A 112,148-nucleotide genomic window follows, 5' to 3' on the forward strand; every position below is an offset into this window, starting at 1 on the left:
CCTCGGCCTTCTGCCGCTCGCTCTCGGCTTGAAAGCAGCGTGGCAGGGATGGAAGCACCGGGATGACGAGGACGACGAACACGAAGCAACCGAGGACGGCCCCAAGGTCCTGGAGGTCGCCGCGGTCACTTTCGCCAACGGCGGCGACAACATCGGCGTCTACGTCCCGGTCTTCGCCACCGTCTCATCGCCGAAGGCTCCACAAACCGCGAGATCGCCGCCCGTCTCTTCCTCAGCGAGAGAACGGTCAAGAACCACATCTCCCGCGTCCTGTCCCGCCTCGGTCTCCGCGGCCGTACCCAGGCCGCCCTCTACGCCCGCGACCACGGCCTACTCTGACCGCCCGCCGCCTCCTCCTCCCCCTACGAGCCCTGAGTACAGCACGATCTGGACCGCTAGCCCCAGCGCCGCCAGCCCCTCCGCCACGGAGAGTGCGAGCAGCAGCGCCCCACTATCCGCCCCGTCCACCCAATACACGACGAGCGCGGCCAGCGGCACGGCGCAGAACGCCCCCAGATCGACCCCGCACTGGATGAGCTTGCGCGAGCGGCGCCGAGCGTCACCCCGGTGGGCGGTCTCCCACCCGAAGATGGGCGCGTCCACCTTCCCGGTCGCCGCCGCGAGGCGCGGCCCCAGCTCGCCCCGTACATAGGCCCCGATCGCCGAGATCTTCTCGTCGTTGACCAGGTACGTCCATCCCAGCACCACGCAAACCGGCGGCAGCGCGAGCAGCATCGACGACTGCTTGGCCTGGGCTGCGGCCGCGATGACGGCGGCGACGGCCGCCAGGGTCACGTACAGCAGGTTGTCGCGGAAGCCGATACGTGCCTTCTGCTCGTCCTTGATCGTCTCGTACTCCGCGAGCAGCAGCTGCCCGACCGTGATCTCCGGATCCTTCTGGTGCGTCTGTTCCGGCCTCTCCGACGACATGTCCCCCCGCCTTTCGTTGCTCTACCTTGAACTTCCCAGAACGGGACCGGGGGAGGGTATCGGTCAGGTGACGGACAATGCACTACGGCTTCCCACAGTGGCGGTCCTGACCGCGAACTCCCCGGAGTACAAGGCGATACGGGACCGCCTCACCGGTATCGAGAAGCTCGTCCACCCTGCCTCCGGCACGCGCGCCGAGCGCGGACGGCTGCCCGGTACGCCGTGGCACGTCGCCCTCGTCGAGACCGGCGGCGGGTCCCTGACCACGGCCACACTGACCGAGCGCGTGAACTCCTGGCTGGGACCGGAGGCGGTGCTGTTCGTGGGGGCGGCAAGAGTACTGAAGGACGACATCGTGGTCGGCGATGTCGTGGTGGCGACCAAGGTGTACGGCATCCACGGCGGCAAGCAGACCCCGGAGGGCTTCCTCGTACGTCCGGAGGCCTGGCGCGCCACCCACCGCCTGGAGCAGGCCGCCCGCCATGCCCTGCGCGGCGCTGGGTACCGGGCCCACTTCAAGCCGATCGCCACCGGGGACGTTGTGCTGGCGGACGCCGAATCCGCGATCACCGAGCATGTCGTACGGCACTACAACGATGCCGTCGCCATCGAGATGGACGGCTCCGGCGTCGCGCACGCCGCCCAGCTCAACGACCGGCTGGGGGCATTGGTCATCCGGGGCATCGGTGGCGGGGCGGACGAGGGCACGGCCGGGCGCAGGGCAGCGGAGGCCGCCCTCGCCGTACTCACCGAACTGGACCTGGCATCGGAGCCGGACCCGCCGGGCCGCCACCACGGCCCGGTGCCCATCGCCAAGGACTCCCTGCCCGCCCCGCCTGCCGACTTCACGGGCCGCGGTGACGAACTGGCCCAAATCCTGAATTCACTGCGCCGGAACAGACGCAGGACCGCACAGCGCCACGTCCTCATCTGTGCGGTGTCCGGCCTCGGCGGCATCGGCAAGACGGCGTTGGCGCTGCATGCCGGGCACAAGGCGCTCAAGAAGGGCTGGTTCCCCGGCGGCGCCCTCTTCGTCGACCTGCGCGGCTACGACGCCGACCCGGTCACCGCCGACCAGGCCGTCACCGCCTTGCTGGACACCATGGGTGTACGCGGCACCGACCTCCCCCCGACCGCCCCCGCCCAGCACTCCCTCTACCACTCCCGCCTCGACCAACGGCCGCCCACGCTCCTGCTCCTCGACAACGCCTCCGACCCCACCCAGATCACCCCACTCCTCCCCGGCTCGGACCGGCACCGGGTGCTGATCACCTCCCGCGACAAGCTGCCGCAGCTGGAGGCCCGGCTCTTGGCGCTGGAGGAGCTGTCGCCCGAGGAGGCGTACGCCCTCCTCGACCGTGCGCTGCGGATCGCCGACCCTGAAGACGGCAGGATCCGGGACGAGGCGGAGGCGGCGGGGAAACTCGCCCAGCTGTGCGGCCAGCTCCCGCTCGCCCTTCGGATCGCCGCCGCGCTACTGGCTGGCGACCGCGGCATGCCGGTACGTGAACTGGTCGGCCAGCTCACCGCGTCGCGTGACCGGTTGGCGTACCTCGATGACGGTGCGCGGAGCGTGCGCGCAGCCTTCGAGGTGTCGTACCGGCGACTGCCGGAGGAGCGGGCGCGGGTGCTGCGGCTGATGGCCCTGGGGCCGACCGCGGAGACCGGGACGGAGGCACTGGCCGCGCTGCTGGGGGCGGACTCCGTGCCCGTGGGCGTGTTGAACGGGCTGGTGCGGGCTCACCTGGTGGGACGCGGGAGCGGGCAGGAGCGGTGGCGGTTACACGACCTGGTGCGGGAGTATGCGGCCGGGCTGGCGACGGTGGAGGAGGGAGAGGCGGCGCGGGAGCGGGTGCTGGACTTCTACCACCGGTGGACGAACGCGGCCGACAACCGTCTGCGATGGCTGCCCGGAATGCCGGAAGTGAAGCTGTTCGCCGACCGTGCGGGGTCGCTTGCCTGGCTGGACGCGGAGCGAGCCAACCTGGTGACCGCCGCCCAGTGGGCCGACCACGACCGCCACGCCGAAACCGCCGTCCGCCTCGCTCTGACCCTGGCGGCGTATCTGGACTGGCGGCGAGCCTTCGACGATTGGATCACGGTCAGCCGGGCCGCCCAGCGGGCCGCCCGCCGCACCGGCGACCACAAGAGCGAGGCCAGGGCGCGGCACAACCTCGGCGTCGCCCTGCGTGAGGCGGGCCGGGCCCGGGAGGCCATTGACGCCCATGTCCAAGCCCGCAACCTGTTCCAGGCCACCGGCGACCGCAACCGTGAAGCCAGGGCGTGGAACATGCTCGGCGTCGCCCTGCGCGAAGCGGGGCGGACCCAGGAGGCCATCGACGCCCACACCCAAGCCCGCAACCTGTTCCAGGCCACCGGCGACCGCAACCGTGAAGCCACAGCGTGGACCAACCTCGGCCTCGCTTTGAGCGAGGCGGAGCGGACCCAGGAGGCCATCGACGCCCACACCCAAGCCCGCAACCTGTTCCAGGCCACCGGCGACCCCAACCACGAAGCCCTGGCGTGGAACAATCTCGGCAACGCTCTGGCCGAAGCAGGTCTGACGCCGGAGGCCATCGACGCCTACACCCACGCTCTGGAGCTCTACAAGGAGTTCGACAGCTGGTACGAGATCGGCCGCGCCCTGCGCAACCTCGCCCTCGCCCACCACGCCACCGGCAACTCCGCCACCGCCCGCACCCACTTCTTCCACGCCGCCAACGCCTTCGCCCGCGCCAACGCACCCACCGAAGCCACCGAGGCCCGCGCCGACGCGGAGGCCCTCAGCCGCCGCCCCCGCTGGCTTCGCCGCTACCCCTCCTCGCCCCCACCTGCGTGATCACGCCCCGCCCACAGGCCGGGCCCGTACCACAAGGACGTCCATCCCCAGCTCGTCGTCCCCGATCTCAAGCCCCGCCCACATTGCCCCGGCCGCCAGCAGGTTGAACGCCCGGTGCGGCGCGCACACCGCATCGGTCTCGCCTCCGCTTCCCAGCCGCCCCGCCACCGCCCGCGCCGCCGCCTCCGCGTCGGCCGCGTGCTGGCCCAGGACGGTGGCCACGGGCTTCCCGGCCCCGACACAAAGGCCTCCACGAGCAGCAGCCGAGCACCGCCCCGCCGCTCGACCCCAGACGACACCCAGCGCCGTACCTGAGTCGTGACCGCCAGCCCGGGCACCGCCCGCCCGAGCTCGGACAGCATCCACGCACCCTGCACGAGCCCCGTCCCCAGCGCCCCGGCTCCCGCCTGCGCCGACCAGGGCCGGTTCCCCTCCCCCGTACGCCCTCTGCCAGCTCGCCCCAGTCCTCCGTCTCCGGCACGGGCACCGACATCGGCGCCTCCAGCGCCAGCACCCCACGCCCCCCACCAGCGCCTCGACGGCCGACTCAACCGCCGCCGCCGGGTCGGTCCCGTACCCGGCGAGCCCCGCCCCCACCCCCGGCACATCGACCGCCGCCCATGCGAAGGCCCCCGTCCGTATGGAACCAAGTCGACGGCGACCACCCGTACATCCGGCATGCCCCACACTCCCCTCACCTCCCTGTACACCGCTTCGCCGGAACTGCTCGTTCCGCCCCGCCCATGCCCTACCTTGAACCTCCGGGCTCCCCATAAAGAAGAATGGTCGAGGCTGGTCACGTGGCAGACACCGCGCACCCCACCGCCGTAGTCCTCACGGCACTCCCGCTGGAGTACGAGGCCGTACGGGCCCACCTCACCGACGTCGAGAAACTCGTGCACCAGCCCACTGGCACCCGCGCCGAGCGCGGTCGGCTCGCCGGTACCCCCTGGTACGTCGCCCTCGCGGAAATCGGCGAGGGTACCCTCACCGCCGCCACCCTCACCGAGCGCCTCAACACCTGGCTCAGCCCGCAGGCCCTGTTCTTCGTCGGTGTCGCGGGCGGGCTGAAGGGCGACATCAAGATCGGTGACGTCGTCGTCGCCACCAAGGTGTACGGCATCCACGGCGGCAAGCAGTCCCCCGAAGGCTTTCTCGTACGCCCCCAGGCCTGGAAGTCCTCCTATCGCCTGGAGCAGGCCGCCCGCTATGCCCTCCGTGGCAAGGCCCACTTCAAACCGATCGCCGTCGGGGACGTCGTCCTCGCCGACGCCGAGTCCGCGATCGCATGCCACATCCACGAGCACTACAACGACGCCGTCGCCATCGAGATGGAAAGCGCCGGCGTCGTACAGGCCGCCCACCTCACCGGTCAACTGGACGCCCTGATCATCCGGGGCATCAGCGACAAGGCCGACGCGGAGAAGCACGAACGGGACGCGGAAGGCTCCCAGCCGAAGGCCGCGAAGAACGCGGCGGAGGCCGCCATCGCCGTACTCCGCGAGCTCGAACCCGCGCCCGCCCCCACCGCCACCGCCACCGCTCAGCCGACGGTCCACCAGTACGGCGGCGACCACATCGACCTCAGCGGGAGCGTCTTCAACGGGACGGTCATCGGCAAGGTGGTCAAAGGCGAAGCCGCCAAGAACGCGGCCCAAGCCACGACGGCCCTGCCGCGGGAGTTGCAGCCGGTCTCCGATCCGGCGACGAGGGATCGGCTCCGTCAGCTGATGGGGCCTTCGAGTCGTTCGGCACCTCCCGTCCTCCCTCCGTCCATGCGCCCGGCCGTCACAAGCACGGACAGGGTGGCCCGCCCCGATCTGCAAGGGCCCCTCGTGGAACGCCTTGTTCTGCCATCCGGCAGCGGCCCGGCCTCGGGTTCGGTGAGCGCCGTGCTTGAGGGTCCCGGTGGTTTCGGTAAAACCACCCTCGCCGCGCTCGTCTGCCTCGACCCCCGGGTCACGGCCCGCTTCGGCAAGAGGATCTTCTGGGTCACCCTCAGCGAGGTGGACCAGGACGCGGACCTGCTGGCGAAGGTCAACGATCTCCATACGGCCCTGTCCGGAAAGTTCATGCCTTTCGCCACACTTGAGCAGGCGAAAGGTGAGTTGGGACGAGTACTGGGCGATGGGCAGGAGCGGGTGCACGAACCGCTTCTTCTGGTGATCGACGACGTCTGGCGCCCCGAGCAGCTCGACCCGTTCCTCGAAGGTGCCTGTACCCGGCTGGTCACCACACGCACGCGCGGTCTGATCCGCGACGCCTTCCGCCTGAACGTCGACGTACTGGACGGCCGCCAGACGATGGAGCTGCTCGCTCGTGGTCTGCAACACGGCGACGACGACCGGTGGCAGGCCCTGCGTCGGCTCACCGGTGGCTGGCCACTCCTGGCCGACCTCGCAAACGGTCAGCTGATCCACTGGACGGGGTACGGCAAACCACTTGAGGAGGCGCGGCGGTTGGTCGAGGCAGAGTTGTCCGCAGGGGGCCCTACCGCGCTCGACCCGGCCGATCCCACGTATCGGCAACAGGCCGTCTTCCATACCGTCGAGGCCAGCCGACGGCTGTTGGGGCATGGGAACGCGCGCTGGCCCGGGTTCTTCACCGACCTGGCTGTCTTCCCCAAGGGTGCCGCTGTTCCGGTGACCACGCTGGCCACCTACCTGGGGACATCGCATAGTGAGACGGAGACCTTCTGCGTCGAACTGGCCGACCTCTCCCTGCTTCAGCAGCTCGAACTGGGGATGGGAGGCACCTTCCGCCTGCACGACGTCATCCACGACTACCTCACCCAACACATCGAGAGCCGCCGACGTGAGCTGCACCAGCGGCTGCTCGACACACACGCCTGCGCTCATCAGCTCGCCGACGGTTCCGCCGACAACCGTTGGTGGGACATGCCGCCGACGGAGCCGTACCTCTGGGACCGGCTCGCCCACCACCTCGGTCAAGCCACCGACGGCGGAGCCGACTCGCTGCTGCGTGACCTCCGGTGGATCGAGGCACGCGTACGGCACTTCGGTCCAGGCGTCGTCGGACGGGATTTCGTGCACGCCACCCCCGAGGACCGTCAGCTGCGGCTGCTGTCCGAGGTGTTGACCCGGTCGGCTCACCTGCTCGTTCCCATCGGGCAGCCGTCGGACCTCATGGCCACCATGGCCGGGCGGCTGCACGCAGTCGATGGCCTGGCCGAGATCGTCGAGCTCTACGAACGTCATGCCCCGGGTCCGTGGCTAGCCCTGGCCTGGCCGCTCCCCGATCGACCGCCTCGGGCTTTCCGCGGAACCCGGGCCTCGCCCGACACGGCGGTCTTCGCCATGTCGCGGGACGGCACACGAATGGCCACCGGCCACCGGGACGGGACGGTGCGGGTCTGGGATGCGGCTGCCGACCGTGAGCTGTCCCGTATCCGCTTCCCCACGGGATGCGTGATGTCCCTGGCCGTCACCGGCGACGGTGACCGCGTGGCCGGTACGACCGTCCAGGGCTCCGCCTTCCTGTGGGAGTGGCAGGGCGACGGGGGACGGGGCGGAGGACAGGAGGGCGGCGTGGCGAAGCGTTTGCCGGGTTCGCGAGCCGAGCGCAAGGTCACGATCGGCCCCCGGAATCCAGCGGATCCACGCAGCGTGCGGGTCGCCACGTCCGGCGGCGAGTTGGGGGTCCGGTTTTTCGACGCGGACGGCCTGCCACGCCGCCTGCGCGCCACCTGGCCACGGCTGCTGTGGCCGGAGTCCCACCCCGGCATCCTCGGCACGCTGTTCATCGGGCTGAGCCCTGTGCTGGTGGGGCGCCCGGCCCTCTTCTTCGTCCTGCTCGGGGCCTTCGTCTGCACGCTGGCGATGATCCTGCTGCGTCAGCCCTGGTCGCGCTGGTGGCCCAATCTTGCCGAGTACCGGGAACTCGTGCACGCCGTCGCTTTCTCCCCGGACGGGACGCTGCTGGCCACCGCCGGCTCACGGGACGGCACCGTACGGCTGTGGGAGCCGGTGAAGGGCCGGCTCAAGAGGTCCTTCTCAACCTGCCGTGACCAATCGGACCTGGACCTTTGGGGCTCCGTCGCGGTCAGCCCGGACAACGGCTGGCTGGCCCACGTCGGGTCACAGGGTGTTTTCCGGCTGTGGAACATCAGGACCCGGCAACTCCACCTGACCCAGGCCATGGAGGTTCCCGTCGTCGGTATCCCCGCCCCCTCTGTGGGGTTTTCCGCCGACGGCCGGTGGGTGGCGTGTGGGAGCGGCAGTGAACTGCGGGTGTGGGAGGTCGCGGAAGGGGTGCAGCTGGTGCACCTCGGCGGGCTGGCCACTGACGTGTCCGACGTGCACTTCACACCTGACGGCGAGAACCTGCTTTCCGCCGACATGATCTCTCAGGTGCGCGTGTGGAACGTGGCGGATCTGATGGACTCGGCGAATTCGCAGCTCAGTTCCCCGGGGGAACACGGCGAGAGCTCGTTCGTCACCGATGCCGTCTTCTCCCCGGACGGTTCGTGGTTGATGGTGGCCGGCCCAGGCCGTCAGGTCAGCGCCCGAGCGGTCGACGGCGGTGAACTGCGCTCGTTCGCCGGACACACAGGTTTTGCGTGGGCGGTCGCGACTGCGCCGGACGGCAGTTGGCTGGCCAGCGGTGGCACCGACCACGCCGTGAGGCTGTGGGCGCCCGACGGCTCGCTCCTCGGCACGCTGATCGGTCACACGGCCATCGTCAGTGCCGTGGCGGTCTCACCGGACGGCAGCCTCCTCGCCACGGGCAGCATCGACCGGTCCATTCTCGTCTGGGACAGCCGCCGTGCGGTGACGGGCGCTGCGCCGCTCATCACCGGACTGGTAACAGACCCTCGCGACGACGATCCCTTCAGCGGCGACCAACAGCTGGCCTTCACCGGCGATGGGCGGCTGCTCGCCGCCGGCGCAAGCGGAGTCATCCTCAGTTGGCACACCCGCGACTGGACTCCTGCCCCCGCGTACGACCTCCGGGGCCAGGAAAGAGAAAAGGGCGGCAAGTTGGGCGCGGACGTGCTGGCACTCTCGAACGACGGCAGCCTGCTCGCCACGTTCACACGGCACAGTGATGGCATCAAGGTGTTCGACCTGGCCTCTCCCGACGTGCCGCCCCGACGGCACGGTCCTGTCCCCTCTCATGTCGGCGGGTTGTGCTTCTCGCCGGATCACCGTTTCCTGGCAAGCGCGCACGGGGACGGGGTCCTGCGTGTGTGGACCGCCGCCGGTCAGACCGACTGCCTCACCGCAATACGGGTGGAGGGCGTGCTGCGCAGATGCGCCTGGTCGCCGACCGGCACGCATCTGGCAGCGGTCGGCACTGCCGGCGCCTACCTCTTCACCCTGCGTCTGCCTCCCGGCACGGATCCGGACGCACCGGGCTGATCCTTCGCAACTCGCCACCGGGCGACGAAGGTCAGCCGCGCTCCAGAGCGGCGCGGCTCACGGCCACGGCCACGGCCACGATGCCCAGTTCGCGCTCGAGACTGGGACGAAGGTGTTCTTCGCCGATCCGCACTCGCCCTGGCAGCGACCCACGAACGAGAACACGAACGGGCTGCTGCGTCAGTACTTCCCGAAGGGCACCGACCTGTCCCGGTGGTCCGCCGAGGACCTCGAAGCCGTCGCCCTGGCGGTCAATAACCGACCCCGCAAGATCCTCGGCTGGAAGACCCCGGCCGAGGTCTTCGAGGAGCAGCTACGCTCACTACAGCAGCCCGGTGTTGCAACGACCGGTTGAACTCGCCCAGTACGCGTCGAAGGAGTTCGCGAACGTGTGCCGCCGGCTCGGCGTGACCCGCTCTCGCGGCGCGGTCGGCACCAGCGCGGACAATGCCGCCGCGGAGAGCCGGCCCCGTAGTAGCCAACTGCTGCGTGGGGCCGGATGTTGCTGTGATGGCACCGCATCAGCTGGCTGAGGGGTGCTGGTTGATCAGGACTCGTGCCAGGACGGCTGCTACCTCGTGTGCACCGGTGTCCAGCGCGGCCAGGCTGGTCGACTCGTCGGGCTCGGTTTGCAGCGTGAACGAGCGCCCGAAGCCGACGAGTTCGGCGCGTGTACGTGACTGGTGTGGGTTGAACCTGTCGATCTGGGTCAGTGTGGGGTCCGATACACCGATGGCCACTGCGATGCGTTCGTGCTGGATCAGATTGAGTGCGCCGGTGAACCTCAGCAGGGCGGTGATCTGCTGAGGCAGAGCGTCCTGATCGAGGATGGAGCCCATGGAGTCTCGGGGAAGTGTGGCCCGCAGGGACACCTGACCGGTCTTGTGCAAGCGCACTTCTACCAGTTCTCCCGCCCGGGCGGCGTCCCACCGACGGGGCCGCGTGAGGGGGATGCTGACGGTCACATGTGCCTGGGAGCTAGACGCCGTTAGAGCAACGTCATTGCTGACTGCCCCGGTCCGGCGGATCCGGTCCACCAGCGAGGTGCCGAACTCCGCGAGTTCCCGGGCGGAGTAACCCGCGAAACCCACGGGTAGAACATGCAGTTCCAGCAGAGGGACGTTAACGCCACCTTCGACGCCAGCCTCGTCCAGGCTCCAACACAGTTCAACGGGTTGCGTCAACGGCGCGAAGGACAGCGGGGACGGGCCTGACTCCAGCTCCTTCACTTTCTGCACGACCTTGGTCATCAACTCTGCCGTGTCGTGGAACGAGTCACGGAACACGCCGGTGGCGTAGGCCTCCACGGTCCGGGCGAAATCCTGCTGGACGTCCTCGAACGTGACGCCCAGCTTGCGGTAGACCAGGCGTGGCTTGCCCGCTGTTTTGGCCGCCACCCACTCGTCGTGGGTTGCCGACTGTCCTGTCTCGGAGAAGACGTGACCGTAGGCCGGTCCGAGCAGGAAGAGGCAGACATCGGCAGAGTCGAGAGCTGCCAGGCACGCTTCCCGGCTGGGGGTGGTCTGCGCGGTGAAGTCCTCGAACAGGACCGGGGTGTGCCCCAGCGCACGGATGAGGCCGGGCAGCGCGTCGCGCTCCTCCTCCAGTCCCTTGCGGACGCTGCTGATGAAGATTCTCACGCTAAGGTGTCTCCATTACTGAAGGGCTCGTCGAAGCGAACCGGATGACCGGCGAGTGTCGGGATGCGGGGGCTTCATGGCTGAAGTTTCAGAAGAGGCAATACGCGCCTACTGGAAGGAACACCGGGAGCAGTTACGACAGTGTGAGACCCAACGCTCGGCACTGACCAACCTCCTGCTCGTCATCACGGCTGCTCTGAGTGCTCTCATTGTCCAGCAGAAGTTCTCGACGTACGTCATGCCCCTGTGCCTCTTCGTGGCGATGACCGGAGGGTATGGGGCAGTGGCCGTCTCCAAGTACTTCGAACGGGCTTCCTACCACCTCTCTCAAGCACGAGCTCTCACCAAGGACTTGGTGGGCCGGGGAGTCCTTGGCTCCGACGAAAGACTGGTACAGGCGAGAGCCGATCACTACCGCCGCTTTCCTCGACTGCACCGCATTCGTCTTCATCGCCTGTGGGTGATCCTGCACCTTGCCATCGCCCTGTACGGAATGTGCCTCTTCGGCGTGTGTGTGGCCATGGCCTGATGCCGACCTGGAGGGTTTTCGGCTGAGTCCTGTCCGCGCCGACCGGCGGGGCGATGTGCCGGTCCCCAGGCTCCGGTGGCTGGGGGCGCGCATGACGCGCAAGCTGGCGTGCGGCCGGAAGAGGACCTGGACCGGGACGACAACGGCTGGACGGACCCCGCCCCCGGCATACACCTGACGGTGAACCGCTTCTGGTCCTCGGCCCAGTCGACCGTCGCCAAGACGTTTCCGCCCCGTTTTCAGGACCATCGCATCCTGGATCCCGACGCAGCCCCGGGTGCCTCGTCCAGTCTTCCACTCGGGCGGTGAAGCCGGCCCTGCATGACGCCATGCCCACGCCTCTCACCTGAGTCCACTTCATGCGCAAGCGAGGTTGTCGCAAAAATCATTGCTCAGATGCATGCGCTCCCAGCGGCGAACCCTGGGCGATCAGGCTCCTCGACCATCACGCACGGCCCTCGCTCCAGCCAAGTCCAAGAACAAAGCTGCAGGTCATACGCCTACCCCTATGGGCTTCTCATTCCAGCGCGCTGGGGATTCTCATGCGATGTCACTAAAACTTCTTACTCCATGTCACCACTTCTGCGCCCCGACCAGCAAAGGTGCATGGCATCGAGATGAGAACCACAGGTGACACTGAAATGAGAAGTCGCAGCCGGCCCGGGCTGGACGGTGAGGAAGACCGCGCGCATCTCGCCGGCACCTTGCGCGGACAGCTCCAGCTACTCCTTGAAGACCTCGAAGGGCGGACGGGCGACTTCCACGGGGAGATCCGTGCGACCGCCGATCACGTCGCCACCCGCGCCCGCGAGGCACTGGCCGTCGAAGAGGCGGCCGTAGCCCGCGACCCGGAGCAGCTGCACGACATGGCGGTCCTGGCGCGGTCACTGCTGGAGCTGTGCAGGCTCCCCCATGTGCCCGTGCCGCCGGGCACACACACTCCGTTGCCGCACTGCCTCCCCTGACGGTGCGGCAACGGGCCAGACAGCGATGCGCGGTACTCCCTGATCGCGGCCCCCGTACCCGTATGACGCCCCCTCAGTCCCCGCCCCGCCGGGTGTTTCCCCTCTCCGGCCGGGCCGGATACCCGCCCGCGGCTGCAAATGCCGCCTCGTAGATCACCGCGCTGCGAGGAACAGACTCCCGCCCGTGCGGACATCGCTCGTCTTCTTCCGTACGGGCGGGCTCCACCGAGGTCGGGCCGCCGACAGGAGGCCCGCCACGGTGCGCACCACCACGTCCGAAGCACCGCCCAACGCAAGGAGGCACGGACCGTGACCACCACACAGAAGCGCACCGCGGCCGATGCGCGGACGCTGATCAGCACAGAACTGCGCGAGACCCTGGTCGAGAACATGTGCGCCAAGTTCTCGCAGCTGACCGAGGAGAAGGCCGATCGCGGCGTCGGGCAGATGCTCGCCTTCCTCGCCGCGTGCGACTACAGCGAGAAGCCGCTCAGTCCCTCTCCCCTCGTGGACGACTTCTGGCACACGTTCCTGCTCCACACCAAGGCGTACCGGGAGTTCTGCGAGGAAAGGTTCGGCCGGTTCCTGGACCACCAGCCCGGCTACCTCGACCCGCAGGAGCACGGGGGCGGTAAGGCCCTCCGCGCCCGGACGGTCGACGCGATCACCCTCGCCGGGTACGAGATCGACATGGAGTTCTGGCCCGAGCTGGACCTCGCCGAGTGCTCACAGTGTCACGCGAACTGCTCGGACAGCCCGTTCCGTCCCTGACGGCGCCCGCGCCGGCCTTTGGTCTGCCACGCTGTGGCCAGGCCGGGGGCCGGCCACTTTGCTCGACCAACGCAGGAGATCGCGGGTGGATCGCATTGAATGGCACGACCTACCGGCAGAAACCCGGGCCGCCGTCGAGCGCTGTACGGGTCCAGTCGCCGACGCCAAGGCCGCGCCGCATGGCGTCATGTCCCGGCTCGCCTGCACCGTAACTGCGCGAGCCGGCCCAGCGTTCGTCAAGGGCACCCGCGAGGATGATCTACAGGCGTGGGTGTACCGCCACGAGGCTGAGGTCACGCAATACGCGCCCCGCGCACCCCGCGTGCTGTGGAAGGTCAACGCCGGCGGGTGGCAGCTCTACGGATACGAATACATCGAGGGCCGATACCCCGACCTCAGTCCAGGGTCCGGCGATCTCGCAGCCCTCGCACGCACGCTCACCGCTGTATCCCAAACGCCATGGCCCGAGAATCTGAAGAAGAAGCCACTTCACACGCGGTGGGCCGAGTTCCTACCCGAGGACGTACCGAGCGAGCTGCAAGGTCGAACACTCGCCCATACGGACATGTCCCCTCACAACATGCTCATGCAAGACGCCGGCGAACTGCTGCTACTGGACTGGGCCCTCGCCTGCCCCGCCCCCGCCTGGGCGGACACCGCGCTCACAATCCCCCGCCTCATCTGTGCCGGGCACACGCCGCAGCAGGCCGAGACGATCGCCCGGCAGGTTCCCGCATATCGGATCGCAGCCGATGACACTCTCACCTTGTTCGCACGCACGGTCCACACCGCGTGGGAGGACTGGGAACGAACACGCCCCATGCCTCACAGAGCCGCACTCACCGCCGCCGCTCAGACGTGGGCCAGGCACCGCGAGAGCGTGCCACTCCCATAGCAAGACCACACTGCCGCACCCCCTCCCGAAACAGCTCCACCAACTCGTCGAGGCACTCGAACAGCAGTAAGAAGTTCTAACAAAGCCGTTGGACGTGTCAGTGGGTGATGAGGCAGGTGGCGAGGCCGAGGAAGCCCTCATGGATGTAGCGGCACCGTTCCCAGCGAATGCGCAGTCGGCGGAAGCCGTGGAGCCAGGAGATCGTTCGCTCGACGACCCAGCGGAAGATGCCAAGGCCGGAGCCGTGCGGCTGGCAGCGTTCGGCGATCACAGGCCGGATGCCAGGTTTCCCACAGCAGTCGCCGGTACTTGTCATGGTCGTAGCCACGGTCCGCGAAGAGCATGACCGGCCGCCTCCGGGGCCGCCCGACCGTGCCGGATGCATCTGGACATCGAGGCGGACGATCTGTCATCAGCGGTCGAGCACGCTCGTGCCCTGGGGGGCGACCGTGGCGGACTTCCAACCCCAGGCTGACGTGCGTGTCCTGTACCACCCAGCGGGCCACCCGTTCTGCCTCTTCGAACGCACCAGCCCGAGCGCCTGACACCTTGGTCCGGGCAGTGAGTGTCCGGCAGCTGACCGAGGGCTGCGGCAAGGGCGAGGAAGTGCTCGGCCTTGCGCTCATAGCAGCGGTGCAGGCAACGTCATCCGGCCGGCCAAGACACGGTGCGTTCGACCACCCAACGGCGCCGCCCCAGCCTCGCAAAGGACTCGATGCTCGGGCGATACCCCGGCGGAGACCTCCCTCGCTCAGCCAGGTTGGAGAGATGATCTGGAGGGATTGTGAGGTTGCGTGGCTGCAGCAGTTGGAGAGCGACAGGGCTTGGGTGAACTGATTCGCTTGGCTTGGTCATCTCTGGTTCGGCAGAGGTGGAGCTGTCGGTAGTCCTATTTCGTGACGGTTGGGCCGACGTGGGCTTCTGCGACGGCCTCTTCGACGCCAGTCCCTCCCTGCCTAGGACATCGAATCGGCAGCGGACTTCGCAGCCAGGATGGACGAGTGGATCGTGCGAGTCTTCGGCGACCTTGACAGCGTGCGGTGAGGGCTGGCCCGTCGCAGTTCCGCTGATCGGCTGTTGCTCGGTGCGAGCGGGTGGCGGCCGAACTGCGTTGCTCTGCACTGCGGTGGGCGGGCGGGCATCAACTACCTCGCAGGCATAGACAACGCAGGCGTGATGGCCGTGGGTTCCGCCCGGGGTCCGGAGCTCCGCCCGACACCTGCGCGGCTCGGGTCTTCGGCCTCCACCGCATCATCGGGTCAGTAGCGGTTCGCACGACCTCTCTGAGGCAGATCTCCGCTCTGCTTCACAGCCCCTCGCCTGGAAGATCCTTCTTGGAGATGGTGAGAAAGCCGTTTCGCGGGTTCTCCTTCACCACCCTTGTCCTGGGAATCCGCACAGGCTGGCCCTTCGCATTGCGCGGCACCTTGGCAAAGAAGTAGATCGTCTGCGGCTTCCCGCCTCGCAGCACCACCTCGGTGCGGTGCGGGTAGTACTTGAAGCCCTTCGAGTTGATGTAGGCGAACAGCTCCGGAACTTCGCCATGTACGTCCTGGAGCAGCTCGTCGATCATCGGGTGCCTTTCGCCGGCGCCGTTGAGCAAGGCCACCGCGCGTCGGCGCATGTACCCGTCGTTGGCGTCGTCGCGAGTCGCAGGACAGCTGACGAGCAGTTCGGTCAGCAGCTCGGGTACCCGCGGTCGGAGAAGGTGGCTCGCCACGAAGTCTTCCGCGAAGCGGTCCGGGTGTAGTGGAACCAGATGAGTAGCAGCGGCCTGTGCAGGGTCGGTCTGGGGGTAGAGCTGGGCATGCCAATCGAGTAGCAGCTCGATATCAGCGTCACTCTCCCCTGCACGCACGGCGCGCAGTACATTCCGGGCATCCTCGGCCCTCGCGAGCGGGCCGAACAGCGTGGCTGTGAACACCACCCGCGCGAAACGCTCGAGCTGAACCGCCACCGAGCCGCTGGGTTGGTCACTCTTCAAACCTGAGAGCCAGTACCTCCGCTCGTGCGACAGCAGGAAGGTTGAAAGGTCGTCTCCCGGTACCGGCTGGCCACATTGTCGTGCGCATACTGCGGCCAGAGCGGCGAAGTGCAGATCAAGTGGCGATCGGCCGATCTCGGCCGCCTTGCCTGGTGGTGGCAGTTGCTCGGGCGGGAGTCCGATCGCCTGCTGGAACGCGTAGACGGCTTCGTTGAATGCGCCGTCCGCGTCGTCTTCACCTCTGGTGAAGGGGCCGAGCAGGAGGGGTTTCACGTGGCAGTCCGTGCTCCGTGACAGCTCTGGTTCAAGCACGCCCCAGATATCGTCTGATCTTGCGAGGAGGAGGATTCGCAGGAGTGTGTGTGGCCCCCAGGCCGACAGGCCCTCCAACGTCCTCACAAGGGCGTCGGGCGTCCACCGCTCCACGTAGTCGACCACGACGAGGAGTTTCGCGTCGCGTCGGATACGCGATGGCAGCTTCAGGGCGCCATCGCGGTGGTGCGCCTGAACCACGAGCCAGCCGCGCTCCGCAGAATCCGCGGCAAACCGGCTGGTCAGGCGCGTCTTGCCCTGTCCGCCTGTCCCGTGCAGCAGAAGGACGGACGATTGCCGCGAGCAGTCGTCGCGCCAGCCCTCCAAGGTCTTGCGCTCCCGCCGGTCTCGGTAGGGGACGACCTCGTGGTTGGAGTCAAGCAGATGGCTGGGCGCGGCCATTCGCTGCGGCAGGCGGCTGCTTGTTGCGGGCGTGTCCGTTCGCGCAGCATGATCGTAGCGGCGCATCCAGTAAGCCGCGGTGTCTTTCCCCTCCGGCAGAACGAGCGCAGTCCGGCGGGTGCGGGCGTGATACAGGCAGCTGAGGACGAACGCCTCGACGGACGAGCGGCGCGGATTCGTGCGGCCGTTGAGCATATTGCTGACTGTCGCCTTGGACAGGGAGGTCAGGGCACCAGCCAGACCTGCGGTGTCCTGGACGACTCGTACTCCTGGTCGGCCCACCAGTTTGTACAGCTCCCCGAGCACGGCGGTCGAGTCCTGCGTCGCTTGTCCAGCACCCACTCGCACTCCTCGGCGGTCCTCAGCCCGCCGCGTCCAGTTTCCATCTTGGACCAAGGTGGACGGATGGAGTTCCAGGATCGCTGCATACCCACAACGCCATCGGGAGGGCCCAGATGACCACGATCCTGGCCACACTCAGCGACGACCTGCTCCAGTCAACGGGGCATGCACTGACGGACCTTGTGCTCGGGCTTCAGCTGTGCGCGGCACTCGTCAGCCTTGCAGTGAACGTCGATCGCGCCGTGCGATCCTGGAACAGCAGGAAGCAGTACCAGAAGTAGCAGATGGTGCCGAACTGCACGAGCCGCGGCGCCCGTTCCCTATTGACGGGCCCGCCCAGGACGGAGGCCCGTCGTACTTCACGCGGCCGGTCCTCCCCCTGGCCGAGCCGGTCACCCGGATCACGGGTATCGCCGACCTGGACGCCCTCATGGACAGCGCCGAGTGCAGCTGCAACGCAGGCGACGACAACCCTCACTAACCGGTCGTAACCGGTGATAAACGCTCGGGCCTCGGCGGCTTTCGCGCCGGGGCCCGAGCCGTGCGTGGCAGGCGAGTAGCGTTGGCCTCATGCGCCTGGTGTGGGACTGGCTTCACGCTGTGATCCGAGTGCCGTACGTGCCGACACTCGGCCCCGTCCATCCCGACGCCTTGGGCCCGGGCCTGTTCGATGACGTACTGAGCGTGGCCGGGACCGGGCTGTTCCTGCCCCACGACAAGGACCAGCGCTGGACCGAGTCGAAGGACGAGACCGTACTCCTCGACCACATCGAGCACACCAGCACGCGGACCCTGATCCCCACCCTGCGCAGCCGCGGCAGCGGCACTCTCACCGTCTACACCTACGGGCCCTCCGGCGAGGAGGCCGCGGGCCTGGCCGCCAAGCTCGCCGCCGGCCACCACACGTCCACCGCCCGCGTGGTCACCTTCCACGCCCCGCACGAGACGCCCCCGGCCGGCACCGCGACCACCCGCGTGCAGATGAAAGCCTTCGCCCGCCCCCGGCCCGAGGACGCACCCGGCCCCGTCCTCCCCGTGGCCGACCTGCCCCAGCCGGTCAGGGAGACGTTCGCCGCGTTCGCCGACAGGCTCACCAGCGACGGGTTCGCGTTCCTGCACACCCAGATGCAGGCCGGGGCCGTCGGCCCCGTCCTGGCCGTCACCGACGCCGGCCGCGTCGTCGGCGCGATCGGCCCCATGGAGACCATGACCGACTCGGCCGGAGCAATCCGGCTGCTCCCGCAGTACTTCGGCGTCCTGCCCGAACACCGCGGCCACGGCTACGGCCGCGCCCTGTGGCGCGCCGCCATGGCGTGGGGAGCCACGCACGGCGCCGACTACCAACTGCTCCAGACCGAGCTCGGTGGCGCCTCGGACCGGCTCTGCCAGGCCGAAGGACTGCACACACTGGGATTCGTCAGCATCACCAAACTCTGACCCGCCCCGATCGCCGGCCCCGCCCGTCCGCTCCCCCCGCGCGCGGGTCACACTCATGCTCCAAGAGTTCGGCGCAGCACTGCGCGCCACCGCGCCGGCCAGCTCCAGCGCGCAGAGGTGGACCGAGCACACCGCCACCTGGAGGATGGCCGCATGACCACGGCGCCCGCCATCGAACTACGCACCTACACCAGCCTCGACACCGTCCGCGGCGACCTCCTCGATGTGTACGCCGACGTGCGCGCCCCCCTCCTCCACCTGCCGAACTACGCGGTCACCGCGTTCGGCGAACGCCTTGACCGGCACGGCACCGAACTGGGATTCACTGCCGTTATCGCCTACGCGGAGGGGCACCCGGTCGGCTACGCCTACGGCAACACCATCGAGCACGGTGACCGCTACTGGCAGCGCACGAGCCCTACGCCGGTGAAGAAGTACACCGAGCGTCCCACCGTGGCCCTGAAAGAGATCGGCGTCCGGCCGGCCTGGCGGAAGACCGGCACCGCCCGCCGTATCCACGACGCCCTCCTCACCACGCGCGACGAGCCGCACGTCACGCTCATGGTCAACGCTGCCGTCGGCGACGGAAAAGTCCACGCGCTCTACAAGGCGTGGGGCTACCAAGACATCGGACAGAGCCAACCATCACCAGCCTCACCCATACTCACCGTGATGATCCGCACCACGCGCTGACCAGCCCCCACTCCCCCACCAACCCCAGGCGGTTCAGTCCGCGTTCTGAGCGGGATGACGGGTGTGCTCATTGATCCCTGGGAGGCATGACGCATCTGAGTCCTGTCGCGGTGAGCGGGTTCCGCGCGACCGCTGAGGAGCCGACGGTCTGTGACCGGCCAGGACGATTCCGTGTGCTGATTGGAGCAAACGGCGCCGCAAAGGCCACGAGCCCGTATCCGGCCACAGCTCCAGCAGCCCGCTTTCCAGCGCCTCGGACGGTCGTATCCATACCCCGGCCTGTACACGAACTGTTCGACTCCGCTGCTACAGAGCCGGGCACACCTGGCTCGGGGCGGCTGAAAGCCCTCTGTCCCCGGCATGACAACTACTCGGAACAGAGGGCCTTTTGTGTCAGTCGCAGTTGGCTGCCGGAGTGGCAGCGTGACTGGCGCACGGGGCGCTGTTGTGCGCCGACGGTGTCTGCCTCGCGGGGGTCGCGGGCGCGTGGTCGGCCGGTGTGGTCTTGGCGGTGCTGAACGCGAAGACCAGCACGGCGATCAGTGCGAGGACGACCTTGCTGGCGAGGTCAATGGCGGTACCGATCGCCGGTCGTGTGTGCTGGATCCATCCGATGGCGAGCGCGACGAGCGCGATGGCGATGATCAGCAGGAGTGGGTCATGGCCGTACATGCGCTACCTCTTGGGACGTGCGGCCGGAGAGGGCGCGGCGTCGGCCGAAGCACCGCACGTCTCCCCGTGTTGCGGAAGTCGCCGCTCATGGCGGGGACTTGTGCCTCCGGTTGGCGGCACGGCATCAGTCGACCTGTGCGGGCCCGGGGCGTTGACCGTTCACGGCATCCGGGATGTTCTCGGACGGTCCCGGGCGCGACCAAACCGCCATCGATGCAGAGCAGGAGCGTTACGGTCAAGGGCATGACAAATTGCTAAACTTGTCTTCATAGGGCAATGAGCCGGATAAGTCGATCTTCTGGCAATCTGTTTGGCACTTCAGAGTGAACTGAGGAGCCAGGGTTGACCGGTGACTACTTGTTGGGCGTGAGCAGTTGGGGTGACTACCGCGCCGCTCTGGCGCGTTATCGCACGGACTGTGGCAGCCCCAGCTTCATGGTGATCGAGACGCGCGCCAGCCGGATGGGCCTCGGTGTCGCCCTGCCACGCGCATCGATGTCGGACTTCCTCAAGGGTGGAAGGCCGATCAAGAAGAGGTACTGGGGGCGGGTTGAGGCACTTCTCAAGGTGTGCGCCGACCACGCCGGCTGGCCGGAGCCCACCGAGGAGGAGATCGGCGAGTGGAAGGCCGCCTTCGACCGGCTCCATGAGGCACCCCGCCGGGTGCCACCTGATGATGCAACGAAGAGCCGCGTGCCGTGGTACCGCAACGGGGTCCTGTGGACAGCGGTGGGCGCCATCGCCACGATCGTGGGTACCGTCGCCGCGATCATCCCGCTCACCAGGGGCGACGATGCAGCCCAGCCTCAACTGCGTGTGGTCGGGGAGTGCAACAACGTCGGGCAGACCCTGCGGAGCTCCTCGTCCGGGTTCACCGGCAACGGCACCTACACCACCGAGGTCCTGGCACCCGACGGTAAGTCCTACGGCGGGAGCACCTTCGGCTCGCATGGCACGGCCAATGGCAACGGGGCCATCAGTTGGAGCTGGTCATGCGACAAGGGCGACGAGACCGGCGTGTACAAGACCCGCGTCACCGACGACTCCACCGGCAAGAACACCGGCTGGATCTCCTTCCGCGTCAACGCGGCCTGACACCTGTAAGGAGCGTACGTGCCCGACAGCACCACCCCGTCCGACACCCGGCGCACTCCTCGCCGGCGCGCGCTGCTGCCCGTGAGCATCCTCGCGGCGGTCGTCGTGGTCGGCGCTGGCGTGGCCGTGGCAACGGCCCACCGCCACAACGATGCCAGCCCGACCGCCAACACAGCACACACCACCCCGGCACCGGAGGTCACCCGACCGTACGGGCAGATCAGCCACGTCAAGCCCGACCAGGACCCCAACGACCTGGTGAAGATCCGCACATGCCCCGGGCTGGCACCGCAGGGCGACACCACCGGCGAGTGTCAGATCCTCGACTGGCTGCCTTCCGGCGCACCAGTGACGATGCGGTGCTGGACGGACGACGGCACCGCCCCCGACGGCTACCCCAAGAGCCACCACCGCTGGTTCTACGTCACCGAGGAGGACGGCTCCCCGCACCCGCAGTGGGCCGGCTACGTCTACTCCGCGCTCATCCCCGTGTCCGACCAGACCCGCACCCCCCTGTGCGACGCCTCCATCCTGGCCCGCTACCCCCACACCCCGGACACCCCCACCCCCACCCCGACACCCACCCCGACTCCGACATTCACGCCCAGCCCAACTCCCACGCCCGCCCCGACTCCGACGTCCCCACCCCCGCCCCCGCCGTCACCGACGCCGCCACAGACCATGACGGAGCAGAGCGGCAGCCACGGCTCGCCGACCTTCACCGACCCGTTCCACTCCTCCGGCCCGGGCACGAAGATCGAGCCGATGACGACGGTGGAGGTCATCTGCCGGGTGTACGCACCCAGCATCAAGAGCGCCACACCGGACGGCTGGTGGTACAAGATCGGCGGTGCGTGGAACGGCCAGTACTACGCCGTCGCCAACACCTTCTGGAACGGCGACACACCAGGCCAGAAACCCTACACCCACAACACCGACTGGAACGTTCCGATCTGCCCTGACCAGTGACCGCGGCGGACCCCTCATCCCCCGCACGCCGCCGGACGGAAAGGGAACACGCGGGCAGGGGCGCCCACCGACAGACGCCCCGCCCGTGGCTTCGTGCCGCGCTGTGCCCCAAGACGAAGGGCCCCGTCAGTCAAACGGCCAGCCGGGGGGACGTCGCTGCACTCACAGTCGATCGAGGTACCCCCGCGCCGGCCCGTAGAGCCCGCCCGGGACCAGGTCAGGGATCTCTGCCGCCGACGCCCACCGCACCTCAGCCACCTCCCGCGGCGACGCCGCATACGCCACCCCGTCCAGCAGCCGACAGGCCACGTACACCACCCGCCAGCCCGACACCGGATGCAGCCGCGAGCCGAGCACTACCACCGGCGCGACCGTCACGCCCGCCTCCTCCCACGCCTCACGGGCCGCAGCTTCCGAGGGACCCTCGCCCGCCTCGACCTTGCCCGACGGCAGCGTCCACACCAGAGCACCCTCCGGGGCGGCACGGCGGATCAACAACACGCGGGCGGCGTGGACGATGACTGCACCAGCGATCGAGGAAGGAGGCATGAGGACTCCGATCGGCGACAGGACAGGCCGGGGCAGTCGCGCCTACCGCGGCAGCGAGAACCTCAACCCTTCCTCACCGTCCGGTTCGACACCCGGCTCAAGCATGACCCGCCGGCGGCTGGCGGTGAAACGAGACCCAGACACGGCATCCCCGGACGGCCATGGTGGCCGTCCCAGGGATGCGCCGGTTCCCCTTGCGCTACCGCAGTGCCCGTGTAGGTGTTGCGACGCTAGTGCTATGACCGGATTCACCGGGTTGGCGGTACTGTCCGCGCATGAACCAGCTCCCGTGCACTGCGGAAGCCCTCGTTGTGCGCACCGACTTCTCGGCAGACGGTGCTTGGGACGCTCTGCAGGCAGCGCTGTTCTCGCCCAGCAGGGACGGCTTCTTAGCCAACGTCGCACTCGTCGATGACCGGAGGTACGAGGGCTTGACGCCCGACCAGGCCCTCGACCTCATCCCTGCCGAGTACCAGCATCCCCTTCTTGTCCTGGCGGACTCTGTAGCTGTCGCCTCGACTGAACTGCCGCTCCTCGTGGTGGACCTGCGAGGTGAGCGTGGGCGGTGTGTCCGCGTTGCGGCAGCCGAACTGTGGAGCATCGAGAACAACCTTTCAGGGGCCAACATGGACTTCGAGGAGTTCGTCGGCGCCGTCGACGACGACGGCGTTTTCCGAGGCTTCTGAGTCACTGGCCGCCAGGCGGTGTCAGGCTGCGGGTGCGACGGGGCGTCCACCCCAGCGGAAGCCCTTCTCGCTGCGGATGCGGGCGCGTTCCCTGCGCTGGGCTGCGAGGACGTCGAGGTGGCGGGCATTGCCGTTGCGCCAGCGCAGGTAGCGGTGCAGGGCCCGGGTTTGCGCGGGATGGCTGCGATGGTTCGAATTTCGCCAGGGTGAACTGCCTCAGCGGGCCGAAGTGGGCCTCGAGCGAGGCGTGCCTACAGGCACCAGGTTTGCGATGTAGCGCATGTCGCAACTCTGACCGGTTCACCGTCCCGTCAAGCGAGGTGCAGCGAACCGCTCTGGCGGACCTGGGGGCTCCGCTGCAGAGACACAGCCGCCCAGAGATGCTTCGGTTCCCACTGCGCCACCGCAGTGCCCGTGTAGGTCTCCCGTGGCTAGGCGCGCTCGCCCATGGCCGCGCGCAGCCAGTCGAGCGAGGCCTGTGCCAGCAACTGGTCGGCGAGCATCTGTCCGGATTTGGTGACGATCCGGGCCCGGCTGTTGTCGACCCACCGCTGAGCCGCCTCGTATCCCTGGCCCTTGTACTCCAGGCCCTGCAACATGCACTCCAGCTTGTCGGCGTCGCGCGCGCAGATGGCTTCGGGTGTCTCGCGCGCCTCGTACTCGGCGACGACAGCACGGATCGCATTGCGCAAGATCTCGGGCATGCCGGCGGTCTGGTCTGCCGTCACCGCGACCGGGTCGCCCGGGGGCCGCGTACCTCTTTCCCAGGTGGTTCACGTCGCCTGTGCGCGTCTCTTGCGAGTCGTGCCATACCGCCAGGTGTGCGGCCCGCGCGGCGTCGGCGCCCTCCAGGGTGGCGATGACCGAGGCGATGATGGACGTGCGCCAGGCGTGCTCGGCGACGCTCTCAGGGTCGCGAACGCCCGCCATCCACCAACCCGTTCGCCGGGCCGTCTTCAACGTGCCGGCCTCCCACAGGAAGTGGGCTACGTCCGCGAGACACCCACTGGTGTTCCCCTTTCACGCCTCGGCAAGGCGGATTGCGTACCGGATGCCCTCGAGCTCCCGCCGGGCCTGCAGCGAAAGCTGGGAATCATCCAACATCATCGGCAGGCGTTCGCGCAGGGCGCGCCCGGCTGCCGACGGTGCGCGCAGCAGGTTCGGCCGGGGCCACCGCGTGTGAGGGGCGGTCGCGTACGGGCTTCCGTCCGGCCCCGGGATCGCGTGTACCGGTCCGGTGTCCCCCTCAGCAGGTCGCAGAGTCGGGGTGTGGTGCTGGCCCTCGACGAAGTCGGAACAGCACGTGGCGGCCCGGGTGCCGCCGTCCGTGACGCGCTGGCCACCGGGCGGCGCGGGCGCCGCCCCGCACCGGCCTCCCGGGTGCGTCATGCGTGCGGGTCGAGTTGGTGTGCGCGGAGGCGGTGGAGGACCAAGGGGTGGGCGTCCCCGTCGTGGGTCGCCTCGATGGGGCTGCCCACCAGGAGCGTGTGGTCGCCCACCTCGATTGACCGTTCGACGGTGCAGGTGAACACGGCGGATGTGTGGGCCAGTACGGGCTGGCCGTCACGAACGGTGTGCGGGACGCCGTCGAAGCGCCGCAAGGGGTCTCCCTGGGCGAACCGGCGGTAGAGCTCCCGCTGCTGCCAGGAGACGACGTTGACGGCGAAGCCGCCGGTACGCAGGGCGTGGCGCAGGGTGCGGCTGGTGTTCGCGAGTGACACCAGAAGCGAGGGCGGCTGGGCGGACAGCGAGATGACGGAGTTGACGGTGCAGCCCAGCGGGCCATCCGGACTCTGCGTCGTGATGATGCTGACGCCGCTGGGGAGGTGGGTCATAGCGGCGCAGAAGGTGTCGCGGTCGGCGCGCGGCCCGCGCTGGGGGCTGCTGCCGGAGGCTGGCGGCAGGGTTGTGGCAGTGGGTGCGGGAAGGCCCATGGGGTGACTCCTCATACGACGGGTAGCAGTGGGGGCGCGTCGGACACGGGATCGGACGGGCGGTGCAGGACCGGGCTCAGCGTTTCCTCAACGGCCAGCACCCGCGCGTGGAGTTCGTCGCGGCTGTTCGCCCCGACGACGACGTGTCCCGGACGCTCGTGGCTGTGCTGCCAGACCGGCAGGTGGTCGCCGGGGCGCGCGTGTATCTCCAGTTCCACCAAGCCGTCGAGGGCGCGGCAGCGGTCCAGGTCGGCATGGCCGGCGAGGACGGCGTCCTCCCAGGGAAAGTAGTGGATGGCCGCGTGGGTGAACCGGGGGTTCGGTTCGGCGGCGGCCGCGCCGGGGAGGACCGAGCGGATGGCCAGCTCGTACTGGTCGAGCCCGGTGACAAGCTGGGTCAGCAGCGGGATGCGGTCGCCGCCGGCTCGGGTGTGCGTCTCGATCACGTGCACCTGGCCGTCCTCGACCTTGACCTCGGTGTGGCTGGCGCCCCGGTCGACGCCGAGGGCGTCGAGGCAGCGGCGTACGCATTCTTCGATACGGCCGCGTACGACCGGGTCGACGGGGGCCGGGGTCTCGTGGCCGATTTCGATGAAGCGCGGACGTCCGCTGGTGCGCTTGGCGGTGATGCCGAGGATGCGGTGGCAGCCGTCGCCGGACACGGCCTCCACGCTGTACTCGGGGCCGCTGATGTAGCGCTCCCAGAGCAGGCCGCGAAGTTCTTCGCGCAGGGCCGGGTAGTCGGCCGCTGTGCTGACGTAGCGCAGCCCCCGGCTGCCGGCGCCACGGACGGGTTTGGCGACGAGGGGGAAGTCGTCCGCGCCCGGATCGTCCTCGCCAACGATGCCGAAGGCGGGGCCGGGGCAGCTGGCCTGCAACGCCCGGCGCATGACGAGCTTGTCCCGGGTGCGCAGGACGGCGCCCACGGACACCGACGGCAGCCCCAGCGCCTCGGAGAGCAGGGCGGCCGGGAGCAGGCCGAACTCCGTGAAGGAGATGGCCGCGGCGGTGTCGCGCGGCAGCGGCACCTCCAGTAGGGAGGTCGGGTCGTCGCGGTAGGGGGCGCGGTGGACGGCGAGGACGCCCGGTCCGGCCTGCGGCAGGGGCTCGCCGGGGTCGACGATCCAGACGAAGGGGATCCCCAGGCGGGCCAGAGTGGTGTAACCCTCGGCGGGGCGGGCGCCGACGAGGACTACGGGCCGGCCAGCGTGGTGTCTCGTCATCGGAGCTCCTTGACCGGTGTCGATGCGGTGGAGTCGTGCAGCAGGGCGGCGAGGGCCGCTCGGTCCGTCTTGCCGTTGCCGTTCAGAGGCAGTTCGGGGCGGACGTGGAGGAAGGCGGGGACCATGTAGGCGGGCAGCCGGTCACGAAGTGCGGCGAGCAGTGTGTCGGGGGCGGGGTCGTCACCGGTGCACACGGCGTGCAGTTCGGTGCCGCCATGCGCGGTGGGCAGCGCGAGGACGACGGCGTCGTGCACGTCGGGCTGGTCGCGCAGCGCGGACTCGATCTCGCCGAGCTCGACGCGATAGCCGTCGACCTTCACCTGGTGGTCGAGGCGGCCCAGATGGAGGAGTCCGTTCCGGCCGACCGGGCGGACCCGGTCGCCGGTGCGGTACCACATGCGGGCCGGGACCGTGCCCGTCGGCCGGGCGGCGGAACCGGGTGGCGCCGTAGCGGGGTCGGTGGGACGGTCACCGTCCAGGTCCCAGAAGCGTCCGGTGTTGTCGGCGGGGTCCAGATAGCCGGGGAAACGCTGGGGCCCTCGCACGCACAGTTCCCCCTCCTCCGCGGGCCGTCCCGCGGCGTCGAGGACGCGGTGCTCCAGGTGCGGGTAGACGTGGCCGATCGGCACCGTTCCGTTGTCGGTCGCGGGCCAGTTGCCCATGTCGGTGTCGAGATCGAACTCCGAGCAGGTGATGGTCAGTTCGGTCGGACCGTAGAAGTTCTCCAGCCGCGACGACGGTGCCGCCGCCTGCCACGCCTGGGCCTGCTGGAGGGTGAGCGGCTCCCCCGCGAAGAGGCTGTGGCGCAGTCCCGGCATGGCGCCGTGCCGCAGAGCACGCATCCGGCGGGCGAAGGAGATCACCGATGGGACGGAGCACCAGTGGGTCAGGTGGCGGTCGTTGACGAACCGTACGGGTGCCAGGATCTCGTCCCGGCTCGGGACGACGAGGGTCGCCCCGCCGCCCCACGCGGTGAACATGTCGAATACCGAGACATCGAAAGTCAGATCGAAGGTCTGGGAGAGTCGGGAGCCGGGCCCGACCTCGTAGCGGTCGATGACATGGGCGAGGTAGGGGGCGACGTTGTCATGGAGTATCGGCACGCCCTTGGGGGCGCCGGTGCTGCCGGAGGTGAACAGGATGTAGGCGGGCGCCCCCGGTTCACCGGAGCGGGGAGCCGAGCCGTCGGCGGAGTTGTCGGCCGCGTCGGCCAGGTCGAGCAACGGCACGTGCAGCCCGCGGGCCTCCCCGGTCCCGTCGGTCAGCACCAGGTCGAGCCCGGCACGGCGGGCTACGGAGGCGTTGCGGGCGCCGGGCCATGCGGTGTTGAGCGGGACGACCGTGGCACCGAGTCGTTGTACGGCCAGGTAGCCGGCGTACGTGGCGGGCCGCCGGCCGGCCAGCAGGCCGACGCGGCGCGGCGGCCCGGGGCAGGCCTGGAGGATGCCGGCCGCGATGCGGGCGCTGTACTCGTCCAGGTCCCGGTAGGTCAGGGTTTGCCCGTCGGCTTCCAGGGCGACGCGGTCGGGGTGGCGTCCGGCCGATGCGGCGAACCATGCGTGCAGGGTGCCGGGGTGATTCCCGGTGCGGGCGGTCACCGGGCCGCTCCCGCGCTCACGGCGGTCGGGCGGGGAGCGGCCGCGGCGGCGGGGCCGATCGCGGTGAGGATGCGGTCGAAGGCGGTGCGTACCAGCGAGGCGCGGGGCCGGCCGCGTGCCGCCGACTGGGCGGCGTAGCGCAGTGAGCGGGACAGCTCGCCCCACGCGGCGGCGGTCGCCGGCTCGGCGCGGTGCAGGTACTGGTGGTGGCGCGCCGCGGCCCAGAGGTCCTCGGCGTAGCGCACCAGTGCCTCCGGGTCGGACGGCAGCAGGTCGCGCAGGAGGGCGAGCGAGGCGGCGGTGCCCCGGACCCAGTCGCCGGGGCATGGATCGAAGCGGCCGGCGCCGTGCTCCAGCCAGCGGTGGTTGCCCGGGTCCGGCACCCAGGCCGGGCCGCCGCCGAGGGCGTACATGTCACGCTGGTGCAGCACGGTGTCCAGTGCTGGTAAGGGGGCCAGCAGTACGCGCAGTTCGGCTTCGTCGACCCAGCCCCGGTGGGGTGACTGGTGGCCTTCGGGCAGCAGGGCGTCGAAGTCGTCGACCACCAGCCAGCGGTCGCCGTCGCGGGCGGCGAGGCGAAGCCAGTGCGGCACGTCGCGCACGAGGTGGGACGGGCTCCACGGCAGGTTGCGGCAGTTGGCCACGGCGAGGACGTCGCCCTGGCGGGCGAATTCGCCCCGCAGGGCGGACAGGGTGTCGTCCCAGCGGCGCGCGCCGCGGTAGCCGAAGTCGGGCGCCACTCGGTCGTGGTGGCTGAAGGCCAGGGTGCCGTCGAGGCCGTCGCGGCGGACGGAGAGGGTGAAGCCGGCCGCCAGCCGCCGCTCGGCTGCGGGGTCGGTGAGACCGAGGTGTTCGTTGAGGTTGGTGGTGTAGCAGCTCAGTGCTTCAGTGGGCACGGGCTTCTCCAAAGGCGCAACTCACGGGATGGACGCTGAGGTGACGCAGGGCGATCCAGGTGAGATCGCCCAGGGTGCCGGTGCTGGGCCGCACCGGGATGTCGAGGGACCACGGGCGGCCGGCGATACCGGTGCCGTCGGCCTTCACGCAGGCCTCCTGCACGGTCCACACCCAGGCGAACTCCAGGGCGCGGCGGTCGGCCGGCAACTCGGACAGTTCGGCGGCGCGTTCGCGCAGGCACCGGCGGACCAGGCCGGGCGGCAGATCCGGGCCGGGCGGCAACTGGACGTCCACGCCCACACGCCGGCCGGGGGCCACGGCGGCGGCCACCAGGTCACCACCCGAGGCGTCGCCCGCGCCGTCGTGGGAGAGGCTGACCCCCAGGCCGGGCAGCCCCTCCAGCACGGGCCGGCCGCGGGCGCCGGCGGTCAGCGGGACGTCCTCGGTTCCGGAACACACCTCGGCGAGCAGGGCGCGCAGCAGTCCCCGGGCGGCGAGGGACTGGCGGCGCCGCCACCGCGGCCGGCCGCTCACGTCCGCCAGGTCGGCGGGGTGGGCGCTCGGGGCGGCCGCGCGCGCCCAGGCCACCCAGACGCCGGGCGCCGCCTCGACGGTGACGGGAGCGGCGTGTCGGCCCGCCGGGCCGGGGCGCGCCGGGGCCGCGGCGGCAGTCACGACGCCGCCCCGCGGGGCCGGGACAGCAGTGCCTCCGCCTGGTCGGCGACGGTGGCGAGGACGGTCTCGGTGCTGCCGCCGGCGATGCCGAACAGCGCGGCTTCCGTGCGCCGGTGCTGCATGCCCGCGGCGGCGAAGCCGTCCGCACCGCACAGGTGCGCGCAGACGTCGAGGACGTGGTCGGCCGTCTCCCCGGCCGCCGCCTTCACCAGCGCGGCAGCGGTGTGGTCGTGCTCGGCGGCGACGGCGGGTCCCAACGCCTCCACCAGTGTCTCCAGTTGGCGGGTGCGGACCAGAGCGGTGGCGAGCCGCTGGCGGATCGCGGGCTGCTCCCACAGGCCGCGTTCCGCCAGCCGGCCCCGGGTGTCGGCCAGCGCCCGGCGGCAGGCCGCCGCCGCCCACAGGCCGCCGGCGAGGCGTTCCACCGCGATGTGCCGGGCGAAAAGGGCCAGTCCTCGTCCCGCGCCGCCGACCGGCCCGTCCGCGAGCACCGGTACGCCGTCGAGGTGGACGTGTCCGGTGCCGGACCCTGTGAAGTACGGGCCGGGTGCCGCCTCGACACGTACCTGCGGGTCGTCGGCCGGCACGAGGTACCAGGTGAAGTTGGTGAAGTGCGGGCCGGGACGGCGGCGGGCCAGGACGAGAAGCAAGTCGGCGTGGACCGCGTTGGTGATCCAGCGCTTGGTGCCGCGCAGCACCGTCCCGGTGCGCGTCTCCTCGGCGTGTGTCGTCAGGGCGGTGAGGTCGGAGCCGGGGCCGCTGTCGGTGGCGGCCAGGGCCACGACTGACAGGCCGTCGAGCATCCGCCGGGCGACGTCCGCCGCGGCTGGCCCGCGCCGGCCCGCCTCCGCCAGCAGCGGCAGCACGGTGGCGGCCTGGACGCAGACCGACAGCAGGGGACCGGTGCCCTCGTCCGCCTCGACGCGAACGATCAGGTCACGGAGCCGGTCGGGGACGACCCCGCGTTCGGGCAGTCCCTCCCGGTAGATCCCGGGCAGGGCCCCCGCCGCACCCAGACGTGCCCACAGCTCGCGTCCGGACCCGGGGCCGGCCGGAGCGGGCCGCGCCGCCGGCACGGGGCGGTCGCGCTCGAGGAGTTCCACGACCTCAGGCAAGGCGCACCTCCGCGTCGAGGAGGGTGAGCTTGCCGTCGGCCAGCAGCAGCCGGTCGTTGCTGAAGTTGAGGCTCGCCGATCGCAGGTCGCGCAGGGCACGTTCCAGCGCGACGGGTGAATCCCGCAGGTAGCCGTGGCGCAGCCCGACCGCGTCCACCAGTTCCTGCACCGCCGAGTGGCACTGCTCGGATGCGGTCACCTTCAGTCCGTTGACCAGGAGCTGGACGCGGGGCCGGGAGACGTCTTCGTGCATGACCGTGTCCAGGGTGTGGGCCAGCAGCGCGGCGACGGCCTCCAGGCGGTGCCGTACCCGGGCGAGCCGGGTGAGCAGCAGCTCCGAGTCGAGTGAGACGCCGCCGCGGGTCCGGGCGGAGCGGAGCATGCCGACGGTACGGGCCAGCGCGCCCTCGGCCGTGCCCAGCCAGGCGGCGCTCCAGCCGAGGTGAGCGAGGGGTCCGAAGGTGTGCGTGACGATGTCGCGGAAGCGGCCTAGCTCTCCCACGACCTGGTGGCCGGGAACGGTGCCACGCAGGTGGAGCGCGCCGCTGTGGCTGGCCCGCATGCCGTGCGGGTCCCAGCCGCCGGCGGAGGCCACCTCGAGCTGGCTCCGGTCGGCGTACACCAGCGAGACGTCGTGCTCGTTCTCGGAGTCCGGGCTGCGCATGGTGACGAGGAAGCCGTCCGCGTGGGCGCCGCCGGTGACGATCGGCGCGAAGCGGTCCAGGAGCAGGTGGCCCTCGCGTTGTTCGAGGGGGGCGGTGGCGGTGAGGAGTGCGCCGCCCTTGCCGGCTTCCGTGGTGACCGACGCCAGGTACACCTCGCCCGCCCCGACCCGGGGCAGCAGTTCGTCGCGCAGCTTGCCGTCGGCGTGCTGTACCAGGGCGGCCACCTGCTGGCAGTGCATCGCGAAGACCATGGCGAGCGACATGTCCTCGCGGCCCAGGCGCCGGGTGGCGGTGAGCACGTCGTTCAGGTCGCCGCCGAGTCCGCCCTCGGCGGCCGGCACGAGCAGGCCGAGCAGCCGGGTGCGGCGCAGTGACTCCAGCGCTTCGACGGGGAACACGGCTTCGGTGTCGGTGCGGTGCGCGTGTGCCGCGGTCACCTGGGCGGCCTCCTCCACCAGAGGTGCGAGGAGGAGAGGGGCCCCGCCCTGGTCGGCTGTGCCGGTGACCGGGGCGGGTGCGGTGGAGGTGGCGGTCACGCGGCCGCCTCGGAGGTGCGCGCGTCGTCCACGGCCCGCCACAGTGAGCCGGCGGTCGCGAAGGTGTCCTCGTTGAGGTCGTCGTCGGGCAGCGAGACGTCCATCTCGTCCTCGATGGCGAACAGCAGGTCGACCGACTTCATGGAGTCGAGCCCCAGGTCGCGCAGCGGGGTGTCGTCGGTGAGCGGCTGCTCCTGGAGGCGGGGCAGGTGGTCGCGGAGCACTTTCTCGAACACGGCGTCCATGGCGGTTCAGTCCTTCCGGGTGAGCGTGAGGCGTGTGATGTGCGGTGCGGCGTCGCCGTCGACGGCGACCTCGAGCGGGGCCGGGTGGCCCAGGAAGGCGAGCAGGCTGGCGGACAGCCCGTAGGCGCCGACGTTGGGCACGGCGAGCAGGTCGCCGGGGCGCAGCGGGGGCAGCGGGGCCTGCCGCGCCCAGGTGTCGAGCGGGGTGCACAGGGGGCCGGTGACCATGGTGGGCCGCGGTGCGCCGCGTTCTGCCGATCCGGTGAGCAGTGTCGGGTTGAGCGGTGGCAGGCGGCGCAGGCCGGCCATGCCGCCGAGGTGGTTGATGCCGGACTCCAGGACGGCGACGTCCCGGCCGTGCGACCGCTTCACGTCGAGCACCCGGGTGAGCAGAGTCCCGGCGGTGCCCACCAGGTGACGGCCGGACTCGTACGCCGGGCGGGGTGCACCGTCGCGCCAGCCGGGTGCGGATGAGTCGAGCAGTTCGGCGAGCCCTTCGCGCAGGCCGGTCAGGTCGGCCGCCTCGCCCTCCTTGGCGAAGGGGGCGCCGAAGCCGCCCCCCAGGTCGAGGGTGGTGTCCAGCCTCGCGGTGTGCGGGGCCAGGACGGCGCGGAGCTGGGCCGCCGTCGTGAGCGACTGCCGGAACTGCGCCAGCAGGTCGGGTACGTGGGTGAGGTTGGTGCCCATGTAGAGGTGCAGGCCGGTGACCTCGACGTGGGGGCGGTCCCCGAAGCACTCCGGCTCGTCGGTGATCCACCGCGTGTCGGCGCCGAACTGGGAGGCGACTCCGGTCATGGCGAGGCCCTGTCCGGCGGCGGGCCGGTCGTCGTTGACACGCAGCAGCGTCCGTACCCGCACCCCCGCCCGGCCGGCGAGCCGGTCGAGCTGGTCGAGGCCAGTGGGAGAGTCGGCGCAGAACTCGCGGACCCCCTTCTCCAGCGCCCGGTCGATGTCCTGGTCGCGTTTGCCGGGCCCGGTGTAGAGGACCTGCCTGGCGTCCCACCCGGCGGCGAGTGCGGCGTCGAGTTCGCCGGGGGAGCACACCTCGGGCAGGGCCCCGGCCTCCCTGAGGGTGCGCAGGACGCCGGGGTGGGAGTTGGCCTTGAGGGAGTAGTAGAGGTCGGCCGGCTCGGGGAGGGCCCCACGCAGCCGGGCGGCGTTCTCCCGGACGCGCGCGAGGTCGTACACGTAGGCGGGCGTCTCGGCGCCCGCGTCCAGTGCGGCGGAGACCGCCGCGGGAAGGGTGTCGGGGACGGCCCCAGCCTCGGGCCGGGCGGTGCTCGGGCGGACGACGGTCGTCGTGTCAGACAAGGCTGGCCACCTCCTGGGCGAGAGCCTTGCGGTCGACCTTGCCGTTGCGGGTCAGGGGCAGGGCGGGCAGCGGCACGCAGCGGCCGGGCACCTTGAACTCCTCGATCTCCTCGCGCATGGCGTCCAGGACGTCCGCGGGTGGGAGGTCGGAGACCACCACCAGGATCGCGGACGAGCCTTCGGCCGGCGGCAGCACGGCGGCCTGCTCGACGCCCTCCACGCGCCGGGCGGCGGCCTCCACCTCGGTGGCGCTGACCCGGAATCCGCGCTCCTTGTAGATGTCGTCGCGGCGGCCGGCGAAGTGGACGAAACCGTGTTCGTCAAGCCAACCGTGGTCGCCGGTGCGCAGTTCGGGGAAGAGCCCGTCGCGGCGCGGGAACCGCTGGGCGGTCAGCTCGGGACGGCGCCAGTAGCCGGCCATGACGTGCGGTCCGCGCACCACCAGTTCGCCGATCTCGCCCGGGGGTAGACGCTCCCCGTCCGGGCCGGCCGCGTAGATCTCGGTGCCGGGCAGGGCCCGGCCACAGCTCCCGGGGTGCTCCAGGTCCGCGTCCGGCGGGTTGATGGCGGCGCGTTTGCACTCGGTGAGCCCAAACATGAGCTGCACCCGCAGCCCCGGGACGGCGGCCCGCAGGACGGCGAGGGGCTGCGGGGGCATCGCGGCGCCGGTGTTGGTGAGCAGCCGCAGCCGCAGGCCGTGGTCGGGCGAGCGGCGCACCAGCTTGGCCAGGGTCTCCGCCACGGCGGGCACGCAGGCCAGGACGGTGGCGCCCGCGGCCTCTATGTTGCGCAGCAAGGTGGCTCCGACCTCTGCGGGCAGCCCCAGCCGTACCGCCGCTCCGCTCACAGCGCCGAGGAACAACTGGTAGAGGCCGTAGTCGAAGGAGAGGGGAAGCGGACTGTAGACCACGTCGTCGGGGCGGTACGTCAGTTCGCCCTGGATGGCGTGGACGGCGAACAGCGCCTGCTGGTGGGTGCTCACCACGGCTTTCGGCGCCGCCGTGGTGCCGGAGGTGTAGATCAGGCAGACCGGGTCGACCGGGAGCGGAGCGTCGGCGCCGGTCTCGTCGGCGGCCGGTCCGGGCCGGCCGGGGGCCGGGTCCGGGCCGCGGGGGACGTCGCAGAGGCGGGCGGCGGTGATGCCGCGCTCGGCGGCCAGGCGCCGGGCCTCCTCGTCGTCGGCGAGCAGGAGGACGGGTTTCGCGTCGTCCAGGATGTGGGCCAGGGACCGACCGCGGGTCTGTTCGTGCACCAGCGCGAAGGGGGCGCCGATCCGGGAGGCGGCGTAGACGACGACGGCGACCTCGACGACCGAGGGGGCCACCACCACGACGCGCTCCCCGCGGCGGACACCGAGGGTGCGCAGCCAGTGGGCGGCCGCACGGCTGGCGACGGCGAGTTCGCCGTGGGTGAGGGAGGCCCGCGAGGTGGTGACGGCGGGTGCGTCCGGCGCGCGGTGCGCCGCGGTGTCGATGAGATCGTGCAGCAGGTTCACGGCGTCTCCCGGTGGGCGCGGGCGGTGATGCGGCACAGGCCGTCGAGGTCGTGGAGGTTCTCCGGGACGAGATCGGCGGCGTCGAACTCGATGTCCAGCCGTTCCTCGATCCGCTCGACGATGTCGACCATGCGGAAGGAGCCGAAGCCCGGTATCTCGGTCAGCGGGCGGCCCGCCAGCAGCTCGGCGGCGGGGACGCGAAGCACGGCGGCGGCCTCTTCGGCGACGGCCGTGCGCAGCGCGTCCGTGTCCGGGGAGCCGGTACCCGCCGTCCCGGCCCCGGCGGCGGCCGGGACGGCCTGCCGCGCCGGCGACGGCGCGGTGAACACCCGGGCGTCGGCGTGCAGGAGTTCGGCGAGCCGTTCCAGCGGGCCGACGGGCTCCGGCCGGCCGCGCTGGACGCGGCGGTGGGCGAGGAAGGTCTGTTCGGCCAGCTTGCCCCAGGCCGTCAGGTGCTCCTCGACGGCCGGTGCCGGGCCGTCGTCGGCGGCCCGGTGCGCGGCGTGCAGCCGCCGGGCCCGGGCCAGCAGCCAGGTCTCCAGGGTGAGCCGGGCGAGGGCCTCTTCCCGGTCGGGGTGCTCCCGGTAGGCGCGCACATACGACTCGATGGCCGCCGCACTGGCCGGTACGACCGCGGTGGCGTCCTGGGGGGGCCCGGTGCGGGTCGTGCGGTAGACGCGCGCGCCGTCGGGCAGTGCCTCGGCGAGCTCCCCCTCGGTGAGGGTCCAGGTGCCCGGCCGGGCCGGGCCGTAGGGGGTGTCGTTGTGGTAGCCGTCATGCACCACGACCCGTCCGGAGGCGTCCCTGCCGAGCAGGAAGCTGTGGTCCATGTGGGCATGGCCGTGGTACGGCACCCAGGGCAGGTGGTAGGCGTCGGCGATCACGTACACGGTGCCGGGGCCGGCCGGCGGGGTCCCCGTGCGTGGCGGGAGGGTGTGACGGTCCGTTACGGACAGGCCGAGTGCCCCGGCGGTGCGCTCCACGTGGGTGTCGGTGGCCGCCTCGACGGTCGGCAGGCGGCCGGGACCGTCGTCGCGGGGCGCGAACCGAAGGCGCGCACCGAGGACGAGCGGCGACACGTCGTACTCGGCGCGGGCCAGCCAGGCCAGGTTGACCTGGAGGCAGTCCAGTAACTCGGCGCGCAGATCCGTCGGCGGGGCGGTCTGCGGGACGGCGGGGGCGGTCATCGCACCTCCTCGAGACCGACGGGGGCGCCCGCCGGCCGTCCGGCCGTCGCGGCGGGCGGGATCGTGCTCCGGCCGGTCGCCGCGTCGGTGTCCGCCGGTGCGTCGATACGGGCGAGCCCCGCGACGGCGTCGGCGATCGCCGCCGGGTCCGGCGCGCGGTCGGTCAGCTCGCCCTCGAGGAACTGCTGGTAGGCGCCGAGGTCCAGGTAGCCGTGGCCGCTCACGCAGACCAGGACTCCGGTGCGGGCGCGGGGGGCGTCACCGTCCCCGCCGCCGTCACCCGCCGCACGGGCGGCGGCGGCCAGGGCGTGTCCGGACTCCGGAGCAGGCAGGGTCATCTCCGCCGTGGTGAAGGCGCGGCCGGCGGCGAGGGCGGCGACCTGGTCGACGGCGGTGGCGGAGACCTGTCCCGCGTGCCGCATCGCGGAGACGAGTTTGGCGGCGCCGTGGTAACGCAGGCCCGCCGAATGGGAGTCGGGGATGGAGTAATCGCTGCCGACCGTGTACATGGCCTCCAGCGGCGACGACCCGGTGGCGTCCGTGCGGTCGTAGGCGTATACGCCGCGGGTGAGCTTGGGGGTCGTGCTGGACTCCGCCGCGATCAGTGCCGGCGGTTCGGTGCCCTCGGCGGCGGCCTGGGCGTGGAACGGCAGGGCGATGCCGCCGAAGTTGGAGCCCGCTCCGACGCAGCCGACCACGGCGTCGACCTCGCCCCCCTCCTCGGCGAGCTGGTCGATGGCCTCCAGGCCGATCACGGACTGGTGCAGGATGCTGTACGTCTCACCGCTGCCGATGCAGAACGCCGCTCCGTCCGTGCGGGCGGCGTACTCGACGGCCTCGCCGATCGCGAGCGAGAGGCTGTTGCCCGCCGACCGGCCGGAGCGGGCGACCTCGGTGAGGGTGCTGGGGCTGGAGATGACGCGCGCGCCGAGCATCCGCATCAACACCCCCCGGTACGGCTTGCGTTCGAGACTGCCACCGACCATGAAGACGGTGCAGCGCATGCCGAAGCGGGCGCAGGCGGCGGCCAGCGCGGTGCCCCACTGGCCGGCTCCGGTGCCGGTGACCAGCTCCCGCACGCCCGCCCGGTGGTAGTAGTAGGCCTGGGCGAGCGCGGTGTTGAGCTTGTGGCTGCCGGAGATGTTGCCGCCCTCGTACTTCACCCAGATCGGTACCCGGGCGCCCACCGCCTCCTCGAAGGCGTGGGCCCGCCACAACGGGGTGGGACGGAAACGCCGGTAGGCGTCGACGACCTCCTCGGGGATGTCCCAGTACTCGCGTGACTGCACGCTCTGACGGACGAGTTCCATCGGCAGGTTCGCCTGCACGCTGGCGCCGTCGGTGACGGAGTGCTGGGTGCGGTCGGCCGGCAGCGACTGCCCGAGGTGGGGAAGGACGCTGCGCCAGCGGCGGGGGGCCTCGGTCATGCGGCGGCCTCGCTGCTCTGCTCCACGATCGCGGTGATGTCGGCGACGGTGGCGAAGGACCTGCCGACGAACAGCTCGTCGGACAGGGCGACGCCGGTCTCCTCCTCGATCTGGACCAGAAGGCTGATGAGGGAGAGGGAGTTGATGTGGAGACGCTCGCCGTTGAGCGGTTCGTCGTCCGTCAGACCGCGCGGGTCGACGGGGGGTTCGGAGGCCGCCGCGACGACCTTCTTGACGACGCTCGTGAGGTGGGGCGATGTGGGGTGTGCGTGCTGCATGCCATTCCTTTGCAGGGGTAGGACAGTGATCGCGGAGCGTCAGGTAACGCTGAGCGCGTGACCGGACACGGGGAATGACTGCCGACGGGCAGCCCTGTGCGCCGTTTCCCGGGCGGAGGCAGTCGTGCACCCCGCCGGAACGGGAAGGACGGGAAAGGGAGAGGAAACGCGGGTGAAGGTGCCGGCCGCCGGGCCGGGGCCGCGTGGGGGCGCCGTAAGTATGCGGCGCCGGTCAGCGGACGGGATCCGCGACGGCCCTACAGCGTTCCGTGCCGGGCGCGGGGCGCCGAGCCGGGGCGTTGCCGCGAGTTCCGATGAACTCCTGGATGTGCAGACGGAGTTGCCGCAGGTGCGGTGCGCGCAGGATGCCGAAGTGGTCGGTATCCAGGGAGCGGACCGAGACGTCCGCGAGATGCGGTGACCACCGCAGGGCCTGCTGCGGGTCGTCACTGCCGGTGCAGGTGATCAGCAGAGTGCGGCCGAGATGCCGCCCCTCTGCGCAGTAGCGGGTGCGAGCCCCGAGATGGGCGTCGACGGTGCGCTCCGTGCGGGCGAGAGTGTCCGCGTCCATGTGGGCTGCGGCCTCGCTCAGCACCTGACGGCGTACAGCGCCGTAGGCCTCGGGCTCCTTGCCGACCGGTGCCGGACTGCTGTCGACGAGCACCAGGTCGGGCGTGTGCCCGCCGGACAACCGCCGCGCCGTCTCGAAGGCGAGCAGCCCGCCGAGGGACCAGCCGACGAACAGGTCCGGGCAGGAGGGGAGGGCGGCCACCGCCTCGGCGTAACGGTCGGCCATGTCCGGTATGCGGGTGTCCGGCTCCTCGCCCTCCTCCAGGCCGAGCGCCCGTATGCCGTACACAGGGCCGTGGCGGGAGAGGTGGGCGACGAGACCCAGATAGGGAAGAAGGCCGCCCCCCAAGGCATGGAAGACGACGGTACTCGTGTCGCCGGCCCGCCTTCCCAGAGGTAACAGCAGCGGCCTGTCTAAGACGGCCGTCGTTTCGGTCTTCGCGCTGCGGCTCACATGATCCCCCGGCTCGAACCTGTGGTCGGACCGGTTGGTCTCGACCCGATGGTGCGTGGGCGCCGAAACGCCGTGGGGTCCCCGTCCGGACGACCCCGAGCTTCGCCCCGGTTCACCAGCGCCCCGTCGATCACACATCACCCAGGGGTAAGTGTGACCTACATCTCATTTCTCGACGTGGGTGTGAACACCCGGTTCTCCTCTGCCCTCGCGTAGCGGTCCACGTCATGCGCGGCGTCCGGTCCCTCGCGCAGCACCCGGGACCCAGCATGGCCGCCGATGGGCTCGTGTGATGGCCCCGGCCGTCCGGACATGAATCCTGCTCAGCGGGAACACCTGTCATGTCCGACGCCACCCCGCATCCGTTCGGATCGATGTCCCGCCGCCGCCGCGCGGCGAGGAAAGGGCCGTCATGTCTCACCTCCTCTTCGTGGAGACCACGGGTCTGGGTGTTCAGGCACTCGCCCACGCGAAGCGAAGCGGTCACGCCGTGACCTATCTGCACTGCCCCCTCTACGACTTCACCGCCACCCCGGCCCAGCGCAGGGAAGCCATCCGACTCGCCGACCACGCCGCCCCGTTCGCCGATCCCCTGGACGGCGACGGGGTGTACGGAGCACTGCTCGCCTCCGGCGCGGACCCTGCGAGCGTGGACGCGGTGCTCTCCACGCTGAGCTACGGGGCCCAGGCCGCCGCCGACCTCGCCGCCCGCATCGGCGCGCGCGGCACCTCGCCGGCCGGCACCCTCGCGGCCCGGGACAAGGGTGAGTGCCGTCGCATCCTGCGCGAGCACGGGGTGCCGAGCGTCGGCTTCCGCGTCGTCACCGACTGCGCCGAAGCGCTGGAGGCCGCCGAGGCGATCGGCTACCCGGTGATCGTGAAACCGGTCCTCGGCATCGGGAAGGCTGTGACCTCCATCGCCCGCGACCCCTCCGCCGTGCGGGCCCACTTCGCCGCCGCGGCGGCGGACCGCGACGGACTCACCGAGGGCATGGCCCGGCAGCTCGACGAGCGGTACCTGGTGGAGGAACTGCTGTCCGGGGACCTGTACTCCGTGGAAGTCGCCGCGTCAGGGGGGCGCCTGGTCCCCCTCGTGTGCGCGAGCCGCAAGGTGAGCCGGGAGAACCCAGTGCTGGAACTGGGATGCACCGTCCCGTCCGGGCTGCCGGCCGCAGACGAGACCGCACTCGGTCGCTACGCCGTCGAGGTGTGCCGCGCACTCGGGCTCGACCTGGGCATCTTCCACGTGGAGGTGATGCACACCCCTTCCGGCTTCCGGCTCATCGAAGTCAACCCGCGGCTGACGGGCGGCTCGCTGCCCGACACCATCAGCAGCGTCGCCGGGGTGGACGTCTTCGCCCTCCTGGTCGACCTGTTCCTCGACGGGCCCCTGCCCGACGGCCCGCTGCCGCTGGAGGGCTCGGCTTCGCACTCGTTCCTCGCCGCCCCGGAGAAGTCCACCGTGCCCGCCCATCTTCCCGACGACTGGTTCGCCCCCTTCCTCGCCCGACTCCACTCCGGCTACGCGCGGGTGGAGGCCGGTGACGTGGTGCCGCCCATGCGCACCAACTTCGACTCGTTCGGCATGCTGCGCGCCCTCGCCCCCACGCCCGCCCAGGCGGAGGCGGCGTGCTCGGCGGTCAAGGCCGACATCGAGCGTCTCTTCGGCTTCCCGCTGCTGGCCGAGCGGACCCGCACCCCGGCTCCGGTCACGTGAGGCGCGACGGCGGCCGGCGGACCACCGCGGGCACGAGCAGCAACAGCGCGTCCGGACACCGCGGCCGGACCTCGTCGAACGGAGAAGACGTGCCCGACCGCCGCAAACACGCCGACGGCGAGGCGAAGTCCGGGACCCTGCGGACGCCAGACGCGACCGCCGCACCGAAGGAGCAGGAGCAGGCTGGCACCCCGCAGGCACCCGACCGGACCGACAGCCCGCCGGCGCCCGAACCGCAGGACGCTCAGGCAGAGTTACAGAAGCGGCGAGGTCTCTCGCTCGCCGTGTACCTCACCTCGGCGACGCTCGTACGCTCGGCGAGCGGCGGCGCTCCCGTGGCGCTCGTCGCGCTGACGCTGGCCCGGCCCGGCCACGGCGGGGCCGCGCTCGGCGGCGTCCTGGCGGCCCTGCTCACGCTGCCCAACGCCGCCGGGCCGTGGATGGCGCGCTGGCTGGAGGAGGCACGCGACCCGAGACTTCGGCTGGCGGCCGCGTTCATCGTCTTCGGGCTGATGCTCGCGGGAACCGGTCTGACGCTGGGCCGTCTGCCCGTCGTCCTGGTGGGCCTGCTCGTCATCATCGGCGGTCTGTGCGAACCGCTGATGACGGGAGGGCTCAGCAGCCGGCTCGCGCTGATCGTCGGCGAGGACACCCGCGCCCAGCGCCGGGCCGAGGGGTGGGACTCGGCGACCTATGGAAGCAGCAACATCCTCGGTCCGGCCGCGGTCGCCGTGATCACCGCCCTGAGCGGGGCCCTGACCGCGGTCGCCGCGCTGGGCGCGGCCGGTGTGGCGGCCGGCCTGCTGATGTTCGCTCTGCCGAAGGAGCACCGAACTGCCGCCGCGAGGCAGCGCTCGATGCCCGTACGGGACGCCCTCGCAGTGATCGTCCGGCGGGGTCCGCTGCGGCGTGTCATGATCGCCACGATGATCACATCGGTCAGCACCGGCGGCGTGATGGTGATCGCGGTGGTCTTCGGCCGCGACCTCCAGGGCTCGGCGGGAGCGGGCGCCGCCCTCGGCGCCGCCTACGGCGTCGGCAACCTCTGCGGAGCGCTGCTGACCGGCGCGTTCCCTCTCACCGGGGAACCAGAGCGCTGGGTGCTGCGGCTGATCGCCGCGAACGCCGTGGCGGTCGGCCTGTGTGCACTGGCACCCGGTTACGTCCTCGCCCTGGCGACGTTCGCCCTGGCGGGAGGCACCAGCGCGGTCCTGTTCACCGCGTCCCTGGCCGTGCGGTCGGTGTACTCCCCGCCCAACGCCCGAGCGCAGGTGTTCGTGACCATGGCCGGGCTGAAACTGGCCGCCGGTTCGGCCGGCACGGCACTGGCGGGCACCCTGGTCGGCATCGGCCCGCGCCTCGCCCTGTGCCTCAACGCCTTCGTGGTCGCCTCCGCCGTCACCATCGCCCTGACCGACCTCCGTATGACCCGCCGCCGATCATCCGTTCCGGATCCCGAGGACACCTCATCGCCGACGAAATGACGAGACCAGCGAGCCGGCAGCCCTGGCGCCTGCCGCGGGTTCACCTGGATCGAACGCGCGGCCCCTCCCTACGAAGTCATGCGCTGGTTCATGCACCAGGCCGACAAAGAGATCCGTACCTCACGGGCCTGGATGCGGCTGAGGCCCGAACCCGTCGAGATCAGGCTCCCGGGATGCGGGCCGCGGAACAAGCTCAGTGCTGGCGGTGATCACGCTGGGACAGGTAGAGGGGACTGAGCTGGCGCCAGTCACTCATGCATCATCGATCTGGGACATTCGCTCTGCTGGAACCCGCGACAGCAGGGAGTGATCTACACAAGGCCTGCCCCACAGGGTGGGGGAGCCTCCCCCTGAGTGGTGGACACGCTGATACTGGATCTGCTTGATCCGGAGAAAGCGAGACCACCGCCGATGGCGATGAAGGACTACTCGGACGAGTTCAAGGCCGATGCCGTGGCCCTGTACGAGTCCACACCCGGGGCGACGTACAAGAGCATCGCCGCCGACCTGGGCATCAACCGGGCCACCTTGCGCGAGTGGGTATTGCGGGACCGCGAACGCCGCGGCGTCACCGCTACGCCTACGACGGCCGGTGAGGCGCTGGTCCGGGCCGGGGCGGCAGCATCATCGGCCGATCCGGACGAGCGGATCCGGCAGCTCGAGGCCCGGGTAGCCGAGCTCGAGGCGAGCGAGCGCAAGCTGGTGACCGAGCGGGACATCCTGCGCAAGGCGGCCAAGTATTTCGCCGGAGAGACGAACTGGTGATCAGCCGCTTCCAGTTCGTCGACGACCACCGGGCCACCTACGAGGTGAAGCGGCTCTGCGAGGTGCTGGAGCTCAACAGGTCCAGCTACTACAAGTGGCTCTCCGGCCGGCAGGCCAGGGCCGCCCGGCGGCACAGGGACCGGGTCCTGGCCGAGAAGATCCGCGAGGTCCACGGCGAGTCCGGCGGCGCCTACGGCTCACCGAGGGTGACCGCCGAGCTGACGGACAAGGGCCTGCCGGTCAACGAGAAACGCGTCGCCCGAGTGATGCGGGCGTTCTCCATCACAGGCGTCCGTCTGCGCAGACGCGTCCGCACCACCGTCCCCGACCCGGCAGTCACGCTGGTTCCGGACCTGTTCCAGCGGGACTTCACCGCTCCGGAACCGGGCTGGAAATACATGCGGGACATCACTTACCTCCCCCTGGAAAACGGGGAGTTCCTCTATCTCGCGACCGTCCTGGACTGCTTCAGCCGCAGGGTCGTCGGCTGGTCCATCGCCGACCACATGCGCACCGATCTGGTCGCCGACGCCCTCCGCATGGCCGCTCGCACCCGCGGTGGTCTGGACGGCTCGCTCTTCCACTCCGATCACGGAGCGCAATACGGATCCCGGGTCTTCGCCGACCTCTGCACCCAGCTGGGGGTCACCCGGTCAATGGGCGCGGTCGGCACGAGCGCGGACAACGCCACCTGCGAGAGCTTCCACGCGTCCCTGAAACGCGAGACCCTCCAGGGCGCCCACGACTACGGCGATGCCACCACCTGCAGAAGGACGGTCTTCGCCTGGCTATCCCGCTACAACACCCGCCGCCGGCACTCCGCCAACGACCACCTCAGCCCCAACGAATACGAACGCCGACACCACGCCGCTAAGCTCACGCTCGCCGCGTGATCAACGAACGCGTGTCCACCATCACGGGGGAAGGCCCGTCGGACTGCCCAGGGGGCCCAAGCGTGCCGGGCCGGGGGGACACAGGCCTGGACCAGCAGACTCTTCCGTGTGACTCCGCCGCGGCACGCTTCGGCCCGTACGGCTAAACGTGTGATGGCCGGCCCGCGAGGCGGGCCGGCCAAGCTCAAGCCGCCGGTTCGAGGAAGGTCAGGACCGAGGTGTCCTCTTCAATCAGCGGGGCGAGGGCGGTGTTGAACGGGCCGCCGTATGGGGCCTTCAGGTGAGCTTGGAAGGCGTCCTCGTCTCGGTACACCTCGAAGATCCAGTAGGCGCGCGGGTTGGATGTCTTGGTGTAGACGTCGAAGGTGAGGTTGCCGTCTTCCTCGCGGACCTTCTTGGCGTAGTCCAGGATCAGGCGGGCGACCTCGTCCTCCGCGCCCTTGCGGGCGGTGAACTCGGCGAGCAGGGTCTTGTTCACGGTGTGGGGTCCTCCGTGGTCCGGCGTGAGGTGAGGGTCAGTCGCGGTAGGAGCCGAGGTGCCAGACGCGGGCCTGGTCCAGCTTCACAGAGCCGTTCTCGGCGAAGACCTGCACTCCCTGACTGGCGGGGTCGGGGAAGATCTGGTCGGTGATGACCGCTTCGCCGCTGCCGCCGAAGACTTCGACGGATGACCAGTCGACGAGGATCCGCAGCTTGACCTTGCCGTCCTTGGCCTTCAGTGGCGCGGTCTGCACGCCGGGGAAGGTGCTGTTGAAGTCCACGGCGCCGGAGTGGGTGCGGTCGACGTACAGCTCCTGTGTCGTGGTGTCGTAGCCGATGACGGTCTCCTCGCCTTTGGCGCCGGTGCGGACCTTCAGGCCGAAGCGGTCGGCGTTCTTGAGGGAGAAGGTGGCCTCGATGTCGAGTGCCTTGCCCTTGGCCGCAGGGCCGATCAGGGGCTTTGTGGTGCTGGTGACGGTGACGCCGGCCGCGGTCGCCGGGTAGTCCTGGCGCAGGGAGGACAGGCTGTTCACCGGCTTGCTGGTGAGCCGGATCCGGCCGTCGATGGTGCGCAGGGCCATCTCCCGGGGGGCGCTCTGTGCGCTGCGCCAGGGGGAGGTGGGGATGGCGCTGGCGTAGTCCCAGTTGTTCATCCAGCCGATCATGTAGCGCTTGCCGCCGGGCGCGTCTTCCCAGGACACGGCCGCGTAGTAGTCCTTGCCGTAGTCGGCCCAGTCGGCGCGCTGCACGACCGACTTGGCGGGCTTGTCGGCGGCGGTGAACTGGTCGGCCAGGATGTGGCCCCAGCCGGAGGTGTTCATGTCGGCGACCTGGATCTTCGCCTTCTTGCTGGCGTAGGGGCGCAGGTCGAAGGAGGCCCAGTCGAGGGTCTCGCTGTTGGCGCCGGTGGCGCTGCGGACGACCTGGCCGTCGACGATCAGGTTGACGGACGTCTCCTGGGAGACGGGCTGGGCCTTGGTGTCGGACAGCATGATGTGGTCGACGTTGAGGTGGCCCCAGCCGCCGGTGTTGTCGTCGACGATCTTGATCTGTGCTTTCTTGCCGGCGAGGTCGCTGACGTCCCAGGAGTCCCAGTTGAGCGCCTCGGCGTCCTTTCCGGTGGCGCTGCGCACAACCTGGCCCTCGACGAGGAGCTCGAGGGCGGTGGGGTTGGCGGCGCTGGTCGGGTGGTTGCCGCCGCCGATGAGGAAGTTGATGTGGTTCTTGTCGATGGTGAATTCGGGCGAGGTGAGGGTGCCTGTGGTGGAGTCGCCGTTCAGGAAGGTGTTGACCAGGCCGCTGCCCAGGTATCCGGAGACTTCCTGCTGGCCGGGGAGGGTGCCGGTGGCCGGGGCGGAGCCGAAGGCGTCTCCGGTCTTCGTCCAGTCGCCGTAGGCGCCGCCTTCGAAGTCGGCGAGGACCGTGCCTGCGGGCGGCGGTCCCTGCTCCATGACGGTTCCGGCCTCGTGCGGGTGCCGTCCGCCGCCGACCTTGAAGTTCAGGTAGGGGCTGTCGACGGTGAATTCGGGTGAGGTGAGGGTGCCGGTGGTGCCGTCACCGGCGTGGAAGCTGTTGGCGAGGCCCTTGCCGTCGAAGCCGTCGACGGCCCCCTGCCCGTCCACCGCGCCGGCCGCCGGTCCGTCACCGAAGGCGGTGCCGGTGGTCGTCCATGTACCGAAGTCGGTGCTCTCGAAGTTCTGCATGACCGTGCCGGTGGGCGGGGTGTAGGTGCCCTTGTCGTCGGCGGTGAACTTCGTGCCGTCGAAGTCACCGATGAAGTACTGGGCGGCCGAACCGCCCGCAATTCCACCCGGGTTGATGTTGACGACCAGGACCCACTTGATGTGGTCCGGGTCGCCGTCGACGGCGAGGGGGAACAGGTCGGGGCACTCCCACACGCCGCCGGTCGCGCCCTCAGGTCCGAACTCGCTGAGCTGCGTCCAGTCCTTGAGGTTCTTGGAGGAGTAGAACCGCACCTTGTGCTCGGTGGACAGCGACACCGTCATCAGCCAGCTCTTGGTCGACGCGTACCACTGGACCTTGGGGTCGCGGAAGTCGCGGGAGCCGATGTCGATGACGGGGTTGCCCTGGTACTTGGTCCAGGTGCGGCCGCGGTCGGTGCTGTAGGCGATCGACTGGGCCTGGATGCCGGTGCTCTGGTAGTAGCTCGTGTAGATAGCGACCATGGGCGGGTTCTTCTTCGTGCCGAACCCGGTGGTGTTGTTCCAGTCGACAACCGCGCTGCCGGAGAACACCATCTCGTTGTCGTCGTGCGACAGAGCGAGCGGCAGCTGCTTCCAGTGCACGAGGTCCGTGCTGACGGCGTGCCCCCAGGACATGTCGCCCCACGAGTTGCCGTGGGGGTTGTACTGGTAGAAGAGGTGATATTCGCCGTGGTAGTACACGAGGCCATTGGGGTCGTTCATCCAGTTCTTCTCCGGGGTGAAGTGGAACTGGGGCCGGTAGGTCTCCGAGTACAGCGGGGTGTCGGCAGCGACGGCTTGGGGGGCCAGCGGGGCTGCGGACAGGGCGCAGACGGTCGCCACCGCCGCGATCATCCGTGGGCGGGCATGCCGGGATACACGTCCAGAGCTCATGATGTCTCCTGTGCTGCGGCTGTCCGCGCAGCGGATCCTGCTGCCCAGCGCGTAACCAACCGAAGAATTGACGCCTTGACAGGCACCGACGTCCACGGCGCCCGACAAGGAGTGTCATCGTTGACTTGTGTCAGCGATGACACCGAGTGGCCCGATGATGGGGGCAATCCGGCCCATGCGTCAACAGTTGCGCCAGGTCACCTCCGGGCGGCTCACCCGACCGTCATGCGCGGCCGAGGGCGGCGGCCTGCTCCAACTGGTTCTGCCACGGTGGGTTCGGGCCGGCAACCGAACAAGTCAGGGCCGCAACCCGGGCAGCGAACAGGCAGGCGTCCGCGACATCCGCAAGACGGATTTCCGTCAGCCTGCCGCCGAGGAGTCCACGGGTGCCGAGGTGGTGCAGCAGCCCGGCGGTGAAGGAGTCTCCCGCCCCGACCGTGTCCGCGACGGTTGTCGGCACGGCGGGCACCTCGATCCGTTCGCCGTCGAGGGAGGCCAGTACGCCGCCGGCGCCGCGGGTGATCACGACGAGCTGCGCCCCGGCCGCGTGCCAGAGGTCGCACGCCTGCTCGGGCGGGGTGCCCGGCAGCAGGAGTTCCAGGTCGTCCTCGCTCAGCCGGAGCACATCGGCGAGGGCGCACCAGTGCGCCAGCCGGGCGCGGTAGACCTCGGGGCGCACCAGCAGCGGCCGGACATTGGGGTCGATGCTGATGGTCGCCCGGCGGGCGGCAGCCGCCACGAATTCCTCCACCACCGCCGCGCCCGGCTCACGGACCAGGGCCAGCGATCCGGTGTGCACGCAGGCGGTTTCGGACAGATCCACCCGCGCCAGTTCCTCGGGCGTCCACTGCCAGTCGGCCGTGTTCTGGGCATGGAAGGAGAACGCGGCCTGCCCCTGGGCATCGAGCTCCGCCACGGCCAGTGTGCTGGGTTCCGTGGCCGGCACGGTGTACGACAGGTCCACCCCGGACGCCTCCAGGTGGGCGCGGAACAGGCGGCCGAACACGTCGCCGGACAATCGCGCGAGGAAGCGGGCCGGGGTGCCGAGGCGGGCCAGAGCCACTGCCGTATTCGCAGGTCCGCCGCCGGGCAGCACCCGCAGGGCGAGCTCGTTGGAGGCACTTGCGGGTTCGGCGAACGCGTCCGCGACGCACTCCCCCAGGACGGTGATCTGACGCGGGCTCATGGGCTGCTCTTCTCTGGCGAACGTGCGGGCACACCGGACGCGTCATGGCACAGCTGCCGAACAGCTACGGGCCGACGGAGGCCGCGGGCGTTGCCGATTTGTGACAGACACAGGGCATTGACGTTTCCTGGAGGCGGAGTCCATCATCCTCGGCAAGCAGTGTCAACGATGACATAAGTCAACGATGACACCCGGGCGGCATGCTCTGATCCCGGTCCCGCACCGCTCGCTATCCCGCAGGAGTCGTTCATGTCTCGCACCACTCGCCTGTCCTCCTCCCTCCTCAGAGCAGCCGCTGTCACGGGCGTCGCGGCCCTCACCCTGACGGCCTGCGGCTCCGGTTCCGGATCGGGTTCGTCCAGCGCCGGTTCCGGCGAGGTCAAGGTCGGTCTGATCACCAAGACCGACACCAACCCGTTCTTCGTGAAGATGAAGGAGGGCGCCGAGAAGGCGGCGAAGGCCGAGGGCGTCAAGCTCATGACCGCGGCAGGCAAGTTCGACGGTGACAACGCCGGTCAGGTCACAGCCATCGAGAACATGGTCGCCGCCGGTGTGAAGGGCATCCTGATCACGCCGAGTGACTCCAAGGCGATCGTGCCGGCGATCGCGAAGGCCAAGGCCAAGGGCGTCCTCGTCATCGCCCTGGACAGCCCGACCGAGCCGCAGAGCGCGGTCGACGCCCTCTTCGCCACCGACAACCTCAAGGCCGGCGAGCTGATCGGCGACTACGCCAAGGCCGCCATGAAGGGCAAGAAGGCGCAGATAGCCACCCTCGACCTCGCGCCCGGCGTCTCCGTCGGCGTGCAGCGGCACAACGGCTTCCTGAAGGGCTTCGGCGCCACCGACAAGGACGTCGTCTGCGCCCAGGACACAGGCGGCGACCAGGCCAAGGGCCAGACCGCGATGGAGAACTGCCTGCAGAAGGAACCCGGCATCAACCTCGTCTACACCATCAACGAGCCCGCCGCCCTGGGCGCCTACACCGCCCTGAAGGCCAAGGGCAAGGAGAAGGACGTCCTGATCGTCTCCGTCGACGGCGGCTGCACCGGCACCCAGGCCGTCAAGGACGGCAAGATCGCCGCCACCTCCCAGCAGTACCCGCTGAAGATGGCCGCCCAGGGCGTCAAGGCCGTCGTGACGTACGCCAAGGACGGCAAGAAGGCGTCCGGTTATACCGACACCGGCGTCACCCTGATCACCGACAAGGCGCAGGACGGGGTCACGTCCAAGGACACCGCCTACGGCCTGGAGAACTGCTGGGGCTGAGCCGCCCCGAGGATCGTCTCTCCCTCTCAGCGGGGCGGCCGCCCCTCCTCCCCGACCGGGGACGGCCGCCCCCTCGTTCCCTTGTCCTCCGACGGGGACGGACAAGGACATCTGTCTTCCGACAAGGACTTCGCATGACAGCCACGACCACCCCCCCGGACACGTCCAAGCCGTACGCCGGGCTCACCGCACCGAGCACGGCCCGCAGACTGCTCACGGCGCCGACCACCGGGCCCCTGGTCGCCCTCCTCCTGGCCTGCGTCTTCTTCGCCCTCTCGACCGAACAGTTCCTCACCGGCGGGAACTTCTCCCTGATCGTGCAGCAGGTCATGGTCGTCGGCACCCTCGCCATCGGACAGACCCTGATCATCCTCACCGCGGGCATCGACCTGTCGTGCGGGGCCGTGATGGCGTTCGGCAGCATCATGATCGCCAAGATGGCGGCCGAGGGCACCCTGCCACCGCTGCTCGCCATCGCCCTGGGCATCGCCGTCTGCGCCGCCTTCGGCCTGGTCAACGGACTGCTGGTGCAGAAGATCCCGCTGCCGCCGTTCATCGTCACCCTCGGCATGCTCAACGTGGCCTTCGCGCTGACGCACATCTACTCCGCGGAACAGACCGTCACCAATCTGCCCGACCCGCTCACGGCTCTCGGGCGGACCTTCCCGCTCGGCCACACCGACATCACCTACGGCTCCCTGGTCACCATCGCCCTGTTCCTGCTGCTCGCCTACGCGCTGAGCAGCACCGGCTGGGGCCGGCACGTCTACGCCCTCGGCAACAGCCAGGAAGCGGCCCGGCTGAACGGCATCCGCACCTCCCGGCTGACCATCGGCATCTACACCGTGGCCGGCCTGCTGTACGGCATCGCCGCCCTGCTGCTCATCTCCCGCACCGGAGTCGGCGACCCGCAGGCCGGACAGACCGACAACCTCGACAGCATCACCGCCGTCGTCCTCGGCGGCACCAGCCTCTTCGGCGGCCGCGGCTCGGTCCTCGGCACCTTCATCGGCGTCCTCATCGTCGGCGTGTTCCGCAACGGCCTGCAGCTGATGGGTGTCGCCTCCATCTACCAGACCCTGATCACCGGCGTACTGGTGATCCTCGCGGTGACCGTCGACCAGATCTCCCGGAAGAAGGCCCGATGACCGCCACCCCCGCCCCCGTTCTGCAGGCCCGCGGACTGGTGAAGCGGTACGGCCACGTCACCGCCATCGACGGCGCCGACTTCGACCTGCTGCCCGGCGAGGTCCTCGCCGTCATCGGCGACAACGGAGCCGGAAAGACGAGCCTGATCAAGGCTCTCACCGGCGCGGTGGCCCCCGACGCGGGCGAGATCCGCCTGAACGGCGAGCCCATCCAGTTCAACGGTCCGCAGAGCGCCCGCGCCCACGGCATCGAGACGGTCTACCAGGACCTGGCCGTGGCCGCCTCCATGGACATCGCCTCCAACGTGTTCCTCGGCCGCGAACTGCGCCGGCCAGGCATCCTCGGCAGCGCCTTCCGCATGCTGGACAAGAAGCGGATGCGGCAGGAGGCCGCCGAGCACATGGCCGATCTGAAGATCGGTCTGCGCTCGCTGACGCAAGCGGTCGAGACCCTCTCCGGCGGACAGCGGCAGGCCGTGGCGGTCGCCCGCGCCGTCGCCTGGGCCCGCTCCGTCGTCGTCATGGACGAACCCACCGCCGCCCTCGGCGTGAAGGAGTCCGGCCAGGTCCTCGACCTCATCCGCCGCGTCCGCGACAAGGGCATGCCGGTGGTACTCATCAGCCACAACATGCCCCACGTCTTCGAGATCGCGGACCGGATCCACGTCCACCGGCTGGGCCGGCGCGCCGCCCTCATCAAGCCCTCCGACTACTCGATGGCCGAGGTCGTCGCCATCATGACCGGCGCACTCAGCATCGATGAGGCCGGAGATACTGTCGTCGCGGATTCGCAAGCGGCGAAGGCCGCGGGCATCCAGGCCAACTGACATACGACGAACACTCACGGGTTCCGGCCGGGGGCAGCGGACCGCGCCACCACGGCCGGAACCCACGAGCAGGGGAGACTGTTTACTCCATGGCAGCGAACCGCCGCCCCACCCTCGCAGACGTGGCCCGGGAAGTGGGCGTCAGCGCCAAGACGGTCTCCCGCGTCCTCAACGAGGACGGCCCCGCCTCAGCCCACACCCGGCAACAGGTGCTCGCCGCCGTGGCCAAGCTCGGCTTCCAGCCGAACCTCATGGCCCGCAACATCCGCGTCGGCGGACCCGACACCACCATCGGCCTGGTCATCCCCGACCTCGCCAACCCCTTCTTCGGAGCCGTGGCCCGCAGCATCGAGGACACCGTCCGCGACCGCGGCCTGACCCTGCTCATGGGCTCCTCCGCCGACGACCCCGACCGTGAACGCGCCCTGACCGACACGTTCCTCGCCCGCCGCATCAGCATCCTGATGGTCGCACCGGCTGTCGACGCCACCCACTCGCACCTCAAGACCCACCGCACCGCGGGCCTGCCCGTCGTCTTCCTCGACCGCCCTGGAGCTGGCCTGGCCACCGACAGCGTCGTCAGCTCCAACCGGGCGGGCGCCCACGACGGTGTCGCCCACCTGATCTCCCATGGACACCGGCGCATCGGTTTCATCGGCGACCTGCCCACCAAGCTCTACACACGCCGAGAACGCCTGGCCGGATACCGCACGGCCCTCGAGGAAGCCGGCCTCCCCCACGACCGCTCCCTCGTCACCAACGCTCACGACCAGCACGGGGCCTCCACCGCCACCTCCCAGCTGCTGAGCCTGCCCGATCCCCCCACCGCCCTGTTCGCCGGCAACAACCTCATCGCGCTGGGCATCGTCACCGAACTCGCCCGCAGCGGACGCAAGGACATCGCCGTCGTCGCCTTCGACGACATCGCGCTCGCCGAGGCACTCGAACCAGCCCTGACCGTCGTCGCCCAGGACCCTGAGGAAATCGGCAGGGCAGCCGCGGCCACCGCCCTGGCCCGGCTCGACGGCGACCGCTCCCGCGCCCGCACCATCACCGTCCCCACCCGACTGATCGTGCGCGGATCGGGGGAACAGCCCGCTCCCGCTATGCAGGAGGCATGACAGGAGCGGCCGTCGCGCAGCCTCAAAACGAGCTTCACCGAGTAGCCGTCGATACACCACTCCAGCGGACTTGACTCTTTTCCTACTCCATGGGCCTCAGCCCGCCCACACGCTCGTACCGCATGACCCCGTCCGTACCGCAGCGATCAAGAACCGTCACGGGCCACCGGAGTCCACGAGTTCAACCTGAGTACCTTTGGCTTCTACTGTGCTGCAAGGCGATTACTCAGCGCACAGCTGGTCAATGGTGTTCTCGAAGTCAGGGACCTCCTAGCCTCGATCTTGCATGACGGTCCGCCGACGGAGTCGGTGGACCGTTTCGCTTTCTGTGGCGGATGGTGGGCATGCTGGCGGCCCGAGTGTCGCGTCGGGTGGGCGCCGGGTTCCACTGCTCCGGGCTGGGTCCTCTTTTCGTAGGGACAGGTGAATCCGTTGATCAGCCGGGGTTCGGCAGTAGGGTGAGCCGTTCGAGGGCGGCTGTGATCTCCTGGGTCCAGGGGCAGTGGCGGGCAAGGCGGAGGATGCGGCGTCGGCCGGTGGTGACGAGCTGGCCGGCCGCGGAGAACAGACGGAACCGCAGGCGGCGCGGTTCCCAGAGCCTTGCCTGGCCGGTCAGGGCGAGCATGGGCATCCAGGCCAGCAGGTCGAGAGCGATCTGGACGATCTCCAGCCAGATGCGGTTCTGGGCGGTGTCGTGCAGGGGAAGGTTGCGCAGGCCGGTCGAACGTGCGGCCCGGATGCGGTCCTCCGCGCGGGCCCGCAGCCGGTGGCGGAGCTCAAGCTCGGCGATCGGCCGGTCGGGGGTGTTCGTGGCGAAGCAGGTGATGCGCATGCCGTCGGCGTCCGTGATTCTCAACTGGGCACCGGGGTGTGGCCGTTCCTTGCGGACGATCAGCCGCATGCCCTTGGGCCAGCCGTCCAGGACGTCACCGGCGAGTTCGGCGACCCAGGCTCCGTCACGGACCTCGCCATCGGCCTCGAGGGCCGGGGTCCAGGCCGTTGCCGGGATCTTGAGGACGTGGCTGTGGATGGCCTCAGTGATCACCATGCCGACCGAGTAGGACAGCCAGCGCCCGCGCTGGGCGAACCAGGCGACGAACTCGTGAGTGCCGCCTGCGGAATCGCAGCGAATGAGAGTCTGCCGCCCGCGCCGGCACTTCTTCGGCAGTTGAGCGAGCGCCAGTTGGGCGGTGACGATGTGGTCGGCCGCCGTGTTCGAGCCCGCGTTGCCCGGCCTCAGCAGGGCCGCGACGGCCTCGCCGGTTCCGCCCGGGCCGTGATCGACGAAGGCCATCAGCGGGTGGTGGCCGTAGGTCTTCTTCCATGTCGGGGCGGCGTCCTGCTTGTCCGAGTGCGCGACGACCAGCACTCCGTCCAGGTCCACGGTCACCCGCCCGTCGGCGTCCGGAGCCCGGCCCGCAGCCAACCTCCAGACCCGGCTGCGGACTTCGGTCCGAGCCGCGCGGATCGCGGGCAGGGCCTTCCCGCCGGTGGTGGCGAGGGTATCGATCAGGCGGGAGACCGTCGGATCGGAGGCCACCGGTCCGAACACGGCCGGCTCGGACCGCAGCAGTGCGACGTCGGCGAGGCAGTCCCCACCGAGCGCGACCGCCAGCGCGAGGTCCAGCAGAACCTTGCCCGGATCGTGGACGGCCCGCGGTTTTCGCCAGGGGGCGAGCGCTGCGGAGATGGCCCGGTCAAGGCCGATCTTGCGGGCTGTTTCGACCAGCAGAACCGAACCGGCCTGCGAGACCACGGCTCGGCCGTCGTCCCGGACACGGACATGGGGGTAGGACCCGGTAGGCTGCTTCACCTGGAAAGTGCCTCCGACAGGGGCGGGAACAAGGACCTCAGCAATCCTCATTCTCGCTGCTCAGAGGCACTTTTCGCTTACCTGACCGCCTGTCGGACAGCCCGCTTCATGAAAGCGCGAGGCTAGGGCAAGAACCGCGTCCCAAAGGCTGCGTGGTGGCCCCGAGTCGAGGAACAGGAAGTAGACCGCGGTCACCAGCATCGCCAAGGTCAGTGCCCCGGAGGCTGTGTAGACGGGTCGGTTCTTGTAGCGCATCACAGCCTTCACCACTGGTCAGTCGCCCATGAGAATGTCGATGACATTCCAGATCGCAAAGGCGAGCGGCGGTACGAGCAGGAGGTCGGTCGCCCCCCAACGGACCCAGCGACGGGCCGACGGACTTCCGTCAGCCGTCATTTTCGATGGTGTGGTGACGTGTTCCTCGGTGATGAGTTCCCGGAGTTCCTTTCTGGCCGATCGGGCGCGTCTGCCGTCAAAGAGCGACTTGGAGAGAGCCCATGGCTGCAGGGTGCCAATTCCTTCGATGCGCAGACCAACTGTCCCGTTCCGCGCGATGAACTGTACGTCGGAAAGCCGTGCGCGATACGAGAGCAGCGGGTTGTGGACGCTGAGAAGGCCGTGTTCACATCTGATCGACGGCTGCATCCCGACTCTGGCGAAGAGCCATGCGAAGAACGACGCCATACTGAGCAGTGCTGCCGCGTTCACCAGGCTCTCACCGTCGGTCTTTGGAGTGAGCAAGACATAGGCCACCGCGAACGGTTGGGCGACGACGCCCACGCATGCCGCACCGAAGACAACTCGATTTTTGTACTGCACCCTTGTTCTCCATGTTCCGGGGTGCCGCGTCCAGGACACGGCACCCCGACTTCAGCGACAGCCGCCTAGCAGTACCGCATCTTCCAGCTCATGCCGCATGTGAGTGTGCCTGTCCAGGCATTGCTTGCATAGCTCCAGGCCGTACGGCGGTAGGAGAACCGCATCCTGTGCCGGGCCCGGCCTGCGGCGTGCCGGCCGGCTCGGGCGAAGCCGCGGCTGGACTTCCACCACGAGCCCGCGGCGAAGCGGCCCGCGCCGACGCCGGCTGCCGTCCATGCCGCGTTCCGCAAGATGCTGCCACGCGACTTGCGCCACCCGTGCCTTCGCACATCGGCATAGGACGTCGCCGCGAACACCGCGACACTGGCCACGGCGCACGTGCCGGCCGAGGCGACGATGCACGCGGCAGTCGCGCCATAACCGGCGTAGGTACGCCAGTTCCTGCGGACGTGACGGCCCACCCGCCGCGCGGCGCGCTTGACCTTCTTCCAGCTCCACCACTTGCCGTCGAGGTCGTAGCGGTTCAGCGGGTCCCCGTAGACGTAGTCGTAGGCGTTGGCACTGCCGCCGTAGACCGGGTCCATGGTCAGGAACCGGCCCGTGACGGGGTTGTAGAGCCGTACGCCCATCAACGTCAGGCCGGTCAGCGTCTCGCTGGAGCGCTGCTTGCCGCCGAGCCAGCCGTATCGGGCCGCACTCTGGCTCGCCCTGGGGTTGCCGTACTCGTCCGCGTCCAGGACGACGGGAGCCTTGCTGGTGTCCAGCGGGAGCTGGAGCGCCACGTCGCCGTGGATGTTGGACAGGTGCAGGACCGTGTCGCCGGTCTTCGTGGTGGTCGCGGCGAGATCACCGGACGCGGAGTCCACGTTGCGGGAGATCGCGCCGGTGACGGTGTCCTCCACGATCCAGCGCGGGTTGTCGCCGTCGCTGTCGTAGTGGTTGAGCTTGGACGCGTTCTGCGTCCAGGTGCTGCCGCTGCCGGTCTCGACCGTCCAGGAGCGGAAGCGCAGTGCGGCGTCCAGCCGCCAGGTCTGCCGCTTGCCGTTCGCGGTCTGCTGGTATGCCAGATCGTTGGCGTAGTAGCCGACTGTGCCCTGCCCCGGGACGGCGGTGGTGCGGCCGAAGGCGTCGTAGGTGTAGCCGGAGTCGACGATCCGGTCGGCGCTGTCGTAGGTGGAGTTGGTGGTGGTGCCTCCGGCGGTCGGGCAGTCGGCACCGGGGGTGCCGGTCGCGGTGGTCAAGGACTTCCGGTTGGTGCGCGCGTCGAAGCTGTACGAGCGGCGGGTGCAGATCGTCTCGGAGGTGTCCTCGACGGTGGTCAGGCGCCCGATGGCGTCGTAGCGGTAGGTCTGGTCGGACCAGCCAGCGTGGCTGGCGACCTGGCCGTGGACGGACTCGGTCACGGTGTCGGAGTAGACGATCGTGCCGTCGCTGTCGCGCGTGTAGGTGCGGTCGGTCGCGGACCCGGTGGTGTCCTCGTTCTGGGTGAGGGTGTAGCCGCCGGGCAGCTTCTCGGTGGCGACCGAGCCGTCCGCGTCGTAGGTGGCTTTGAAGGTGCCGGCCACCGAGTCGGTGGTGCTAGTGGCCAGGCCGCGAGGTTCGGCGGTGTGGTCGTAGGTGTAGGTGACGGTCGACGGGGATGTGTCGGTGACCTTGACCGGGCGGTTCAGCAGGTCGTACTCGGTCGTGGTCGTGCCGCCGTCGGCGTCGGTGTAGGAGATCTGGCGGCCGAGCTTGTCGAACGCCTTGGTGATGGTGCCGCCGGTGGGCGAAGTGGTCTTCACCGCCTGGCCGGTGGCCGGGTCGTAGTCCGTGGTGGACTCGGGGACCGCCTGGCCGACGCCGCCGGTGATGGCGACCTTGTTCTGCCGGCCCGCTCCGTCGTACGACGTGGTGGTGGTCCGGGTCACGCCATTCGCGGTCTCGGTGACCTTGTTCGGGTTGCCCCACCAGTCGTACTCGGTGGTGGTCGTGGGCAGTCCCGTCGGGTTGGGGCCGCCGCCGGTGATCGTGCCGCCCGGCGTGACGGAGCAGACCAGGTCGGCCCACTCGGGACGCCCGGCGCAGGTGCCGGTGCCCGTCGCGGACCAGTAGGTCGTCACGCGCGTGCCCGCGTCGGTGCCGGTGGCGCCGGGCAGGAGCTGCTTGATGGTGCGGCCTTGCGCGTCGTACTCGGTCGTGGTCGTGATGGCCAGACCGCCCGGGTCCTGGATGGTCTGCGTCGGCTGGCCCTTGGCCCAGTCGTAGACCGTCTGGGTCACGCGGGTCTCGCCCTGGACGGAGGGGTGCTCACGCACCTGGGCACCGGTCGTGCTCTTGGTGACCTGGTCCTTGACCTTGGCGGTGCCGTCGGTCGGGCGGCCTGCGTCGTACTCGTTGACCGTCCAGGTGCGGGCCGTGACCGACGTGCCGGACGGCACGAGGGTCGTGGTGCCCTGTTTCAGGTCGCTCGTCAGGTCGATGCGGCGCAGTGCCCCGAGCTCCTCCAACTCCCGTGTGCCGGTGTCGTTGTAGACGGAGCGCGTGGCGAGCAGGTCGGCCCGCTCGGCGGCTGTGAGCTGGGCGATGCCGAGGTCGGCCTGAGTGGCCTTGTCGGCCGTGGTCAGGCCGAGCGCGACAGCACGGTTGGCGGCGGTCAGTTCACGGACCGTGTTGCCGAACCGGTCGTACTCGGTGGTGGTGATGTGTCCGCCGGGAGTGGCGGAGTTGACCTCGCGGCCCGACACGCCGAGGTAGTGGATGTCGGCCCGCTTGTAGTCGGCTGCCGTCAACGAGCCGCCGGAGTTGGAGGCGGGGACGGAGTCGGCCGGGAAGACCGCGGTGGCGTCGGTCGGGGCGTCGAGCTGACCCCAGGCCTTCACATCCGCCGCGCCCAACTTGTACGGGGCCGTGGTGCCGGTCAGCGGCACGTCGTAGACGACGCTGGTGGCTGCCGTGCCCTCTTCAACATCGGCGGTGGCCTGCTTCAGCCCGGGACGCGAGGCCTTGAGCAGCATGCCGTCACCGGCGGTGGCGGCGTTGCCCGCCTTGCCGTAGACGAAGGTCCAGGGCAGTTCGCCTGCCGGGGTGAGCTTGGTGACCCGGCCCGCGCTGTCGTAGCCGTACTCGGTCTTCACAGAGGGGCTGATCTGCGGGTTCCACACCTGACGCAGTCGGCTGCTGCCGTCGTACGCGTATGTCTGTACAGACTTCGACGTGGCTGCGGACGCGCCGGGTTCGGTGGACCACAGACGAATCTCCTTCACCTGCCCGCTGACATCACCGTAGGTGCTGTCGGTGGCGGTGGTGGAGGTCGCGTACACGAACTCCAGCACCCGGCAGCCCTTCGTGGTGGGATCCGAGGTGCAGGCGGCGGTCGTCGCGGCCGACGTGGGGGCGATGATCCGCTTGGGGCGGGCCAGCTTCTTGCCGTCCGCTGTCACTGTCTCGGAGACCACGGTCGTCGTGGAGTTCGACAGCCCGTCCAGCAGCGTGCTGGAGACCTGCCAGGTGGTGGCGGCCGCATCGGGCTTGGTGAATTCGGTGACCGTGCCCTCGGTGTCGGTGAGCGTGAAGCTGCCGCTCACGCTGCCCTTGAGAGTGAGGTCCTCCGAGCCCGGCTCGGGGATCCACGCGGTCTTGGCCGCGTTCGCGGTGAAGTGGGTCTCCTCGCCCTCGGCGTCGACGACGGCCACCGCGGTGTCGGAGATACGGCGGAGGTGGCTGAAGTCGGAGTCCGTCATCTCGGCAGCGGTGCCGGCGACCCACTCCTTGCCGAAGATCGGAGCCTGGCCCTCCTGCTTGGCGCCCTTGTCCGGAACGCGCGAGGACGCGGTGCGGGAGACGGCCAGGTCGAACGCGGAGGCGTCGGTGGCCGACAGCGTGTAGTCACCGGTCAGCAGGTTCACGCTGCCCGGCCCGACCTCGTCACCGGCCGCGCCGTCGGCGTTGCGGTCGACGACCACGGTCAGCGGCTCGGTGCTGCCCGCGGCGCTGTTGGGGCCGGTGAAGTCGGCCTTGATCTGCACGGTCCCGTCGGGATCGACGGTGCTGGTGGCGCTCCACACGAGCTGGGCGTTCTTGCCGCCCGTCAGCGGCACAGGCCATGCGGTCAGCGGGGTGCCCCCGGAGGTGACGTCGGCGACCGGAATCCGGACCCAGGCGTCGGCCTCGGAGCGGCGCCAGGAGAAGGAGACGCTGTTGTACTTGGCCGCGTCGGCTTCGGCGACCAGCGGCAGACGGCGTGCGGTTCGCTCCCCGTCGGAGGGCTGCACGAAGCCTCCCGGGCCAGCGTGGAAGGTGTACTCGATCGCCTCGGACTTGTTGTCCGCCTTGTCCACGGCCCGCACCTGCAGGGTGTGGGTGCCGTCCTTCGGCGGGGCGACGGAGATGGCCTTGTCCGCGGTGGAGCCGCCGGTGGCGACCTTGGTCCAGGTCACGCCGTCCAGGGACCACTCCAGCCAGTTGTGGTCCGAGCCCGGCGGGGTGACGGTGAAAGTGCCCGCCTGGCCCGCGCCCTTGACCCAGGAAGTCGACGGGTAGTCCGTGGACGTGATCTTCGTGGGAGCCGAGGGTGCCTTGGTGTCGACGCTGAACGTCTTCCACGCGGACCAGCCGTTGTTGTAATGCGTGCCGTCGTAGGGCGAGGTACGGAACTTGTACGTCTTGCCGTCGGCCAGCGCCCCGGACGGGACGGTCACGGAGGCCACCTGCCCGGACGGGACGTACTTCGACACGATGACGTCGCCGACCTGGGCATTGGTGGCGTTGTCGTAGATCTGGAACGTGCCGTTGACCTTGTCACCATCAGCGTCGACGAACGTGTCCCGCAGCGTGGGGGTGGTGGTGTTCACCACGTAGGCGCCGCTGTAGGAGAAGTACGGCGGGCCGGCCTCCTGCTTGGTCCCGGTACGCGGCCGGTAGTTGTAGTTCACCACCAGCTTCGGCGGGTTGGAGGCGGCGTTGGCGGAGTTGACGCGCTTCCACTGCGCTGTGACCGACTCGTCCGTCGCCCGGATGCCCATGTGACCGCGGGTGGCCTTGGCGGACGCCCACTCCTGCACCAGCGTCGTCACGTCGGCGTTGATCCAGCCGTCCGGCTGCGATGTGCATCCGCTATTGCCGCGGGTCTCCGTGGACGTGGCCTTCTTCGCCGTCATCGTCGGGCGGGTGGTCCACCGGCTGGAGGTCGAGGCCGCGCCGGAGGCCCACACCTCCCACGGGTAGAGCTTGCAGTCGGTGTTGCCCGAGTGAAAGTTCCACAGGCTCAGCTTCGCGTCGAGAACGAGCGCGTCCTGGACCGGTGTCGTGTTCCACGAGACGAAGGTCTGCGCCGTGCGCGGGGTGCCGTCGGCGTTCTTGGTGCCGGGGTTGCCGAAGTCCAGCTCGGTGTCGCCGGACCAGTCGACGGTCTCACCCTGCTGCACGTAGGTGTCGAAGACGTTGGACAACGACGACGTGGACGGGTCGACGGTCACCGGGTACTGGGTCTGCGGGTCGGCGAGGAATTCCGCGTCCGGTGTGATCACCAGATCGACGGACGATCCCTTCTGTACGACCTTGAGGCCGACCTCGGCACGGTGGGTGTGCTCACCGGACCGCTTGTCGACGGTGGCGTCCCACATCACCGGTGCGGGCATCACGGCCCGCCTCTTGTCCTTCTTGTCGGTGAACAGCACGCTGCCGTCGGCCAGTTGCTTAGCCTTCAGTCCCTTGGTCTTCAGCGGCAGCGTGTACGAGTAGCCGCCCGCGCCAGGACGCTGCTTGATCTCGACGTACTGCTCGAAGCCGGTCCGCGTGGCCTCCACGACCACGTCCGCGCCGGGCACAGCGTTGACGTACTCCGCCCGCGTGCCCTCCAGCTTCGGCTTCGGAAGTCCGCCCTTCCACTGCAGAGTGATCTGCCGATCGCCTTCGCCGAGCGTCACCAGATCGGTGGCCTTGGCCTCGCGGGCGGCCTGCAACGACTTCGCCGGCGTCCCGGACTTGCCCGCGAGGTGCAGCCCGCCCGGGTGAGCCTTGGGCTCGACCCCGCCGGTGACCTCCTGGAGTTCGACGTCGACGTCGGTCCACTGGCCGTCCCGCTGGAACCGGATCGGACCCGCAGCCAGCTCCGTGGTCAGACTGCCGTCCTTGTTGGCCCACGTCGTCGAGGTCTCGGTGCGCTCGCTCAGTGCCTCCACACGTTGGCCGTAGAGCCGGGCGGCGACACGGGCGGAAGGTATGTCATCTGCCTGGGAGACGCCGGGCTTCTTGGGCTCGGCGGTCTTGGTCTCCTGCCGGTTCTCGGAAAGGTTGAGCGCCACGGCATCACCGGTCTCACCGACCAGGAGGGCCGCCTCGGAGACCAGCAGCATGGCGCCGACGAGAGCGATCTGCGACAGAGTCCGTCTGTGACGCTGGAGCGCCGGTCTGGAGCCCTTCCAGCTCAGCGGCGGGGGAACGTCTTGTTTCATGAACAGGCATCCCTTGGGAATCAGAACATGCGGGCGCATGATCCGATCACCTTCGCGATCACCGAAAAAGTGAGATCCTCACCAGTTCCCCGTACAACCTTTGCGCGCCATGGGCGGTCCTTCGTTATCGGTGAAGTCTGTTCAGAGGCGGGACGGGCCTGGCAGAACGGCTACACCGCGGCACACAGCTCCATCGAAGGAACACGGGGGAAGAAGCGCAGTGATTCGTCGGGCACGCCTGACCACGGCAAACAGAGTCGCGTTCGCCTCCATCGCCCTCCTGGTCGTCGGCTCGTTCGCCCTGCTGGCCGTGGATGTTCTCGCTCAACCTCTGAACAAGGGAACGCTGATCACCGGGGTCATCCTGCTGATCCTTCTCCCCGCAGTACTGCTCGGGCAGTACGCGCCGCCCCCCTACCGCCTTCCGTACCGGTGGCGGTGGGGGCTTCTTGGCCTGCAGGCGCTGCTCACCTACCTGCCGGTGCTCGTGTTCGAGTACAAGTGGCTGAGCCTGTTGGGCTTCCTCGCCGGCGCCGTCCTGCTCACCATGCCCCGCCCGGCATCGGTGGTGATCGCGCTGGGGGTCGTCGCCAGTGGCCCCGCGCTGGTGCACAGCAGCCTGGTGAACACGCACCGCAGCGGCATGAACGTGCTGGTGTCCACTCTGATCACAGGAAGCGCGGTGTACGCGGTCGTACACCTCGCCCTGCTGGCCGCCCGTCTCCAGGCCTCGCAGGCTCAGGCAGCCCGCCTCGCCGAATACCGCGAGCGGACCCGCATCGCCCAGGATCTGCACGACCTGTTCGGCTCCTCGCTCGTCTCCATAGCCGTACAGAGCGAGAGCGCCCTGCGCCACACTCCGCCCGCCACCCCCGCGCATGAGGCGCTGACCGAGATCGCACTGCTCGCCCGACGCGCCCACAGCGAGGTACGCAGCATCACCAAGACGCGCCCTTCCTCCCAGTTCCATACGGAACTCGCCCACGCCCAGCGCTTGCTGTCCACGGCCGGAGTTGTCACACGCACCACGCTGCCGCCCCAGCTGACGCTCCCGGGACCGGTGAGCAGCTGCCTGGGCGCCGTACTGCGGGAAGCCATCAGCAACGTCCTGCAGCACAGCCGGGCGACCCGATGTGAGATCGAGGTGACAGTGGCCGAGGGGCAGATCCGTATGTACGTCGTGAACGACGGCCTCCCCGCCGCGATGGGGGAAATCGGAGCGGGCAGCGGCCTGGAAAGCCTGAAGTTCCGGGCCCTGGCGCTGGGCGGCACCCTCGAAACGGAAGTCAACGGCCGCCGCTTCGTCCTGACTGCGGAGCTGCCCCTACATCCACCCGTGGCGCCCGGCGATGCGAACCGCATCCAGGAGAGTGCGTGCGTGTAGCTTGCTCACCGCTGCGGACAAGCGGTTGCGCACCGTTCCCACGCTGAGGAACAACTCCGCCGCAATGGCCTTCGCATCCGCTCCGCCCGCGGCCAACCTGAGCACCTCTGCCTCCCGCGCCGTCAACGGGCTGGGCGCGCCGAGCGTCTCGGCCAGCTCCGGCGGCTCGATCACTCGTCCTCCGGCCGCCGCCGTACGCACCGCCGCTGCCAGAACCTGCGGCGAGACCGTTTTCAGCAGATAGCCCGCCGCCCCCGCGTCCAAGGCGCGCTGGACGTGACCCGGCCTGTCCATGGCCGTGAGCATCACCGTGCGACAGTCCGGCACCCGCTGAGGCAGCTCGCGCGCGAGCGCCAGCCCGTCCATGCCGGGAAGATCGATGTCGAGGAGCGCGACATCCGGCCGCGCTCGTTGTGCGATGCCTAAGGCCTCGACCGCGTCGGTCGCCTGGCCCACGACCTCGATGCCGAACTCGCCGCCGAGGAGGGCGACCAGTCCGGCCCTCACCACCTGCATGTCCTCCACGACAAGCACTCTGATCATGAGTTGAATGCTGCGGTCCGCTTCGAGTGAGCGCATTGCGGGATTCCGGCAATCCCTCCCCCGTGTTTCCTGCCAGCGCCCGGCAACTTTCCTACTCTCAGGCCTCCGGGACCGTGTCGCCGACGAGGGCCACGAAGTAGTCCCGATCCCGCTGATCATTGGGGTTCACGCTCTCGTACGGCTGTCGCGGCCACAGCGGGCGGCCGTCGATCCAGGGAACGACGGTGGGGCCGTCGTCCAGCCAGCCGTGCAGTTCGGCGGTCCCCACCAGGGGCGGCATGCCACTCCAGGGGTGTCTGGGCGTGCCCGGCGGATTGACTTCCATGGCGGCTTCCGGCAGGTCGGTGGGGCCTCCGTGTGCGGGGAAGAGCACCAGGACCAGGCCGTCGTCGGGGCCGGGCAGCAGCACGTAGCGCTTGGGGACGGGAACGGGGGCGCGGGTAGCCCGCGCCAGGGCTTTCACGGCAGGTATCCCGACGATCATTCCGTAGCCGAACCGCAGGGCATTGATCCCGCAGAGGACCGCGGCGACCAGCAATATCGGCAGGCCGGCCTGCCTGACGAGCAGCCAGGCCAGGACCAGGGCGAGCGCACGCAACGCGTTGACCGCGGTCGGCCAGAGCTGTGAGATCTCCAGCAGCGCGCGGATCCGCCACCAGGGGACGGTGCGGACGTCGGGATCGCGGTGAGGCCGTCCAGGACTCTCGTCCGGAAAGACGAGGCGGCTGGCTGCTGCAGCCATGGCCGCATATGACAGGTCCGGTTCCCGATGCTGAATCGGTTCGTCGCTCACGACGGCCTGCGGCTGCGGTGGATGCGCTCGGGACAGAAGCCCCTTGTGCTCCGCGGCCTGCACGTCACTGCGGCGGGCCCGCTCGGCGCGGGTGGGGCGAGCCCAGAGCAGCTGTTCGCCACCCGGCTGGGCGAGCACCCCACCGGCACGCGGGTCACCGCACCACCACAGCACGCCGCCCGGCCCGGGAGCAGCCAGGTGATACCGCTGCTGCACGGTGCGAACGGTCAGCGGTAGGAGTCCGCCGCTGACCGGATCGCGCAGCACCACCCGAGGGGCTCCTTGGCCGAGCGGGATGGCCACGGCGGTGCACGCGGCCCAGGGGCGCGTCATCAGCGCGCGCCGCATGCGGCGGCAGTTGACGAGGGTCGCCACGCCTACGGTCATGACGACCGGGCCGCCTCCGACGCAGAACACGGCAACTTCGTTCAACCAGCTGATACCGGCTTCGTCCGCGCTCGGCCCGACGGCCAGTCCAGCAACCATGGCCGCGCATCCGCCCCACAACCAGGCCCAGGCGCGTCGGCGATGTGCGGCGAGGGTGGCGGCGGTCGCATCGCGGCTGAGAGCGGTGGGCTGAAGCGCGGCGGGAATCGCCTTACGCATGGTCTCCACGTCCTCGCTGGTCTGCCTGCTCGACGGCACGGCGTCCCCTCTCACGGCGGTGGAACCACTCCCCCAGTTCGGAGCCACCGATCAGCCCGCATGCGAACAGCATCAGGCCTGCCTGGAGCAAGGTGGCCAGCAACGCCGAGTCGTCGGCCTCCAGGGCGTCACGTCGCAAGACCGGAGTCACCATTCCGCTCGCCCAGATGACGAGCATGGCCAACCCGCGGACCCGAATGCCCCACAGGCTGGTACGTCTACGGATCCACCGGGGCGCCCAGCCGCGCAGCGCGGCAATCCCCAAGGGCAGCACGAGGGCTGACCAGCCCGCCATCCAGACCCACCTGAACACAGCCCAAACTCCCTGTCCGTGCAACCGCCAAGCGGCGTGAGGTTCTTCTCCGCAGTCAGCGAGGCTCCGCCCCTTCCTCATGAGGGGCGGCGCCTCAGGCCGGCTCGGTCAGTCCGCGATGGCGATCTTGCCGTTGACCTCGGCGGGTGCCGTGGTCGCGGGCTGCGCACCGCTGTTGCGCTGGGTGATGTTCTTCAGCAGCTCGGCGAGGTCAACTCCGGTGGTGGAGCTGAGGAGTTCCATACCCTGGGCGACGTTGTCGGCCACGGTCCGCGACAGCTGGCTGGCGCCGTCGGTGGAGATGACCGTCATCTTGTCCACGGCGCTCAGCGGCTCGGACGCCTTGGCGACCACCTGCGGCAGCACCTCGACGAGCATCTGCAGCACGGCCGCGTCGCCGTACTGGGCGAACGCGTCCGCCTTCTTCTGCATCGCCTCGGCCTCGGCAGCACCCTTCGCGCCGATCGCGGCGGCCTCCGCCTCGCCCTCGATACGGACCGCGTCGGCGAGCGCGGCACGGTGCGCCTTCTCGCCCTCACCGGTCAGCCGGGACCGCTGGGCATCTGCCTCCGCCTGCTTGACCAGGGCGATCCGGCGGGCCTCGGCCTCCTGCTCAGCCTGGTAGCGGGCGGCGTCAGCGGGCTTGCGGACCTTCGTGTCCAACTCGCGGTCGGTCAGCGCGGCCTGCCGCTCGGCAACCTTCTCCTGCTCGGCCAGCACCTCCTGCTGCCGGGCCGCCTCAGCCAGGGGGCCGGCAGCCGCAGCACGGGCGGCGGCCTCGTCGGTCTCGGCCTTGATCTCCGCCTGCTTCAGCGCGAACGTCCGCTGCGCGACGGCGATCTCCTCCGCCGCCAGCAGCCGGGCCTGCTCAGATGCCCGCTGGGCCACGGCCTCAGCGATATCCGCCTCCTGCTTGGCGCGCGCAGCCTCGGGCCGGCCGAGGTCCTCCAGGTAGGAGCCCTCGGTCGTGATGTCCTGGATCTGGAAGGCGTCCAGCACCAGGCCCTGCCCTGACAGGCTCGCCTCCGCCTCCTCGGCGACCTGCCCGGCGAACGCGGCCCGGTCACGGATGATGTCCTCCACCGCCATCCGTCCGACAATCGCCCGCAGCGCGCCCGAGAGCACTTCCTGGGTGAAGCCGACGATGCCGTCCTGCTGCATCAGAAAACGCTGAGCCGCGGCCCGGATGGAGTCCTCACTGCCGCCCACCTTGACGATCGCGACACCTTCGAGGTGGGCCTTCACACCACGCAGGGTGACCGCGCCGCGCACCGCGACCGGGATGTGCCGCGAGGACAGGTCGAGAGTGAACTTCTGCTGCACGAACGGGACGACGAACACACCGCCGCCGACCACGACCTTCTGGCCGCTGTTGTCGGTGAAGACCCGTCCGGTCTCCGGGTCCGTGGCCTTCTTGCCGCGCCGCCCGGTGACGATGAACGCCTCGCTCGGACCCGCCACCTTGTAGCGGGTGATCACGACGAGTGCCAGCAGCACGAGGAGTACGACGACGCCGATCACGGCGATGACGACAGGACTCATGTTGTTTTCCTCTCAGCCCTCCCAAGGGACGGCGAATCGGATAGGTGATGCGTGTGAAACGGCGCCAGTGAGTCGGCGTCCGATGTGTATGCGTGGGAGGTGGCCGGTCAGCGCTCGACGAGGCGCACGGACACCGCCGTATGGGAAAGCGCCTGATCGACCCAGATCTCGGTGCCACGAGCCACTGCAACCGGGCTCTTCGCGGCGAGCTTCACCGGCTGCCCCGCCAGGTGCACGAGCACCTCGCCGTAGCCGTCAGCGGGGATGGCGGTCACCACAGACCCGGCCGCGCCGATCAGATCGTCGTCGCGCGGGGCTGCTCCGGACTGGTCGCTCAACAGCGCTCGGCTGAGGCGATAGGTGAGCCAGGCCGTGGCCACTCCGGCAGGCACGCCCACCGCGGTGGCCCCGATCGCGCCGAAGCCGGTGGTGCCCACCACGATCGCGCCGGAGAAGCCGAACATGGACACGAATCCCGCGATGACCGGCAGCGACAGCCATCCGTCGAAGAGGCCGTCCAGTGCGCCGACGCCGTCGAGAAGCCCTTCGAGCACTCCGTCGAAAATGAGCGACAGGGCAAGAAGGACGACTCCCGCGATGCCGAGACCCAGAAACCAGGCCACCCGCGCTCACCGCCTCTGCTTGCGTTCCCCGTAGACGCAGGCATGTTCACACACCGATACCCTGGGGGACACTGCCTGCTTCCGGCAATCTTTATACGACTTTGATGCCGTGCCCTGCACAGCCGCGGTCCCGACGGGTGCTGCGGAGACCTGTTTCAGGAGCGCCGGGTATCCAGGCAGTTCACCGCAGCCGAAGGGGTGCGGCTCAGGGGAGCAGTCGACGCGCGCAGCCGCGGCAGCGGCACTCTCACCGTCTACACCTACGGGCCCTCCGCCGAGGAGGCCACGGGCCTGGCCGCCAAGCTCGCCGCCGGCCACCACACGTCCACCGCCCGCGTGGTCACCTTCCACGCCCCGCACGAGACGCCCCCGGCCCACACCGCGACCACCCGCGTGCAGATGAAAGCCTTCGCCCGCCCCCGGCCCGAGGACGCACCCGGCCCCGTCCGCCCCGTGACCGACCTGCCCCAGCCGGTCAGGGAGACGTTCGCCGCGTTCGCCGACAGGCTCACCGGTGACGGGTTCGCGTTCCTGCACACCCAGATGAAGGCCGGGGCCGTCGGCCCCGTCCTGGCCGTCACCGACGCCGGCCGCGTCGTCGGCGCGATCGGCCCCATGGAGACCATGACCGACTCGGCCGGAGCAATGCGGCTGCTCCCGCAGTACTTCGGCGTCCTGCCCGAACACCGCGGCCACGGCTACGGCCGCGCCCTGTGGCGCGCCGCCATGGCGTGGGGAGCCGCGCACGGCGCCGACTACCAACTGCTCCAGACCGAGCTCGGTGGCGCCTCGGACCCGCTCTGCCAGACCGAAGGACTGCACACACTGGGATTCGTCAGCATCACCAAACTCTGACCCGCCCCGATCGACGGCACCGCTCGTCCGCTCCCCCGTGGCGGATGGGCGGGGCTTTCGGGTGCCCCACGACTCACTCTGTGCCCGGCTGTAACGCCTGGGCTGCTCACTCCCGTCCACTGGCATCAAGGCGCGCTCCGAGACCGCCTCACCACCGAGACCCAGCACCAGCCGGCGCCCGAGCACACCGGACTGCTCACCGGCGCCCCCGGCGTGCTCCTCGCGCTGCACACCCTGACCACCACCCGCCCCGTTGAGCCGGAGTGGGAGACCTGCCTGCTCCTCACCCCATGAAAGTGATGTGACAGTGAGCCAGACACCAACGGTCGACCAGCTCCGCAACCGGCTCGTCGACGAGATCCTCGCCGAGCGGAGATCGGGGCCGGCACCGGCTACAACGCCGCCCTCCTGGCCGAACTCGTCGACCACGGGAAGGTCACGACCGTCGACATCGACTCCGATGTCGCCCTGCACGCCCGGACCACCCTCAACGCCACCGGGTACGAGCGCGTCACCGTGATCGAGCGCAACGGCCTGCTCGGCCCCCGAGAACGCCCCGTACGAAAGGATCATCGCCACGGTCGGCGTCTGGGACATCCCCACCACCTGGTGGGAGCAGTTGAAGGACGGCGGCCGCCTCGTCCTGCCGCTGCGGTGGCGCGGACAAACCCGATCGGTCGCGCTGACCCGCCGCGGCGACGAACTGATCTCGGAGGGCATGGATCTGTGCGGCTTCGTACCGATCATCGGGCAGACCGGTGAGAAGACCTCGGCCCTCAACGCGGACGACTCCATCCGCGTGCACTACGACGAGGACCGGGCCGTCGACACCGAGGCCCTGGCCGCCACCCTGCAACCGGGCAAGACCGCCCTCGAGATGCCGTCCGCCCAACGCGTCGGCGGCGAGGAACCGTTCGACGGGGTATGGCTGCGCGCCACGGCCAGCGACGACCGCGTATGCCGGCTGGAAATCACTGCGCAGGCCCTGGAGCAAGAGCTGCTCCGCAGGCCCGCCATCCCCGTCCGCAGCCCGGTCCTAGTCGACGGCGACTCCCTGGCCTACCTGACCGTCACCCGCGAGGGCGCCGAGGGCGAGCGCCCGTTCCAGCTCGGCGCGGCCGCCTACGGTCCGCGGGCCGAACAACTCGCGCAGGACCTCATCGGGCACATCAACGCGTGGGGCTGCGATCGCCTGGCCGTACCGCGGATGACCGTCACACCTGCTGCACGAGCAGCCGCAGCGGGCCACGTGATCAGCAAGCCCGAGAGCCACATCGCCCTCACGTACTGAGCAAATCCCGGAGGGGTCGCCACCGAGGTAGACCTGCTCGCGCACACGGCGGACGGGGTGTTCGAGGACGACCGCCTCAATCGGGTGCTTCGCCGTCTCGACCCGGCCGAGCGTGCCGTGGTGTTCGCCTACGCCGAGGGCGAGGGCACCACCTGGACCGAGGCCGCCGCCGGCGGCGCGACCGACCCGGCCGCCCTCGGCGAACGGGTCCGCCGCAAGGCCAAGCGGATCGCCGCCGGACAGGCCCGCCGGCTCGCGATGACTCCCTCCGCCGTCCCTCGCCCGTGATGGCAGGCGCGTCGCCGACGTGACAGGTCGAAGTGCCTCCGCGGTAAGCGAACTGGCCGCTCAGCGCGTCTTCGGACCCCATCGCCCTGTGATGCCCGCGGAAGGCTTGCGCGGCTAGCGCTCCCCCGCCGCACACTCCAGGCGCTGTCCGCGCTTCACCCCGAGACGCAAAGGGTGAAGGGCCTCCACGCTGCACCCCGCATGCGAGACGCGCGTGCTCTGATTCATGGGAGAAGCCCCGCTGTGCCCACACTCGCCCTGCTCGTCGCCCTGCTGCTCGGCCTGGCCTTCGTCCTCGTCCCCGGCGCCGTGGCCTATCTGGCGTACCGCCATCCCAACGCGCGCGAGCCGCTGGTCGTCGGAATCGCAACTCTGGCCGCCATGGCCGCGATCTTCGTTCCCATCGCACTCCGCTGATTTCGGGTGGCCCGCGTGGACTAGCGGACTGCGCCTTGGCTTCGGAACTTCCTGATTCTGTTACTGCGGAAGTGCCGGACTTTGATGCCGAAATCCCCTTCCCCCAGGGGCTGTTGCCGCTGGCAATATGTGATGTCATGACGAACAACTTGAACCGGGAGCTTCGGGTCATCGCTCAAGGTCTCTCCGGGGAGCACATGGAGGACTGGCCCCCGATCCCGTGCCCTACATGCACGCGAGGCGTTCTGCTCCCGGACCCTGACTCCTTCGTGTCGGAGGAGTCGGCCACCAGCCGAGCCTTGGTGAACCACGAGGGGTGGGAGCCGGAATGGATCCAAGGTGGCTTCCATGGCGTTCTCACGTGCCGGAAGGAGACTTGTGATCGCGTCCGCGTCATCGGGGAGATGAGCGTGGATGGCTCGAGCCGGCCGGGCGAACAGTACGAGACCTACTGGACGCCCACCTTGTTCCTCCCGGCGTTGCCCCTGCTCGAAAACCGCGAGCTCTGCCCACCAGAGGTCGGGGTACGAGTGGACGCCGCAGCCAAGATCCTCTGGCTCGACCCCAGCGCTGCCGCGAACAGGATCCGGGCGGCGGTCGAAGCCCTGATGGACGACCGGGGTGTCATCCGTCAGCAGCTCAACAGCAAGGGCAAGGTAGTCCGGCTCGACCTTGACAGGCGCATCACGATCTTCAAGAAGGCCCTGCCGCAGCACGCGAAAGCTGCGGACCTGCTCCTGGCCGTGAAGTGGATCGGGAACGTGGGAAGCCACGAGGACGTCCTCCGCGTCCCCGACGTCTTGGAGGGGGTCGAGTTCCTCGATCACGCCCTCTCGCAGATCTACGGGGCGAGCCCCGACGATGTCCAGAAGAGGGCCGCGGAGGTCACCGCCCGGCGCGGGCGGCCCCAGACCTTCTCCGTCGAAGTCCCCTTCTGACCTGATCGGAGGCCTGCCCGTCGGCCAGCGCGTCGGACGCGGAGTTCCGGAGTCTGTTACTTCGGAACTTCCGCACTTCGGTTTTCCGGTGCTGAAAGCCCTGCTCACAGCGCGCGATGTCTCCGCGCAGTGGACGGTCGAGCCACCCTGCGGCGACTTCCTCGGGGACTTCACCCGCTCCTACGGCGGGCAGCTGCACGGCCTGGCCCTGGCCTGCCTCGTCGCAGCGACCCGGTACCGACATGTCGAGAGCACCATCGACCCCGCGCTCAGCAGCGGCGGCCTGCTCATCTCCGACCGGTACCTAGCGTCGTCCCTCGTTCTTCAACGGCTCGACGGTGTACCGATGGACTTCCTGCTCCTGCTCAACGATCACGTCCCGAAGCCCGATCTGGCGGTCATCCTGACCGCCTCCCCCGAGACGATCACCGCCCGCATCGCCCGGGCCGGTATCACGCACCGCTTCCAGGCCGACCTTGAGGCACCCACGCGCGAGGTCCAGCTATATCGGGGCGCGGCGGACATCCTCGAAGATCTCGACGCCCGGGTGCTAGTCATCGACAGCACCGCCGTCCCCCCATCGGAGGTCGCGCGCCGAATCGCCGACGCGCTCCCCGCCGTCCCACTACCGTCAGATGTTTCAGCGACCACCCCGACCCCCCAGGAATCATGAGCGGACAGCAGGCACGGCCCACCATCGACACCCACGTCCTTCTCCGCGACGGCAGCAAGATCCTGCTCTCCCAGCGTGGCGGCCCCTACGGATACGGCCGGTGGCACCTGCCCTCGGGCAAGCTGGACCAGGGCGAGCCCCTCACCGTCGGAGCGGCCCGCGAGCTGTTCGAGGAGACCGGCGTCGCGACCGATCCCGAGCACTTGGAGTTGCTGCACGTCGTGCACCATCAGCAGGACGACGGCTGCGACCGTATCGGGTTCTTCTTCCTGGCCACCGAGTGGGAGGGGACCCCCGTGAACAAGGAGCCGGAGAAGTGCCTGGCGCTCCGGTGGTTCGCGGACCGTGCTCTACCCGAGGACATCATCGAGTACCCGGCCGCGGGTCTGCGCGGCTGCCTCAGCCAAGACGGTGCCCTGACGGTGCACGGCTGGTAGAAGCCGGGCATGGTGGTGGTCAGCGAGATTCTGGACCGCTAGCGAGGCCGCATCGCGATTCTGGCGGGCTGAAACAGGTCGACGGCTCGAACGATTCATCTGGTTCCTTGGGCCACCAGGTGCTGGCAGGGCTCGCCCAGGACCGCATCGCCACCGCCAGCCGGCTGCGCCGCGTGCTGCGGCCCTGCGGGCACCCGGCGGCTGCTGTCCCGTGTTCTGATCAGGCTGCGTTCCGACGGCTTCGTCGACTCTGCTGGAGCTGATCCACTTTTCTTCGGCGGTGACGCAGGTGACTTGCAGGTGGCCGCCCCAGTGACTGCCCTTGGCGTGCTCGGGCTGGTATCGACGCCGGAAAGGGGTCAGCAAGTCGGCCCCAACATGCTCGACCGACCGGCCAAGAGGCATTGTGGAGAAAAGAAAATCCCACGAATGAGAAGGATCACTTGGGCCGGCCATGCCAGGAGTGGCAGATGGATACCTGGGACGAATTCCTTCAATGGGCCACGCCGTCGGCTCTCCTCGCGCTGGACGGGACCATCCGCAGTCTCAACGCACCGATGGCCGCGACGTTGGGCAGGCCGGCAGCGCAGTGCCTGGGTCACCGTTTTCCGAGCTTGCTGCCTGAAGGTCAGCGGGCCTCGGCAGAGAGTCTGCTCACGCACGGGGCCACGACCAAGACGGTGGCGATGCGCGTGCTGGAGTTTTCCGCGCCGGACAGAGCGACTGTGGTCAGCCTCATCGAGGCCCGGCCAGTCAATGATCCTCGTGAGCGGCTGGTCTGGGTGCATTCGGTGGATGCACGAAACGACCCGGGTGGGCTGCTGATCCCGTTCCGGCTGGCAGCCGCGGCAGCGGATCTTGGTTTGTGGACCTACTCGCCTCTCGAGCACCAGCTGAAATGGCTTGGTGGTGCGCCTGCTCTGGCTTTGTTGTTCCCTCAGGCTTCCGTGTCCTTGTCCAGGGTTGTCCGGCGAGTTCACCCACATGACCGGGAGGCTTTGAGAGGGCTCATGCGCTCGACCGCCGCCCAGACCCCCTGGGTCAGCCTGCGGTGCCGTACCGAGAACGCCCGATGGCATCCTCTGGCGTGCCAGCTCCGCCGGGTTCAGCTGGGTTATGGCGGCCCTGAACAGGTTTTCGGGGTGATTCGCGACGACACGCGGCTCGAGGCGGGCCGACGTAAAGAGCAGGCGAAGCTGTGGGCGGAGCGGCAGCGTGCCGACGGGATCGCCGACTTCTCCGCCGCCTTGATCACCGCCGCTACTGAGCAGGAGCTGCAGCAGGTCGTGCTGACGCGGGCTGCCGCGACGTTCGGTGGGACGGGAGCCGTACTCACGCTCCTCGACGACAAAGCAGGGCTCCTGCACGCCTCATCCGATGCCAGCGGCGACGCTCGGCAGATGGATGCCATGGAAGGGTTGTCGCTGGATGAACCGCAAGCGCTGACTTATGCGATCCGAACCGGCACGCCTCAATTCATCTCTGGCCACGAAGAACTCATACGACGATGGCCGCAGACAGCTGGCGTTCCGTGGCTCGGCTCGTTCACGGCTATCTCGATCGCCCCCCTCAGCCCTGTCGGCGACCAGCCGCTCGGGGCCTGGGCGGTGACCTACGACAGCGAGCATCATGCGTCTCCGGACGAGCGTGCCCTGATGAGTACTTTGGCCGACTTGGCAGGCCAAGCGCTGCGGCGTATCCGATTGCAGCAGGCGCGTGTTGAGCTGGCGGCGGCGCTTCAGCAGAGCATGCTGCCCGCGTTGCCGGAACATCTCCCGGGGTTGGAGGTCGCTGCCCGCTACCGTCCCAGTCGAGATGGCCTTGATATCGGTGGTGACTGGTACGACGCGTTCGTGATGCCTGACGGTGCGGTGGCCTTGGAGATCGGCGACAGTCAGGGGCATGACGTGGACGCCGCCGCTTTCATGGGACAGGTGCGCACTTCCATCCGCGCGATCGCTTCGCACGACCCGGAGCCGGCAACCGTGCTCACACGCGTCAATGAACTGCTTGTCGCGATGGATGCGGCGCGTTTTGCCAGTTGCACCATGCTGCATATCGGTCCTTGCGAAGGACAGGTCATCGGCGCGAGTGCCGGTCATGTGCCGATGCTGTGCGCACACGAGGACGGCAGCAACAGCATCCGCGAGCTGCCGGGCGGGCCGGTGCTGGGAGTCCTGTCAGGGACCGACTATCTGGAGGAGACCTTCACGTTGGAGCGGGGCGCGGCGCTGGTCATGGTCACCGACGGTGTGGTGGAAGGGCCGGGTTTGACGTTGGACGCGGGCTTGAAGCGCGCCGGAGCACTGGCTGCCCTGGCCCTCCGCGACGGGCTGAACGCCGAAGCGATCGCGGACCGGGTGCTCGATGCCGCGGTGGCGGTGGACCATCTCGACGACGTTGCTGTTGTGGTCATCAGGCGCATATGACAGCGCTCCTCGTCTGGGGGTGCAGGGCCACCGGGTGAGGTGCAATCTTGGGCACGGTCAGTAGTCGGCGGTCGTGGGCATCGGGTGCTGGGCGCCGGCCGTGGGGTGGCGCCCGCTCTGGTCAGGGGCCTAGCCCGGGGTTGGTGATGGTCCTCGCATCGCGCGCTGGCCGCACTCTGTGTCCGGCGCCCCGCCTCAGCCGCGATGTGGGTGAGGGGCTGGGAGTCGGTGAGCTTGCTGGGCCACATGATCATGGTGCTATTCGGCGGCCGCCGACAGGTACGGGTCATGAGCGCGAGGGCGTGCGGGGTTGAGGTCTTGTTCGACCCAGACGAGTTTGCCGCCTACAGCGGACCGGAAGCCCCACCTGCTGGACAACTGGGCGATCATGAAGAGGCCGCGGCCGTTCTCGTCGACGATGCGGGCCTGGCGCAGGCGCGGGTAACAGCTCCCGCCGTCGAAAACCTCACAGGTCAGAGTTTGGTGCTGGATGAGCCGTAGACGGATCGGGCCGGCGCCGTGTCGGATGGCGTTGGTGACCAATTCGCTGACAATCAGTTCCGTGTTGCTCACGAGATGCTCAAGCCCCCATTCGGTGAGCTGGCGTGCGGCGGCGTGCCGAGCGGTGCGGACGATGTTCGGCTCGCTCGGGAGGTCCCAGGAGGCGGTCTGGGCGGCATCGACTGTGCGGGTCCGGATGAGTAGCAAGGTGGCGTCGTCGGATGGTGTCTGCGACGGCAACGCTTCCATCACCGAGGAGCACAGGTCTTCCACGGACTGGTCGGTCTGTGTCAGAGCGCAGCCCAGGCGCTCGATGCCGACGTCGATGTCGTCGTAGCGGGACTCGACCAGACCGTCGGTGTAGAAGGCGAGGACGCTTCCCTCCGGCAGTTCCACTTCCACGGCGCCGAAGGGGACCAGCCCGAGGCCGAGGCCGAGGGGTGCCCCGGTGGGCAGGTCGGGGAAGGTGACCTGACCTTGCGGATCCATGATCGCGGGGGGAAGGTGCCCGGCTCGTGCCATGGTGCATTTTTGGGATACCGGATCGTAGACGGCGTACAGACAGCTGGCGCCGACAGCCGCGGGGCTCTGTTCTGAGGCGTCGGCGTCTTCCTCAGCCAGCCGCCGGACGGTGTCGTCGAGGTGGGCCAGCAGTTCGTCGGGGGGCAGCTCCATGTCCGCGAGCGTGCGTACGGCGGTGCGGAGTCTGCCCATGGTTGCGGCGGCGTTGATGCCGTGTCCCACCACGTCGCCGACGACCAGGGCCACGCGTGCGCCGGACAGCGGGATCACGTCGAACCAGTCGCCACCGACGCCGGCATCGGTGTCGGCGGGCAGGTAGCGTGACGCCGCCTCCACCGCTGCACCGCCCCTCAAGCGGTGGGGCAGCAGGTTGCGCTGGAGCGCCAGTGCGGCAGTGCGTTCGCGAGCGTACTGGCGGGCATTGTCCAGCGACAGCGCGGCCCGGCTGACCAGTTCCTCGGCCAGGAGTAGATCATCCTCGTGGAACGGCTCAGGGTTCTCGGTGCGCGCGAACAACGCCATGCCGAGCACGGTGCGCCTCACGCGTATGGGCACGATCATGAGGGAATGCATCCCGTTGTCACGAATCTTCTTCGCGCGGCGCGGATCGTGGTCGATCCACGTCCCGGGAGAGGTGTCCAGCACCGGTTCGAGGTGAGACCGCCCTGTGTGCAGGACCTCGGCGAACGGCGACGCCGGTGAGACTGGGACCGGTTCGCCTCGTTCCCAGGGTGACTCGGGGACGCCGGGGCGGACCGAGGCCAGACCTGCGCGGCAGAAAGTGCGGGGGCGGCCGTTCACGGTGTCGATCGGGGAGGCGGGCTCCTCGCCGCAGTGAACCAGGTCTGCCAGGTCGACGATTGCGTAGTCGGCCAGCAGGGGGACGGCGACGTCGGCCAGTTCCTGCCCGGTCTGCACGATGTCCAGGGTGGTGCCGATGTGGGTACTGGCTTCGCTGAGGACGGCACGGCGTTCGCATACGCCCTGGCTGTCGGTGACATCCACGATCATGGAACAGACGCCCCGCGGCCGACCTTCCTCGTCTTGGAGGCAGAAGAACGACGCGGAGAATATGTGTTCGTGGCGCGGGCCTGCCGCCGACCGTGCCCGGTATTCGTAGACCCTGGTGGTGCCGCTCTCCAGCACCTGCAGCATGACTGCCTCGAGCGCCTCGGCCTCGAAGCCCGGCATCGAATCGGTGGGCCGGCGTCCGAGGCGCCGATCGTGGGGAATGCCATCGTGGAGTTCCATGACGTCGTTCACCCAGGTGCAGCGTAGCTGTGGATCATGAACGAGCGTGCCGATCGGTGCGCCGATGAGAAGCGACTGACGCATCGATCCGCTTGCGGTGCCGGAGGGGAGGGTGTCGAGGTCGGTCATGGAGACAAGCCACCGAAGGCTTGCGTTGTCTCCCCGGAGCAGGGACATGCGCAGGCTTATGTTGTGGGTGCGGCCGTCGCGGTGACGAACCGCTGTGGTGCCGGACCAGCCGCCCCGAGCACGGCACTGCTCCGCGAATGCCGGTGATCCCACCATTTCGAAAGACGGCAGTACGAACGCTGCGGGCCGGCCAAGGACCTCTTCAGCGCCGTACCCGACAAGCCGCTGAGCGGCCTGCGTCCAGCCGACCACCGACCCCTGCTGGTCGATCACCGCTACTGCGGCGTCGGATATCTCGTGGGGCGCCAGACGCGCATCTATCTCGTGGGGGGCCGGCCGCTCAACGAGTGCGGTCTGGTCAGGCTTCGTCATCACAGGTTTGTCCCATCAGGGGGGAGCCGATCCTCGTATGCCTCCAGACAACCAGGTGAAATGGCACAAAAGGGTGGTCAACGGGGCCTCCCTCGGCCGAGGCTTCCTGGTCCGGGTACTGGCAGACCCCCTTTCCTGCGTCGCCACGCTGTGCGCCGGCACCCGTTGCGACGTCAGGACTTTTGGGCCTTGGATTCGGCCCCGTCTCGACTGCGGTAGCCGGAGCGATCAGCTTGGAGTGGCGGCTGCGGGGGTGGCGGTATGCCCGGCCACAGATGACTGTCCCTAATTTCTCTGGGTAATGGGAAGATGCAGGGCAGGGCTAGAATTCACATTTCTTGGCGTTGGTCTCTTCTTTGAAGGGTGAGCGGTGTTTTCGCTCACGGGGGGCGTATTTCCATCTCGCGTCTTGCCCGGATGGCATGTCGAGGTTAGCCTCAAAGTATGGGCAAGGTGCCGTCCAGAGCAGGCGATAACAAAGAACTGAGCGATTTCCTGCGCTCGCGACGCGCCCGGGTCGCCCCCGAGGAGGCGGGAGTCAGGCCGGGGCCCGGTCGCCGCGTACCCGGACTCCGCCGCGAGGAAGTCGCACTCTCGGCCGGATTGAGCGCGGACTATTACATCCGACTGGAACGCGGACGGGTGGCCAACGCCTCGCAAGCCGTCCTGGATGCCGTAGCCCGGGCTCTGCGCCTGGACGACGCCGAGCGCGCCCATCTCTTCAACCTGGCCAAGCCGCAGTCCACAGCCGCAGTGAGCCAGCCCGCCGTCTCCAGGAGAGTGCGCCCGGGGGCGTACGCCCTGCTCGAGGCTCTCCAGGACGCCCCTGCGATGATCCTGGACGGCTGCATGAACGTCCTTGCCGTTAACCGGATGGCCCGCGCGATATTCATAGACTTCGAAGCGATTCCGGCCCGCGAACGTAATTTCGCACGGTTCGTTTTCCTCGACCCCGCAGCACGCGAGTTGTTTATCGACTGGAACCTGGCCGCCCGCATGATCGTCACCGGTTTGCACTTGTATGCGGGCAGGCATCCAAACGACCCAGAACTCACCGGGCTAATCGACTTTCTCTCGGCTTCGGACGCAGACTTTCGACACTGGTGGGCCGCGCAGGATGTCGAAGAATTCGCGCACGGCACTCGACACTACCAGCACCCGCTGCTCGGGGAAGTAACCCTTGCTTACGAAAGCCTTGTATTTCCCGGTGACCGGGACCAATGGTTGTTCGTAAGCACAGCCGAAGCAAACTCCCCGTCTCACGAAGCGTTGCGCAATCTTGCCGACCAGGTCTCCCACGCCGACACCCCGCGAAACCCACGTCCCGCCAGCAGGCCCGAGTGATCGGCCGACCATCATCACCGACAGCGGTCCGCGTGGTGAAGGCTGAGGGACTTCGCATTGCAGGCCCAAGACCCTCGACGGAACATGGAAGAGACAAACGGGTTACTGCAAAACCGCGTATCACCAGCTGGCCCGCCTGCCCACCACCACCTTCGCCATCGGCTGACCACGGCAGCACGGCGGCGCAACTGCGGATCCAGTACTTGGGTCTTCAGCACCCGGCACGCCTACGAGGCGACGGGCCCGGGCACCGGCCTGCTTCTCCCCTGCACTCGGCCGGACACCCCTCGCGGTGCCGGACGCCTGCGAGCCATCGGCAAGGCCGCCCGCACCACCGTGGGGCGGCCGGCCCCCCGGTCCGCTCGCTGCCTTCGCGGAACCGAGCGCACCTGCTGCTCCCCGCGCGAGGGACCGCAGTGCCACAGGCCCACCGCTGTGCGGCGTGGGCGGTCTGTGCGACGGAACGGATGCGCGCCGGGAGTGGTGGGACAGCCGGGTCCTGGGACCGGCGAAGGCCCTGGTACCCCGCAGCCCCACCACAGCGCGGAATCGAACGGCGCGCCGGTGAGGCCACAACTCTCCTTGGTCGCTGCTGCCTTGGGCGGTTGTGACCCGCACCCGGGCGCTCAGCGGCTGCAAGAGAGTTCCGGGGCACGCGACGTAGCTACTCCGGGTCCTGCTCAGGACCTCCGAAGTCGGGACTGGTGAAGTCAGGGCTGGTGAAGTCAGGGCTGGTGAAGTCGGGGCTGGTGAAACTCGGGCGGGGTCCTGCGGTGGGTTCGTCCTGCGGGCTGCCGAAGCCCGGGCGGCCGTAGCCGAGCTGCGGGATGCCACCGTGTGGGGAGGCGGCTCGGTGCGGTGCCGAGGTCGTGCCGTGGTGGGTGAGCGCGTCGCGCAGGAAGGGGAGGATGCCGCGTTCCAGCAGCGCTGCGCGCCAAGCATCCCTGGCCTGTTCCACTTCAGGGCCCAAGTCGCCGTGTGCCCCGGTCTCGGTCGCCCGCCCGTTGCGCAGGGCACTGAGCAGGAGCCCTGCGGCAGCGACCAGGATGCCCGCCGCGGTCACGGCGCCGAAGATCCATCCCGTGGTGATGAGGCCGTTGCTGAAGGAGGAGGCACGGCCCACCAGTTCGAGGAGGTAGCCCACGCCGAGGAAGATCGTCGCCGCGGTGCCTGCCAGTACGGGCGTGAGGGCCGCCGCTACGGCGGCGGCGCCTGCGCCTGCGTCCGCGTCTGCGTCTGGTGGCTCTTGCATCCCTCGCACGGCCGTGGCGAGCCCCACCGTTGTGGGGGCGTCGGACTGGCGGGTGCGCGCCGCAGGGGCGCGCATTTCCTCGCGGACAGCGACGTAGTGCTGGTACTCCGTCGCTGCGGCCGAGGTGATGAGATCGGTGGCGTTCAGTGCCATGGCGCGCAGCTGCTCGGTGTTGAGCCGTCGGCCGGCGGCGGCCAGCTCCGGGCGGTGTGGTGCGGAGCGCACTGCCTCGTCGAGGAGCCGTTCGTATTCCTGGCGGTCCTCGCCCAGCAGCCATTGCGGAAAGCTGCGTACCTCCGCCCCTGCGTGGGGCCTTCGTGGCGCACGCAGGGGCGGGAGAGACGGTGGCTCCTGGGGGCCGGGGTTGTCCCGCGACTCCTCATCGTCCGGGCGTGGCTGAGGAGTGGGGTCCGGCGCCACGGACTTCGCGCGGAGATGAGGGGTCTGGGTCGTCGGCGGCTGGAGTGTCTCGGCCGGGTTCTCGCCCGCCTCCTGGCCCCGTGCCCGGGGCTCGGAGTGGGCCGGGATCTGCCGTGCTCCTGCCCGCACGCCGAGCACGGCGGCCAGCAGGCGGCGACCGTAGGGCAGGTCGCGTCGTGCGGTGGCGGCGCGCGATCCGCGGCCGGGGCGTTCCACGCCGAACACCGCGGCGATGATACGGCGGTTCAGGGAGGGACGTGTGCTCATGGTCTCCCCTCCTCACCGACGGCCCGTTCATTTCTCAGGGGCGAGGAATCACGCCCGTCGTGTGCGTGCCCGGGGCCGGTGGGGTGCCCGTTCGGCTGTGGCCGGGGCGTGTCCGTGTCCTGCTGGAAGGCGGCGTGCCGCAGGTGCGACGACGTCCCCCGCGCGGGGCCCGCTTCGGCATCGGGCTGGAGCGCGGGGGTCGTGGAAGCGGTGGCCACCTGTTCGGGGAGCTCTGGCTGCACCACGGACGGGACGGGACGCTGAGCGGGATCGACGCAGGCGGTCCCCGCGACCTCCACGGTCCCCGCGGCCTCCACGGTGCCCATGGCCGCCACGGGCTCGCCGGGGCCGGCTCCCCCTGCGGCCGGCAGGTCGGCCGGACCCGCACCCGCCTGCCCTCCCCCAAGCGCCTCGCTCACCGACTGGATGCGGGCCAGCTGGGTCAGCAGGACCGGGGCGGAGGCCCCGACGACGATCGCCGCGTACGGCCCGCTGATCTGGCCCGTGGCGCCGAACAGAACCGCCATCCCCGCGCCCATCACGCTGTGCACGCCGGCTGCGGCGAGGTCGACGGCCGGGTCGAAGTACTGCGTGAGGCGGGGTCTCACATGCTCAGAGGGCTGTGCGCGCTGATGGACGCCGCGAGCCGAACGCCAGTTCATGAACTGGATGTAGCTATCGACGACTCCGCGCAGCACACCCCCCACCGCACCCAGCAAGATCAGTGTCGGCACATCCACGTCGCCCCCGGTCAACGGACGCCAAAGTCCCCCGCGAAAACCCGCACCACGAGCCTAGGGCGGGGCGAGGGGCCGAGGAAGCCGTCCTGGGAAAACGGCCGTTGCCGTATCCGGAGATCGCGGTACCAAGGACCGCCCCGCGCCGGGATACCCCGGTCGCTCTCCACGGCCCTTGAGATGCCCTTGTAAGCGTTCTCGGAGTCCGTCCCCTCTCATGAGTAGCCGGGGCGTTCCTGGCATTTGATGGAGGAGGACGAGCAGACGGTGCACACTGTGTGGGCTTGGACTTCTGCAGCGGTCTGCTTCAGCGCGGCCGCTGTGGTGCGGGCGTATGCCTACCGGATCCGGGAGCGGGGCAGACGCAAGACCATCACCGCGGTACTCCAACACCTGGACCAGCAGGGGGGATTCGCTCACGCCGCCGACCAGGACGGGCTGTCGTGGACCCTACGGGTGCCCGCAGAGCAGCAGACTGAAGGCCCGGTAGACAGCCAAGTACAGAGGGTGAGTAGCGCGGGGCATGTCGAGTGACCACGTCGGGCCCGCCTTCGACCGGCTGTACCGGGCGTCGTACCAGAGGATGCTCGCGAAGGGCATTGTGGTGTGCGGGGGAAACTCCACCGTGGCGCAGGACGCGGTGCAGGAAGCCTTCATCCGGTGCTGGCGCCGCATGAACGATGCTCATGGCCCGTCGGTTGAGAACTGGCATGCGTGGCTGTCCACGGTCGTGGTGCGTGAATGCCTCGCAGCCCTGCGTCGCCTGCCGAGCACCCTTCCCCTGGAAGGCCGCGACTTCTCTTCCACCGCACCGGAGCTGGCAGCGCACCTGGATCTCAAGGACGCGTATCGTCGGGTGTGTGGGGCGATCGCTCGATTAAGTGAGCAGCAGCGTGCAGCTGTCGCGCTGTGCTGCCTGGCGGATCTCGATGCCAAGCAGGCGGGGGCAGCGATGGGGGTCGAGGCGGCAACGGTACGCGTTCACCTGAGCAGAGCCCGCAAGACGCTGGGACACCTGTGGGCTGAGCTCAACTCCCTGGGGATCTTTGACGACCAGTGGGAAGGCGGGGCGTGATGAGTGACAGCTCGGAGCACACCACGATCCGGCACCGTCTGGCCCGTCTACGCAGCGGGCGCACAGACGCTGACGACGATGCACGCCTGCGCGACACGGTCCGTCGCACCGAGGACGCCGTCCATCACGCACTCGGACCGGTCGTGGATGTCGAACAGTCCCTGGCAGCCCTCAAACAGCGACTGGAACAGGACCCTCCCCCAACAGGACGGGGGACATCGTCCATTGCCTCCGTCCTCGACGGTGTGCCGGCTCTCGTCGCCCTCCTCCACGGCCCGGAGCACCGTCTCACCTACGTCAATGACGCCTACGTGAGGGCCTTCGGCGTACGTTCCCTGGGCGAACCGGCCCGTGAGGCGCTCCCCGAGCTGGACGGACTCGGCCTGCTCCCCCTCCTCGACCAGGTCCTGCGCAGCGGCACGCCCCGTACGCTCACGTCCCGCAGAGCAGTCGACGGCCGGTCGTACACCTTCACGTGCACGGTGGCCGAAGGCGGCGACGGGGTGATGGTCTTCGCGACCGACGTCACCGAACACACCGAAGCCGCCGAACGCCTGCGCGCCAGCGAACGCCGCCAGCGCGAAACCGCCGTCACCCTCCAGCGCTCCCTGCTCCCGCAGGAGTTGGAGCAGCCCGTCGGCCTGAGCATCGCCGCCGCCTACCACCCCGGCAAAACCGCGGCCGCCGTCGGCGGCGACTGGTACGACGTGATCACCCTCGGCGGCGGCCACACGGCCCTGGTCATCGGCGACGTCATGGGCAGAGGCGTCCAGGCGGCCGCGGTCATGGGCCAGCTCCGTACGGCGGTCCGCGCATACGCCCGCCTGGGACTGCCCGCCCACCGGGTGCTGCAACTCCTGGACGCCCTGGTCACGGAGATCGACGCCAACCAGATCGCCACCTGCGTCTACGCCGTCCACGACCCCACCGAGGACCGCTTGGTGTACGCCTCGGCCGGCCACCTGCCCATCCTTGTCCGTGATGGGAGCGGTACGGTCCAGCGCGCCGACGAACCCGCTGGCCCGCCCCTCGGCACAGGCGGCTGGACGCACACGTCCGGCTCCATCGCCCTGGGTCCCGGCTCCACAGCGGTCCTCTACACCAACGGCCTGATCGAACGCCGGGACAAGGATCTGGACGAGAACATCGCATCCCTGACACGGGCCCTGGAGAGCGCGACCGGCACCCCCCAGGAGATCTGCGACCGGCTGGTCCGCTCGGCAGGCGTCACGCAGGAACACGACGACGACGTGGCACTCCTGGTAATCCAGCACACGGGCACAGACAGCTCCCCGTCAGCCCTGCCTCACTGAGGTGATTGAGGTGATCCTTCACAAGCGAGTGCCGCCGATCACCCACACCACCGCCGCCCGCACCGTGGCTGGCCGATGGCCTAGATCGGGCGGCTTGCCCGAGCAGGCGCAGCAGGGCGTCCTGGACTTCGGTGAGGTGGTCGACATCGCAGGTCACAGCACCATGGGCTACAACGCTGCCTACCCGGCCAAGGCCATCGAAGCTCACCGGGCCTTCATCGCCCGACGACGCAGCGTCCGCCCCCGCGAGGAATACCGCACGGTCACGCCCGAAGAACGGCAGGAGTTCCTGAACCAGTTCATGCGCATCACCGGCCGCTGGCCGGGGGTGACCTCGACCTCTTCAGTGGCCAGGCCCAGCGCTGAGCAGACGAGTTCGAGGGCGCGCTGGTTGAACAGCTCGCTGGCGGCCACGACGTCGCGCAGCAGGAGGCGGGAGTCGAGGGTGCACCAGCGCCCGCCGGGGCCTTTCACGCGCGGGGAGATGACCGCGTGTCCAGCAGCATCGGGTCGCTTGCGCGGGACTCGTGGTACAGGTAGACGGTGGCCGGCAGCCCCGGTTCGGCCCGCTGCTGGGCCACGCCGTGCGCACCGGTGCGCACGGCCAGGCAGTGGTGCTCGATCCATTCCAGGGCTTCGGTGCGGGCCTGGGCCAGGGTCTGAAGGACGATGCGGCGCACCTCGGGGCCGCCGAGCGCGAACAGCAGGGAGAGTGCCTCGTTGGAGAAGGTGAGGTCGTAGCCGGTCACGGCGCGGCGCTGCGGGCGGCCAGGTACCGGCCGAGCAGTCTGTCTGTTCGCCCAGCCTGCTCGCCCGTTCCGCGGCAGCAGGCGCGCTTCACACCATGAGCGCTCTACGGCCTCACGTACTGCGCGGTTTGAAAACTGCCGCTACCAGCGACAGAACGCGGTCCAGCCAGTCATGGCTGCGGGGCGCCTTGGCCGACTGGGCAACCTTGGAGAAGTATTCGTCGTCCGACACCTCGCCTGCCATCCACCGTCGGCCCGATTCAATGATTTCACCGTCAGGCGTACTCATCCTGTCCCCCAGTCATGCGGTCGTAACGTCAGCATAGGTGTCGATATCGCCGTCCACTCCCATTTGCACCTCTCAGCCTTCTCTACCCGAAGTGGAGGTATTCTGACCGTCGGGAGCGCCTTCCGGTTGTGCAGGAATCACCGGTGACGCTGTCTCTTCTGCTTTCATCGCGCCGGCTGTCCCCAGCAGGCCGGCCACCGCTCGGACGTACGACTCGCGGACCGTCGCCTTGGTGAGTGATCCCTTTTCGGGGGCGTCGATCACGAGGACTCCGTGCAGCTGACTGCCTGCGCAGACGGGGGCGATCACCACGGAACGATGTCCTCCTCCCAGGCTGACCTTGACGTCATCGTCGTCCTGGTTGTCAGGTACGTAGCGGATTCGGTCCAGGTTCAGCAGACGCTTCTCCACGCTGGGGTCGAACGACGGGGGGGCTGTATTGAACGTGGTCTCCGCCAGTTCCAGCTGCCCGGACGAGGTGAGCGTGTAGTAGCAGCAACGGGCCTCTTTGGATGCGGCGTGGTCGGCGAGCCGCTGGACAAGTTTCGATTCGATCTTCGCGCAGTACTTCGCGCGCTCCCCGGGCACCGTCACCATGAGCCCCAGGTGATCGGCGACCGCCGCGATCGCCGCCTCGATCTCCACCACGGCCGTAGTCCGGTCCCGTTTTTGCGCCCTACGCGCCAGGAACGGCGTCACCACCGTCGACAGCACACCGGCCACGATGATGAAGACCCTGGCAAGCCCATGCGCCCGCGCCACCTGAGTGCCGCACAGGAAGGTGATCCCGGGGGCTGCAAGTGAGACGGCAACAAGCATGAACCGCGCCCACTTACGCTCTTTCCGTATCGACATGGCGCCTTTCTCGGTCATGAACAACCCCGCCCGCCGAGGGATCTCGTACCGAGCGTGAGCTGACGAACAAACACAAAGCACGGATTATGACGCGGTGCCGGTTCCATGTCGGCTCGATCCATCACCTGAGCAGGTGAAAAAGACAGGCGCGCGGAAGCACTGACCACTGTGAATTGCGCGCTGCCCGCACTCCCCCGCCCAGAACAGCTCCTGCAACAGCCAGACCTGCATAACCGCATCCTGGACAAGGACAAGTTCCTGGTGTGGAACAGGTAGCCGTCTCTCGATGTGATGAAGTCTGGAAGACCGGGAACTTCACACGCGGCTCGTCAACGACACGGCCCCGAGCGGAGGGCCGGCAGCCGTGTGAGGCTGCTCCTCGACCGGCTGTCCCCTGTACAAGGCCGCGGATCGCGGCTTCGCCGCCTGGCAGGCATGCGAGGACGGCACGCGTGCGCGGGCCGTCCGTACGGACTCCGCCGGGTGCATGGCTCCGTCCCGAGGCTGCCGGGATTGATGCCGGACACCCCGTTCGCGGTCCGTCCCGCATGGCGCGGGTGGGCGGGCGCATCGCCGCATCAGCTCCGGCCCCGAGACGGCCGTCGACCCGCGCGGGGTGATGACGCGGGTCGCGTACACGCCGAGGACGCGGGCGATGTCGGCCGGCTTCACTTGCGGTGACGCCGGGCCAGGCGCGCTCGTCGAGGGCGTCCCAGGACAGGATCGCCAGCTGAACGCACTGCCGCTCGCGGCCCTGCGCCTTGCGGTAGGTCCGTGCCCAGGGGCCGGCCGAAGCCGTGCTGGGTGAGCTGCCATGTCGCGCGTCCCACCTGCTTGACGACCGGGTGGTCGGCGGGCAGGCGCCGCGAGCGGCGCTGCTCGTGGCCCTCGAGGCGCTCGGGGAGCCCGATCTTCACGGCGGCCGTGGCGGTGAGCACGATGAGCGGGTCGGAGTCCTTGCCGCAGCGGTGCAGCTTCGCCGCGCCCCGACCGACCTCGCTCAGTGTCCACTGCATCGGCTGGGGGATCGTGCGCGCGGGGCAGTCGGGCACGGTGCCCTCGATGCCGTAGGCGGAGCCGTCGCCGTCCACTACCGCGAGCGGAGCGTGCGGGAACCGCGGATCGGTGCCGACAGGTCCGGCCGTCTTTTTCGCGGCCGGACGGCGCGACGCCTCCGGGCGGGCGGACGCTCCGGCGTGGCCGACGTCTGAACATCAGCGTCTCATCGATGTCATGCCATGAGAGGGCTGACGCGCAGCCCCGAGGGACAGTGGCGGGCGGTGGCACGGCCCCTCGGCCGGACCAGTCCCCCGCAGCCGCAGTCACCGGTGCTTTTGCCCGCCCAGGACTCCCCCGCTGTCCCTGCCGGCGGATGCAGCGCCCGCACAGCGGCGTAAGCGGTGAGGACGCGGCGATGGCAGTGGCGCAGCGGATGCACCCGGCGCACGGGCAGTTCGGCATGATGCACTCGCGTCCGTGCCGGTGGCCTGGTGCAGGGCCACCAGATCCGCCCACGCACCCAGTGCGATGCGGTGCGCGGGTAAGACGTCGTCTCGGACCGCCCGCCTGGCTGTGTACACCCGCCGCAAGGACGACGGGGGCTGCGGTGGCCGGGCGAATCCGGCGCCCTGACCGGCCCCCGCGGGCCGAGACTCTCCCATCGGCCGGCGCCTGTCACCGACCCCGTCGCGGCCCTCCGATCGACTCTCGGCAGCGAGACTCGCGGGTGCGCCGGTCCTTGACAAGACTTCAGAAAGTGACTCAGCAGTAGCGTCAAGGTCCGACACACCCCCGGCGGTCCGACGGGGTGAAGGACCGCCGGTGCGTTCACCGGCCTGGCCTAGCCCTTTCCTGAAACGGTCTCGTATCACCGTCATTTGACGAGATGTCAGGGACATCAGGAACGCCCATCACATGTTCTTGCATACGTCCGGTTGGCGGCTGCGGGTCACACGTTAGTGATCTTTGAGGTGCAGCCGGAAATTGCCCTCAGTAGGTTCAGTCGCAGATCGGCAGCTCAGCCGATTTCCCTCAAAGAAGGAGAAGTGAAGATGGAGAAGCGCACCGCCGCTCTGATCGCCGGCGCCTCGGCAGCCGTGGCCATGACTGTCACCGGCGTGACCTACGCCTCCGCCGACGCCCCCCAGGCGCGGTCGACCCAGGCCGTCCGCCCCGCCTCGGCCCCCCTCGGCGGCGACAGCGACCACGACTTCAAGAAGGACTTCAACGGTCACAAGAGGCACGGCGGCGAGATCCAGATCAACGAGCGGACGTACTCGGCTGACCCGGGAGCGTGCGTGGCCGTGACCCGCCCCGCATTCACCAGCTTCAACATCACCAACAACACCGACAGGGTCGTCCAGTTCTTCAACGGCGACAACTGCAACGCCGGCAATCCTGCCGCCACGGTCCTGCCTGGTGGCAGCCAGTTCGGGGTCCCCGGCACCTTCCCCGCGAGCAGCTTCCGCGTGATCGACTAAGAAGCCTCGACAGCGACCGAACTCGCAAGAAGTCACCGGGGGACGTAAGAGTCTCGCCTGTTGTGCCTGAGGAGCCCCGGCCCGCCGTAATCGGGCCGGGGCTCCGGCGCAGAGTGTGCCCATCGGATGAAACACCCGGCTGGGCTCGTTTCACACACTATGCACCCACCTTGCGGTGATCGCAAAGCAAGCGGGTATACGGCTGATCGGCGGCCTACAGGGCCCTTTGCGCCGGAAATCGGCGCGTTGCATTGAAAGTGGGCGCTCGACCGACGTCACTGTGGAACCACGACCGGACGCGTGCGGGAGTGCCATGTCAGTGCTGTTGACGTTGGTCAGACGACGAAAAGGTTCTGACAGTGTGCCGTATGACGGCGAGGCCCTGCGCCGACTCGACAGCAGCGTCACACGGGCTCGCTACTGGGTGACGAGAACCCCGCGAGAGGCGGTTCGTCTGCTGCGCAGAGTCCGCCTGTACAACATCGCCGCGGCCGTACTGACCACCATCACCGGGCTGCTGGCGTGGCCGCTCATCGACGAGGGTTCTCGCCTCACCGCCCAGATCGTGCTCTCCACGCTGTCCTGCCTCGCCGCAGTGGCCGTCGCCGTGCCCTACGCGACCGGCCTGCATGACCGTGTCGAGGCATCCATCAAGCTCTGCGGAATGTACGGAGCCCTCTACGGTGAACTGCTGCGCGCACGAAGCCAGGTCGGCACACCACCCACCACACAGCCGCCTGTCACAGAACTCATGCAGCAGCTGCATGACCTGACCGCGCGCAAGGATGCCCTCGCACTGGCCGCACCAGCCCCAGCCGGCGATGAGACATCCGGGGAGCAACCCGCGCCTGTCCACGGCGCTGCCCGCCCCGGCCAGGCCGACCCCCGCACAAGACCAGCGACCGGGCCCCGTCGGCGCCGTCCAACCGGGAGGCAGCGAAGTCTGTGACCGACCGCCGCTCAGATCGCGTATCCGCCCGAGATGGCCTCAGCGATCAGGTGAATCCGCCGTTCGTGGGCATCCTGCAGCCGCAACAACAGCACCCGGCTCGCCGTGATGGACCGAGGCGGCGATCTCCACGGGGCCACCCCGCAGGATGCCGCCCGTACGCCAGAAGTGACTCGCTCTCGAGGTTCCTGGTCTCCCCCTCTCCATGTTTCCGTCGCTCCGTACGCTGTGCGCCGCCCGTGCCGCCCGTGCCGACGTGCGGGCCCGGGTTGCTGTTCGTTCTGGACGGCACCGGTCCTACCGCGTCGACAACCGCATCTACTAGGGGCGGACGTAGGGCCGAGTCATGATCTCCATGTTGTGGCCGTCCGGGTCGTCGAAGTAGGCGCCACGACCACCGAAGAGACGGTTGATCTGGCCGGCTTCGGTGTGGCTGGGGTCGGCGTAGTAGGTAACCCCGACCACCTCCAGGCGGGCGATCATGGCGTCGAACTGCTCGTCGGGCACGAGGAAGGCGTAGTGCTGTGACTGGATCGGCTCGTCCCTCTTCTCGTAGTAGTCGAGCGTCACGCCGTTGCCGAGGTCGACGGGCAGGAACGGCCCGAACGGGGCACCCACCTTCAGGCCCAGGATCGCGGCGATGAACTCGGCAGACAGGTGCCGGTCGCTTGCGTAGACGACGGTGTGGTTCAACTGGACACCGGCCGCCGACAGTTCGGAATCATGCGGGTACTGCTGGTCAGAGGACATCAGTGGTGTGTCTCCGGTCTGGGGATCCGCTGTGGTGAAGCGCCGCATACGGGCGCCGGGAGCAAAGACGCGGAAAAAAGGGGGGCGGGCCTCTTGCCCGCCTCGCGCTCACGCCGAGGCCGGGAACCCCACTCGTGCATGGCCCATGGCCGACCCGGCAGTCACCCGACCGACTTTAGTGACCATCACAGGCCGGGGCAACGCCGTTCCTCGGCTGTGCTGCGGCCGCAGGCCGAGCCGCCGTCGGAAAAATCCGCTGCTTCGCTCACAGCGGCGGTACCGGTGCCGACGTAGACCTGTCTGCGCTTGTCGTAGCGGGTTGTCACGACTCTGGTGATCACGACTCCATACGTGCCCCAGCCTGTCTGGTGGGCCCAGGCGGCGAAACCGACCGGCGACACAGATTCAGCGTTGCAGCCGGCACCGTTGCGGCGCTCGAGCCGTGGTGCGGCGACCGCCGGGGATCCGCCCACCGGCACCGGCGCCGCTCACCCCCCGGTCGCGCAGCCGCTGCTCCGGCCCCGTCAGGGACTCGGCCTCCCCGGTGTGGCCGAAGGGACGTCAGCCGGTCCGCCGCCGCCTCGAATTCGGGCGAGGGCGGGGGCCGTGGCTCCGGGCAGACGCCCTTGACGACACCGGCCCAGCGGACGCACTCCGCCCACTCACCGGCCACGTCGGGGTCCTCACCCGGCTCCCCGAGCAGCCCGGTCCTCCCTCTCAACCCGGCGAACCACAGCGGTCAGAGCACTGGCGAAGGACCAGCCTGGAGCCTTGGGCGACAGCATGCAGGCGATCGTGCAGGCTGCGGTCTCGGGCCTGCCGGTCCCACTTGGACACACCGTCACGGAACCATCAGGCAGTGGTGACCTGCTGGTTTTGGCTGACGGGTGGGAGATTCTTCGAGTGCCTGTCGCTGCTCCCCGCAACGCGCGGGCTTTGGTGGCCTGGTCACAGGCGGACCAGGGCCAGGAAGATGTGCCTCTCGGGATCGATCAAGCGGCCGAGCTCCTCGGTGAGTTCCGGTGGGCGGCAGTGAGGACCATCGCCACGGCGACTGTCGACCCCGTCACCTCGGCGTCAGCGGTTCCGTTCGGGAAGCGGTCGCGGTGACCGTTCCCCCGAACGCCTGCACGAAGGCCTCATTTCGCCGAGCGGTGCCTGACCTGCTGAGACAGGGTCCAGCAACGCGCTGAGCCGCTACCCGCGCCCGGCGGTGTCGCTGGGGGTGTCAGATAATGCGATGCGGGCGGTGATGCGCTTACCGACAGGCTCCTGCTCGATGAGCAGCTCCTCGGTGGCGACCTTGACGATCTCCAGGCCGTGCTGGCCGATCCTGCCCGGGTCGGCGGGCCGGGCCTCGGGCACGGTGGGCTCGCTGTCCCACACCACCACTTCCACGACGCGAGCGGTGAGGAGCAGCTCCATCAGCACCGGACCGGGAGCATACTTGCGGGCGTTGGTTACCAGCTCGCTGACGACCAGCTGGGTCAGGTCCCGGACACGGTCGGAGAAGAACACGCCGTGAGCGGCGTGGGCCTGGTCGAGGAAGGCGACGGCATGGTGTCGGGCATCGGCGATGCAGCTGTCCTCTCCCACCAGGACGTAGCCGGTGCGCACCACGTGCGCCTGCGGCGTTGTACCGCCCTTACCGTCGGCATCAATTCCCACCAGCCACGTCCTCACTCCTCTACGCGCGCCGGTACCCCGGCTGTCGCCATGCATGTATGCATGCCGCACCGGTCACAGCGCATGCGTTCATAGATGCGGCCGGCCGTATCGGTGGGGCACAATCACCCCCGCACGTCCCGCCCCGAAGAGGGCAAGCCCAGATCGCAGTCGAGGAAGATCGTGACCCGCACCGAGCAAGCCGACCGGCCGGACCGTCTCTCGGTCGAACACCGCGTTGTCGACGGAGTCCGCGTCGTGACCGTGCGGGGCGAGTTCGACCACGACGTTCAAGACAGGCTCAGCAAGGCTCTGCTCGGGAAGGACGAGGAGCCCGCGTCGGCGCGGATCGTCGCTGATCTCACTGGTGTGACCTTCATGGACTCCAGCGGCCTCAACGTCTTCGTCGCCACCCACCGGCAGGTGAGCGACACGAGCGACGCCGTGGGTTGGGTGCGCATCGCCGGCGCCCAGGAATCCGTACGGCGCGTGCTGCAGATGACCGGCGTCGACAGCATCATCGGCTGCTACCCGACGACCGAGCAGGCCCTGACGGCCTGAGCGCTAGCCGGGCCGGTCCACATCGTCCACGGCATGCCAATGCCGCCTCAGGGCCGCCTGTGGATCCCCGTCCACGGACACTTGCAGGGGCTTCCGTTTCAACGCCCAGTCGAGGACCCCATCAGCAGCCGTGTGCAGCGTGATGTCGGTGCGCTGGGAAACCTCCCGCAGCACCTCGAACCCGGCCGCAGGCTCCAGCCCGCACACCGCGGCCAGGACACCGACGGCCTGCTCGACCATCGCGTGCGAATCGACGGCCCGGCGCAGCTGCGCATTCTCCCGCTCCAGCCGCGCCACCACGTCATCACGACCGTCGGCAGGCAGAAAGCGCTGCTCACGGGAAGGTCGTCATCACCGGCTTCCCATAGGGCGAGGCTGCTTCCCTACGCCTGCCCGCTCACGGAGCCGCAAGGCATCCCGCCCACGACGCGAAGACCACCGGTGACCGCACCACAAGCGCACCAGATCGAGCGGGGAACAACGGTGGAAGCAGCTGAGCCCGCAGAGGCAGCGAACCGGCCGTTCGACCAGGTCGGGGCGTCGACCGCAGACGTAGCGTGCTGACCATCCGTGGTCGGGGGTGAAAGCGCCGCGCTCAACTCCATGGTCGGGGCTGGGCGTGGCGCGACCGCATCTGTGGTCGGCCTCATGGTCGGGGCGGGGCCGGCGCGAGTGTGACGGCGTGTAGGCGCCGCATCTGTCGCAACGGTGCCCAGGTCAGCGGTCTACGGCGGGCAGGTGGACCAGGCCGGTGTCGTTCATGATGCGGTCGACGGTCTCGTGCAGGGCGCTGTCGGCGCCGATGACGGTCTCGATGCCGCCGGGCAGCAGATCGCGCGCCCGGTACCAGTCGCGCAGTTGCGTCTCGTTGACGTCGTCTGCGATCGGCTTGGTGGCGTGGCGGGCGAGGGTTTCACCGAACGGCACGTCCAGGTAGTAGCTGTGGGTCGGGCCGCGGTGGTCGGCGCGCAGCTGGGCGAGCATGTCACCGTAGCGGTCGGCGTAGAGGATGCCTTCGACCACGACATGGAATCCGGCGTCCAGGGCATAGCGGGCGGTCAGGTCGATCAGGCCGATGTTCGCCGCTCCCGGCCGGTCGCGCTCGCGCAGCACGAGCCGGCGGAGGTTGTCCTGGCCGACCAGGGCCAGGCCGCGCCCGAACCGCTCACGCAGGCCGGCCGCGACGGACGACTTCCCTGAGGCGCTGTTGCCGCGGAGCACGACCAGCCGGGTTTCTTCGGTACCCACCATCACGGCAATCACGCTACCGACGACCGGTGACAGCACGAGGGCGTTGCGGGACGGGCCTGCTTCGACGCCCGGACGGGCGACAAAGCCTCGCGATCGACAGCCGTGCCGTCGCAGGAGCGGCAGTTGCGGTCGGTGATGTCGTCTACGGCGAGGGAGCCGTGGTGGATTGCGTGCGGGCCGCTCTGCCAGCGGTCCGTTCGGCCTGGGCTTTGAAAATTGTCCATGTAAGCGAATGTTGTCGGTCAACGTGGGCGGGGGCCGTTGGCCCAGTCCATTGCCTTTCCGTCTACTGCATTGACGTTTCCCCTACCATCGAAATGCCCGATATATGCGAAGTGCTGGCCTGGTGAGTACCGGTCAGGCGCTCACTGCATGTGGCGGATACCGGAGTATCGACGCGAAGAGGCGATAGTCATCGGCCACGGGATAAGTTTCCGGACGGCTGGCCAGCCACCGCAGTTCCTGTTCGACCGTTCGGAAGGGACAACGCTCATGCTCAAGGTGAAGAAGGCCATCGCCGCCGCGGTGCTGGCTGGCGCCGCGATCACCGGATCGGCCGCGGCCCCGGCACTGGCGACGCCGGCACACGGCAGCCTGGTCAACGTCGAGGCCAACAACCTGCTCAACGGCAACCAGGTCGTGCTGCTGCAGAACGTGTCCGTGCCGGTGGCCGCCGCGTTCTGCGGCGTCAACGTCAACGTCTTCTCCGCCCAGCTCAACCAGGGCAAGGCGTCCTGCCCCGCCCAGACCAACTCCCAGCAACTGGCCTGGGCCGTCTACAACTGACGGACACAGCGGCCGACAGACCCCGCTTACGGGGCCTGTGAGCACCGGCGGGGTGGCAGCAACCAGCTGCCACCCCGCACCCCTGCCCGTCGACCGAGACGACGAGCGTGGGACGCGACCCGGTCGTGCGCGCGAGGATGGGGCCATGGCCGACGGCCCCGCTGCTCCTGATGCGCGCCCGGTACAGATCCTCGCGCGGATCCACGCGGTGGGGCCGGGCTGATCGCGGGCTGCTGGAGCGTCTGCATGAACAGATCCGTGCGGCCTCTCCCGGCTACTGCCTCCTCAATCCCACAGAGAAACTCGGCGGCCTGCGTGTCTCCCGTGGAAGGGCCTCCGGGCAGCGGCGAGCCCCCGCAATTGCTGCAAGTGGGCGCAGGCCCCCGTCGGCCCGCAGACCCCCTCCACGCCACGCCCGGTGGCGGGCGTGGAGCGCGGTGAGCCGTGACCAGCCGATGCGGTGGCGGAACTCCTCGGTGAAACACCATCCCGCGGGGGCACGGCGGCGCGGGGGGGGCAAGGCCGGGCTTCCAGCAGCAGGTCCACGCTCTCACCGTCGGCCACCAGGACGCCGATGCCGTAGAAGGCGGCTTCCATCAGCTGTTCCTCAGCCACCGTGGAGCGCTGTCCAGCAGCAGGGCGCGACGACAGAAGGGGGCGAAACGGCCGGCTTGCTCGAGCCCCCCGCGCCAGCCCGCGGCGCTTGCCCGCACCACGGCGAGATCAACGGTGAGCGGCCGCGACGGGTGACCTCACGGCGGTCGACGCCGGCGGCACCGGCCGGAAGCCGCCGTAGCGCCGAACGCAGCCGTGCGGGCAGCGACGCCAGTGCGATGGGCGGCGCCAGAAGCGTCTGCAGCGCATCAAGACTGTCCGGACGGGCCGCTGAGACGCGGGCGCGGCGTGCGCACTCTTCCTCGTCACGCCGGTAGAACAGCAGCGCCTGGCTGCCCACCAGCTGGAGCGAGACAGACAGCGCGGCCGATCCAGCAGGGCAGGGCAAGGCACGGCCTCTGTCCGGCATGGCCCGCTGCAGGGCTGGACGACGAGCGGCCACCGGCACGGCCAGGTCCGCCCAGTGAGATATTTCAGCGTTGCCTCTCCAGGGTGAGGACAGCTCTGGCGATGACGGTGATGCGGTGGCTGATGCGGGATCCGCGGAAGACCTGCCAGGACTTCAGCCGTGCCATGCCGCGTTCGACCGGTGCCCGGGCTGCGGCCGCAGCCCGGTTGACGGTGCGCCGGGTGAGGGTGAGCTCGCCGCCCGGTGGCCGCTCGAGTCCGATGGTGACCCAGGGGCCGGCGCCCTGGCAAGCACGGTCGGTGAGGATCGGGACGCCCTGACGCTCGCAGATCCGGATGATGCGGTGGGCGCGGGCCGCAGTCAGGTCGTGGTTGCCCGGCAGCACGGGAGAAATCCACAGCACCTCGCCCGCGGGGTCGGCAACGACCTGGACGATCACGCCGTGGCGGCGGTGCTTGGCTGAGGAATCGGCCCGGCTGTCGCCGACGCGGTCGCATTCGGCGAGGGTTCCGTCCAGCAGGACGAACTCCGGATCACGCTCGCGCAGAGTCGTGAGCAGGCCCGGCGCGCGGCCTGCGAGCAGGCCGGCGACGTACGCGTGAGCGGTACCGACGGACAGTGCGGCAGGATGGGGAACCAACAGGGCTCCTGTGCCGATGGGTTGGGACTTCGAACACCTCCACCAACGGCACGGGAGCCCTGTGCGTTGCGGTCCTCGCCTCGACCTGACCGGCGTCACCCGATCAGTGGTCCCGCTGAAAACGCTCAGTGGTGATGAACCGACCGCACCGCAGCGCAATACGGCAACCAGCAGGACAGCACCCGACCGTCTTCGGCTCCCAGCGGCCGGCCGAGAAGACCTCAGTGGCCGTGGTGCCCGTAGTTCGCGTGCGTCGGGTTGGTCCTGTTGTAGCTGCGCTGTTACTCACTTTCGGGTGACGCCCTCTGCCGCCGGGGGGTGGCGCAACCTGGCGAACCGGGCGTCCACCTCAGGGCCTGCAAGGGGTGTGCGCCTGTTGGGGCGTCAACTTCACTCCGGGGGGAAATAGGTGGATGTTACATCTGAGAGTCACGGAAAGTTGGACATGAGGTAACAGAGGGCACGTATCCCCCACAGCGTTTCCACCGAGTGGACAGAGTGTGGGTGCGGCCAGTCGGCCGCGACCGCACACGCACCAATGTCTCCGGGTCAGCCCTCTTGTGGCTGGTCCGGGGAGGGTGTCCGCACGTGAGGGGACCTGATGTCCGTTTTCGCTCCTGTCACCGCTCGCCGTATCGCCGCCGCCGCGCTCACCGCCGGAGCCCTGGTCTCGGTGGTGACCCTGCCGGCATCCGCCGCCGACCACGCCCGCCCCGAGCGGCCGAGGGTGAAGATCTCGGACGTCCAGTACGACTCCCCCGGCCGGGACGACCGCTCCAACCGCTCCCTGAACCGCGAGTGGGTGGAGATCACCAACAACACCCGCCGCACCGTGAACCTCGACGGCTGGACCCTCGAGGACGAGGACGGCCACACCTACACCTTCGACCACTACCGCCTCGAAGGCCGCGCCACCGTCCGCATCCACACCGGCATCGGCCGCGACACCGACAGCGACCTGTACCAGGACCGCCGCCACTACGTGTGGGACAACCGCTCCGACACCGCCACGCTGCGCAACGACCGCGGACGCTTCGTCGACGACCAGTCCTGGGGCCACCACCGCCACAGCGGCGGCCACGGCCACGGCCACCGCTGACCCCACACCGGCGGCGATGAACTGAAAGCCTCATCGCCGCCCCGATTTCCGACACCGACGCCCCTCGGCCCCGAGGCAACCTCCACGGGTCGGGGGCGTCGGGCGTAGTCGTCACTGTCTGCTTCCACCCTCCGCCACCAAGGCGGCACTCGCCTGCTCTGATCGAGCCGATACGTTCAGGGCCCGGCGCGCGTCACCGATGAGCCGCTGGGCTTCGGGGCCGTACACGGCGGACTCCCGCAGCATGCTCCAGGTGCGCAGGTACAGGGCGATGGAGTCGGCGTCGTCGATCCACAGCTCCGCGTGCCAGTTCTCGACGATGACGAGCCGCTCGTCATGCACCCAGAACCCGCCCGTGGGCGGAATCTTCAGCGAGGCCGTGAAGGGGATCACCCCGAGGGCGACGGTGTCCAGGCCCACGAGCCCGGCGAGACGGTCGAGTTGCGCGGCGAGGACAGCCGGCGGGCAGATCAGCGACCACAGGGCCGTCTCGTGCTGCGCCTGCTCACCGACCACACCCCGCCGTTCGCCTCCCCACCCTCCGCCGGACCGCTCCCCCACTGGTTCACCTCATGGGACCTGCCGAAGGGCCAAGCCCCTGATAACCCGGCTGTCAGCGCCGCTGACCATGCTCGGCGAAGCGTCCGGGCCGCCGGGACAGACTGCGGATCTGCTGGTCACGACCCCGCTACAGATCGGTTCAGTCGTCAGCAGGCAGATGAGCCATACAGGGACGAGGTTGGAAAAGGCTCACTGCACCTCAGGTACGACTCTTGAGGCATGTGCAGTCGTGAGCGCTCCGCGGAGGCCGAACTGAACGATCCGTTCACGCAGATCAAGCAGTTCCTATCCCACCCAGACCAAGTCGCGGACGACGGAAGGCGTATGGGATCGATCCTCACCAGTGATCCCTGAACTCCCCGTCCACGACAGGGAGTAGGTGAGACCTTCAGCGATGCGGCGGCTACCTCTTGGCAGAGAGGTAGCCGCCGCAGGTGTTTCAGCCTCCCGCGGGAGGCGGGCTCGGCTCTGCGGCGACACCCGAGGGAAGTGGCCCGCAGTGCAGGGTAGGCGCGCCCGATCAGCTCGCCGACCCTACGGCCGTGATGGCGGTGAGGAGGGGGAACGCGATGAGCAGCGCGACCGCGACGAGGAGTCCGCTTGCCCAGAGCGGCCCGACGTACTCGGCTTCGGTGCTGAGGGTGGCCGCAGCGATGACGGGGCCGACGGCGGCCCCCACGTTGAGTGCCGCAGTCGCATACGAGCCGGCCATGGTGGGGGCTCCGGCGGCCTCGTAGAGGACCCGCGTGATCAGCGTGCTGCCCAGCGCGAACGACAGTGCGCCTTGCACGAACACGAGGATGAACAGGGCGACCGGCTCGGTGGCCAGCATCGCCAGGGCCGGCCAGCCGATGAGCAGCAGCGGGCCGCAGACTGCGATAACCGGACCGGGACGCCGGTCGGACAGTCGGCCGGCGACGGTGACGCCCAGAAAGGAACCGGCGCCGAAGAGCACCAGGGCGACAGAGATCCACAACTCGCCCAGTCCGGCGCTGTCGGTCACCACGGGGGCGAGGAAGGTGAGGCTTGCGAAGGTTGCCGCGTTCACCAGCGCGCCGAGCAGCATCACCAGCATCAACCGCGGCCGTGTGAGCTGGGCGAGCTCCGCTCGCAACGCCGGCCTGCCAGTCGCCTCATCTTCATCACGTCCCGCTGGGATTCCCTTAAGGATGCCGAGAGCTGTCGGCAGGCAGAGAGCGGCGACAGCCCAGAATGTGGCCCGCCAGCCGAGCAACGTGCCGAGCACCGAGCCGCCAGGGACACCGGCGATCGTGGCCACCGTCGTGCCTGACAGCAGCACGGCCAGCGCACGTCCCTTCTTGCCGGGTGGGACCAGGGTGGCGGCAGCCGTCAGAGCGACGGACAGGAACCCTGCGTTCGCGAGCGCGGCGACGACCCGGGTGGCAAACAGGATGGGGAAGCTGGTGGTGAGGGCGCCCACAGCATGAGCTGCCGCGAAAGTGAGGATGAACCCGAGCAGGGTTGAACGCCTGGGCCAGTTGCGGGCGAGCGCGGCCACAAGGGGGGCACCGACGATCATGCCGACCGCGAAGGCCGAGGTGAGCGTTCCGGCTGTCCCGACGGTGACATCGAGGTCTGAGGCGATGTCCGGCAAGAGGCCGGCGAGCATGAATTCCGAGGTGCCCATGGCGAAAACCGCCATGGCAAGCAGGTACAGCGAAAGAGGCATCGAGTGGCTCCGAGGTGAGGAGAAGCGCCAGAAGGTCATCTCGTCACCGCGGCCAGCCCCACGGGCCCACTCGCCCGGCCGCAGAATGCGGCACGACGACAGGGCTAGGGCTCAGTGGTTCAGGGGCTGACGGCGTGACCGAAAGCCCCCGCCTTGTCTGACTCAGGACTCGACATGGCCCGCACGGTACCCGACCGATGTCCGTGGAAGCATCGTGGTTTCGCTGACATCGGTCTGTGTCACCCGCGTCGTGTCCCGCAACACCTAGGCCGGGGTGTCGTGTAGGCCGAGGCGCAGGTGCTCCGCGTGGTAGAGGGCCTGTTCCAGCAGCTCGGCGACGTGGTTGGGGTAGAGGGCGTGGATGACCGAGCGTCCTCGGCGCTCGCCGGTGACCAGGCCGAGGTTGCGCAGCAGGCGCGGCTGGTGGGAGCAGGCGGGCTGCTCCGTGCCGACGGCGTCGGCGAGTTCCGTCGCCGCGCACGGGCCTTTCTGGAGGCGTGCCAGAATCCGCAGCCGGGACGGGGTGGCCAGGGCCTGGAGGGTAGCGGCCACGTCGGCGGCGCAGGGCGACGAAGTCTTCGCGGGCACCCTCGACGGCACCGGCGCCCTGCGCGTGCGTGTCGAGTGGGACGCCTGCGGCACGGTGATCGCCCGGATCGTGCGCATGGTGCAGGAGGCGTCCGAGACCAAGGCGCCCACGCAGCTGTTCATCGAGAAGGTCGAACAGCGCTACTCGCTGGGTATGGTGGCGGCGACCCTGGCGGTGTTCCTCGTCCCGCTGGCCTTGGCGGGAATCTTCCCGACTCGCTGCTGCGGGGTATGACCTTCGTGATCGTGGCCTCGCCGTGGGCGGTCGTACTCGCGATCATGCCGCTCCTGCTGTCGGCCATCGTCAACGCCGGACGTCACGGTGTGCTGGTCAAGTCCGCCGTGGTCATGGAGCGGCTGGGGCAGGTCGACGCGGTGGCCCTGGACAAGACCGGCACGCTCACCGAGGGCACACCGCGCGTCACCGACCTCCGGCGGCTGACGCGTTCCGGCCCGACGAGGGCGAGTTGCTGCTGCTCGCCGCCGCGGTGGAGCACCCGAGCGAGCATCTGCTGGTCCGTGCCGTGGTGGACGCGGCACGTGAGCGCGGGCTCGCCCTGCCGGTAGCACAGGACTTCGATTCCACGTCCGGTGTCGGTGTGACCGCCGCCATCAACAGGCCGCTCGGTCGCGGTCGGCGCACCGGCCCGCACGCTGAACGGCGCGACAGCTCCCCACTCCGCCCGGGTGGCGGCCCTGGCCGGTGAACTGGAGAACGCCGGGCGCACCGCCGTGCTGGTCACCGTGGCCGGAACGCCGACCGGTGTGCTCGGTGTGGCGGACCGGCTGCGTCCCAACGCCGGCGCCATGGTCGCCTCGCTCACGTCCCTCACCGGGACCGCGCCCCTGCTGCTGACCGGCGACCACGCGCACGCCGCCGCACGCCTCGCCGCCGAGGTCGGCATCGAGGACGCGCGGGGCGCACTGCTGCCGTGGGCCCTTCCCCGGTGTCCGTCACTGCCCGGTCCGGTTGGTGGGGGGCTGTTGGGAGGCGGTCGGTGGTGCGAAGAGTGCCTGGACGGTTTCGGTGGCCAGGTCTCGCAGCCAGGTGTGGGCGCGGTCGTTGTCGTAGCGCTGGTGCCACAGCAGGTACAGGGGGACGTCGGGCAGCGACAGTGGCGGCGGCAGTGTGGCCAGGCCGAGTTGTGTCCGAGCTGTGCGGGTGACCGCGTCGGGGAGGGTGACGACCAGGTCGGTGTCGAGGGCGAGTTGCAGGGCGAAGGCGGCGGTGGGCCCGGCGGCGACGACGCGTCGTTCGAGGCCGCGTGTGGTGAGGGCGTCATCGATCGGGTCGCGCAGGCTTCCGCGTCGCGAGACGGTGAGGTGTTCGGCGGCTGCGTAGCGTTCGAGGCTCAGCGGGCCTTCGGTGAGCGGGTGGCCTGGACGGACGGCAACGATCAGCCGGTCCCTGCCGGCGAGGCGGTGGCGGATGTCGGGGAGCGTCGCAGCGCTGGAGCTTGATTCGAGGTCGACCTCGCCTCGGCGCAGCTCGGCGTCGTCCGTCCCGGGTTCGGCGGACAGGCGCAGCCGGACGCCGGGGGCCTGATGGTGGACGGCCGTGGTCAGGGCGGTGCCGCAGGCGGTGGTCAGGGCGTCGTGCCAGCGCACGGTGAACACCCGGTCCAGAGCCGCCAGGTCGAGTTCCTGCTGCGCGCAGAGAAGTTGGTGGGCCTGCTGGACGAGGGTGTGGACCTGGGCGCGCATGGCCAGTGCGCGGGTGGTGGGGACCATGCTGCGGCCGGTGCGGACCAGGATGGGGTCACCGGTGGCCTTGCGGATGCGGCCCAGGGAGCGGCTCATCGCCGGTGCGGTGACGTGGAGGCGTGCTGCCGCGCCGGTGACACTGCCTTCTTCCAGCAGGGCGTCCAGGGCCGTGAGCAGGTTCAGATCCAGTTGCATGCCGGTAACTCTATAAGTGTCCAGCATGCACTGGTTGTTAATGGTCGGGGGGCCTACCTTCGAAGTGCGGGGGCGAGACAACTGCCCGCTTCGACCGATCCCAGGGAGCTCACCATGAGCACAGCCATGCCTTTCGACGCCGGGACGACGCTGCTGTCCGAGGTGACAGCAGCGGTGAAGACGGCCGGCGTCACGCTGCGGGACCGCTACACCTCGCACGCCCGGGGCGTGAGTCTGGGCGAGGTCGTCGGCGAGATCCACGCCAACGACGACGCGGTGCTGGAGGTGCTGAGGGAGCCGCTGCTGCGGGCCCGGCAAGGGTCGCAGTGGGCCCAGGACGAACTGGCCGGCGGCGCGCTCCCGCCCGGTCAGTGGTGGGTCGTCGATCCCGCCGAGGGCAACATCAACCACGTCCACGGCATGGAGGACTGGGCCGTCACCGCGACCCTGGTCCGCGACAACCAGCCGGTACTCACCGTCGTCCACCTGCCGCTGACCGGCGACACCTACACCGCCGTCGCCGGCGGCGGTGCCCGCCTCAACGACCGGCCCCTGAAGGTGTCCGCCAAGAGCGACCTGGGCGCCGCACTCGTCGGCACCGGCCAGGCCAAGCCCGGCGAGGACGAGCGCACCTTCCGGCAAATCGGTGACTCCGTGACCGCGATGCTCGTCAACGGCCTGGTCGTGCGCGTGTCCGTTCCCGCCACGATGCAGCTCATCCACGTCGCCGCCGGACGCATGGACGCGTTCTGGCAGTTCTCCGACGTCCGCTCCGGCCTGGTCGCCGGCGCCCTGCTGGTCTCCGAGGCCGCAGGCACCGTCACCGACCTGACGGGCGAGCCCTGGACCACCAAAAGCCGCGACTTCCTGGCCGCCGCCCCCGGCATCCACGGGGCCGCCCTCAAGGTCCTCGCACCGATCGCCTGACCGAACGCCCGCACTCTCCCCCACCCCGATACCGCAAGGAGCATCACCCCCGTGAGCAACATCGGCATCCTGGGCGCCGGCCGCGTCGGCACGAACCTCGCCGGCAAGCTCTCCCAAGCCGGACACCACGTCACCATCGGTGGACGCAGCCCCGAAGACACCGCCGCCCGCACCGTCGGCCTCGACCCGCGCATCGCCATCGCCGACCAGCGCACCACCGCCCGCACCACCGACATCGTGATCAACGCGACGCCCGGCGACAGCTCCCTTAAGCGCCTCACCGACCTGCGCACCGAACTCTCCGGAAAAATCCTCATCGACGTCTCCAACGCAACCCGAGACGCCGCCGACGGCCTGCCCGGCGACCTGTGCTACCCCGGCAGCAGCCTCGCCGAGAAACTCCAGGCCGCACTCCCCGACACGCATGTCGTCAAGACCCTCAACACCATGCTCTACATGGTCATGACCGCCCCCGAAACCCTGGCCACCCCACCCACCGCCTACCTCTCCGGCGACGACGAACACGCGAAAAGAACCGTCACCGGCCTCCTCGCCGACCTCGGCTGGCAGCCCGAACAGATCGAGGACCTCGGCGACATCACCACAGCCCGCGCCACCGAAGCCATGATCCTGACCGTGCCCCACATCCTGCGCCGACACGGACTCAAACCAATCGCCATCACCCACACCCACTGACCCACCCAAAACCAGACCCAGACCCAGACCACACCAGACAGCCAGCACCCGCCACACAGCCGGACGCCGGGCACCGGACGCAGGGCGCTGGGGGCCGGGGGCCGGGGGCCGGGCGCTGGGGGCCGGGCGCCGGGGGCCGGGGGCTGGGCGCCGGGGGCCGGGCGCCGGGGGCTGGGGGCTGGGGGCCGGGCGCCGGGGGCTGAGGGCTGGGGGCCGGGCGCTGGGGGCCGGGCGCTGGACTGCAAGTGACGCCCGAACCCATCGACACCGATCACGCCCACTTCCCAGGACGCAACCCCGCCGGCAGCGCGCTCAGTGCTTGAAGGAGCCCCGGGTCTGTTCCTTCGCACCCCGCATCTTGCCTCGTGCTTCGAGAGCGGCGCCTTTCGCCGCAAGGGTTTCCTTGTGCATCGCGTGGGCCGCCGTCCGCACGGTCTTTCCGACGACCTGCTCGGCCTTTGCCTTGGCCCGTTCTCCGGCGCTCATCTCGGTACCTCCTTGGGTCTCACTGGCCGTGTGCCCCCTGAGGCAAAGGGTGAAGCCACCCTTGTGGGCCGCGTGGGTAAGGGGCGGCCGAGGTCCCCACGGGCCCGACGCGGAGGGGTTCCAGATCCGCTCCCAACTGGATGATCGCCTCGGGCGATTGAGGCTGCCGCAGGTGCCGCTCGCGTCCGTTGCCGGCTGACTTGTGGTCCGGCCTGTCGGGGCGTGCCACCGAGTGCGGAGCGGTGACGGACCGCACCATCCACATCAAGCCGGTCACGTTTCTCCTGACGGCGCACGGACGCCGGGGCCACTGCAGTCCCCTCGCTCAGGGCCGCATCCCGGTCGAGGGGGCGCAAACCCTGGCCCACTCCACGATTCCCGACTCTGTCCAAGGCACCCCGAGCGCGCCAGGCCGCTCCGGCCCGACGGTGGCCGCCTGCCCGTGGACGCACGGGCTCGACGGTCACCCGGGATCAGGGGCGGTGACCGCCGGGGCAGCGCCGAGGAGACCGAGGAGGGACTCGCGGTGGAGGTCCGCGATCGGACCGAGGAAGTCCGGATGGCGCAGCAGAGGAGCCGCGCGGTGGTCACGCGGGCTGGGGATGATCAACCGACGCGCGTCACCCACGCTGTCGGGGCCGTGGTGGGTGGCGGCCAGGCAGGCGGCGGCCAGGGCGGCGAGGTCCGCGTCGGCCAGCAGGCAGGCCGCCCAGCTGACGACGGTCTCGTCGACCCGGGTGCGCCAGACGTGGCTGGCGTCCGTCAGCGGGGGTGCGTCGGCGCCGGTGACGAAGTCCAGCCGGCCGGAGCCACCGGGGCCGAGCAGGTCCAGCAGCTCGGCGTCCAGCGCGGTGGGGTAGCGCAGAGCGGCGGCGATCGTGGCCGCATGACCCGCCTGGGCCTCGGCCAGGGCCCGGTTCAGCGGGCCGGTGGCCGGAGGGAAGGCCGCCAGCAGCCAGCGTGCGCAGGCGGCGATGACGGGCGAAAGCGCGGTAGGCATGATGGACCGTCCTGTGCGTATACCCGCCTGTCCTTACGTGTTCCGGTACGGGTGATCCGGTCGCGGGCACTACACGCCCGGGCGGGGAAGTGCCGACAACGGTACGACCGCCTCCCCCAGCGGCGACAGGAGCTACGTCACAACCCGGCAACCACCCCCTGACCCACGGCACCGGCCCCCCACTCCTCCACCGAAGACGCCCAGGTCAGCCGGGCACAGGTGACGCCGATGGCCGCCAACACACCGGCACACGAGACACTCCGAAAGGCATCGGCCGCCACTTACGTGCGGGGGGGAAGGGAAAGATCGGCTCCCCGGCGGCAGCGGACCAACCACCCTCCACAAAATCCAGGCCGCCGAGGACCTCCCGGAGAAGGCCCTGCACGATGCGGTCACCGTGTCGAGCAGGCACGGCGCAGTAGCGTCCCGAGGGGCTCCGCGGCCGGATTCCCGGGGTTCGGGCCGTCCTTCTTCACCACGTTCCTCTACTTCGCAGGCAAGACGGTCAAGCCGGCGAACGGCCCCGAGCCGCTCATACCCGACCGTGTCCTGGCCCGGCGGCTGCGCTCCCTGGCCCAGGCGGCCGGGGAGACAGGCCATGGCCCCGTTCGATGCGGTCGCCGCCTGGGTCTGGAGAGACCAGGACTGGTCGCCCCACCCGCTACAAGATCTACCTGTCCTTCATGCACGCCGCCGCCCACCAGGCGGCAGCGACAGACGGCTGGCCCTGCGATGCCTCCCCCGACCTGCTCGACGGGTAGGCGTCAAAAGTGTCAGAGGTGTACGGGGACCGACCCGCCACCGGCCGGCGACCACACCACCCCGCATCCACCGACCTCGGCCCACCGGCCCGGTGGCCCGGCCTGCGCAGAGCACCGGCGCCCACCGGCACCCGCCTTCCGCCGCCCCTGGTCACCACGAGCCGCCCATGCCCCGGGCCTCCCCCGGTCCGCTCGGGCGTCGTCCCGTGAGCGGGACCGGGCACGGCCACGGGCATGCCACGGCCTGCAACCCGAGCGCTGTGGCCGCTCGGGCGGGGGCGGGAGCGGGGACGGCTGAGACATGCCGGGCACGGCCTGCCACAAGGGGCGGCGCGCAATGGCCGGGAGGTGGCTGCGGTGGCGTCGAGCCGGACCACAGGCAAGGGGAAGAACAGCGCGCCGCTGGCGCGCCGGAAGCCGGCAATGGCGCGGACGGCGGAGCGGATGGCCGGGCGGTCCATCCGCAAACTGTTGGCCCACCTGCGGAAAGTCCATGGGCGGGTCATCCGCGTCGGCCGCGAGGCGTTACGCCGTCTGCTCGCCCGCCGCGGCATCACCTTCCAGCACACCAAGACGTGGAAGGAGTCCCCGGACCCCGACCGCGAGGCAAAGCTGGACCGGCGTGCCGGCAGCCCAGCGCCGCGAGCGCGCTCGCATCCGCAGCGAGAAGGGCATCCGTCGGGGCGGACGTCCCCTCGCCGATGCCGCTTGACCAGCCCGGCGACCTTGCCCCGGCCGGGTTCTAGCAGTAGCCGTCCACCCTGGCGCCGGCTGGAGCGAGGTTGGGCCAGGGATGTCCTGCTCTGTCGGAGGCAGCGGACCGTAGGAGGTCAAGAATCGTGCACCCCGGGTAGCCCCGAAAACTCGCGTAGGAGCCCCGGTAGTAGCAGCTCCAGTAGCTCACGACCCGCCGTTGAGTGCGCGCGAAGAAGGCACGGTTGTCCACCAGGAATTGCCCGTAAGCGAGGTGGCCGTAGGTGCCGGGCGTGGCGAGATCACGGAGCTCATCGCAGATGACGACCAGGATGTCCAAGACGTACTCGCCAACCAGCTGCACGACGAAGGGGACGACCCATGGGTCCGTGGAACCAACGACCTTCTCCAGGTGGCGCTGCCTGACCATGCCGTCGCAGTGCCTTGAGTACAGGCAGTGCAGAAGCTGTTGTTGGCGCGACGAAAGCGACGCCACCCTGTCAGTTGGCGGCTCGTCGTTGTAGAGGCGCCCGGGGATCAAAACCTGCTGGCCCTCGACAGCGACCGAGAACGAGGCATGCGGCTGGAGCCGAGAATCAGGCATCACCGCCAGGACTGCCTCGGCATCGCTTGCAAGCTCGGCTGGGAATGCCGTGATCAACGGATTGCTGCGGTCGGAAAGCGGCTGCACGAGCCGAGCATAGGCGGATGCCCCGGCCAGGTAGCTGGCATTTGTGGGAGCGCCTTCCGGCAGCACCGACCCTCCCCCAACCATGGGCAAGCCCCGCACGCGGCGCGCGGACGATCCAACGCGAGCATCGCCTACAAGACCGGGCTGCACCCGGACACCGTGCGCACCTGGCGGGGCCGCTTCGCCGACCCCGGCCTGCCGGGCCTGGCAGACCGCGAGCGCACCGGACGTCCCCGCGCATTCACCGCACTGCAGACCACCCAGGTAAGGCCCTGGCCTGCCGGCTGCCCGCCGAGAGCGGGGTGCCGCTGGCGCGCTGGTCGGCCCCGGATCCGGCCCGCGAGGCCATCGAGCGGGGCATCGCCGCGTTCGTCTCGGCCTCCATCGTGCGCCGATGGCTGGCCGAGGACGCCCTCAAGCCCTGGCAGCACCGCTCCCGGGTCTTCATCACCGACCCGCAGTTCCGCCCCAGGGCCCAGCGCGTGCTGGACCTGTACGCCCGCGCCTGGCAGGGCAAGCCCCTCGGCGACGGCGAATACGTCATCAGCGCGGACGAGAAGACCTCCATCCAGGCCCGCTGCCGCTGCCACCCCACCCTCGCCCAGGCCCGCGCCATGCGCGTCAACCACACCTACGGACGCGGAGACGCCCTGACTTACCTGGCCGCCCACGACGTCCACCACGCCAAGGTGTTCGACCGGTGCGAACCCCGCACCGGCATCGACCCCTTCATGAACCTGGTCGCCCAGGTCATGGCGTAGGAACCCTACGCCAGCGCAGAGCGGGCGTTCTGGATCCTCGACAACGGCTCCTCCCACCGCGGCCAGAAGGCCGCTGACCGGCTGACGGCCGCGTTCCCGAACGCCGTGATGGTCCACACCCCCGTGGACGCCTCCTGGTTGAACCAGGCGGAGGTCTACTTCTCCGTCGTGCAGCGCAAGGTCGTCTCGCCCAACGACTTCACCGACCTCACCAAGGTTGAGAACCGGCTCCGAGCGTTCGAAGACCGCTACAACGCCACGGCACAGCCGTTCCAGTGGAAGGTCACCACCTCCGGCCTAAACGATCTCCTGGCCAGGATCGACCGGTACACTGCCGATCACCAGGAAGAATCCTCCACTGCCCGGGCAGCGTGATCAACCCCGGAAGGGCTTCCGAAACGGACCACTCAGGCATTGCCCTGCCCGGCAGCTCCCTGTTACGACACCGGTTCCCCCTGCGGGGGCAGATTTCCGCGGCCTCCGGCAGGAGCGACGGAGCGGAGTGTCGTTATCTGGCCGGCCAGCCACTCCAGATTTTCGTACACGCTGGGTGCGCCGTGCTCCTCTCGCTGCGCCTCAATCCAGGGCCGGTAGTTGTTCCATACGGCGATGATGAAGCCGCCCCACGCCTCATGGATGACATCCAAATCGAAGGCATCCGCCTGCGTGCCCACAGCCAGGAAGTTGTAGATCGTGAGGTAAGCCGTGATCCGTTTCGTCTCTTGATCATCGCCTGACAGCGCGAGGTTGATCCGATCGGAGATGGCCTGGTGATCGCGCTCGAGAGGTATCCCCTCGTCGAACAGAGCCTTCCGTCGATCCATGTTCGCTGTCAGATACTCCATGGTCGCCTGTTTGCGGCGCCTGTCGTGATCTCGATTTGTACTGCGAGACAGCAGATGAAGCTGCCACACCACTGCGCCGAAGGCAACGAAACTAAAGATCAAGGACAACCGCTCATACGAACTCACGGCGGGATACCTTACGGAATACGTGCAGATCGCGCGGGCTGTTTCTGACATCAATTCCTGACATGAACATCGACGGACGCAGACGTTCAACAACGTACTCAGCATGGATCCCTGATGACCGATCACGGCCGCAGATCGACTGTCCACCGGCGCGCCCATCGGTAGTGACACCCGCCTACGGATCAGAAGGTCGCAGGTTCGAATCCTGCCGAGTGCACAGCAGACCAGAGGCCCTGTGGAGTGATCCACAGGGCCTCTGGCTTTTGCGTTGACGGCAGTCTTTGACGGCAACCGGGGATCGCGCGCTAGCAGAGCACGTACTCAGGCCATCGCCTTTCGTCCCATCTGTTGCCATCACCTCTCTCATTCCGATAGAACCCGATACGCGCGGATCATCACGCCCTGGGTGCGGCGGATGAGCGGGGGCGGGAGGGTGACCTCCTCGGTGATGTGGGTGTCCGGGTTGGTCTCGGGGACCGTGATGTGATCGACGGTGCTGAAGAGACCTGCGTACGCGGCGAGTTCGTTGATGGTGGTGTCGTACCTCACGGCGCCTCCCTTCGGGTGGTGGCCTGGGCCTGCGGGTTCGCTCGGGACGGTAGGCGGGCCGCAGTCCGGGTGGAGCACGCGGGGCGGGCGGGTGCCGGGGTGCGGGGCACGGGTTGGGAAGCGCGGGACGGGAAACACGCGGGCGGCCCCGCACCCGGACGGGTGTCCTGGGTGCGGGGCGGACTGTCTCGCGGGAGGCCGCGCACGGCAGCGGGGTGGAGTCGATCAGCCGCAGGTCGTCGTGCCAGGTGGGCACCTGCCTGGCCAAGGCCTCGATCACGCAGGAGATCAGTGGCCCGGCCGCGTTCAGGCGCTTGGTGCAGCCCGACTGCTGCGGCAGGTACGGGAACAGGTGCCGCAGTCGGGCGTGGGCGAATCGGAGCCAGTGCCGGGCCGAGGGGAAACCAACAGCACGTGCGCCACGGCCAGGCACAGCAGTTCCGCGTCCGATGACTTCGGCGGTCGCCCTATCCGGCGACGAGGCGGCACATGGTCGTCGATGAACACATACAGGGCCGCCAGAAGGGCGTCCAAGCCGGAAGTCACGGTTCAGCCGCGGGCGATTGACTGTTCGATGAGGGCCACCGTGGCGCGGGGATCGTCGACCTCGATGACAAGGCGGTCGTAGCTTTCGGCGCCGGCGAGTTCGATGACGACCGCCTTGTCGGGGTTCTTCACGTCCCAGAAGAGGCGTTCACCGTCGCGGCGGAAGCGGCCGGCGGTGATCACACCAGGGAAGTGGGTGCCACCGACGCGGATGCCCTTCGGTTCGCGGGCGATGCCGGGGTCGTGGGTGGCGCCACGCACGTGGGTGAGGGGGATTTCCAGGCGGCTCTTGAAAGTCCAGAGCTTGTCGAGGCCCTGGAATTCGGCGGTCAGTAGGCCGCGTTCGCGGTCGATGGAGATCAGGGCCATGTCAGTGCTCCTTGGGGGCGGTCGGCTGAGCGCGCAGGCGCAGGCGGGTACCGAGGACAGTGGAGGCGAGTTGAGGGGCGGCGTCACCGTGAGAGGGGCGCAGTGCCTCCTCCAGCGCGGTGATGCCTTCCGCGACCAGCGCGGCAACCTCTGGGTCGTGGGGGGCGCGTTCGGCGGCGGCAAGGAGGAGAAGCCCGGCGGCCGGACCGTTGTCGTACGAGGCAATGGCTGCCGTCAGTGCCCGCGTGGGGTCGGTGAGGGTGGCGATGGCGGCGCTGGTCGGGTGGATCTCGTGGTCGAGGTGGTTGCGCAGGGCGGTTAGATGCAGGCCCCGTTTGGAGCCGAAGACTTTGTAGAGACTGCCTCGGTGGATGCCGGTGGCTGTAACCAGGTCGTCCACCGAGGTGCCCTCGTAGCCGTGGGCGGCGAAGAGGGCGGCTGCGGTACTGACGGCCTGATCGGTGTCGAAGGCGCGTGGTCGTCCCATGCCCATGACCGTATGCGATTAAAGAACGACCAGTCAAGAACGAGCGTTCTTTTACAGGAGGTGCAGGGAAGCTGACTCCTCGCTGGGGACGCCCCTGGCGAGGATGCGGTGCTGTTTCGGGTCCCGCGGGCGCGAACATCGACCAGTACACACATCGGACTCACTCATTTAGGGGGCAAGGCCCCGACCCGGTCGGCGATCAGACGTGGACGAGGAGCGCGTACTCCTCGTCTGTGCGGTGCCGGGCGGGTGTTGCCGGCGCGGAACGCGGCGAGCCGCACAGTCAAGAGCGAGAGCGTCAGGCCGACAAGGACGGTCGGCGCGTCGGGGGCTGGCAGCAGGGGCGGGAGATGCGGGCGGCCCCGTGCCGGGACGGGTGTCCGGGCACGGGGCCATGGAGGCGGGTCAGCTGTCGTTCTCGGCGTAGAACATGCAGGCGCAGCCGTCCGGGGCGGTGATGTCGATCGCGCCGACGCTTTCCCCCCACATGCCGGTGAGCGGCACGGTGTGGCCGCTCTTCGTGACGCCTGGGCCCGGACGGCGTTCTTGTGCTTCCGGGCATGGGCGGTGACCTCGGTGACGAACGCGCTGCGCGGGTCGGCGAGCGGGGTGTCCGGGTCTTGATTCTTGTGCACGATGCGGCTCCCGTCGCTTCGGGGACCGCGGCGACACCATGGTGACCCGGGCTCCCTGTCGTAGACGTCACCGTTGCCGTGACTCCCTGGAACCGGGAACGGCCCGTGGCCGAGTTCATGCACCGCGCCCATGCTGACCTCACCCTCGCCGGACGGCGCGCCCTGACGTGGTCCGGCCGGGACCCGGCATGCGGCGCGGGCCCCGGCCGGGGCGGTCGGGTCAGCGGTTCACGGCTCGCATGCCCGCCTCGTCGTAGCGTTCGCCCGAGACCTCGGGCAGTTCCGCGTCGATCTGGGAGAGTTCCTCAGGGGTGAGGACGATGTCCACCGCGGCGGCGTTCTGTTCGAGGTAGGAGCGGCGCTTGGTGCCGGGGATGGGGACGATGTGGTCGCCCTGGGCGAGGACCCAGGCGAGCGCGAGCTGGGCGGGGGTGACGCCCTTCCTCTCGGCGATCTCCTTGACCTTGGCCGCCAGGCGCAGGTTGGCCTTCAGGTGCTCGTCGGTGAAGCGGGGGCTGTTGCGGCGGTAGTCGTTCTCGTCCAGCTCGTCGGGGGAGGAGAAGCGGCCGGCGAGGAAGCCCCGGCCCAGCGGCGAGTAGGCGACGAAGCCGATGCCCAGCTCGCGGCAGGTCGGCAGCACCTCCGCCTCCACGTCCCGCGACCACAGCGAGTACTCGCTCTGCACGGCCGTGACCGGGTGGACCGCGTTGCCCCGGCGCAGCGTCTCCGCGCTCGCCTCGCTCAGCCCGATGTGCCCGATCTTGCCCTCGGCGACCAGCTCGGCCATCGCGCCCACCGTCTCCTCGATCGGCACGTCCGGGTCGACCCGGTGCTGGTAGTACAGGTCGATGTGGTCGGTGCCGAGCCGCTGGAGCGAGCCCTCCACCGAGGCCCGGACATGCTCGGCGGAGCCGTCCTGACGGCCCACGCTGGACATGTCGCCCGGTACCGCGTCGTCCATCCGGTAGTTGAACTTGGTGGCCAGCACGTACTCGTCACGGTGGCCCCGGATCGCCTCGCCGACCAGGGACTCGTTGGTGAGCGGCCCGTACATCTGGGCCGTGTCGAGGAAGTTGATGCCCAGCTCGCGGGCGCGCCGGATGGTCTCCACGCCCTCGTCCTGGTCCGCCGTCCC

General features: G+C 69.5%; 91 protein-coding genes and 17 pseudogenes. 48 read left to right on the forward strand and 60 right to left on the reverse strand.

Annotation, left to right across the window (positions count from 1 at the left end; translation table 11 throughout):
- Positions 1 to 184: pseudogene (locus ABZ899_RS27300) on the forward strand (cadmium resistance transporter); the annotation flags it as partial.
- Positions 184 to 339, forward strand: a pseudogene (locus ABZ899_RS27305) (LuxR C-terminal-related transcriptional regulator); the annotation flags it as partial. The pseudogenes ABZ899_RS27300 and ABZ899_RS27305, both read left to right, overlap by 1 nt.
- Here the strand turns inward: ABZ899_RS27305 and ABZ899_RS27310 are convergent.
- Positions 331 to 930 carry a hypothetical protein gene (locus ABZ899_RS27310; protein ID WP_361350893.1) on the reverse strand — a complete coding sequence of 200 codons (600 nt, stop codon included), beginning with the start codon at positions 928 to 930 and terminating at the stop codon, positions 331 to 333. The pseudogene ABZ899_RS27305 and the gene ABZ899_RS27310 overlap by 9 nt on opposite strands.
- A gap of 97 nt (positions 931 to 1,027) precedes the next feature.
- Here ABZ899_RS27310 and ABZ899_RS27315 point away from each other — a divergent pair, with 97 nt between their 5' ends.
- Entirely contained in the window at positions 1,028 to 3,769 is a 2,742-nt protein-coding gene (locus ABZ899_RS27315) for a tetratricopeptide repeat protein (protein ID WP_361350895.1), read from the forward strand.
- On the opposite strand, the gene ABZ899_RS27320 is transcribed toward ABZ899_RS27315, so the two are convergent.
- Positions 3,770 to 3,991 carry a hypothetical protein gene (locus ABZ899_RS27320; RefSeq protein WP_361350897.1) on the reverse strand — a complete coding sequence of 74 codons (222 nt, stop codon included), beginning with the start codon at positions 3,989 to 3,991 and terminating at the stop codon, positions 3,770 to 3,772.
- 578 nt (positions 3,992 to 4,569) lie between these two features.
- On the opposite strand from ABZ899_RS27320, the gene ABZ899_RS27325 reads away from it, so the two are divergent.
- Both ABZ899_RS27325 and ABZ899_RS27330 read left to right on the forward strand, forming a co-directional pair.
- Positions 4,570 to 9,150: an NB-ARC domain-containing protein gene (locus tag ABZ899_RS27325; protein ID WP_361350899.1), complete on the forward strand. Its 4,581-nt coding sequence runs from the start codon at positions 4,570 to 4,572 to the stop codon at positions 9,148 to 9,150.
- 85 nt (positions 9,151 to 9,235) lie between these two features.
- Positions 9,236 to 9,505, forward strand: a pseudogene (locus tag ABZ899_RS27330) (IS30 family transposase); the annotation flags it as partial.
- A gap of 166 nt (positions 9,506 to 9,671) precedes the next feature.
- On the opposite strand, the gene ABZ899_RS27335 reads toward ABZ899_RS27330, so the two are convergent.
- The gene (locus ABZ899_RS27335; protein ID WP_361350901.1) at positions 9,672 to 10,790 is read right to left on the reverse strand and encodes a DUF4062 domain-containing protein; all 1,119 of its coding nucleotides are present in this window, start codon (positions 10,788 to 10,790) and stop codon (positions 9,672 to 9,674) included.
- Between the two features lie 76 nt (positions 10,791 to 10,866).
- Here ABZ899_RS27335 and ABZ899_RS27340 point away from each other — a divergent pair, with 76 nt between their 5' ends.
- The 4 genes from ABZ899_RS27340 to ABZ899_RS27355 all read left to right on the forward strand — a co-directional run bounded on the left by ABZ899_RS27340 (position 10,867) and on the right by ABZ899_RS27355 (position 13,950).
- Positions 10,867 to 11,319 (forward strand): hypothetical protein, encoded by a 453-nt coding sequence (locus tag ABZ899_RS27340; protein WP_361350902.1) that lies wholly within the window; start codon positions 10,867 to 10,869, stop codon positions 11,317 to 11,319.
- Positions 11,320 to 11,960: 641 nt separating this feature from the next.
- A complete protein-coding gene (locus tag ABZ899_RS27345) occupies positions 11,961 to 12,284 on the forward strand; it encodes a hypothetical protein (RefSeq protein ID WP_361350904.1) in 324 nt (107 codons plus the stop codon).
- Between the two features lie 309 nt (positions 12,285 to 12,593).
- Positions 12,594 to 13,055 (forward strand): hypothetical protein, encoded by a 462-nt coding sequence (locus ABZ899_RS27350; protein ID WP_361350906.1) that lies wholly within the window; start codon positions 12,594 to 12,596, stop codon positions 13,053 to 13,055.
- Positions 13,056 to 13,140: 85 nt separating this feature from the next.
- Positions 13,141 to 13,950: a phosphotransferase gene (locus tag ABZ899_RS27355; protein ID WP_361350908.1), complete on the forward strand. Its 810-nt coding sequence runs from the start codon at positions 13,141 to 13,143 to the stop codon at positions 13,948 to 13,950.
- Between the two features lie 97 nt (positions 13,951 to 14,047).
- On the opposite strand, the pseudogene ABZ899_RS27360 reads toward ABZ899_RS27355, so the two are convergent.
- A pseudogene (locus ABZ899_RS27360) lies at positions 14,048 to 14,318 on the reverse strand (transposase); the annotation flags it as partial.
- A gap of 11 nt (positions 14,319 to 14,329) precedes the next feature.
- On the opposite strand from ABZ899_RS27360, the pseudogene ABZ899_RS27365 reads away from it, so the two are divergent.
- A pseudogene (locus tag ABZ899_RS27365) lies at positions 14,330 to 14,495 on the forward strand (VOC family protein); the annotation flags it as partial.
- 761 nt (positions 14,496 to 15,256) lie between these two features.
- Here ABZ899_RS27365 and ABZ899_RS27370 read toward each other — a convergent pair.
- Entirely contained in the window at positions 15,257 to 16,843 is a 1,587-nt protein-coding gene (locus ABZ899_RS27370) for a hypothetical protein (protein ID WP_361350909.1), read from the reverse strand.
- A 260-nt stretch (positions 16,844 to 17,103) separates the two neighbouring features.
- Here ABZ899_RS27370 and ABZ899_RS27375 point away from each other — a divergent pair, with 260 nt between their 5' ends.
- The 3 genes from ABZ899_RS27375 to ABZ899_RS27385 all read left to right on the forward strand — a co-directional run bounded on the left by ABZ899_RS27375 (position 17,104) and on the right by ABZ899_RS27385 (position 19,120).
- Positions 17,104 to 17,271, forward strand: coding sequence for a hypothetical protein (locus ABZ899_RS27375; protein WP_361350911.1), 168 nt, complete (start codon positions 17,104 to 17,106; stop codon positions 17,269 to 17,271).
- Positions 17,272 to 17,560: 289 nt separating this feature from the next.
- Entirely contained in the window at positions 17,561 to 18,427 is an 867-nt protein-coding gene (locus tag ABZ899_RS27380; protein ID WP_361350913.1) for a GNAT family N-acetyltransferase, read from the forward strand.
- A 153-nt stretch (positions 18,428 to 18,580) separates the two neighbouring features.
- Positions 18,581 to 19,120, forward strand: a complete 540-nt coding sequence (locus ABZ899_RS27385) for a GNAT family N-acetyltransferase (RefSeq protein WP_361350914.1) — start codon at positions 18,581 to 18,583, stop codon at positions 19,118 to 19,120.
- Between the two features lie 393 nt (positions 19,121 to 19,513).
- On the opposite strand, the gene ABZ899_RS27390 is transcribed toward ABZ899_RS27385, so the two are convergent.
- Positions 19,514 to 19,792 (reverse strand): hypothetical protein, encoded by a 279-nt coding sequence (locus tag ABZ899_RS27390; protein WP_361350916.1) that lies wholly within the window; start codon positions 19,790 to 19,792, stop codon positions 19,514 to 19,516.
- 342 nt (positions 19,793 to 20,134) lie between these two features.
- Between ABZ899_RS27390 and ABZ899_RS27395 the strand changes: the two genes are divergently transcribed.
- Both ABZ899_RS27395 and ABZ899_RS27400 read left to right on the forward strand, forming a co-directional pair.
- A complete protein-coding gene (locus ABZ899_RS27395) occupies positions 20,135 to 20,887 on the forward strand; it encodes a hypothetical protein (RefSeq protein WP_361350918.1) in 753 nt (250 codons plus the stop codon).
- A gap of 18 nt (positions 20,888 to 20,905) precedes the next feature.
- A complete protein-coding gene (locus tag ABZ899_RS27400; RefSeq protein ID WP_361350920.1) occupies positions 20,906 to 21,856 on the forward strand; it encodes a hypothetical protein in 951 nt (316 codons plus the stop codon).
- Positions 21,857 to 22,018: 162 nt separating this feature from the next.
- On the opposite strand, the gene ABZ899_RS27405 is transcribed toward ABZ899_RS27400, so the two are convergent.
- Positions 22,019 to 22,405, reverse strand: coding sequence for an NUDIX domain-containing protein (locus tag ABZ899_RS27405; RefSeq protein ID WP_361350921.1), 387 nt, complete (start codon positions 22,403 to 22,405; stop codon positions 22,019 to 22,021).
- Positions 22,406 to 22,680: 275 nt separating this feature from the next.
- Between ABZ899_RS27405 and ABZ899_RS27410 the strand changes: the two genes are divergently transcribed.
- On the forward strand, positions 22,681 to 23,091 hold the full coding sequence (locus ABZ899_RS27410) for a hypothetical protein (RefSeq protein ID WP_361350923.1): 411 nt from the start codon (positions 22,681 to 22,683) through the stop codon (positions 23,089 to 23,091).
- A gap of 21 nt (positions 23,092 to 23,112) precedes the next feature.
- On the opposite strand, the pseudogene ABZ899_RS27415 reads toward ABZ899_RS27410, so the two are convergent.
- The 17 genes and pseudogenes from ABZ899_RS27415 to ABZ899_RS27495 form a co-directional block, all read right to left on the reverse strand.
- Positions 23,113 to 23,332: pseudogene (locus ABZ899_RS27415) on the reverse strand (IS630 family transposase); the annotation flags it as partial.
- Positions 23,333 to 23,522: 190 nt separating this feature from the next.
- Positions 23,523 to 24,069, reverse strand: a pseudogene (locus ABZ899_RS27420) (HD domain-containing protein).
- Between the two features lie 42 nt (positions 24,070 to 24,111).
- Positions 24,112 to 24,258: pseudogene (locus ABZ899_RS27425) on the reverse strand (transcriptional regulator); the annotation flags it as partial.
- A gap of 218 nt (positions 24,259 to 24,476) precedes the next feature.
- The gene (locus ABZ899_RS27430) at positions 24,477 to 25,025 is read right to left on the reverse strand and encodes a flavin reductase family protein (RefSeq protein ID WP_361350925.1); all 549 of its coding nucleotides are present in this window, start codon (positions 25,023 to 25,025) and stop codon (positions 24,477 to 24,479) included.
- 11 nt (positions 25,026 to 25,036) lie between these two features.
- The gene (locus tag ABZ899_RS27435; protein WP_361350926.1) at positions 25,037 to 26,248 is read right to left on the reverse strand and encodes an ATP-grasp domain-containing protein; all 1,212 of its coding nucleotides are present in this window, start codon (positions 26,246 to 26,248) and stop codon (positions 25,037 to 25,039) included.
- A complete protein-coding gene (locus tag ABZ899_RS27440; RefSeq protein ID WP_361350928.1) occupies positions 26,245 to 27,846 on the reverse strand; it encodes an AMP-binding protein in 1,602 nt (533 codons plus the stop codon). The genes ABZ899_RS27435 and ABZ899_RS27440 overlap by 4 nt, the downstream gene beginning before the upstream one ends.
- Positions 27,843 to 28,742, reverse strand: a complete 900-nt coding sequence (locus tag ABZ899_RS27445; RefSeq protein ID WP_361350930.1) for a hypothetical protein — start codon at positions 28,740 to 28,742, stop codon at positions 27,843 to 27,845. Before ABZ899_RS27445 ends, ABZ899_RS27440 begins: the two co-directional genes overlap by 4 nt.
- Positions 28,732 to 29,418 carry a 4'-phosphopantetheinyl transferase superfamily protein gene (locus tag ABZ899_RS27450; RefSeq protein ID WP_361350932.1) on the reverse strand — a complete coding sequence of 229 codons (687 nt, stop codon included), beginning with the start codon at positions 29,416 to 29,418 and terminating at the stop codon, positions 28,732 to 28,734. Before ABZ899_RS27450 ends, ABZ899_RS27445 begins: the two co-directional genes overlap by 11 nt.
- On the reverse strand, positions 29,415 to 30,533 hold the full coding sequence (locus tag ABZ899_RS27455; protein WP_361350934.1) for an acyl-CoA dehydrogenase family protein: 1,119 nt from the start codon (positions 30,531 to 30,533) through the stop codon (positions 29,415 to 29,417). The genes ABZ899_RS27450 and ABZ899_RS27455 overlap by 4 nt, the downstream gene beginning before the upstream one ends.
- Positions 30,526 to 31,734, reverse strand: a complete 1,209-nt coding sequence (locus ABZ899_RS27460; protein ID WP_361350936.1) for an acyl-CoA dehydrogenase family protein — start codon at positions 31,732 to 31,734, stop codon at positions 30,526 to 30,528. The genes ABZ899_RS27455 and ABZ899_RS27460 overlap by 8 nt, the downstream gene beginning before the upstream one ends.
- A complete protein-coding gene (locus tag ABZ899_RS27465; RefSeq protein ID WP_361350937.1) occupies positions 31,731 to 31,979 on the reverse strand; it encodes a phosphopantetheine-binding protein in 249 nt (82 codons plus the stop codon). Before ABZ899_RS27465 ends, ABZ899_RS27460 begins: the two co-directional genes overlap by 4 nt.
- A 6-nt stretch (positions 31,980 to 31,985) precedes the next feature.
- The gene (locus tag ABZ899_RS27470; RefSeq protein ID WP_361350939.1) at positions 31,986 to 33,290 is read right to left on the reverse strand and encodes a type III PLP-dependent enzyme; all 1,305 of its coding nucleotides are present in this window, start codon (positions 33,288 to 33,290) and stop codon (positions 31,986 to 31,988) included.
- Entirely contained in the window at positions 33,283 to 34,785 is a 1,503-nt protein-coding gene (locus tag ABZ899_RS27475; RefSeq protein WP_361350940.1) for an AMP-binding protein, read from the reverse strand. Before ABZ899_RS27475 ends, ABZ899_RS27470 begins: the two co-directional genes overlap by 8 nt.
- On the reverse strand, positions 34,782 to 35,972 hold the full coding sequence (locus ABZ899_RS27480; RefSeq protein ID WP_361350942.1) for a hypothetical protein: 1,191 nt from the start codon (positions 35,970 to 35,972) through the stop codon (positions 34,782 to 34,784). Before ABZ899_RS27480 ends, ABZ899_RS27475 begins: the two co-directional genes overlap by 4 nt.
- Complete coding sequence (locus ABZ899_RS27485) at positions 35,969 to 37,399, reverse strand: TrpB-like pyridoxal phosphate-dependent enzyme (RefSeq protein WP_361350943.1); 1,431 nt, start codon at positions 37,397 to 37,399, stop codon at positions 35,969 to 35,971. Before ABZ899_RS27485 ends, ABZ899_RS27480 begins: the two co-directional genes overlap by 4 nt.
- Entirely contained in the window at positions 37,396 to 37,677 is a 282-nt protein-coding gene (locus ABZ899_RS27490; protein WP_361350945.1) for an acyl carrier protein, read from the reverse strand. The genes ABZ899_RS27485 and ABZ899_RS27490 overlap by 4 nt, the downstream gene beginning before the upstream one ends.
- A gap of 232 nt (positions 37,678 to 37,909) precedes the next feature.
- On the reverse strand, positions 37,910 to 38,839 hold the full coding sequence (locus ABZ899_RS27495; RefSeq protein WP_361350947.1) for a thioesterase domain-containing protein: 930 nt from the start codon (positions 38,837 to 38,839) through the stop codon (positions 37,910 to 37,912).
- A gap of 274 nt (positions 38,840 to 39,113) precedes the next feature.
- Between ABZ899_RS27495 and ABZ899_RS27500 the strand changes: the two genes are divergently transcribed.
- The 3 genes from ABZ899_RS27500 (at position 39,114) to ABZ899_RS27510 (ending at position 43,560) form a co-directional block, all read left to right on the forward strand.
- Entirely contained in the window at positions 39,114 to 40,418 is a 1,305-nt protein-coding gene (locus tag ABZ899_RS27500) for an ATP-grasp domain-containing protein (protein ID WP_361350948.1), read from the forward strand.
- 89 nt (positions 40,419 to 40,507) lie between these two features.
- Complete coding sequence (locus tag ABZ899_RS27505; RefSeq protein ID WP_361350950.1) at positions 40,508 to 41,902, forward strand: MFS transporter; 1,395 nt, start codon at positions 40,508 to 40,510, stop codon at positions 41,900 to 41,902.
- A gap of 411 nt (positions 41,903 to 42,313) precedes the next feature.
- A protein-coding gene (locus tag ABZ899_RS27510; RefSeq protein WP_361350952.1) for an IS3 family transposase occupies positions 42,314 to 43,560 on the forward strand; the annotation gives its coding sequence in 2 pieces (ribosomal slippage) (positions 42,314 to 42,646 and positions 42,649 to 43,560; 1,245 coding nt in all).
- A gap of 184 nt (positions 43,561 to 43,744) precedes the next feature.
- On the opposite strand, the gene ABZ899_RS27515 is transcribed toward ABZ899_RS27510, so the two are convergent.
- The 3 genes from ABZ899_RS27515 to ABZ899_RS27525 form a co-directional block, all read right to left on the reverse strand.
- A complete protein-coding gene (locus ABZ899_RS27515) occupies positions 43,745 to 44,038 on the reverse strand; it encodes an antibiotic biosynthesis monooxygenase family protein (protein WP_361350954.1) in 294 nt (97 codons plus the stop codon).
- A gap of 37 nt (positions 44,039 to 44,075) precedes the next feature.
- Entirely contained in the window at positions 44,076 to 46,637 is a 2,562-nt protein-coding gene (locus ABZ899_RS27520) for a GH32 C-terminal domain-containing protein (RefSeq protein WP_361350956.1), read from the reverse strand.
- A 223-nt stretch (positions 46,638 to 46,860) separates the two neighbouring features.
- A complete protein-coding gene (locus ABZ899_RS27525) occupies positions 46,861 to 47,823 on the reverse strand; it encodes a carbohydrate kinase (RefSeq protein WP_361350958.1) in 963 nt (320 codons plus the stop codon).
- A 249-nt stretch (positions 47,824 to 48,072) separates the two neighbouring features.
- Here ABZ899_RS27525 and ABZ899_RS27530 point away from each other — a divergent pair, with 249 nt between their 5' ends.
- From ABZ899_RS27530 to ABZ899_RS27545, 4 genes are all read left to right on the forward strand, one after another.
- Positions 48,073 to 49,089 (forward strand): sugar ABC transporter substrate-binding protein, encoded by a 1,017-nt coding sequence (locus ABZ899_RS27530; RefSeq protein ID WP_361350959.1) that lies wholly within the window; start codon positions 48,073 to 48,075, stop codon positions 49,087 to 49,089.
- A 134-nt stretch (positions 49,090 to 49,223) separates the two neighbouring features.
- Entirely contained in the window at positions 49,224 to 50,237 is a 1,014-nt protein-coding gene (locus ABZ899_RS27535; RefSeq protein ID WP_361350961.1) for an ABC transporter permease, read from the forward strand.
- Complete coding sequence (locus ABZ899_RS27540; protein WP_361350963.1) at positions 50,234 to 51,064, forward strand: ATP-binding cassette domain-containing protein; 831 nt, start codon at positions 50,234 to 50,236, stop codon at positions 51,062 to 51,064. The genes ABZ899_RS27535 and ABZ899_RS27540 overlap by 4 nt, the downstream gene beginning before the upstream one ends.
- Before the next feature lie 89 nt (positions 51,065 to 51,153).
- Positions 51,154 to 52,185: a LacI family DNA-binding transcriptional regulator gene (locus ABZ899_RS27545; protein ID WP_361350964.1), complete on the forward strand. Its 1,032-nt coding sequence runs from the start codon at positions 51,154 to 51,156 to the stop codon at positions 52,183 to 52,185.
- Between the two features lie 436 nt (positions 52,186 to 52,621).
- Here the strand turns inward: ABZ899_RS27545 and ABZ899_RS27550 are convergent, their stop codons facing one another.
- From ABZ899_RS27550 to ABZ899_RS27560, 3 genes are all read right to left on the reverse strand, one after another.
- Positions 52,622 to 53,998, reverse strand: a complete 1,377-nt coding sequence (locus ABZ899_RS27550) for an IS1380 family transposase (protein WP_361350966.1) — start codon at positions 53,996 to 53,998, stop codon at positions 52,622 to 52,624.
- Between the two features lie 273 nt (positions 53,999 to 54,271).
- A complete protein-coding gene (locus tag ABZ899_RS27555) occupies positions 54,272 to 54,817 on the reverse strand; it encodes a hypothetical protein (protein ID WP_361350968.1) in 546 nt (181 codons plus the stop codon).
- Between the two features lie 65 nt (positions 54,818 to 54,882).
- Positions 54,883 to 61,152 carry a DNRLRE domain-containing protein gene (locus ABZ899_RS27560; protein ID WP_361351048.1) on the reverse strand — a complete coding sequence of 2,090 codons (6,270 nt, stop codon included), beginning with the start codon at positions 61,150 to 61,152 and terminating at the stop codon, positions 54,883 to 54,885.
- A gap of 319 nt (positions 61,153 to 61,471) precedes the next feature.
- On the opposite strand from ABZ899_RS27560, the gene ABZ899_RS27565 reads away from it, so the two are divergent.
- A complete protein-coding gene (locus ABZ899_RS27565; RefSeq protein ID WP_361350970.1) occupies positions 61,472 to 62,635 on the forward strand; it encodes a histidine kinase in 1,164 nt (387 codons plus the stop codon).
- Here ABZ899_RS27565 and ABZ899_RS27570 read toward each other — a convergent pair.
- The 4 genes from ABZ899_RS27570 to ABZ899_RS27585 all read right to left on the reverse strand — a co-directional run bounded on the left by ABZ899_RS27570 (position 62,576) and on the right by ABZ899_RS27585 (position 67,094).
- Positions 62,576 to 63,178 (reverse strand): response regulator transcription factor, encoded by a 603-nt coding sequence (locus ABZ899_RS27570; RefSeq protein WP_361350972.1) that lies wholly within the window; start codon positions 63,176 to 63,178, stop codon positions 62,576 to 62,578. The two genes, ABZ899_RS27565 and ABZ899_RS27570, sit on opposite strands and share 60 nt — an antisense overlap.
- A 97-nt stretch (positions 63,179 to 63,275) precedes the next feature.
- Complete coding sequence (locus tag ABZ899_RS27575; protein WP_361350974.1) at positions 63,276 to 64,616, reverse strand: hypothetical protein; 1,341 nt, start codon at positions 64,614 to 64,616, stop codon at positions 63,276 to 63,278.
- Between the two features lie 421 nt (positions 64,617 to 65,037).
- Positions 65,038 to 66,471 (reverse strand): SPFH domain-containing protein, encoded by a 1,434-nt coding sequence (locus ABZ899_RS27580; protein WP_361350976.1) that lies wholly within the window; start codon positions 66,469 to 66,471, stop codon positions 65,038 to 65,040.
- 107 nt (positions 66,472 to 66,578) lie between these two features.
- Complete coding sequence (locus ABZ899_RS27585; RefSeq protein ID WP_361350978.1) at positions 66,579 to 67,094, reverse strand: hypothetical protein; 516 nt, start codon at positions 67,092 to 67,094, stop codon at positions 66,579 to 66,581.
- Between the two features lie 198 nt (positions 67,095 to 67,292).
- On the opposite strand from ABZ899_RS27585, the gene ABZ899_RS27590 reads away from it, so the two are divergent.
- The 8 genes and pseudogenes from ABZ899_RS27590 to ABZ899_RS27625 all read left to right on the forward strand — a co-directional run bounded on the left by ABZ899_RS27590 (position 67,293) and on the right by ABZ899_RS27625 (position 74,422).
- Positions 67,293 to 67,949: a GNAT family N-acetyltransferase gene (locus tag ABZ899_RS27590; RefSeq protein WP_361350980.1), complete on the forward strand. Its 657-nt coding sequence runs from the start codon at positions 67,293 to 67,295 to the stop codon at positions 67,947 to 67,949.
- Positions 67,950 to 68,357: 408 nt separating this feature from the next.
- Positions 68,358 to 69,240: pseudogene (locus ABZ899_RS27595) on the forward strand (methyltransferase, FxLD system).
- Positions 69,241 to 69,297: 57 nt separating this feature from the next.
- Entirely contained in the window at positions 69,298 to 69,528 is a 231-nt protein-coding gene (locus ABZ899_RS27600; protein WP_361350981.1) for a hypothetical protein, read from the forward strand.
- Between the two features lie 243 nt (positions 69,529 to 69,771).
- Positions 69,772 to 69,945 (forward strand): hypothetical protein, encoded by a 174-nt coding sequence (locus tag ABZ899_RS27605; protein WP_361350983.1) that lies wholly within the window; start codon positions 69,772 to 69,774, stop codon positions 69,943 to 69,945.
- A 137-nt stretch (positions 69,946 to 70,082) separates the two neighbouring features.
- Complete coding sequence (locus ABZ899_RS27610) at positions 70,083 to 70,883, forward strand: DUF4145 domain-containing protein (protein ID WP_361350985.1); 801 nt, start codon at positions 70,083 to 70,085, stop codon at positions 70,881 to 70,883.
- A gap of 88 nt (positions 70,884 to 70,971) precedes the next feature.
- A complete protein-coding gene (locus tag ABZ899_RS27615; RefSeq protein WP_361350987.1) occupies positions 70,972 to 71,556 on the forward strand; it encodes a dTMP kinase in 585 nt (194 codons plus the stop codon).
- Positions 71,553 to 71,993: an NUDIX domain-containing protein gene (locus ABZ899_RS27620; protein WP_361350989.1), complete on the forward strand. Its 441-nt coding sequence runs from the start codon at positions 71,553 to 71,555 to the stop codon at positions 71,991 to 71,993. The genes ABZ899_RS27615 and ABZ899_RS27620 overlap by 4 nt, the downstream gene beginning before the upstream one ends.
- Positions 71,994 to 72,463: 470 nt before the next feature.
- A complete protein-coding gene (locus ABZ899_RS27625; protein WP_361350990.1) occupies positions 72,464 to 74,422 on the forward strand; it encodes a SpoIIE family protein phosphatase in 1,959 nt (652 codons plus the stop codon).
- A 258-nt stretch (positions 74,423 to 74,680) separates the two neighbouring features.
- On the opposite strand, the gene ABZ899_RS27630 is transcribed toward ABZ899_RS27625, so the two are convergent.
- A complete protein-coding gene (locus tag ABZ899_RS27630; RefSeq protein ID WP_361350992.1) occupies positions 74,681 to 77,197 on the reverse strand; it encodes a SpoIIE family protein phosphatase in 2,517 nt (838 codons plus the stop codon).
- A 444-nt stretch (positions 77,198 to 77,641) separates the two neighbouring features.
- Here ABZ899_RS27630 and ABZ899_RS27635 point away from each other — a divergent pair, with 444 nt between their 5' ends.
- The gene (locus ABZ899_RS27635; RefSeq protein WP_361350994.1) at positions 77,642 to 78,541 is read left to right on the forward strand and encodes a helix-turn-helix transcriptional regulator; all 900 of its coding nucleotides are present in this window, start codon (positions 77,642 to 77,644) and stop codon (positions 78,539 to 78,541) included.
- Positions 78,542 to 79,205: 664 nt separating this feature from the next.
- Here the strand turns inward: ABZ899_RS27635 and ABZ899_RS27640 are convergent.
- Complete coding sequence (locus ABZ899_RS27640; RefSeq protein WP_361350996.1) at positions 79,206 to 80,480, reverse strand: hypothetical protein; 1,275 nt, start codon at positions 80,478 to 80,480, stop codon at positions 79,206 to 79,208.
- Positions 80,477 to 81,088 (reverse strand): hypothetical protein, encoded by a 612-nt coding sequence (locus tag ABZ899_RS27645; protein ID WP_361350998.1) that lies wholly within the window; start codon positions 81,086 to 81,088, stop codon positions 80,477 to 80,479. Before ABZ899_RS27645 ends, ABZ899_RS27640 begins: the two co-directional genes overlap by 4 nt.
- A 652-nt stretch (positions 81,089 to 81,740) precedes the next feature.
- Here ABZ899_RS27645 and ABZ899_RS27650 point away from each other — a divergent pair.
- Complete coding sequence (locus tag ABZ899_RS27650) at positions 81,741 to 82,292, forward strand: sigma-70 family RNA polymerase sigma factor (protein WP_361350999.1); 552 nt, start codon at positions 81,741 to 81,743, stop codon at positions 82,290 to 82,292.
- 233 nt (positions 82,293 to 82,525) lie between these two features.
- A pseudogene (locus ABZ899_RS27655) lies at positions 82,526 to 83,566 on the forward strand (SpoIIE family protein phosphatase); the annotation flags it as partial.
- Between the two features lie 243 nt (positions 83,567 to 83,809).
- On the opposite strand, the gene ABZ899_RS27660 reads toward ABZ899_RS27655, so the two are convergent.
- From ABZ899_RS27660 to ABZ899_RS27680, 5 genes and pseudogenes are all read right to left on the reverse strand, one after another.
- Entirely contained in the window at positions 83,810 to 84,079 is a 270-nt protein-coding gene (locus ABZ899_RS27660) for a hypothetical protein (RefSeq protein WP_361351001.1), read from the reverse strand.
- Positions 84,076 to 84,435 carry a relaxase domain-containing protein gene (locus ABZ899_RS27665; protein ID WP_361351050.1) on the reverse strand — a complete coding sequence of 120 codons (360 nt, stop codon included), beginning with the start codon at positions 84,433 to 84,435 and terminating at the stop codon, positions 84,076 to 84,078. Before ABZ899_RS27665 ends, ABZ899_RS27660 begins: the two co-directional genes overlap by 4 nt.
- Before the next feature lie 31 nt (positions 84,436 to 84,466).
- Positions 84,467 to 84,643: a hypothetical protein gene (locus ABZ899_RS27670; protein ID WP_361351003.1), complete on the reverse strand. Its 177-nt coding sequence runs from the start codon at positions 84,641 to 84,643 to the stop codon at positions 84,467 to 84,469.
- A gap of 72 nt (positions 84,644 to 84,715) precedes the next feature.
- Positions 84,716 to 85,516 carry a hypothetical protein gene (locus ABZ899_RS27675; RefSeq protein WP_361351005.1) on the reverse strand — a complete coding sequence of 267 codons (801 nt, stop codon included), beginning with the start codon at positions 85,514 to 85,516 and terminating at the stop codon, positions 84,716 to 84,718.
- A gap of 470 nt (positions 85,517 to 85,986) precedes the next feature.
- Positions 85,987 to 86,667: pseudogene (locus tag ABZ899_RS27680) on the reverse strand (transcriptional regulator); the annotation flags it as partial.
- 882 nt (positions 86,668 to 87,549) lie between these two features.
- Between ABZ899_RS27680 and ABZ899_RS27685 the strand changes: the two are divergent.
- Positions 87,550 to 87,978 (forward strand): hypothetical protein, encoded by a 429-nt coding sequence (locus ABZ899_RS27685; protein WP_361351007.1) that lies wholly within the window; start codon positions 87,550 to 87,552, stop codon positions 87,976 to 87,978.
- Between the two features lie 313 nt (positions 87,979 to 88,291).
- Positions 88,292 to 88,927: a hypothetical protein gene (locus ABZ899_RS27690; protein ID WP_361351009.1), complete on the forward strand. Its 636-nt coding sequence runs from the start codon at positions 88,292 to 88,294 to the stop codon at positions 88,925 to 88,927.
- 321 nt (positions 88,928 to 89,248) lie between these two features.
- On the opposite strand, the gene ABZ899_RS27695 is transcribed toward ABZ899_RS27690, so the two are convergent.
- The 3 genes from ABZ899_RS27695 to ABZ899_RS27705 all read right to left on the reverse strand — a co-directional run bounded on the left by ABZ899_RS27695 (position 89,249) and on the right by ABZ899_RS27705 (position 91,345).
- Positions 89,249 to 89,677 (reverse strand): VOC family protein, encoded by a 429-nt coding sequence (locus ABZ899_RS27695; RefSeq protein ID WP_361351011.1) that lies wholly within the window; start codon positions 89,675 to 89,677, stop codon positions 89,249 to 89,251.
- 185 nt (positions 89,678 to 89,862) lie between these two features.
- Complete coding sequence (locus ABZ899_RS27700; protein ID WP_361351013.1) at positions 89,863 to 90,018, reverse strand: hypothetical protein; 156 nt, start codon at positions 90,016 to 90,018, stop codon at positions 89,863 to 89,865.
- Between the two features lie 856 nt (positions 90,019 to 90,874).
- Positions 90,875 to 91,345, reverse strand: a complete 471-nt coding sequence (locus tag ABZ899_RS27705; protein WP_361351015.1) for an ATP-binding protein — start codon at positions 91,343 to 91,345, stop codon at positions 90,875 to 90,877.
- 180 nt (positions 91,346 to 91,525) lie between these two features.
- Between ABZ899_RS27705 and ABZ899_RS27710 the strand changes: the two genes are divergently transcribed.
- Positions 91,526 to 91,903 carry an STAS domain-containing protein gene (locus ABZ899_RS27710; RefSeq protein ID WP_361351017.1) on the forward strand — a complete coding sequence of 126 codons (378 nt, stop codon included), beginning with the start codon at positions 91,526 to 91,528 and terminating at the stop codon, positions 91,901 to 91,903.
- 3 nt (positions 91,904 to 91,906) lie between these two features.
- On the opposite strand, the gene ABZ899_RS27715 is transcribed toward ABZ899_RS27710, so the two are convergent.
- Together ABZ899_RS27715 and ABZ899_RS27720 are read right to left on the reverse strand one after the other, a co-directional pair.
- Complete coding sequence (locus ABZ899_RS27715; RefSeq protein ID WP_361351019.1) at positions 91,907 to 92,200, reverse strand: ANTAR domain-containing protein; 294 nt, start codon at positions 92,198 to 92,200, stop codon at positions 91,907 to 91,909.
- A gap of 420 nt (positions 92,201 to 92,620) precedes the next feature.
- Positions 92,621 to 93,154 (reverse strand): AAA family ATPase, encoded by a 534-nt coding sequence (locus ABZ899_RS27720; protein ID WP_361351051.1) that lies wholly within the window; start codon positions 93,152 to 93,154, stop codon positions 92,621 to 92,623.
- A 492-nt stretch (positions 93,155 to 93,646) separates the two neighbouring features.
- On the opposite strand from ABZ899_RS27720, the gene ABZ899_RS27725 reads away from it, so the two are divergent.
- On the forward strand, positions 93,647 to 93,940 hold the full coding sequence (locus ABZ899_RS27725; RefSeq protein ID WP_361351021.1) for a hypothetical protein: 294 nt from the start codon (positions 93,647 to 93,649) through the stop codon (positions 93,938 to 93,940).
- Between the two features lie 1,088 nt (positions 93,941 to 95,028).
- Here the strand turns inward: ABZ899_RS27725 and ABZ899_RS27730 are convergent.
- Positions 95,029 to 95,583 (reverse strand): annotated as a pseudogene (locus tag ABZ899_RS27730) (transposase family protein); the annotation flags it as partial.
- Between the two features lie 622 nt (positions 95,584 to 96,205).
- Here ABZ899_RS27730 and ABZ899_RS27735 point away from each other — a divergent pair.
- Complete coding sequence (locus tag ABZ899_RS27735; RefSeq protein WP_361351022.1) at positions 96,206 to 96,703, forward strand: lamin tail domain-containing protein; 498 nt, start codon at positions 96,206 to 96,208, stop codon at positions 96,701 to 96,703.
- Between the two features lie 111 nt (positions 96,704 to 96,814).
- On the opposite strand, the pseudogene ABZ899_RS27740 reads toward ABZ899_RS27735, so the two are convergent.
- From ABZ899_RS27740 to ABZ899_RS27750, 3 genes and pseudogenes are all read right to left on the reverse strand, one after another.
- Positions 96,815 to 97,195, reverse strand: a pseudogene (locus ABZ899_RS27740) (Scr1 family TA system antitoxin-like transcriptional regulator); the annotation flags it as partial.
- Between the two features lie 589 nt (positions 97,196 to 97,784).
- The gene (locus tag ABZ899_RS27745) at positions 97,785 to 98,954 is read right to left on the reverse strand and encodes a Cmx/CmrA family chloramphenicol efflux MFS transporter (protein WP_361351052.1); all 1,170 of its coding nucleotides are present in this window, start codon (positions 98,952 to 98,954) and stop codon (positions 97,785 to 97,787) included.
- 264 nt (positions 98,955 to 99,218) lie between these two features.
- Entirely contained in the window at positions 99,219 to 99,554 is a 336-nt protein-coding gene (locus ABZ899_RS27750) for a metalloregulator ArsR/SmtB family transcription factor (RefSeq protein WP_361351024.1), read from the reverse strand.
- Here ABZ899_RS27750 and ABZ899_RS27755 point away from each other — a divergent pair.
- Positions 99,520 to 100,475, forward strand: a pseudogene (locus tag ABZ899_RS27755) (HAD-IC family P-type ATPase); the annotation flags it as partial. The gene ABZ899_RS27750 and the pseudogene ABZ899_RS27755 sit on opposite strands and share 35 nt — an antisense overlap.
- Positions 100,476 to 100,496: 21 nt before the next feature.
- Here ABZ899_RS27755 and ABZ899_RS27760 read toward each other — a convergent pair.
- Positions 100,497 to 101,441, reverse strand: a complete 945-nt coding sequence (locus tag ABZ899_RS27760) for a LysR family transcriptional regulator (RefSeq protein ID WP_361351026.1) — start codon at positions 101,439 to 101,441, stop codon at positions 100,497 to 100,499.
- A gap of 114 nt (positions 101,442 to 101,555) precedes the next feature.
- On the opposite strand from ABZ899_RS27760, the gene ABZ899_RS27765 reads away from it, so the two are divergent.
- Both ABZ899_RS27765 and ABZ899_RS27770 read left to right on the forward strand, forming a co-directional pair.
- Positions 101,556 to 102,368, forward strand: coding sequence for an inositol monophosphatase family protein (locus ABZ899_RS27765; protein ID WP_361351028.1), 813 nt, complete (start codon positions 101,556 to 101,558; stop codon positions 102,366 to 102,368).
- Between the two features lie 51 nt (positions 102,369 to 102,419).
- Complete coding sequence (locus ABZ899_RS27770; protein WP_361351030.1) at positions 102,420 to 103,064, forward strand: NAD(P)-binding domain-containing protein; 645 nt, start codon at positions 102,420 to 102,422, stop codon at positions 103,062 to 103,064.
- 312 nt (positions 103,065 to 103,376) lie between these two features.
- Here the strand turns inward: ABZ899_RS27770 and ABZ899_RS27775 are convergent, their stop codons facing one another.
- Together ABZ899_RS27775 and ABZ899_RS27780 are read right to left on the reverse strand one after the other, a co-directional pair.
- Positions 103,377 to 103,550: a hypothetical protein gene (locus ABZ899_RS27775; protein ID WP_361351032.1), complete on the reverse strand. Its 174-nt coding sequence runs from the start codon at positions 103,548 to 103,550 to the stop codon at positions 103,377 to 103,379.
- Positions 103,551 to 104,013: 463 nt separating this feature from the next.
- Positions 104,014 to 104,550 carry a hypothetical protein gene (locus tag ABZ899_RS27780; protein ID WP_361351034.1) on the reverse strand — a complete coding sequence of 179 codons (537 nt, stop codon included), beginning with the start codon at positions 104,548 to 104,550 and terminating at the stop codon, positions 104,014 to 104,016.
- Between the two features lie 186 nt (positions 104,551 to 104,736).
- On the opposite strand from ABZ899_RS27780, the pseudogene ABZ899_RS27785 reads away from it, so the two are divergent.
- Positions 104,737 to 105,609, forward strand: a pseudogene (locus ABZ899_RS27785) (hypothetical protein); the annotation flags it as partial.
- A gap of 125 nt (positions 105,610 to 105,734) precedes the next feature.
- Positions 105,735 to 105,932, forward strand: a pseudogene (locus tag ABZ899_RS27790) (IS630 family transposase); the annotation flags it as partial.
- Positions 105,933 to 106,053: 121 nt separating this feature from the next.
- Here ABZ899_RS27790 and ABZ899_RS27795 read toward each other — a convergent pair.
- A complete protein-coding gene (locus ABZ899_RS27795; RefSeq protein ID WP_361351035.1) occupies positions 106,054 to 106,695 on the reverse strand; it encodes a hypothetical protein in 642 nt (213 codons plus the stop codon).
- Here ABZ899_RS27795 and ABZ899_RS27800 point away from each other — a divergent pair.
- The 3 genes and pseudogenes from ABZ899_RS27800 to ABZ899_RS27810 form a co-directional block, all read left to right on the forward strand.
- Positions 106,582 to 106,884: pseudogene (locus ABZ899_RS27800) on the forward strand (hypothetical protein); the annotation flags it as partial. The gene ABZ899_RS27795 and the pseudogene ABZ899_RS27800 overlap by 114 nt on opposite strands.
- A gap of 113 nt (positions 106,885 to 106,997) precedes the next feature.
- Complete coding sequence (locus ABZ899_RS27805) at positions 106,998 to 107,456, forward strand: hypothetical protein (RefSeq protein ID WP_361351037.1); 459 nt, start codon at positions 106,998 to 107,000, stop codon at positions 107,454 to 107,456.
- A gap of 123 nt (positions 107,457 to 107,579) precedes the next feature.
- Positions 107,580 to 107,831, forward strand: coding sequence for a hypothetical protein (locus tag ABZ899_RS27810; RefSeq protein WP_361351038.1), 252 nt, complete (start codon positions 107,580 to 107,582; stop codon positions 107,829 to 107,831).
- A 62-nt stretch (positions 107,832 to 107,893) separates the two neighbouring features.
- On the opposite strand, the gene ABZ899_RS27815 is transcribed toward ABZ899_RS27810, so the two are convergent.
- The 5 genes from ABZ899_RS27815 to ABZ899_RS27835 form a co-directional block, all read right to left on the reverse strand.
- Positions 107,894 to 108,427, reverse strand: a complete 534-nt coding sequence (locus tag ABZ899_RS27815; RefSeq protein ID WP_361351040.1) for a DUF4760 domain-containing protein — start codon at positions 108,425 to 108,427, stop codon at positions 107,894 to 107,896.
- Between the two features lie 363 nt (positions 108,428 to 108,790).
- Positions 108,791 to 108,976 carry a hypothetical protein gene (locus ABZ899_RS27820; protein WP_361351042.1) on the reverse strand — a complete coding sequence of 62 codons (186 nt, stop codon included), beginning with the start codon at positions 108,974 to 108,976 and terminating at the stop codon, positions 108,791 to 108,793.
- Positions 108,977 to 109,525: 549 nt separating this feature from the next.
- Positions 109,526 to 109,891 carry a hypothetical protein gene (locus ABZ899_RS27825; RefSeq protein WP_361351044.1) on the reverse strand — a complete coding sequence of 122 codons (366 nt, stop codon included), beginning with the start codon at positions 109,889 to 109,891 and terminating at the stop codon, positions 109,526 to 109,528.
- Between the two features lies 1 nt (position 109,892).
- Positions 109,893 to 110,378, reverse strand: a complete 486-nt coding sequence (locus ABZ899_RS27830) for a TetR/AcrR family transcriptional regulator (RefSeq protein ID WP_135794705.1) — start codon at positions 110,376 to 110,378, stop codon at positions 109,893 to 109,895.
- 855 nt (positions 110,379 to 111,233) lie between these two features.
- Positions 111,234 to 112,148, reverse strand: a 915-nt coding sequence (locus ABZ899_RS27835; protein ID WP_361351046.1) for an aldo/keto reductase, incomplete at its 5' end; no start/stop codon positions are given.

This window comes from Streptomyces sp. NPDC046859, assembly GCF_040645135.1.
GTDB lineage: Bacteria > Actinomycetota > Actinomycetes > Streptomycetales > Streptomycetaceae > Streptomyces.

Bases quoted from the DNA above. Each gene is read 5' to 3' on its own strand.
- ABZ899_RS27500 (WP_361350948.1), top strand. From the start codon at position 39,114: ATGTCTCACCTCCTCTTCGTGGAGACCACGGGTCTGGGTGTTCAGGCA.
- ABZ899_RS27625 (WP_361350990.1), top strand. From the start codon at position 72,464: ATGGATACCTGGGACGAATTCCTTCAATGGGCCACGCCGTCGGCTCTC.
- ABZ899_RS27580 (WP_361350976.1), bottom strand. From the start codon at position 66,471: ATGAGTCCTGTCGTCATCGCCGTGATCGGCGTCGTCGTACTCCTCGTG.
- ABZ899_RS27685 (WP_361351007.1), top strand. From the start codon at position 87,550: ATGGAGAAGCGCACCGCCGCTCTGATCGCCGGCGCCTCGGCAGCCGTG.
- ABZ899_RS27690 (WP_361351009.1), top strand. From the start codon at position 88,292: ATGTCAGTGCTGTTGACGTTGGTCAGACGACGAAAAGGTTCTGACAGT.
- ABZ899_RS27480 (WP_361350942.1), bottom strand. From the start codon at position 35,972: ATGACCGCCCCCGCCGTCCCGCAGACCGCCCCGCCGACGGATCTGCGC.
- ABZ899_RS27530 (WP_361350959.1), top strand. From the start codon at position 48,073: ATGTCTCGCACCACTCGCCTGTCCTCCTCCCTCCTCAGAGCAGCCGCT.
- ABZ899_RS27670 (WP_361351003.1), bottom strand. From the start codon at position 84,643: ATGAGTACGCCTGACGGTGAAATCATTGAATCGGGCCGACGGTGGATG.
- ABZ899_RS27650 (WP_361350999.1), top strand. From the start codon at position 81,741: ATGTCGAGTGACCACGTCGGGCCCGCCTTCGACCGGCTGTACCGGGCG.
- ABZ899_RS27545 (WP_361350964.1), top strand. From the start codon at position 51,154: ATGGCAGCGAACCGCCGCCCCACCCTCGCAGACGTGGCCCGGGAAGTG.
- ABZ899_RS27490 (WP_361350945.1), bottom strand. From the start codon at position 37,677: ATGCAGCACGCACACCCCACATCGCCCCACCTCACGAGCGTCGTCAAG.
- ABZ899_RS27405 (WP_361350921.1), bottom strand. From the start codon at position 22,405: ATGCCTCCTTCCTCGATCGCTGGTGCAGTCATCGTCCACGCCGCCCGC.
- ABZ899_RS27745 (WP_361351052.1), bottom strand. From the start codon at position 98,954: ATGCCTCTTTCGCTGTACCTGCTTGCCATGGCGGTTTTCGCCATGGGC.
- ABZ899_RS27825 (WP_361351044.1), bottom strand. From the start codon at position 109,891: ATGGCCCTGATCTCCATCGACCGCGAACGCGGCCTACTGACCGCCGAA.
- ABZ899_RS27435 (WP_361350926.1), bottom strand. From the start codon at position 26,248: ATGACGAGACACCACGCTGGCCGGCCCGTAGTCCTCGTCGGCGCCCGC.
- ABZ899_RS27570 (WP_361350972.1), bottom strand. From the start codon at position 63,178: ATGATCAGAGTGCTTGTCGTGGAGGACATGCAGGTGGTGAGGGCCGGA.
- ABZ899_RS27375 (WP_361350911.1), top strand. From the start codon at position 17,104: ATGACCACGATCCTGGCCACACTCAGCGACGACCTGCTCCAGTCAACG.
- ABZ899_RS27735 (WP_361351022.1), top strand. From the start codon at position 96,206: ATGTCCGTTTTCGCTCCTGTCACCGCTCGCCGTATCGCCGCCGCCGCG.
- ABZ899_RS27495 (WP_361350947.1), bottom strand. From the start codon at position 38,839: ATGTGTGATCGACGGGGCGCTGGTGAACCGGGGCGAAGCTCGGGGTCG.
- ABZ899_RS27640 (WP_361350996.1), bottom strand. From the start codon at position 80,480: ATGAGCACACGTCCCTCCCTGAACCGCCGTATCATCGCCGCGGTGTTC.
- ABZ899_RS27430 (WP_361350925.1), bottom strand. From the start codon at position 25,025: ATGGGCCTTCCCGCACCCACTGCCACAACCCTGCCGCCAGCCTCCGGC.
- ABZ899_RS27340 (WP_361350902.1), top strand. From the start codon at position 10,867: ATGGCTGAAGTTTCAGAAGAGGCAATACGCGCCTACTGGAAGGAACAC.
- ABZ899_RS27310 (WP_361350893.1), bottom strand. From the start codon at position 930: ATGTCGTCGGAGAGGCCGGAACAGACGCACCAGAAGGATCCGGAGATC.
- ABZ899_RS27720 (WP_361351051.1), bottom strand. From the start codon at position 93,154: ATGGTGGGTACCGAAGAAACCCGGCTGGTCGTGCTCCGCGGCAACAGC.
- ABZ899_RS27610 (WP_361350985.1), top strand. From the start codon at position 70,083: ATGACGAACAACTTGAACCGGGAGCTTCGGGTCATCGCTCAAGGTCTC.
- ABZ899_RS27830 (WP_135794705.1), bottom strand. From the start codon at position 110,378: ATGGGACGACCACGCGCCTTCGACACCGATCAGGCCGTCAGTACCGCA.
- ABZ899_RS27780 (WP_361351034.1), bottom strand. From the start codon at position 104,550: ATGCCTACCGCGCTTTCGCCCGTCATCGCCGCCTGCGCACGCTGGCTG.
- ABZ899_RS27380 (WP_361350913.1), top strand. From the start codon at position 17,561: ATGCGCCTGGTGTGGGACTGGCTTCACGCTGTGATCCGAGTGCCGTAC.
- ABZ899_RS27695 (WP_361351011.1), bottom strand. From the start codon at position 89,677: ATGTCCTCTGACCAGCAGTACCCGCATGATTCCGAACTGTCGGCGGCC.
- ABZ899_RS27410 (WP_361350923.1), top strand. From the start codon at position 22,681: ATGAACCAGCTCCCGTGCACTGCGGAAGCCCTCGTTGTGCGCACCGAC.
- ABZ899_RS27535 (WP_361350961.1), top strand. From the start codon at position 49,224: ATGACAGCCACGACCACCCCCCCGGACACGTCCAAGCCGTACGCCGGG.
- ABZ899_RS27635 (WP_361350994.1), top strand. From the start codon at position 77,642: ATGGGCAAGGTGCCGTCCAGAGCAGGCGATAACAAAGAACTGAGCGAT.
- ABZ899_RS27485 (WP_361350943.1), bottom strand. From the start codon at position 37,399: ATGACCGAGGCCCCCCGCCGCTGGCGCAGCGTCCTTCCCCACCTCGGG.
- ABZ899_RS27465 (WP_361350937.1), bottom strand. From the start codon at position 31,979: ATGGACGCCGTGTTCGAGAAAGTGCTCCGCGACCACCTGCCCCGCCTC.
- ABZ899_RS27525 (WP_361350958.1), bottom strand. From the start codon at position 47,823: ATGAGCCCGCGTCAGATCACCGTCCTGGGGGAGTGCGTCGCGGACGCG.
- ABZ899_RS27520 (WP_361350956.1), bottom strand. From the start codon at position 46,637: ATGAGCTCTGGACGTGTATCCCGGCATGCCCGCCCACGGATGATCGCG.
- ABZ899_RS27725 (WP_361351021.1), top strand. From the start codon at position 93,647: ATGCTCAAGGTGAAGAAGGCCATCGCCGCCGCGGTGCTGGCTGGCGCC.
- ABZ899_RS27390 (WP_361350916.1), bottom strand. From the start codon at position 19,792: ATGTACGGCCATGACCCACTCCTGCTGATCATCGCCATCGCGCTCGTC.
- ABZ899_RS27385 (WP_361350914.1), top strand. From the start codon at position 18,581: ATGACCACGGCGCCCGCCATCGAACTACGCACCTACACCAGCCTCGAC.
- ABZ899_RS27760 (WP_361351026.1), bottom strand. From the start codon at position 101,441: ATGCAACTGGATCTGAACCTGCTCACGGCCCTGGACGCCCTGCTGGAA.
- ABZ899_RS27765 (WP_361351028.1), top strand. From the start codon at position 101,556: ATGAGCACAGCCATGCCTTTCGACGCCGGGACGACGCTGCTGTCCGAG.
- ABZ899_RS27620 (WP_361350989.1), top strand. From the start codon at position 71,553: ATGAGCGGACAGCAGGCACGGCCCACCATCGACACCCACGTCCTTCTC.
- ABZ899_RS27675 (WP_361351005.1), bottom strand. From the start codon at position 85,516: ATGACCGAGAAAGGCGCCATGTCGATACGGAAAGAGCGTAAGTGGGCG.
- ABZ899_RS27560 (WP_361351048.1), bottom strand. From the start codon at position 61,152: ATGCTGCTGGTCTCCGAGGCGGCCCTCCTGGTCGGTGAGACCGGTGAT.
- ABZ899_RS27540 (WP_361350963.1), top strand. From the start codon at position 50,234: ATGACCGCCACCCCCGCCCCCGTTCTGCAGGCCCGCGGACTGGTGAAG.
- ABZ899_RS27775 (WP_361351032.1), bottom strand. From the start codon at position 103,550: ATGAGCGCCGGAGAACGGGCCAAGGCAAAGGCCGAGCAGGTCGTCGGA.
- ABZ899_RS27630 (WP_361350992.1), bottom strand. From the start codon at position 77,197: ATGACGAAGCCTGACCAGACCGCACTCGTTGAGCGGCCGGCCCCCCAC.
- ABZ899_RS27345 (WP_361350904.1), top strand. From the start codon at position 11,961: ATGAGAAGTCGCAGCCGGCCCGGGCTGGACGGTGAGGAAGACCGCGCG.
- ABZ899_RS27370 (WP_361350909.1), bottom strand. From the start codon at position 16,843: ATGCTCAACGGCCGCACGAATCCGCGCCGCTCGTCCGTCGAGGCGTTC.